Origin of the sequence: Herbaspirillum sp. AP02 (assembly GCF_015767275.1) — a bacterium.
In the GTDB taxonomy this organism is placed as follows: domain Bacteria; phylum Pseudomonadota; class Gammaproteobacteria; order Burkholderiales; family Burkholderiaceae_D; genus Herbaspirillum.
Genome location: NZ_JADWMY010000008.1, coordinates 1 through 115,343, shown reverse-complemented (window position 1 = coordinate 115,343; position 115,343 = coordinate 1). Strand labels below are relative to the sequence as shown.

The following is a 115,343-nucleotide window of genomic DNA, read 5'->3' as shown; positions in this document are numbered from 1 at the left end:
CGCTGGCCGGCTTCCCAGCGGTTGAAGGCGTCGCTGTCATGGGCCATGAGGAAGGCCAGTTCGGCATCGCTATAGTCGTACTGCAACACCACCGGCGCAGAGAAGCCGCGCAATAGCGAGGGCACCGGTTTCTGGTCGACATTGGTGAACCGGAAGCTTTGCTTGGCCTTGGTCAGCTCCAGCACGCGAGTGGTGGCGCCAGCCTTCTTTTCGCCCTCCAGGGTCAGCGGCAGGTCGCGGCCCTGGGCATCCAGCAGGCCGACGGCCACGGGGATGTGGAAGGGCTGTTTCTTCTTCTGGCCGGGGCTGGCCGGGCAGCTTTGTTCCAGCGTCAGGGTCAGAGTCTTGCGCTTGGCATCGTAGTCCGCGCTGGCTTGCAGCAGGGGCGTGCCGGCCTGGCTGTACCAGCGCTCGAACTGGGAGAGGTCGCGGCCATTGGCGTCGGCCATGGCGGCGCGAAAATCATCGCAGGTGACAGCCTGGCCGTCGTGCCGCGCGAAGTACAGGTCCATGCCCTTGCGGAAGCCCTCGCGGCCCAGCAGGGTCTGGTACATGCGTACCACCTCAGCGCCCTTTTCATAGACGGTGACGGTGTAGAAATTGTTGATTTCCACGTAGGAGTCGGGACGCACCGGATGCGCCATGGGGCCGGCGTCTTCCGGGAACTGGGCCTGGCGCAGCACGCGCACGTCATCGATGCGCTTGACGGCGCGGCCGCTGTCGCTGCCGATCATGTCGGCCGAGAATTCCTGGTCACGGAAGACGGTCAGGCCTTCCTTCAGCGAGAGCTGGAACCAGTCGCGGCAGGTCACGCGATTGCCGGTCCAGTTGTGGAAGTACTCATGGCCGACCACCGCTTCGATATTGGCGAAATCCACATCGGTGGCGATGCGCGGGTTGGCCAGAACGAACTTGGTGTTGAAGATGTTCAAGCCCTTGTTTTCCATGGCGCCCATGTTGAAGTCGCCCACCGCCACGATCATGAAGCGGTCCAGATCGAGGTCCAGGCCGAAGCGTTCGACGTCCCAGTCGATGCTGTTCTTGAGCGATTCCATGGCGTGCTGGGTCTTGTCCAGGTTGCCCTCCTCCACCCACACCTGCAGCAGCGCATCGCGGCCGGAATGCAGGCGGACGGTTTCCTCCTGGCAGACCAACTGGCCGGCGACCAGGGCGAACAGGTAGGACGGTTTCTTGAACGGGTCTTCCCACTTGGCATAGTGACGGCCATCGGGCAGCTCGCCCTCTTCGATCAGGTTGCCATTGGACAGCAGCACCGGATAACGTGCCTTGTCGCCGCGCAGCATGACGGTGAACCTGGCCATCACATCCGGGCGGTCGGGGAAATAGGTGATCTTGCGGAAACCTTCGGCTTCACATTGGGTGAAGAAATTGCCATTGGACACATACAGGCCCATGAGCGAGGTATTGCGGTCCGGGTGGATCAGGGTCTCGATTTCCAGTTCCACGCTGGCCGGCGCGGCGGGGATGGTCAGCACGCCGGCGGCGATATGGAAATCGCCCTTGGCTTGCGAGAGTGCCTTGCCGTTCAGGCGCAGGGCCACCAGTTCCAGCTCCTCGCCGAAGAGCACGAGTTCGCGGCCCTTGGCGGCCGGGTTGCGGGTCATCGTGATGCGGGTGGCCACCCGGGTATCGGCGGGATCGAGGTCGAAGCCCATCTCGACGGTGTCGGCCAGATAGTTGGGAGCGGCGTAGTCTTTACGGTAGATCGTCTGAGGCGTATCGGTGCGCATGGAGGCCTGTCCAGAGTGGAAATGGAGATAATGGAGATGAGGTGAGATGAAGGCGACGACAGTCGCAATCTAAATCAGGTGCAGCAAAAACCCGATTTTACCAATCATCCCGCACCACGCGGATGGTATCGGGCTGAAAACGGCTTGAAAATCGGGGGGCGTCCGGTGAAAGACCGCCGGTGGCGGTCATGGTTCGCCACGGCAGCGCGGCGGCACTACAATAGCGGCCGTAGCGCACGCCCCAGGATGGGGCAGCGCTGCACGGGAAACGGCCGGGATAGAAAGCCCTGGCCCCTTGTCCTACTGCTTCCCCGCGGCCCTTGATCCTTGGTCCGCAAAAAGCCCAGCCATCCGCCCGGCGCCTGGCCTTTTCGACTGGAGTATCTTCATGAAACGCTGGCTTTATACCATCTTCGCAGCGACCAGCCTGCTGCTGTCCGGCTGCGCCTCGGTGATCGAGAGCAATGTCACCACTTTCCACGCCTGGTCCCCGGCCGACAATGACAAGGCCTATGCCTTCGCGCCCACCCCGGCGCAGGAAAACGACCTGGAATACCAGAACTACGCCGGCCTGATCCGCCAGGAACTGCAGTTCCTGGGCTTTACCGAAGCGGCCCAACCGAAACAGGCCCAGCTCAACGTCAGCTTCAGCTACGGCATGAATACCGAGCAGGTGGTGGTCAGCCGGCCGGCCTACGATCCCTTCTTCTACGGCCCGGCACCGGGCTGGGGGCGATTCGGGCCACGGCCGTTCGGCTTCTATGGTCCCTATGGTCCATTCTATGATCCGTTCTGGTATGGCGGCCCCATCCAGACCACTAGCTATCCGGTCTTCCTGCGGCGGCTGCAGATCGGCATCAGCAACGTGGCCGATGGCAAGAAACTGTTCGACGTGGTGGTGGACAGCGAAGGTAGTCGCGCCGGCCTGGCGGCAGCCATGCCCTACATGGTGCGCTCGGCCTTCGAAGACTTCCCCGGTCCCAGCGGCGTGACGCGCCGCATCCGCATCAAGGTGGACAAGGACGGGCAGCCGGTCGACTAAGTTTGCTCTGAAGGGGTGGGACGCGACAGCCGCCGCCCCAGTCCCCAGATGCTCAGCAGCAGCAGCACGCCGCCGGCCCACTGGCTGGCGCCCAGTCGCTCGCCCAGCAGCAGCGCGGAGAGCACGACCGCGGTCAGCGGTTCGATCAGGGTGGCCACCGTCAAGGCAGTGGGCGTGAGCCGCGCCGCGCCCCAGCTGAAGACCAGCAAGGCCAGCGCCGCCGTGACCACGCCAAGATACAGGAACCAGGCCTGTGGCGGAATGCCGGCCGGCCACTGCAGGGGGTGCGCCAAGGTCGTCAGGCCCATCACGAGCGCGGCCACCACGGTCAGGCAGGTGGCCGCCTGACCCGCTCCCAGGGCCGACGACAGACGCCCGCTGACCAGCGTGAAGCCGGTGTAGAGCAGCGCCGAGGCCACCGAGCACAGCAGGCCGATGATGAGGTCAGCCTGGCCGGCCTCCCCCACCCCGCCATGGCGGGCGACGATCAGTACGGTGCCGCCCAGGGCGGCGCTCAGGATCACCGCCAGTGACAGATCCAGGCGCTCCTGGCCGCGTACCAGCGCGATCAGGGTAGAAAAGACCGGTGGCAGGCAGAGCGCAATCAGGGTCGGAATCGCCGCGCCGATGCGTTCGATACCGAGGAACCAGCACAGCACGTAACCGGCCATGGTGGCGCCGGCCAGCACCACCGGCAGGAGCAAGGTACGCAAGGTGGGCAGGTGGATGCGGGGGCCGAAGATCAGGCACAGGAAGATCGCGCCGACCGCGAAGCGCCAGAACGAGATATCGCCCGGAGCAAAGCCGTAGCGGGCAATCAGGATATTGACCACCAGGGCGCCGGTCCCCCACAGGAAGCCGGCCGAGCAGGCGGCGATCAGGGCCACACCCGAATACGGAGCAGCGGCAAGCGTGGCGTAGCGGCTAGCAGTCACGGCAGATCCTTGAGGCGGATGGGGCAAGGCCGGTTCGGCCGAAGGCTGCAGTGTAGCGCAAACGCGCCCCGGGCCGGGCGCGGGCTAGTTGATGAAGCGTCCGCCGGCGCCAATGGCGGTGAGGTCGACGAAATCCGAACCACTGTGGTCGGTCGGGGTGAAATGCAGGCTGAAGCCGCCGCCATCGTAGTTGGCCGGGGTGATGCTCTCCAGCGCCCGGATCAGGCCTTCGCGGGTGAGCCCGGGGCCGGCGCGGCGCAGGCCTTCCACCAGGGCGCGGGCGGCGATGTAGCCTTCCAGGCCAGTGAAGTTGCAGTCAATTCCAGGCGTATGGGCCATGGCCCGCTGGTATTCGTAGACGATGCGCAGGCGGGCCTTGTTGGGAAAGGGGACCACCTGGGTAACCTCGGCACCGACGCCGGCATGTTTCAGGCGCGCCGACAATGAGGTGCTGCCGACGAAGGAGTAGTGGGAGAACCCGCCCAGGTAGCCGCCTGCGCGCATGCGGTTGACCATCGCCGCCGCCGGCTGGTAGGACACCACCTGGATCACCACATCGGGACGCGTCCGGGCCAGTTCGGCGGCAGCCTCAGCCACGGCATCGCTGTTGCGTTCGATGCCGGCGCTGCCCACCAGAGTGAGCCCGTAGAGCGGTACGCGCTGGCGCAGGATCTCCAGCAGGCCCTTGCCGAGTTCGTCGTTCTGGTAGAACACCGCCACACGGCGGCGACCGGTACTCTTCAGCTGGCGCAGCAGGAATTCGGTCTCCTGGACGTAGCTGGCCCGTATGTGGAAAAGCAGGCGATTGAAGGGCTGGCGTAGCACCGGCGAGCCAGACAATGGCGCAAACAGCGGTATGCCGGCCTCACGGATGACCGGCAGCGCCGCCAGGACCGTGGGCGTACCGGAGTAGCCGAACAGGGCGAACACCTTGTCGCGCCAGATCAGTTGCTGGGTATTGGCCAGCGCCCGCTCGGGTTCGTAGCGATCGTCCAGGCTCAGCAGCCTGACGCGACGGCCGTAGACGCCGCCACGCGCATTGACCCGGGCGAAATAGCTTTGCGCCCCTTCCTGGAAGTCGCGTCCGAGCTCACCGGCCGGACCGGAAAACGGCGCCGACTGGCCGAGGATGATCTCGGTCGGGCTGACCCCGGGAACGCCATGCGCGCTGGTGAGTGCGCTGGCCCGGGCGATTGCGCTGCCGCCGATATCGGCCGGCGCAGCCGCCTCCGCAGCTGCGCACAGGAACAGGGCCAGGCCCCAGATTCGCCACGGATAGCCGGGTACGCCGCTGTATCGGCCCCGGAGCCATTTCCATCCCATCTCCCACTCCCGTCCAAAAGTTCGCCCCTGACGGCGCCTGCGCGAATATTCGCGCAGGCGCAGAGGCTGCATTTGACGATCAAGAAGGGAGGAAATGCGCTATCAGCGCATAGTTGATGTGATTTATGGATATCTTGCGAGATTCACACCGAAGAATTTCGAGTTCGCTAAGAAAAGTAGGCTTCGCTGGCAAACGTGATGATGACGATCAGCAGTACCGCACAGATCAGCACCGCCAACAGCCGCCCGAACTTCGGCGAGCCGTCGGCACCGCTATCCTGCTCGGGCGGATGATCCATGGGATTGCGGCTGCCGGGATCGTGGCGGGGCTGGTCCATGGCGGCTCCTGGTCGGTGAAATGGCGGGGCAGATGATCAGGGGATCAGAATGGTGGAGCCGGTGGTCTTGCGCCCCTCCAGGTCAGCATGCGCCTGGGCCACGTCCTTCAGGGCATAGCGCTGGTTGATCTCGATGCTGATCTTGTTGCCCTGGACCATGTCGAACAGGTCGCCGGCGGTGGCGTCCAGTTCGGCGCGGGTGGAGGTGTAGTTGCCCAGCGAAGGTCGGGTCAGGAACAGCGAGCCGCGCGAGGCCAGTTCGGACACCCCGAACGGCGCCACCGGCCCGGAGGCGTTGCCGAAACTGACCATCATGCCGCGCGGACGCAGGCAATCCAGCGAGCCGGTGAAGGTGTCCTTGCCGATGGAGTCATAGACCACCTGCACGCCACGCCCGCCAGTGATGTCCTTGACGCGTTCGACGAAGTTCTCGGTCTTGTAGTTGATCACATGGGCCGCCCCGTGCTGCTTGGCCAGGGCCGCCTTCTCGTCGCTGCTGACGGTGCCGATCAGGTTCACGCCCAGGGCGCGCGCCCACTGGCAGGCGATCAGGCCGATGCCGCCGGCGGCGGCGTGGAACAGGATGGTGTCGCCGGGCTGCAGCGCATAGGTCTGGCGCATCAGGTATTGCACGGTCATGCCTTGCAGCATCATGGCGGCGGCGGTGTCAAAGCTGATCGCATCGGGCAGCTTGACCAGGATATCGGCCGGCATCACGCGCTCTTCCGCGTAGGCGCCGTTGGGGCGACCGGCATAGGCCACGCGGTCACCGACCTGGAACCCGGTGACGCCGGCGCCCAGTTCTTCAATGGTACCGGCGCCCTCCTGGCCCAGGCCGGCAGGCAGCGGTTGCGGATAGAGACCGGAGCGGAAATAGCAATCGATGAAGTTCAGGCCGACGGCGGCGTGGCGGATGCGGACCTCGCCCGGCCCGGGCTGACCGACGTCGACGTCGACGTATTCCATCACCTCGGGGCCGCCGGTCTTGCTGATACGGATTGCTTTTGCCATCTGGGTCTCCTTGTTTTTCGGTAAGCGGTATGACTGAAAATTCAGTTCTGGCCGGCCAGTATAGAACGCCTCAGCGCTTCTTGCGCGACAGCAGCCACATGCCGGCCAGCACCAGCGCGGTGCCGACCAGCTGGATACCGGTGATGGGCTCGTCCAGCAGGGCCGCGCCCATGAAGAGCGTGGACACCGGCCCGACCAGCCCGGCCTGCGCGGCCGTGGGCGCACCGATGCGGGCCACCGCCACCATCGTCAGGAACACCGGCAGTACGGTGCAGAACACGGCATTGAAAAGTGAAAGCTGGTACACCGGCGCCACCTGCGTGACCAAGTCTGCTGGCGCCCGCAAGATGAAGAACTGGATCACGCAGGCCACGCTGGAGACGCACATGGCATAGGCCACCAGCCGCATGGCGCCAACCCGGCGCACCAGTTCGCCGGAGGAAATCAGGTAGATCGAATAGCTGAAGGCCGAACCCAGCACCAGGGCGCTGCCGAGGATGACGTCGCTGCCGCCAGTGTGCAGATCATGCTGCAATACCAGCACGGTGCCGAAATAGGACACCAGCAAGGCGGCCCATTCGATCCAGCCGACCTTGCGCTTGAAGAAGAAAAAGGCGATCAGCATCACGAAGGACGGCGTGAGGAAGAGAATCAGCCGTTCCAGCCCGGCGGAAATGTATTGCAGACCGAGGAAGTCGAGGAAGCTCGACAGGTAATAGCCCATCAGCCCCAGCACCACGATGCGCAGGTAATCGGCCCGTGCCAGCGGCGGCTGGGTGCGCGCCTTCCAGACTGCCACGGCGGCGAACATGGGGAAGGAAAAGAGCATGCGCAGCGTGATCACCATGACCGCATCGACGTGGTAGCGGTACATCAGCTTGGCCACGATGGCCTTGGCGGAAAAGAAGATGGCGCCGACGATGGCGAGCAAGAGACCGCCCAGGAAAACCTGGCGCGGCGTGGAATGGGAAGTGGCGGCAGTCATGGCCGCGATTGTAATGCCTGCGCCCGCCCTCCGCCGGGGACGATCGGGCGCGGGCGGATCAGCGCTTCTTCATCAGCGAACCCAGTACGCCGCGAATGAGCTCGCGACCGACCTGCGAACCGATGCTGCGGGCGGCCGACTTGACCATGGCCTGCAGGGGGGAATCGCTGCGGCGATTACCGCCACCGCCGCCATTACCGAAGATGCCGCCGGCGGCATCCTTCAACAGATCGCCCAGGCCGCCGCCGTCGTTCTGTTGCGGGGCCGGTTGCTGCTGTGGCTGCGGCTGTGGCTGGCGGGGCGACATGCGGGCTCCCCCGGCGGGACGCGACGCCGTCGTCGGCGATGGCGCGCTGCGGCCGGCTGATGCACCCCAGGCGTTGTCGTCCACCGGCGCGGCTGGAGCAGGGGCTGTTTGGGGCGAGGCTTGCGGCGCGGCTTGCGGTTGCTGCACGGCGCGGCCCTTAAGGCGCTCATAGGCCGATTCGCGGTCGATCACCTGTTCATAGACGCCGGCCACCAGCGACGACGCGATCAGCGCCCGGCGCTCGTCATCGGTGACCGGGCCGATCTGCGAAGCCGGGGTCAGCACATAGCCGCGCTCGACCACGTTGGGCCGGCCCTTTTCATCGAGGAAGGACACCAGCGCCTCACCCACGCCCAGCTCGGTGATGGCCTTGGCGGTATTGAGCATGGGATTGGGACGGAAGGTCTCGGCTGCCGCCGTGACGGCCTTCTGGTCACGCGGGGTATAGGCGCGCAGGGCGTGCTGCACGCGGTTGCCGAGCTGGCCCAGCACGGTGTCGGGGATGTCCAGCGGGTTCTGCGTGACGAAGTAGACACCCACGCCCTTGGAACGGATCAGGCGCACCACCTGTTCGATCTTCTGCAGCAGCGGCTTGGGGGCTTCGTCGAAGAGCAGGTGGGCTTCGTCGAAGAAGAAGGCCATCTTGGGCTGATCCAGGTCGCCCACTTCGGGCAGGTGTTCGAACAGCTCCGAGAGCATCCACAGCAGGAAGGTGGAATACAGGCGCGGCGCGTTCATCAGGCGATCGGCGGCCAGGATGTTGATGATGCCGCGCCCCTGGGCATCGGTCTGCATCCAGTCCTCGATGTTGAGCATCGGTTCGCCGAAGAACTGGTCGCCGCCCTGCTCGTCGATGGCGATCAGGCCGCGCTGGATGGCGCCCACGCTGGCGGCCGAGATGTTGCCGTATTCGGTCTTGAACTGCGCCGCGTTCTCGCCCACGTGCTGCAGCATGGCGCGCAGGTCCTTGGTGTCGAGCAGCAGCAGGCCATGGTCATCGGCGATCTTGAACACCAGTTGCAGCACGCCCTGCTGGGTGTCGTTCAGGTTGAGCATGCGGGCCAGCATCAGCGGCCCCATGTCGGAGATGGTGGCACGCACCGGGTGCCCCTTTTCTCCGTAGACATCCCAGAAGGCGACGGGAGCTGCGGCCCAGGCAGGTTCAGGCAGACCCAGTTGGGCCAGGCGCGCGGCAGTCTTGGCCGAGGGGCTGCCGGCCTTGCCCAGACCGGACAGGTCGCCCTTGACGTCGGCCATGAAGACCGGCACGCCGATATCGGACAGCGCCTGCGCCAGTACTTGCAGGGTCACCGTCTTGCCGGTGCCGGTGGCGCCGGTGATGCAGCCATGGCGGTTGGCCAGTTGCGGCAACAGGCACAGTTGCCCGCCGGAATGGGTGGCGATGGGAAGGGGATTAATCATGTCAACTCGGCTTCGAAGGCAAAAATCACGGGGAGGCGGTATGGTAAAATGCCCGCCCGATTATAGTCAGAACATGGCGGCAGGAAAGCATTATCGGTCCTGTCCGAACCTGGTTCCCCTCTGCGCCGATTCGTCGCCCGCGCCTGCCGGCCTAGCCGCAGCGCGCCCGGATCACCCCGGATTGCCGCACAGGGACGGTTCTGCCCTCACCATCTCGCAGGAAGATTCAACATGGCTGGACACAGCAAATGGGCCAATATTCAGCATCGTAAAGGCCGTCAGGACGAAAAGCGCGGTCGCGTCTGGACCCGCCTGATCAAGGAAATCACCGTGGCGGCCCGCATGGGCGGCGGCGACCCGGACGTCAACCCGCGCCTGCGCCTGGCGGTGGACCGCGCCTCCGACGCCAACATGCCCAAGGACAACGTGACGCGCGCCATCCAGCGCGGCACCGGCGCCCTGGACGGCGTGAACTACGAGGAAGTGCGCTACGAGGGCTACGGCATCAACGGCGCGGCCATCATCGTCGATTGCATGACCGATAACCGCGTGCGCACCGTGGCCGAAGTGCGCCACGCCTTCTCCAAGTTCGGCGGCAACATGGGAACTGAAGGCTCGGTGGCCTTCCTGTTCAAGCACTGCGGCCAGTTGATGTACGCCCCCGGCACCGACGAGAACGCCATCATGGAAGCCGCGCTGGAAGCCGGCGCCGAAGACGTGATCACCGACGAGGAAGGCGGCATCGAGGTGCTGACCGCGCCCAATGACTTCGGTGCCGTCAAGGCCGCCATGGAAGCAGCCGGCTTCAAGGCCGAAGTCGCCGAGATCACCATGAAGCCCGCCACCGAAACCGTGTTCGCGGGCGACGACGGCCTCAGGATGCAGAAATTGCTGGATGCGCTGGAGAACCTGGACGATACCCAGGAGCTCTATACCAACGCCGTGATCGAAGAATAATTCGTCCATTTTGCCCATTCGCCACTTTTACCTCCCTATCCCATGAAAATCCTAGTTGTTGGCTCCGGTGGCCGTGAACATGCACTGGCCTGGGCCATTGCCAAGTCGCCGCGCATCCAGACGGTCTATGTCGCTCCCGGCAACGGCGGCACCGCGCTCGACGAGCGCCTGCAGAACATCGCCATCACCGATCCGGTGGCCCTGGCCGACTTCGTCGAGCAGGAACACGTGGCGCTGACCGTGGTCGGCCCGGAAGGCCCGCTGGCGGCTGGCATCGTCAACGTCTTCCGCGCCCGCGGCCTGAAGATCTTCGGCCCTACCAAGGAAGCAGCGCAACTGGAAAGCTCCAAGGACTTCGCCAAGGCCTTCATGCAGCGCCATGCCATTCCCACCGCCGAGTACCAGACCTTCTCGGAAGTGGCGGCCGCGCATGAATACATCGCCGCCAAGGGCGCCCCCATCGTCATCAAGGCCGACGGCCTGGCCGCCGGCAAGGGCGTGGTGGTCGCCATGACACTGGAAGAAGCGCATTCGGCGGTGGACATGATGCTCTCCGACAACAAGCTGGGCGACGCCGGTGCACGCGTGGTGATCGAGGAATTCCTGGCCGGCGAGGAGGCTTCCTTCATCGTCATGGTGGACGGCAAGAACATCCTGCCGCTGGCCACCAGCCAGGACCACAAGCGCCTGCAGGACCACGACCAGGGCCCCAACACCGGCGGCATGGGTGCCTACTCCCCGGCCCCCATCGTCACTCCGGCGCTGCATGCCCGCGTGATGCGCGAAATCATCGTGCCGACCGTGCAGGGCATGGCCAGGGATGGCATCCCCTTCTCCGGCTTCCTGTATGCCGGCCTGATGATCGACGCCGAAGGCAACCCCAAGACGCTGGAATTCAACTGCCGCATGGGCGACCCGGAAACCCAGCCCATCATGGCGCGCCTGAAGACCGATCTGCTGACCGTGTTCGAACACGCTGTGACCGGCACCCTGGACAAGGTCGAGCTGGAGTGGGACCGCCGCACCGCACTGGGCGTGGTCATGGCCGCCCATGGCTATCCGGACGAACCGCGCCGTGGTGACCTGATCACCGACATCCCGGCCGAAACCGTCGATTGCGTGACCTTCCACGCCGGCACCACCTTGACCGGCGACAAGCTGACCACCTCGGGCGGCCGCGTGCTGTGCGTGGTGGGCCTGGGTGACAGCGTGAAGGTGGCGCAGAAGCACGCCTACGATGCCGCCGACCTGATCCACTTCGCCGGCTCGCAGATGCGCCGTGATATCGGCTGGCGCGCCCTGAAGCGCTAAGCCAACCGCAGTACGCCCCACTGTCCCCCGCAACGCCCGGCGTGTTGCGGGGGACAGTCGCTTTATGCTTCATGCGACCTGCCTGCCCACTGCAACAAAAAACCATGCCGGCGAACTAAGCACGACACGCCACAACCGAAGAAAAGGAAGCCCCGATGCCTGAACACCTGCTCAACTTCGACACTCTCATCAACCTCTACCTGGTGCCGTTCGGCCTGAAGGTGATTGCCGCCATTGCCATCTGGATCATCGGCGGCATGTTCATCAACACCCTGTCCAAGGTGGTGCGCCGGGTGCTGACCGCGCGCCAGTTCGAAACCACCCTGATCAACTATGCCAGCTCGGCCATGCACGTGATCCTGCGCGTGCTGCTGGTGATGGGCATCCTGGAAGTGTGCGGCATTCCCACCACCTCCTTTGCCGCCATGATCGGCGCGGTCGGCGTGGCACTGGGCGTGGCCTGGTCGGGCCTGCTGTCGAACTTCGCCGCCGGCATCTTCCTGGTGGTGCTGCGCCCGTTCAAGGTGGGCGACTACATCACCGCTGCCGGCCAGACCGGCACGGTTTCCGACATCGGCCTGGTGACCACCATCATCACCACCGACAACAACCTGCGCGTGATCATCGGCAACAACAAGCTGTTCTCGGAAAACATCATCAACTACAACGTCAATGCCACGCGCCGCACCGACCTGCGTTGCCAGATTGCCTACAGCGTCGATCCGCAGGTGGCCATCGCCAAGCTGACCGAACGCATCAAGGCCATTCCCAATGTGCTGCAGACGCCGGCGCCGGGCATCGTGATCCAGGAATTCAACGCCACCGGCACCCTGATCGCCCTGCGCGTACATGCCCCGACACCCAATTTCGGCCAGGTCTATACCGATGTGCAGAATGCCATCGCCGAAGTCTGCCTGAAGGAAGGCTGGCCGGCACCTGCCACCTACCAGGTGGCCGTGCCGCTGGCGCAACCGCCGCAAACCTGAGGCTAACGCCCCACACCGCTGGTCCGTAGCGCCTGACGGACCGGCTTTTGCCGCCCCACGAAGGGGCGGGCAAGGTACAATCGCGGGTTGGAACGCATTTCCGCCCAGTAACCGTGCACCAGAGCGACCCGCCGTGACCACCCATTCCAACGCCTCCACCCACACCGCCGCCGTCAAGGCCTACCTGCAAGACCTGCAACAGCGCATCGTCGCGGCCCTGGAAGCGGCCGATGGCAAGGCCTTCCTGTCGGATTCGTGGGAACGCCCTGAGGGCGGCGGTGGCACTTCGCGCCTGCTGGAGGAAGGAAACCTGCTGGAGCGCGGCGGCGTGGGCTTCTCGCACGTGATGGGCAAGAACCTGCCTCCATCGGCGGCCGCCAACCGCCCGCAGCTGGCAGGTCGTGCCTGGGAAGCCATGGGGGTGTCGCTGGTACTGCATCCGCGCAATCCCTATATTCCGACGGTGCATATGAACGTACGTTTCTTCACCACCCATGTGGAGGGGGAGGAAGCGGTCTGGTGGTTCGGCGGTGGCATGGACCTGACGCCCTACTACGGTGTCGAGGACGACGCCCGCCATTTCCACCGCACCTGTCGCGATGCGCTGCAGCCGTATGGCGAAGATCTGTACCCGCGCTTCAAGACCTGGTGCGATGACTATTTCTACCTGAAGCACCGCAAGGAGCCCCGCGGCGTGGGCGGCATCTTCTTCGACGATTTCAACGCCCTGCCCTTCGAGCAGGCCTTTGCCATGCAGCGCAGCGTGGGGGATGCCTTCCTGGATGCCTACCTGCCCATCGTGGCGGCTCGCCGCGAGACGCCCTATGGCGAGCGCGAGCGTGACTTCCAGGCCTATCGTCGCGGACGCTACGTGGAGTTCAACCTGGTCTTCGACCGTGGCACCCTGTTCGGGCTGCAGTCGGGAGGCCGCACCGAATCCATCCTGATGTCCATGCCACCGCTGGTGAAATGGCGCTATGACTGGCATCCGGAAGCCGGCAGCCCGGAGGCCGCACTCTATTCGGACTTCCTGGTCCACAAGGAATGGCTGTAATGGCGCCGCCCGCGGCGCAGCGCTGCATTGCCGTGCTTGGCGGCAGCTTCGATCCTGTCCACAATGGGCATGTCAAGCTGGCCGAGCACTTCGTGGACCTGCTGCATCCGGACGAATTGCGCGTCATTCCCACCGGCAACCCGTGGCAGAAGCACGGTCTGCAAGCCGCGCCGGCCGACCGGATGGAGATGGTGCGCCTGGCCTTCGACCGCCAGCAGGTGCCGGTGGTCATCGATGAGCAGGAAATCCGCCGCGCCAGCGCGACCTATACCATCGACACCCTGCGCGCCCTGCGTGCCGAACTGGGGCCGGAGGTGTCCATCGTGTTCCTGATGGGCGCCGACCAGCTGCAGCACCTGGACACCTGGCAGCACTGGCAGGAACTGTTTGAGCTGGCGCACCTGTGCGCCGCCTCCCGGCCCGGCTTCGAGCTGGCCGACGCCCACGTGCCGCCGGCCGTGAGGGAAGAATTCAAGCGGCGCAACGCTGCGCCGCAAGAGATCCGCAGCACCACGCACGGATACGGCTACCTGGCCCTCGGGCTGGCGGTCGATATCTCGTCGACTGAAATCCGTGCCCAGCTGCAACGCGGCATCCGACCCGATTCGCTGATTCCGGGCAGGGTGCTAGACTATATCGAACAACAACATCTGTACCGAACTCAATAATGGACATCAAAAAACTGCAAACCCTGGTCGTGGACGCTCTGGAAGACGTCAAGGCGCAAGAAATCCGCATCTATGACACCACCCACCTGACCAGCTTGTTCGACCGCGTGGCGATCGCCTCCGGCACCTCGAACCGTCAGACCAAGGCGCTGGCCGCCTCGGTGCGCGACAAGGTCAAGGCCAAGGGCGGCCACGTCATCAGCGTCGAAGGCGAAGATACCGGCGAATGGGTGCTGGTCGACCTGGGTGACATGATCGTGCACATCATGCAGCCGGCCATCCGTACCTACTACCGTCTGGAAGAAATCTGGGGCGACAAGGAAGTGAAGCTGGGCGCAGCCAAGCGCACCGGCACCTCGGCCTCGGCCAAGCGTGCTGCTGCCGACGACGAACCAGCCCCCAAGATCCGCCGTACCCGCGCCCAGGCCGAAGCGGTCGAGGCCAGCCAGGCGCTGGACGACGACGACGCAGCGAAGAAGCCGGCCCGCAAGCCACGCGCCACGTCGACCACCACCACCACCGGTACCCGCGCTGCCGCTGGCACCACCCGCACCACACGTACCACGGGTGCCAAAACCACCGGCGCCAAGACGACGGCCGCCAAGACCACCGCGACCAAGACCACGCGTACCACCGGCACCAAGACCACCGCGGCCAAGACTACCGGCACCCGCACCGCCGCCGGCAGCAAGACCGCCGCGCCCAAGGCCGCGACCACCCGCAGCAGGACTGCTGCCCCCAAGACCCCGACCGGCAAGACCGTGCGTGTGGCGCCCGCCAAGAGCGAGACCACCAAGAAGCCGGCCGCCAAGCGCACCAGCAAGGCTTGATGCAGCTGGTGATCGCAGCCGTCGGCCACAAGATGCCGGCGTGGATCGAGACCGGCTTCCAGGAGTATGCCAAGCGCATGCCACCGGAATGCCGGATCATCCTGAAGGAAATCAAACCCGTCGAACGCTCCGGCAGCCGCACCGCCGAGACTGTCATGGCACAGGAACGCGAAAAGATCGAAGCCGCGCTGCCCAAGGGTGCGCGCGTGATCGCGCTGGACGAGCGCGGGCGCGACTGGACTTCGATGCAGTTGTCGCAGCAACTGGTCCAGTGGCAGCAGGATGGCCGTGACGTGGCCTTCGTCATCGGCGGTGCCGATGGTCTCGATCCCGGCTTCAAGGCCGGCGCGGACACGCTCATCCGCATCTCCAGCATGACCTTGCCACATGGCATGGTGCGCGTGCTGCTGGCCGAGCAACTGTACCGCGCGTGGTCGATTACGCAGAACCACCCGTACCACCGCGCCTGAACCCGTCCACCGCCGGCCTCGCCTCTCCGGTACCGGCTCTTGACATGCATGGCTCAATGAAACAAGCGGACCACAAAATCTACCTCGCCTCGAAAAGCCCGCGCCGCCGCGAGCTGCTGCGCCAGATCGGCATCGATTTCGAACTGATGCTCTCGGACAAGGAAGTCGACGAAAGCGTATTGCCCGGGGAAGCTCCGCTGGACTACGTCGCCCGCGTCACCCGCGCCAAGCTCGACAGCGCGCAGCAGACCATGATCCTGCGCCAGTTACCACACCGTCCCCTGCTCTCGGCCGACACCACCGTGGTGGTGGACGACCTGATCCTGGGCAAGCCGGCCGACCATGACGACGCGGTGCGCATAATCACCCTGCTCTCCGGTCGCACGCACCAGGTCTTGACCAGCGTGGCCGTGGGCGTGACGCTGGGCGTGGAAACCGAGGTCTGGCAGATCGTGCAGCAATCCGACGTCAGTTTTGCGCCGCTGACCAACGAGGCCATTGCCGCCTACTGCAATACCGTCGAACCCTATGACAAGGCAGGTGCTTACGGCATCCAGGGCCTGGCATCGGTGTTCATCAGCAATATCGTGGGTAGCCATTCCGGTATCATGGGGCTGCCGCTATTCGAGACGGCTCAACTACTACAACAAGCGGGCGTTCGAATCCTATGAGCGAAGACATCCTCATCAACATCACGCCGCAGGAGACGCGGGTTGCGCTGATCCTGCAAGGCGCCGTGCAGGAGTTGCACATTGAGCGCACCCTCTCGCGCGGCCTGGCCGGCAACATCTACCTGGGCAAGGTGGTGCGGGTGCTGCCGGGCATGCAATCGGCCTTCATCGACATCGGCCTGGAGCGCGCCGCCTTCCTGCACGTGGCCGACATCTGGGAAGCCCGTCCGCATGACGGCCAGAACGCGCCTGCCATTCCCATCGAGAAACTGCTGCACGACGGTCAGAGCATCACGGTGCAGGTGATCAAGGACCCGATCGGCACCAAGGGTGCACGGCTGTCCACGCAGATCTCCATTGCCGGGCGCATGCTGGTCTACCTGCCGCAGGACAAGCACATCGGCATTTCGCAACGCATCGAGAACGAAGCCGAGCGCGAGCTCTTGCGCAGCAAGGTGCAAGCCCTGCTGCCGGCCGAGGAAAAAGGCGGCTTCATCATCCGCACCATGGCCGAAGATGCCTCCGACGCCGACCTGCAGATGGACGTCGAATACCTGCGCACCACCTGGGCCACCATCATCAAGCAGGCCAAGACCAAGCCGGCGCCCACGCTGCTGCACCAGGACCTGTCGCTGGCCCAGCGCGTGCTGCGCGACTTCGTGTCCGACCAGACCGCCACCATCCAGGTCGATTCGCGCGAGAACTTCCACATGCTGCAGGAGTTCGGTGCCATCTATACCCCTTCGGTACTGCCCAAGCTGATGCACTATCGCGGCGAGCGCCCGCTGTTCGACCTGTATGGTGTGGAAGAGGAAATCGAACGCGCCCTGGGACGTCGGGTGGACCTGAAGTCGGGTGGCTACCTGATCGTCGACCAGACCGAGGCGATGACCACCATCGACGTCAACACTGGCAGCTTCGTCAATGGTCGCAACTTTGACGACACCATCTTCAAGACCAACCTGGAGGCGGCGCACGCCATCGCGCGCCAGCTGCGGCTGCGCAATCTGGGCGGCATCATCATCCTGGACTTCATCGACATGGAGAGTACGGAGCACCGCCAGGCGGTGCTGGCCGAACTGGGCAAGGCCCTGCAGCGCGACCGCACCAAGATCTCGGTGTCGGGATTCTCCACGCTGGGCCTGGTGGAAATGACGCGCAAGCGCACCCGCGAATCGCTGGCCCATATCCTGTGCGAAACCTGCCCGGCCTGCAAGGGCCGTGGCCAGGTCAAGACGCCGCGCACGGTGTGCTATGAAATCCTGCGCGAAGTCATGCGCGAGGCCAAGCAGTTCAACCCCCGCGAATTCCGCATCCTGGCCTCGCAGGTGGTGGTGGACATGTTCCTGGAAGAAGAGTCGCAGCACCTGGCCATGCTGGGCGACTTCATCGGCAAGCCGGTTTCGCTGCAGGTCCAGAGTGATTATCAGCAGGAACAGTACGACATCATTTTGATGTGATCCCTCCCCCGTATTGCCCGGCAAAGCCGGGCGCACCGCATCGCGCAGATTTGATGGGAACCGGCCCCGGCGCAAGGCGGTGCCTGCGGCGCATGGATTACAATGCGCACTTCGCGGCCCGCCTGCGCGTTCTTTCGCTTTCCATGCCCACCTATACCTCACTGGCTGTCTTCCTGCTGTCGGCAATTTCGCTGGTCATCGCAAGTGGCTTTTCCCTGGGTGCGGGGATGCTGGTGCTGGGTGCGTCGGTACTGTTGCGCCCCACCTCGCGGCGCCCGCGCTTGGCGGCACCGGATTATCTGTTCATCGCCGCCCTGGGCTTCTATTTCCTGTTGCATGTGATCCTGAACCTGGTGCATCACGCGCCGGGGCGGGAATACGATGCTCCCCTGCGCTTCCTGCTGGCGATCCCGGCGTTGCTGTTGCTGTGCGCTTTCCCGCCCAGGCCGCTGGCGCTTTGGTCAGGTGCGGCAATAGGCGCCATCGGTGCCGGGCTGTTGAGTCTCTGGCAATGGGCGGCCCTGGATCTGGACCGGCCCGGTGGCAGTACCAATCCGATTCAGTACGGCAACATCAGCGTGCTGCTGGCGGTACTCTCGGCCTATGGCCTGGCGCGTGCGCTGGCGCTGGGCCACGGACTGCGCTGGAAACTCTTGCATGCCACCGGCGTGCTGATGGCCCTGGTCGCCACGCTGCTCAGCGGCAGCCGGGGCAGCTGGCTGGCCCTGCCCTTCTGCGTGGTACTGGCGGCCTACTTGCTGATACGCGCCGGCCAGGCCCGGCGCCTGCTCAAGCCAGCCGCGCTTGCTCTGATCGTACTGGCGGCACTGGCGCTGCTACCGCATTCGCCGCTGACCGACCGCTACCGGCAGGCCGTGAGCGAGGCCGGCGATTACCTGCGACACGCCGAGGCCCAGTCCTCGGTGGGCGCGCGCCTGGAGATGCTGCGCGTGGGCCTATACCTGGCGCCACAGCACCTGCTGCTGGGATCTGGCAAGGGAGGCATGATGCAGAGCAAGCAGCGCATGGTCGAAGAAGGCCTGGCGTCGGCCTCGGTGGCAGAGCATACCCACCTCCACAATGAATACCTGGATGCCCTGGTCAAGCATGGCATTCCCGGCTTGCTGGCCGTGTTGGTGCTGTACCTGCTGCCATTGCGCCTGTTTGCCGAGCGGGCGGCCCGTGGCATGACCATCGATGCCCGCATGGCCGCCGGCGCCGGCATGATGCTCATGCTGAGTTACCTGGCCTTCGGGCTGACCCAGGCTTTCCTGACACACAATAATGGCGTGATGATGTTCGCCTTCCTGGCCGTCATCTTGTGGTCCTTGGCACGGCAACAGCCTGCTGGCCCGGCGAACACGGCATAATCTCACTTTTTCGTTACTGCACGACCTGCAAGCAAGGATTCTCCCGATGCTGTCCTATAACATGAAACGCCTGGCTGCCCTGCACTTGCCCTACAAGAGGCGGCTGGCCGTGGCGTTCATCGCCATGATCGTCACCGCCGCCACCGAGCCGGTGGTGCCCTATATCTTCCAGGTGCTGCTGGACAAGGGCTTCGTGGGCAAGCCGACCTTCTCGCTCTGGCTGGTGCCGGCGGCGGTGATCGGCATCTTCTTCATCCGCGGCATCGCCACCTTTACCAGTTCTTACATGATGACCTGGGTGTCCACCCGCATCCTCAACGAACTGCGCCGCCAGATGTTCGCCCGCATGCTGGACCTGCCGGTGCAGTTCTATGCCACCAACACGGTAGGCAAAGTGATCAATTCGATGATGTTTGAAGTGCAGCAGATCATCGACATGGTCACCAAGGTCTTCACCTCCATCCTGCGTTCGGCACTGACCGTGCTCGGCCTGCTGGCCTGGCTGCTGTACCTGAACTGGGTGCTGACCATCGTCACCCTGGTCCTGCTGCCGCTGGTAACCATCGTGGTGCGCACCACCGGCAAGCGTCTCAAGAAACTCAACCGCGATTCGCTCAACGTCAACGCCGAGATGACCCAGGTCATCGAGGAAACCACCCGCGCCCAGCAGGTCATCAAGATATTTGGTGGCCAGGACTACGAGAAGGAGCGCTTCCATCGTCGCGCCGAGAACCTGCGCAGCTATACCATGCGCATGACGGCTGCCTTTGCCTCCACCGTTCCTATCACCCAGCTCATGACCGCCACCGCGGTGGCCATCGTCATCGTGATGGCCCTGATCCAGTCCGGCAACGGCCAGATCACCGTGGGCGGTTTCGTCTCCTTCATCACCGCCATGCTGATGCTGCTGGCACCGTTGAAGCAACTGGCCGAAATCAACGGCCCGCTGCAACGCGGCATGGCCGCGGCCGAAGAAGTCTATAACCTGATCGACAAGACCACCGAACGCACGACCGGCCAGCCATTGACCGCGCGCGCCACCGGCAAGCTGGACTTTGTCGATGTCAGCTTCGCCTACCCCGGCCACGAGCAACTGGCGCTGAAGAACCTCAACCTGCAGGTCGACGCTGGCGAGACCATCGCCTTCGTGGGCATGTCCGGCGGTGGCAAATCAACCCTGGTCAGCCTCATCCCCGGGTTCTATTCCAGCACCTCGGGCGAAATCCTGCTCGATGGCCGTCCCATCGAGACCATCTCCCTGCCCAGCCTGCGCCAGCAGATCGCGATGGTGAACCAGAACACGGTGCTCTTCGATGACACCCTGGCCGCCAATATCGCGTACGGCGATGCAAGACCAGATGCAGCGCGCGTGGCCGCAGCCGTCGAGGCGGCACACCTCAACGACGTCGTTGCAGGGCTGCCGGAAGGCCTGCAGACGCGCATCGGCGATAACGGCTCGCGCCTGTCCGGCGGACAGCGTCAGCGTGTGGCCATCGCTCGCGCCATCTACAAGGATGCCCCCATCCTGATCCTGGACGAAGCCACTTCCGCGCTGGATACCGAATCCGAACGCGCCGTGCAGGCTGCGCTGGATCGGCTGATGCAGGGCCGCACCACCTTCGTCATCGCCCACCGCCTCTCGACCATCGAACGCGCTGACCGCATCGTGGTGCTGTCGCACGGACAGATCGTCGAAGTCGGCAATCACCAGGCCTTGCTGCAGAAGGAGGGGGTCTACGCCAACCTGTACCGTCTGCAGTTCTCCCAGCAACAGGAAGCCTCCGTCTGAGCATGCCCATGCAAAACTGCCTGATCCCCCCCGAACTGCTGAAGAAATCGGACAAGATCCTCTTCATCGCCCACCTGGCGCTGGGCGACTTCACTTACCTGCAGAATTTCTTCAAGGCCTTCGCCGCGCAAAATCCGCATCTGAAGGTCCACCTGTGGGTCGACGAAGTGCGCCGCACCGCCGATGCCGACCAGTGGCCGCATCTGAAGAAGTATTCGCTCTACGACTGGACTGCCGCCTGCCCCTTCTTCGACAAGGTCTACACCCGCACCTACAGTCCAGATCTGTACCGCGCCTCTATCGCGGAGGCACGTGGCGAGAACTATCCCATCGTGGTGTCTCTGGCGACGCTGCGCCCGCACCTGTATGCCGCTCTGGCACGCGAGATCAGCCCGCAAGGATGGGTGGTCGGCATGCGCAAGAAGGTCTCGCTCTTCCAGCCGCATCACCTGCTGGCCTACCGCCAGCTGGATGCCGAGGTGCCGGCTTACCGCAGCACCGATCCGGAACACCACATCAGCGATGTGTATGCCTTCTGGTTCCGTCAATTGAGCGGCCTGGAGGTCAAGGACGAGGCACGGTTCCCGTTCGTGGACATTCCGCTGCAATGGCACCAGTATGCGCAGGAGCAACTGGTGCGCTGGCAATTCGCCGCACGTAGCGGCAAGCTGGTGTTCATCAATCCCTACGCCAAGACCAAGAAACGCTGCTGGCCGCTGGAGCAGGTGGCTGCGCTGATCCAGGCCATGCAGGGGCGCGAGGGCTGGCAGGATGCCTGCTTCATCGTCAACGCAGTACCGCAGGAACTGGCTCATGCACGCGAGGTGATCGGCCGCTACCAGTTGCAGCGCACCGAGATTTTCAGCGCGGAAGAGAACTTCTTCCAGTTGCCGGCCATGCTGGCCGAATGCGACCTGATCATCTCGGTGGAGACGGCCGTGATGCACCTGGCCAATGCAGTGCGCGTGCCGGTGATTGCACTGATGCGACAGAAGAATCCGGAATGGGTACCGGTCGACCGCGCCCACAGTATCGTCATCACCGCACCGGGCCGCCGCGACTGGGTCAAGGCGGTCAGCGTCGAACAAGTCATGAAAGCCATCTGATGAACGTCCCCAGCCAAGCAGACATCCAGGCGCAGCCCGACAATGGCAAGCCCTCGTTCCACATCGCCTTCTGCGTGGACAACAATTATTTCCGCGCCATGGGTGGCACCATCGCCTCCATCGTCGCCAACAATCCGGGACAGCATTTCACCTTCCACGTGCTGGCTTTCGAGGTGTCGGATGACCATCAGCGGCGCCTGAAACAACTGGAATCGATGTACCGCGTGAAGACCGAACTGCATTTGGTGGACCTTAAGGCGTTCACGCAGTTCTCGCATTTCCTGGGACATTCGCATTACTCGCTGTCGATCTTCACGCGCCTGGTGATCCCCACCGTGCTGGCCCAGGTGACCGACCGCGTGCTGTACCTGGATGCGGACATCCTGTGCTTCAACCGCCTGGATGAACTGGTGGATATGGATATTTCCGGCGACATCGCAGCGGTGATACCGGATGCCCCCGTGACACTCAAGCGGCGTGTCGCAGCATTGGGGCTGGCACACAATGAATATTTCAATGGCGGCGTGATATTCATCAACACTCTTCGATGGCAGGCGGAGGATATTACCGCCAAGATCCTCGACGCCTTGATCAACAGCAAGACCGACATGCGTTTCCCCGATCAGGATGCTTTCAATATCGTGTTGAATGGCAGGGTGCGCAATCTGTCGCCGAAATGGAATTACTTGTACGACCTGATTCACGACCTCAACGTCAACCGCTTCGCGCTCAAGCCGGTCGGCAAAGCCATCTTCGTTCATTTTGCCGGCGCAGTGAAACCGTGGGCGGCATGGACCCGGCACGAGGCCTGCGACCTGTTCCGGCGCTACCTGGATATCTCACCCTGGGCCGACATGTCGCTGGACCAGGAACCGCGCAATACCAAGGAAATGCGCATGCATTCGCGCTTCATGTATCGCCAGGGACGCCCGCTGGAAAGCCTGAAGTGGTATGTGCGCTATCTGCGCAAGCGCCGCGCCCGCTAACCAAGCTCGTCTCCCACAAGAAGAACAGACTCACTTTCGTACCTGCCATGCCGATCACCAGCAAGCACATCCTCATCAGTCGCACCGACAACATCGGTGACATCGTCTTGACCCTGCCGATGGCGGCGCGTCTCAAGGAACTCAATCCGGGGGTCAAGATCAGCATGCTGTGCCGTCGCTATGCGGCCGATGTGGTGCGTTATTGCGACGATATCGATGAAGTAGTGGAAGAGGAAAGCGTGGGCGAAAATCTCTATGGTTTCCTGCGTGCCAGCGATATCGACACCGTGATCCTGGCCCAGCCCAACCGCGATCTGGCCAAGGCTGCCTTCTTCGCGCGGGTGAAGCACCGGGTCGGTAATGCACGCCAGAAGGTATACCAGCTAATCTACTGCAATGATCGCGTACGCTTCAGCAAAGGCTTATCCGGGAACCACGAGTCGCAGATCAACTTCGAGTTCCTGCGCCCCTATGGCGACAGCCATATTCCGGCTCGCGAAGAGATTGCCAACAGCTATCATTTTTCGATTCCGGTCGACGCCGGGATCGCGGCAGAGCTTGCGCCCCACGCGTTCAACCTGATCCTGCACACCAAGTCCAACGGGCACGGCCGCGAATGGCCAGTGGAGCGCTACACGGAGCTGGCACGGACACTGCAGCAGCAACCCGGACTGCGCATCTGGCTCACCGGCAGCACCGACGAAGGAAAGTGGCTAGAGCAGCATGCCGGCGCCTTGCTGACCCTGCCGCACGTGGTCAATACCTGCGGCAGTATGAGCCTGGCACGCTTGACGCAGTTCATCTCCCAGGCCGATGGCCTGATCGCCAGCGGCACCGGTCCGCTGCACCTGTCGGCGGCGATCGGTCAGCGTACCCTTGGCCTGTTCCCGCCGACCCGTCCCATGCACCCCGGTCGCTGGGCGGCACTGGGCAAGCGCGCCAGCAATTTGTGTACCGATCAACCGTCCTGCCAGGGCTGCGAAAAGCTGCGCATCATGACTTGTGATTGCATGCGCGCCATCGGCGTGCAGAGCGTGCTGGAGGTAGTCCAGGGCTGGATCGCCGACAGACAGGCGACAGACAGGCAATAGCGGCCGGGCAGGCCGGCCAGCGCGGCTAGGCGTTCGCGGGCAGGCCGGCCGAAGCCTGTTTGTACCGCCCTATCGCGCAGAAGAAGATGGCCAGGTTGATTGTGTAAAAGCCATTGAGGATCACCCAGAAGAACATCACATCGGTGAAGTCGAACACCCAATAGCCCAGGCACAGGGCCACGCCCATGGCCGCGTAGGTCCTTACCTTCACGTCGGCGTGCCCCAGTTCGCGCCAGAACATCACCAGCGGCACGAGGTAGGTCAGCACCCAGGCCACCAGGCCACCAGTCCCCCACAACGCCATCTGGAACAACATGCCATTGTGCGAGTGCGGAAGCTCGGCCACTGCGTTGGAAATCTCCCCCCTGTCGGCCAGGCGATGCAGTTCCGGCTTGAATCCTTCCCGCCCCACGCCGAATCCAGGATGCTCCCGATAGAGCTGCCAGGAGCCCAGCCAGATCTGCAGGCGCTGGCCCACGGAAGTTTCGCGGTCGCTGCGATCAGAATACGCCTGGATGTCATCACCGATATCGTAGATGCGTTGCTTCACCATGTCGCTGGAGAGCATGGCGACACCCACCAGCACCAGCGGCAGCAGCAGGATCAGCATCTTGCGCATCATGCTCAGTTGCTTCAGATACAAAATGAGGAAGACGGCGTAGAACGGCAGCACCAGCCAGGTGCCGCGGGTCTTGACCATGAAGGTCACGCCCAGGGCCAGGACGATGGCCACGATGCGCAGGCAGCGCTGCAAGGTCGACATCGGCAGTTGCAGTGACAGCAACAGCCAGGTTCCGATGAGCATCGCCGCATTCGAAAACGCAATCCCTGCCATGAAACCCAGGCTGCCGGAATTGGGCAGGCTGCCGCCATCGGTGATCATCCAGGCCTTGGCGAAACACAGGACGCAGGCCAGCATCCAGGCCCATGGCAACCAGTCCAACGCCGTATCGGTCACGCGCCAGACCGCCAGGAACACCATCACGAAGAAGGCCAGCCGCAATGGGCGGTCATAGTCACGGAAAGTGAAGTGCCCCACACCTACCTGATGGATCAGCACCGCCAGGGCCGGCAAGGCCATGACGACGAAGAGCACTTTCATCGACGGCAGTTGGGCTTGCCACCCGGGCGTCCGGTGGCGATAGACGAACAGGGTCACGATGCCCAGGAAGACCAGCAAAAACAGGCTGGCATTGGACAAGTTGGGCAACACCAGGCCTAGGGAAGAAAAGGCCAGAAGGACGGCGAGCGACGGCAGCCGACACGAGGAAATCTGCATAGTATTTGTTATGTTCTTATGGGATCAGGGGCCATCAGACTAGTACTCGACCACGACCGCTTCCTTGCCAAACGACGCCACCAGCGTCGATTGCAGGCTGTCACTGGGATTGACGCGCCAGGCATCGCCCAGCACCACCTCGCAGGCCGCATCGGATTGCTGGTAGCGCATCACGAAAGGCAGGCCCTGCTCCTGGCGATGCGCGGCCAGCGTATCGCGCAGATGATTGGGGTCGATCGCCTTGTTGATCGACACCACCATGCGCACGCCATACTGGATGCGCGCCGCGCCCAGGTCCATGACCTTGTCGGCCGCCACCCGCAGGCCGCCATTGAAGCGGTCTTCCGAGACCTTGCCCGAGACCACCAGCAGCTCATCTTCCTTGATGAGATGCTTGAAGGGTTCGAACAGCTCGTTGTAGATGGTGGCCTCGATCACGCCAGTGCCATCGTCGAGCGTGCAGATCACCAGCTTGCCGCGCTGGGTCATCTGCACCCGCACACCTGTGATGATGCCGGCCAGGCTGCGCGGCTCCCAGGAGGGTTCCAGGCTGGAAATCTTGGTGCGCACGAAACGCCGCACTTCCTTTTCATAGGCGGAGAAGAGGTGGCCGGAGAGGTAGAAGCCCAGTGCGCCCTTTTCCTCGGTCAGGCGCTGCTTGTCGCTCCAGGGCGGTACCTGGACGTATTCCAGCGGCGCTTCCAGGTCGCTGTCGTCACCGCCGAAGAGGCTGACCTGGTTGGCCGATTTCTCGGCCTGTTCCGCACTCTCCCAGGCCAGGTTGACCGAGGCCTGGAGGATGGCGCGATCGACCTTGAAGCAGTCGAAGGCTCCGGCACGGATCAGCGAGTCGATGGTGCGGCGGTTGATCTGCTTCTTGTCCACCCGTTTGGCGAAATCGAACAGGTCCTTGAAGGGACCGCTCTTGCGTGCTTCCAGGATGGCTTCGATGGCATTCTGGCCGGCCCCCTTGACTGCCCCCAGGCCATAGCGGATCTGGGTGGCCTTCTTGCCGGGCTCGCCCACGGGCATGAAGCGGTAGTCGGACCTGTTGATGTCCGGCGGCAGGATGGCCAACTTGCAGATGTCGATCGAATCTTCGATCAGGATCTTGACCTTGTCCGTGTCTTCCATGGCCAGCGACAAGTTGGCGGCCATGAACGCGGCAGGGTGATGGGCCTTGAGGTAGGCCGTGTAGTAGGACAGCAGCGCATAGGCCGCCGCGTGCGACTTGTTGAAGCCGTAGCCGGCGAACTTTTCCATCAAGTCGAAGATCTCGTCGGCCTTGGTCTGGTCCAGCCCGTTCTTGGCCGCACCTTCGCGGAACAGCTCGCGGTGCTTGGCCATTTCCTCGGCCTTCTTCTTGCCCATGGCCCGGCGCAGCAGGTCGGCGCCGCCCAGCGAGTAGCCGCCGATCACCTGCGCCATCTGCATCACCTGCTCCTGGTAGACCATGATGCCGTAGGTCTCGGAGAGAATGTCCTTGGTACGCGGGTCAGGGTAGTCGAAGGCTTCACCGTGCTTGCGCTTGCAGAAGTCGGGGATCAGGTCCATCGGGCCGGGACGATACAGCGCCACCAGGGCAATAATGTCCTCGAAGCGGTCGGGACGGGCGTCCTTCAACATGCCTTGCATGCCGCGGCTTTCCAGCTGGAATACGGCGACCGTCTTGGCCTTGGTCAGCAGTTCATACGAGGGCCGATCATCCAGCGGCAGCTTGGCCAGGTCGAACTCGGCCATGGCCGGGTCCAGCATGCGGATGTAGCGTACCGCCCGATCCAGGATGGTGAGCGTGGTCAGGCCCAGGAAGTCGAACTTGACCAGGCCGACGGCTTCGACATCGTCCTTGTCATATTGCGACACCACGCCGGAATCGCCGCCCTGCGTATAGAGCGGGCAGAAATCGGTGAGCTTGCCAGGGGCAATCAGCACGCCACCGGCGTGCATGCCGATGTTGCGGGCGATCCCCTCGACCTGCTGGGCCAGGCCCATCAGCTGCTTGACCTCTTCTTCGTTCTCCAGCCGCTCCTTCAACAGCGGTTCTTCCTCGATGGCGTCAGCCAGGGTCACCAGCTTGCCCGGCTTGAAGGGGATCAGCTTGGAAATGCCGTCGCAGAAGTTGTAGCCCAGGTCCAGCACGCGACCGACGTCGCGCACCGCGCCCTTGGCCGCCATGGTACCGAAAGTGGCGATCTGCGAGACCGCCTCCTTGCCGTAACGATCCTTCACATACTGGATCACCCGGTCGCGGCCTTCCTGGCAGAAGTCGATGTCGAAGTCGGGCATGGAGACGCGTTCCGGGTTCAGGAAGCGTTCGAACAGCAGGTTGTAGCGCAGCGGATCAAGGTCGGTGATCAGCAGACAGTAGGCCACCAGCGAGCCGGCGCCGGAACCCCGGCCGGGGCCGACCGGCACGCCATTGTTCTTGGCCCACTGGATGAAGTCGGCCACGATGAGGAAGTAGCCCGGGAACTTCATCTTGATGATGGTGTTGTTCTCGAACTCCAGCCGGGCCTCATAGCGCGCACGCTCTTTTTCGCGCTCGGCCTCGTTGGGGAACAGTTCCTTCAGGCGTACCTCCAGACCAGCCTTGGTCTGCGCTACCAGGAAGTCGTCGATGGTCATGCCGTCCGGCGTGGGGAAGTCCGGCAATTGCGGCTTGCCCAGTTGCAGCACCAGGTTGCAGCGCTTGGCGATTTCGACGGTATTGGCAATGGCGCCCGGCAGGTCGGCGAAGAGCTCGGCCATCTCGGCCTGCGACTTGAAATACTGTTGCTCGTTGAAGCGCTTCACCCGGCGCGCATTGGCCATGATCTCGCCCTCGGCGATGCAGGTGCGGGCTTCGTGGGCGATGAATTCTTCGGGATTCTGGAACTGGACCGGATGGGTGGCCACGCAGGGCAGGCCCAACTTGGCACCCAGCGCCACGCTCTGGCGCACCTGTACATCCATGTTGGGCTGGCCAGCGCGCTGCAGCTCCAGGTAGAAGGCGCCGGGGAAGATGTCGGCCCAGCGGCGGGCGCAGGCTTCGGCCTGGGCCAGATTGCCGTTGTCGATGGCCTGACCGATGTCGCCCAGGCTGGCGCCGGACAGGGCGATCAAGCCATTGCCACCCTCCTGGTGGCGCAACGCCTCCAGCCATTCCATGCGCACTTCGGCGCGGCCCTTATATTGGTTGCTCAGCCAGGCCTGGGACAGGACTTCACATAATTGCAGGTAGCCGTGACGGCTCTTGATCAACACCAGCAGCCGGAAAGGCTTGTCACGGTCGGCATCGTTGGTGATCCACAGGTCGCAGCCGGCAATGGGCTTGACGCCTTTGCCACGCGCTTCCTTGTAGAACCGCACCATGCAGAACAGGTTGGAGAGATCGGTCACCGCCAGGGCGGCCTGGCCATCCTTGGCAGCGGCCTTCACGATGTCGTCGATGCGCACCAGGCCATCGACGATGGAGTACTCCGAGTGCATTCGGAGATGTACAAATTGCGGGGTAGTCATAGGACGACATTTTACCGGAGCTTGGGATGCACTTCGGCTTTGCGGTGTCAGCTTTTCACAGGAATTCAACTGTCTGTGAACAATTTACACAAATCTGCTCGAAATATTGCTAGAAGCCGCCTTGATCTGCATCAGAGAAGCGACATCCAGCCGGGTAGCCTCCGGCAAATTGCTGCGAACGCCCTGCCCGCACGTATATAATGCTGACAATTCAAAGACTTAGAGCTGAGTAACGAACCATGCAGTCCCCCGATACACCCTACGTCAACATCGCCGCCTACAAATTCGTCAGCTTCGACGATACCGCTGAAAAGCGTCCCGAATTCCTCGCATTTTGCCAACAACACAACTTGCGCGGCACGGTGATCCTGAGCCCGGAAGGCATCAACCTGTTCCTGGCTGGCCTGCGACCGGACATCGACGCCTTCCTCGCCTGGCTGCGTGCCGACCCGCGTTTCACCGACCTGATCGTCAAGGAAAGCTATTCCGAGAAGCAACCGTTCACGCGCATGCTGGTGAAACTGAAGGCTGAAATCATCACCATGAAGCATCCGCTGATCAAGCCCGAGCTGGGGCGGGCGCCTTTCGTGGAGCCCACGCAACTCAAGCGCTGGCTGGACCAGGGCCATGACGACGAGGGCCGTCCGGTGGTGATGGTCGATACCCGCAATGGCTTCGAGGTCGATGTCGGCACCTTCGAGAATACCGTCGATTACCGCATCAACAAGTTCACCGAATTCCCCCAGGTCATCGAAGACCACAGGGCCGATTTCGCCGGCAAGACCGTAGTCACTTTCTGCACTGGCGGCATCCGCTGCGAAAAAGCGGCCATCCACATGCAAAACATCGGCTACGACCATGTCTACCAGCTCGAAGGCGGCATCCTGAAGTATTTTGAGGATGTCGGCGGCGCCCATTACAACGGCGACTGCTTCGTCTTCGACTACCGCACCGCCCTGAGCCCGGAGCTGAAGGAAACCCAGACCGCCCAGTGCTTCGCCTGCCGCGCCGTAGTCACGCCCCGCGAGCAGTTGTCGCCGGATTACGTGCCGGGCAAGTCCTGCCCGCATTGCGCTTCGGTGCAGCGCAAGGGGCAGGAAACGCAAGAAACCGCGTCCGCCCAGGCCTGATCGCCCCCTCCTGCAGCAATGAAAAAGCCGGCCCCAGTGAACTGAGGCCGGCTTTTTTGCGTCCGCCTTGGCGGTTGCTGGATTTCTTCCTGCTGCTTACTTCTTGAACTTGGCTGCGGTTTCCACCACGCGTGCACCGAAGAGCTTGGCGGTTTCCAGGTCGCCCGGCAGCGGGCCTTCTTCCGGCGAGGAATCCGACGGGCTTTGCGCCATCAGGCCCGAGAAGGAACCGACGAAGTTGATGTCGTTACGTTGAGCAGCCTTGCTGTTGGACGGCATCAGACCGGTGCCGACCCAGATCATGCTGTGCTGCATGCCCAGGGTGAACAGGTAGTGCAGGGTCGAGAGCTTGTCGCCGTTCATGGTCGCCGAGTTGGTGAAGGCGGCACCGACCTTGTCTTTCCACTTCTGGCTGAACCAGGGCTTGGAGGACGCGTCCGCAAACTTCTTGAACTGCCAGGACACGGTCCCCATGTAGGTCGGCGAACCGAAGACGATGGCGTCGGCCGCATCCAGGCTGGCCCACTGCGCATCGGTGATGCTGCCTTCGGCGCTGATGGCGATGAGTTCGACATCGGCGCCGGCAACGCCAGCAGCGCCGGCCTGCACGGCTTCAGCCTGCTTCTTGGTGTGGCCGTAGCCGGAATGGTAGACGATGGCAACTTTGGTCATGACGGGTATTCCTTCTCTAGAGAGTGAAGTGACACGGTGGAAAATCCGCCGGTGTGATCGGTACCGGCGGGCAATGCGACTACGGGACTACAGAATCATGGGGCTGCCGGAGCAGACTCCCGAATCCATCAGCGCGGCAGGTCGAACAACAGGACTTCCGCCTTGTCGCCGTCGCTGATCTCGATGCGGTCCACTGCACTGAGCTTGACGGCATCGCCGGCTTCCAGGGCCTGACCATTGACGCTGACCTTGCCACGGGCCACGTGAATATAGCCCAGGCGGCCTTGCGGCAAGACATAGTCTGCGCGCTGGGTGCCGTCGAACAGGCCGGCGTACAGCTGGGCGTCCTGGTTCAGGCTGACCGAGCCGTCGCGACCGTCGCCGGAAGCCACCAGGCGCAGCTTGCCATCCTTGTCGGCGGCCGAGAAATGGGCCTCCTGGTAACCCGGTTCGGCACCGGCGCGGTCCGGCATGATCCAGATCTGCAGGAAGTGGGTGGTGCCGTCCTGGGAGTGGTTGTACTCCGAGTGGCGCACCCCGGTGCCTGCGCTCATGCGTTGCACGTCACCCGGACGGATCACGCTGCCGTTGCCCATGCTGTCCTTGTGGGCCAGCTCACCTTCGAGCACGTAGGAAATGATCTCCATGTCGCGGTGGCCGTGCGTACCAAAACCCTGACCAGCGGCCACACGGTCCTCGTTGATCACACGCAGCGGGCCGAAACCCATGTGCTTGGGATCATAGTAATCCGCGAAGGAAAAGCTGTGATGCGAATCCAGCCAACCGTGGTTGGCGTGGCCACGATCGTTCGCTTTGCGAAGTTCCATCATGTCAACACCTCTTTCTCAAGTGACGTACAGACCGGAAATGGTTTGTACAAAATGTTTGTCGATGGCGTCACTATAGTGGCTAACTTTTCCCGAGATAAGGTCTAAAATCCGTAGTGTTCATTCAAAAATTTTAAACAAGGGAAAGCGACGTGAACCTGACCCTGGAATCCCTGCTGATCCTGGACATGATCGACCGCAAGGGCAGCTTCGCGGCGGCCGCCGTGGCGCTGGACCGCGTGCCCTCGGCGCTGACCTACAGCGTGCGCAAGCTGGAAGACGATCTCGACGTCCTGCTGTTCGACCGCCGTGGCCACCGGGCCCAGTTGACACCGGCCGGGCTGCAATTGTTGCAGGAGGGCCGGCACCTGCTGCTGGCTGCCAGCGACCTGGAACAGCGTGTCAAGCGCACCGCCACCGGCCGCGAGACCGAGCTGCACATCGTGCTCAACAGTCTGATTCCCTTCGACAAGATGCTGCCCATCATCGACGCCTTCGACCGCGAACAATCCGGCACCCGCCTGCGCTTCACGCCGGGAGTATTGACCGGCGCCTGGGAAAAGCTGATCGAAGGCCGCGCCAACCTGGTCATCGGGGTGACCCTGGATGGGCCGGAGGTCGTGCGCACCAGTGGCCGCTTCCAGATGCAGGAACTGGGCGCCGTGGACTGGGTATTCGCCGTAGCGCCGCAGCACCCGCTGGCCACCGCCGACGAGCCCTTGTCGGCCGAGCTGGTGCGCAGCCATCGCGCCATTGCCGTGGGCGACAACAGCCAGTCGCTGCCGACCTTGACCATGGGCTTGCTGTCGGGTCAGGAAACGCTGACGGTCGCCACCGTGGCCGACAAGCTGCAGGCGCAGCTGGCAGGCCTGGGCTGCGGTCACCTGCCGCGCATCTGGGCGGCGCCCTACCTGGCCTCAGGCGCATTGGTGGAAAAGGAGACCCTGGCGGCCAAACCCAACGATAACTTCATGGTGGCCTGGCCCAAGGCTGAACAGGGCAAGTCGCTGAAATGGTTCATCCAGCACCTGGCCCAACCAGAGGTACGCGCATCGCTGATCGGGCCGGTCACCGCGCCGGAGCCATTGTGAGCGCCAGCGCCTACGTCGGTCGCTTCGCGCCCTCCCCGTCCGGGCCACTGCATGCTGGCTCGCTGGTGGCGGCGCTGGCCAGTTACCTGGATGCCCGCGTCCATGACGGACGCTGGCGGCTGCGCATCGAGGATATCGACGAGACACGCACCGTGCCGGGGGCAGCCGATGACATCGTGGCGACTTTGGCGGCGCTGGACATGCACGCGGACGGCCCGATACTGGTACAAAGCCAGCGCAAGGGACGCTACCAGCTGGCCCGGGAGAAGCTCGGCACGATGGTTTATCCCTGTGGTTGCAGCCGCAAGGAAATCGCCGACTCACAGGTGGGAACGGCCAGCGACGGCGCCGCCATCTATCCCGGCACATGCCGCCGCGGCCTGGTACCGGGCAAGCAGGCCCGCACGCTTCGGCTACGCGTGCCGGATGCCGGGCAGCCGGGGGAGCGGGTGCAGTTCGATGATCGCTGGCTGGGGCCACAGGCACAGCATCTGGCCTCGGAGGTGGGCGATTTCGTGCTGCAGCGGGCCGATGGCTACTGGGCCTATCAATTGGCAGTGGTAGTGGACGATGCGGAACAGGACGTGACTGACGTCGTACGCGGGGCCGACCTGCTGGACTCCACGGCACGGCAGATCTACCTGCAAGGTTTGCTGGGCTATCCGACCCCGCGCTACCTGCACGTACCGCTGCTGATGAATGAGACGGGGGAAAAGTTTTCCAAGCAGAACGGCGCGCAGGCACTGGACCTGGCGCAGCCGCTGCAACAGCTGCAGCGGGCCGCCGCTTTCCTGGGACTTGCAGAGGAGACGAGCCAGTCCCGCGACCGGGAGGCGTTCTGGAACGGCGCGCTCACCGGCTGGCAAGCGCGTTTCGGCTCGCGCTGAAAGAAACGCTCAGCGCTTGGGCATGCCGCCCAGCAAAGCCGCCACCTTGGGCTTGGGACGGTTGTTCTTGGCCAGTTCCGGCTTGGTGGACACGGTCTCGACGGCGCTGGGCTCGTAGGGCTTGAGGAACCAGGGGTCGACCTTCTCGCGGCGCGGCGCGGCGGAGTAGCCGTCGCGGCTGCTGCGGCTGCGATCGCCACGGTCGCTACGTTCACTGCGCTCGCCACGATCCGCGCGCTCGGTCCGTTCACCGCGCTCGCTGCGATCGCCACGATCACTGCGTTCGCCGCGCTCATGACGCGCACGCGGAGCAAAACCGACTAGCTCGGCACGCTCGAACTTCTTCTTGATCAGCTTCTCGATGTCGGTCAGCAGACGGTCATCCTTGTCGCAGAACAACGAGATGGCGTCGCCCGAGGCGCCGGCACGACCGGTACGACCGATGCGGTGCACGTAGTCTTCGGCGTTGTAGGGCAGGTCGTAGTTGATCACACAGGGCAGCTCGGCGATATCCAGGCCGCGTGCGGCCACGTCGGTGGCGACCAGCACTTCGATCTGGCCCTGCTTGAAGGCTTCCAGCGCAGCCATGCGCTCGGACTGGGTCTTGTCACCGTGGATCGCGGAGGCCTTGACGCCTTCGGCCTCCAGGGTGCGTGCCAGGCGCGACGCGCCGATCTTGGTGTTCGAGAAGACGATTACCTGCTTCAGCTGCCGCTGACGAATGATGAAGCTTACTGCATCGGCCTTGGCCGCCTCCTCCACCCTGTAGATGGTCTGGCTGACGTTTTCGGCAGTGGCGTTGCTGCGTGCCACTTCGATGGTGACCGGGTCGTTCTGGAAGCTGGCGGCCAGCTTCTTGATCTCCGGCGAGAAGGTGGCCGAGAACAGCAGGTTCTGGCGCTGCTTGGGCAACAGGTTGATGATGCGCTGCAGGTCGGGCAGGAAGCCCATGTCCAGCATGCGGTCAGCCTCGTCCATCACCAGGATCTGGGTCTGCGACAGGTTCACCGTCTTCTGCTGCACGTGGTCCAGCAGGCGACCCGGAGTGGCGATGACGATTTCCACGCCGGCGCGCAGGATCGCGGTCTGTGGCGACATGTCCACACCGCCGAAGACTACGGTAGAGCGCAACGGGGTGAAGCGGCAATAGGCAGCGACGTTATCGGCCACCTGGTCGGCCAGCTCGCGGGTGGGCGTCAGGATCAGGGCGCGCACCGGGTGGCGGGCAGGCGAAGCGCTGTGGCTGGCGTGCTGCAGCAGACGCTGGATGATGGGCAACGAGAAACCGGCGGTCTTGCCGGTGCCGGTCTGGGCGGCCCCCATCACGTCCCGACCCTGCAGTACCACAGGAATGGCCTGGGCCTGGATCGGGGTGGGATGGACATAGCCTTGTTCGGCCAGGGCTTTCAGGATATCGGGCGAGAGGCCGAAATCTTCGAAGCGGACGGCGGGTGCAGCCGGTGCTGCGGACGCGGACGTGGTGTCGGACATGGTTTATTGCGAACGGTGCGACAGCGCCGCGGCAGCCGCCAGGCGGCTCCGGTGCATGGGGTGCATGCGCACGGGTTCTGATTGCTTTCTGTGTTGATGTGTTACGGGCGAACCGGCCAAACCTGAACGGACGGGCGCTTCGGATGATGCAAAAGACGCTGACCGGGACGACGACCTGCCACGCCCGGAACTCCCTATTATACGCCGCATCGTCACTCGCTTCATGACAGTTTGGTTTCGGCCTCCCGCCGGGCGCCGCCGGCAGGCCGAAAAACAGCGCTGATGCCGGCTGACAATCCCGGCATCAGGCCGATCTGGAGCGACTTCAGCCGATCGTGATGTTGATATCGGGCAAGCCATCGACATGCCCTTGCAGGCGATCACCCTTGACGACCGCCCCCACGCCTTCCGGAGTACCGGTGAAGATGAGGTCGCCCGGGAACAGCTCAACCAGGCCCGACAGGTAGGAAATGGTCTCCGCCACGCTCCAGATCAGGTCCGACAGGTCGCCCTGCTGGCGCACTTCGCCGTTGACCTTGAGCCACACCGCGCCACGCTCGGGATGGCCGGATTGGGCCACCGGCACGATCGCTGCGCAGGGGGCGGACTGGTCGAAGCCCTTGGCCATGTCCCAGGGGCGGCCCAGTTTCTTGGCCTGTGCCTGGATGTCGCGGCGGGTCATGTCCAGACCGACGCCATAGCCATAGACCAGATCCAGCGCCTGCTCCACGGGAATATCGCGCCCCCCCTTGGCCAGTGCCACGACCATCTCGATCTCGTGGTGGTAGTCGGCGGTGGCGGCGGGATACGGCACCACGGAGTCGGTCGGCACGATGGCGTCGGCCGGCTTCATGAAGAAGAATGGCGGCTCGCGATCCGGGTCATGGCCCATTTCGCGGGCGTGGGCGGCGTAGTTGCGACCGACGCAATAGATGCGACGGACCGGGAACGGTGCACCACCCACCACGGGAATGGTGGTCTGGGCGGGTGCGGGAATGGCGAAACTCATCGGGAAGACTCCGTAGTGGCGTAATGCACAAGCACGAATGAAGATAGCCGGTCAATGCCGGCTTGCGTTGACCATCAGTTGTCTGACGTCGTCGTAGTGTAAAAGAAAAGCCGCAGCGCCGCTTGGCGGCCGCAAGGCCGATACGGGCGGCAGATATAGGCGGCAATTCCACCTGTAATCCGCTGGATAAATCCGGATGAATTTGGGACACTGGCTGCACGCTCAGGCCGGTCTCGCCGCCTGCCCCCTTTTCTCCCCCGAATCTCTGCCGAATCACACCATGCGTCAGCAAGCCAATCCTTCCCTCATCCTGCTGCAAAAAGCCCTCGCACTGCATCAAAAAGGCGATCTGGCGCCCGCCGAGGAGCTCTACAAGAAGGTCCTGGTCAAGCTGCCCCGGCATTTCGAAGCCAATTACCTGTACGGCATGCTCAAGCTGCACCAGGAAGACTGGGCTGCAGCCGAAGCGCAACTGGCCAAGGCCATTGACCTCAATCCTGGCCATCTGGATACCTATTTCGACCACGCCGGCGTGCTCGAACAGCTGGGCCGCGACGAAGAAGCGATCGCCCGCTATGATCACCTGATCGCAGCCAAACCCGACTTTCCCGACGCCCTGCTGCGCCGGGGGGCCGCCTTGCGTCGCCTGGGCCGATCCGCCGAAGCCCTGGAAGACTTCGCGCGGGTGCTGAAGATGAATCCGGACAATCACGATGCCTGGTTCCAGCAAGGCAATGCGCAGCACGACCTGTTTGCCTACGCCGACGCACGCCAGTCGTATAGCTCGGCACTGACCCTGCGGCCGGACTTCATCGAAGCCTGGTTCAACCTCGGCAATACCTGCAAGGACAGCTACCTGCTGGAAGAAGCGCTGGCGGCCTACGACCGCGCGCTGGCGGTAAAGCCGGATTTCTACCAGGCGCTGTCCAATCGCGGCTATGTCCTGGTGCAACTGCAACGCCCGCTGGAGGCACTGCAAGCCTATGACCAGGCCCTGGCACTGGACGATAGCTCGGCCGACCTGTGGTTCAACCGGGGATCGACCCTGGAAACTCTGCGCCGCTTCGACGAGGCTGCCATCTCCTATGATCGCGCCCGCGAACTGAACCCCGACGCCTCCTCAGCCCCCTGGAACGACGCCCTCATGCAATTGCTGCAAGGCGACTACCAGAATGGCTGGCGTGCCTATGAGGCGCGCTGGTACACAGAACAGATGCAGGGCCAGTTGCGCCACTTCGCCGAACCACTCTGGCTGGGTGATTTCTCGCTGGAGGGCAAGACCATCCTGCTGCACGCCGAACAGGGCTTTGGCGACACGCTGCAATTCGTGCGCTACGTGCCGCTGGTGGCGGCCATGGGCGCGCGCGTGATCCTGGAAGTGCAACCCGCCCTGGTCAAACTGCTGGGCAATGTCCCGGGAGCAGCCGAGGTGATCAGCAGCCAGCGCTTCATGCGCCCGGCCTTCGACGTGCACTGCCCGTTGATGAGCTTGCCGCTGGCCTGCCAGACATTGAGCGAAGAAGACATTCCGCGAGCGCCCTATCTGTTGCCTGACGCCAGCGCCTGGAGCGACTGGGCGCAACGCCTGCCGCATAACCGTGCACTGCGCGTGGGCCTGGTCTGGGCCGGCAGCTCGGCGCAAACCCATCCTGATGCAGTGCGCATTGACGGCCAGCGTTCCTTGCCCTTTGACGCGCTGGCACCGGTGGTGGAACTGGCACGCGAGCATGCGCATCTTGAATTCTATTCGGTACAAGTGGGCGACACCGCACTGGCCCAGTTGCAGACCCACCCGCTGGCCAGCCACGTCAAGGATTGCTCGCAGGCACTGCGCGACTTCGCCGACACCTCGGGCCTGATCGCCCATCTGGACCTGCTGATCAGTGTCGATACCTCGGTATGCCATCTGGCCGGTGCGCTGGGCACGCCGGTCTGGTTGCTCAATCGCGTCAATACCTGCTGGCGCTGGCAGCTGGACCGCAGCGACACCCCCTGGTATCCCGACTTCACGATCTTCCGCCAGTCCCAGACGGACGACTGGAGCGAGGTCATTGTCCAGGTCCGCTCGGCCCTGCAACAGCGCCTGACCCGACACTGATACCATGCGCGCCGTCGCGGATGGACGAACATCCGTCGGAACCTGGCGCGCCGGCCTGCCTCATACCCTTCAGGCAGGCCTCAATGACCCAATGCACTCCGACCGGCGGCGACGCCCAGCGCGCTGCCGCCCGTACGGAACAAAGACAACAAGGACAACGCTATGCAAACCGGAGCCCCTTCTCCTTCCCCCGCCACCTCGACCACGCATGCGGATGGTCCGCGGCTGCTGGCCGACATCGGTGGCACCAATGCCCGCTTCGCGCTGGAAACGGCACCGGGCCGCATTGAACAGGTGCAGGTGCTGCGCGGTGCCGACTATCGGGAATTCACTGACGCCGTGCAGGCCTATCTCAAGCTGGTAGGCCAGCCATCGGTCCGGCACGCGGTGGTGGCCATCGCCAACCCGGTGCAAGGCGACCAGATCAAGATGACCAACCATGACTGGGCCTTTTCCATCGAGGCTGCGCGGCAGTTGCTGGGGCTGGATCTGTTGCTGGTGGTCAATGACTTCACCGCACTTTCAATGGCCGTTCCGCAATTGCGCGCCGACGAGCGCCAGCAGATCGGCGGTGGCGCGCCCAAGAGCGGCCAGCCGATCGGCTTGGTCGGCGCGGGCACCGGACTGGGGGTGGGCGGTCTGATCCGTGGCGACGGCCACTGGCTGCCGCTGGCCAGCGAAGGCGGGCACGTGGCATTCGCCCCGGCCAACCCACGGGAAGCGGCGGTCCTGGCCTATGCCTGGCAATTCCATGAGCATGTATCGGCGGAGCGCCTGGTATCCGGCCCCGGCCTGGAGTTCATCCATCGCGCCCTGTTGGCCATCGACGGCCATCCCGCTGCCGAACTGAAGGCCGCCGACATCGTCGAGGGCGCGCTCAAGCAGGGTGACGCCATGTGCCGCGAAACGGTGGAGCTCTTCTGCAGCATGCTGGGTACGGTGGCGGCCGACCTGGCACTGACGCTGGGCGCGCTCGGCGGCATCTATATCGGTGGCGGCGTGGTGCCGCACCTCGGGGATTATTTCGCCCGCTCTCCGTTCCGGGCGCGCTTCGAGAACAAGGGACGCATGTCGGTGCTGACCCAGGCCATCCCGACCTACGTGATCACGGCAGAGTATCCGGCCTTCACGGGCGTATCCGCGATCCTGGCCGACCGCCTGGACCCGCGCTAGCTTGCACGGTTCATGCAGACTGCTGCACATGGGCGGCGGTTTGCCATGACGATGCCGGAGCCAGTGGAATTGCTGTAGCTATTCGAGGAGGGGACCTACAGAAAGCCGTCAGGACGAGCGAAAAACGGCTGAGAAGAAATCAAGAGAGGCGAGCCTTGTCTGCGGCACTTGTGGGAAATAGCTGTGGCTGCTTCGTTCCCGACCTGACCAGGTTGACCATGCCACAATGCGCAGGGGCCCGCCGGGGTGCATTGTATCCCAATTCAGCTCACCCCGGCCAGCTAATTCATGGCGCCGCATCGGAAACTGCAAGGCAGCGCAGACGCGTCAACGATTTGCGCGCCCTCCAGACAGGAATGCACTGCTTCAGCGGCAGCGCTGCATCAGATGCCGAGATCCTTCCAGATGGTATCGACGCGCTTCTTCACCTCATCGCTCATCACGATCGGCGTCCCCCATTCACGATTGGTTTCGCCCGGCCACTTGTTGGTCGCATCGATGCCCATCTTGCTACCCAGCCCGCTGATGGGTGAGGCAAAGTCCAGATAATCGATGGGAGTGTTATCGACGAGGACGGTATCGCGCACCGGATCCACGCGCGTGGTGATGGCCCAGATCACTTCCTTCCAGTCGCGGATGTCCACATCCTCATCCACCACCACGATGAACTTGGTGTACATGAACTGGCGCAGGAAACTCCACACCCCGAACATCACCCGCTTGGCATGGCCGGCATAGGACTTCTTCATCTGCACCACCGCCATGCGGTAGCTGCAACCTTCCGGCGGCAGATAGAAATCGGTGATCTCGGCGAACTGCTTCTGCAGCAGCGGCACGAACACTTCATTCAGGGCTACGCCCAGCACGGCCGGCTCGTCAGGCGGTTTGCCGGTGTAGGTGGAGTGATAGATGGCATCGCGTCGCATGGTGATGCGGTCGATGGTGAAGACCGGGAACCAGTCCTTCTCATTGTAGTAACCGGTGTGATCCCCATAGGGACCTTCAAGCGCATGCTCGAATCCGGAGGCATGTTTTTCATCCGGATAGATATGCCCTTCCAGCACGATTTCGGCCGAGGCCGGCACGCGCAACTCGCTACCCATGGCCTTGACCAGCTCGGTGCGACTGCCGCGCAGGAGGCCGGCGAACTGGTACTCGGAGAGGTTGTCCGGCACCGGCGTCACGGCGCCTAATATAGTAGCCGGATCGGCACCCAGGGCGACGGCCACCGGATAGGGCTTGCCGGGGTGGGCAATACAGTGCTCGCGGAAGTCCAGCGCACCACCGCGATGGGCCAGCCAGCGCATGATGACCTTGTTCGGACCCAGGACCTGCTGGCGATAGATGCCCAGGTTCTGGCGCTTCTTGTGCGGCCCCTTGGTAATGACCAGACCCCAGGTGATGAGCGGCGCGATATCGCCTGGCCAGCAGTGCTGGATGGGCAGGCGCGACAGATCGACGTCCTTGCCTTCCCACACCACATCCTGGCACGGCGCCGACCCGCGCTCCTTGGGCGCCATGTCCCATAGCGACTTCACCAGTGTGCCAAGGTCCAGCACATCCTTGATGCCCTTGGGCGGCTCCGGCTCCTTCAGGCGCGCCAGCAGATGACCGATGCGACGCAGTTCGCTGATGCTTTCGGCCCCCATGCCCAGCGCGACGCGATGAGGCGTACCGAAAAGATTCGCTAAAACAGGGATATTTTTCTGATCTACCTGCTCAAAAAGGAGCGCCGGACCTTCGGCTCGCAGGGTGCGATCGGCGATTTCGGTCATCTCCAAGTGCGAAGAAACCGGGTGCGCGACCCGCTTAAGCTCTCCTTTTTGTTGCAATTTGGAAATAAAATCACGCAAATCAGTGTATTTCATACTTTTTAACAAATTTCTTTTTGCATCACAGCCGGCTCAACTATCCCCGGCAAACGCTTGATTCTATTGATTTTTGAAGGAAGGCCACGTTGAATATGATACACAAAAGTTATAAAGAACTATTTTCATAGTATTGACTCGATATAAAGTGGCTTCTACAATTCGCCCACTCTAAACCGAAGAGGTGAGCCGTGGGCTCGTAGAGGCTTGAAAGAAAACAGTCAAGCCAAGCAAGGTATCCAGGGATCCGGGGTCCCAGCAACTCAAGAAGTGTGTCCAGGGCGTCAGCCCTACCCCCCGAAACATGCCATCCGACGGCAGGGCCAGCAGGCCTCGCGGATGGCCTTGCCGTACCGCCTTGCGACGGTAACGTAATAGATTGCAGCGACGACAGTTCAGCCGTCTGGTCTCCACTTCTTGGCCAGGCGAGCCCTGTTTTTGCCGCAATAATGCAGGAGGTTCAATGTCCAACCAAGCTTCCGAGGCGCCTTTATCAGGCGTCCCGCAGGTGCTTCGCCGTGTGAATTTCCGGAGTCTCTCCGGTAACTCGCGCATTGCTCAATTTTTCGGCATCGCCCATCGTGTTCTGACGATACTCGGCATTGCAGCGCTGTTCGTGCTGGGCCTGATGTTCTTCAATCCGGACCTGGCCGACAAGCTGATCAGCATGTCCCCCTTCTCCGATGCCACGGAAGAAGTCCAGCAAGCCGATGTCCCGGCAACCCCGGGGCTGGCCGAACTGATGTCGCCGACGGCGCCAGTGGCGACCACCGCTGCCCTGGCAGGCGTGATGACAGCGGACACGGTGCAGGCTGCACCGATCACCCCGCTGGCAGCGCAGAACCTGTCGGCCGAAGATCGCCAGTTGCTGGGCAACCCGCGTCAGCAAAAGCTGGTCACCAACTGGCTGGCCAAGCGTTATCGCGTGGCCAGCGACGCCGCCGACATGCTGGTCTCGGCCGCTTACCTGACGGCGCGCGACATCAAGCTCGATCCGCTGCTGATCCTGTCGGTGATGGCCATCGAATCGCGCTTCAATCCCTTCGCCGAGAGCCCGATGGGCGCGCAGGGGCTGATGCAGGTGATGTCCAAGGTGCATCATGACAAGTTCCAGGAACTGGGTGGCATCAAGGCCGCCCTCAATCCGGTCGCCAACATTCGCGTCGGGTCGCAGATCCTGAAGGAATACGTCACCCGTGGCGGCTCCGTCGAAGCCGGTCTGAAGAGCTATGTCGGCGCGGCCGACATGTCCAACGATGGTGGTTACGGCATCAAGGTATTGTCCGAGTACCAGAACCTGAAGCAGGTTGCGATGGGCAAGAATATCTCGATCTACACCACGGCCACGGTCAAGCTGCCGCCGGCTTCGGGTGTTGCCGCCAGCGCCGAGCAGTCCAAGCCGGCCAACAACAACGTGGCCTCGGCTGCCAAGCCGAAGGCGGAAGAACAACTCGCTGCCCTGTAAGGGCCGGTGCGTTGCGATTTGGATATTACCGGTATTCAGAACGTAAAAAAGGAGCCCTCGGGCTCCTTTTTTTATGGCTGCTGCCCGAGGCTCCCGGGCTCAGGCGGCCTTTTCCTTCTGACGCTGCGCGAAGAATACGCGCAGACGCGCTACCGCCTCCTGCAGGTTTTCCATCGACGTGGCATAGGACAGGCGGATATAACGACGCGCTGTGAACGGACCGAAATCCAGGCCCGGCACCAGCACCACGCCAGCCTCATTGAGCATCTCCAGGCTCAACCGGTCGGCATCGTCGGATAGTGCGCTGCAGTCGGCATAGACATAGAAGGCGCCGTCCGGCACCACCGGCACGGTGAATCCCAGACTTTCCAGTGCCGGCACGATGTAGTCGCGACGTCGCTTGAATTCGGCTTTGCGCTCTTCGTAGATCGCGATGGTCTCTGGCGTGAAGCAGGCCACGCCCGCATGCTGCGCGATCGAGGAAGCACAGATCAACAGGTTCTGCGCCAGCTTCTCGATCTGCGGCACCAGCGCCGGCGGCAATACCAGCCACCCCAGGCGCCAGCCGGTCATGTTGAAATACTTGGAGAAACTGTTGATGACCACCACGTCATCGCCCAGCGACAGCGCCGAGAACGGTTCGCCCTCATAGGACAGGCCCTGATAGATCTCATCGACGATGGTGAAGCCACCACGCTGGCGGACTTCGCCGACGATGGCGCGCAATTCATCCGGAAGAATCGAGGTCCCGGTGGGGTTCGATGGCGACGCCAGCAGCACGCCCCGGGTGGCCTCGCTCCAGTGCTCGCGCACCATCTGCGCCGACAACTGGAAACGGTGTTCCGGGCCGCTGGCGATAAGCCTGGCCTGGCCTTCGAAGGCGGCCACGAAATGGCGATTGCAAGGATAGCTGGGGTCCGGCATCAGCACTTCGCTGCCACGGTCCACCAGCGCCGCACAGGCCAGCAACAGCGCAGCAGAAGCACCGGCGGTGATGACGATGCGCTCCGGCGCGATGTCCAGGCCATAGACCTGGTGATAGTGCTGCGAGATCGCCGTTCGCAGCGCCGGCAGGCCGGTCGCCGAGGTGTACTGCATCTTGCCCTCGGCCATGGCACGGGTCGCTGCCTCCACGACGGCGGGCGGGGCCGTGAAGTCCGGCTCGCCGATGCCCATGTGGATCAGATGGCGTCCCTGCTGCTCCAGAATGGCAGCCTTCTTGGACAATTCCATCACATGGAAGGGGGCAATGTGCTGCAGACGTGCAGCCAGTTGATTCAGGTTCATGCGCTAATTCCCGACAACGAACACACAACAGGGACACAACAGAAAGAAAACACGAGCAAAAACGGGCCAGAACGGCAGGCCACCAGGCTCGCCGCCAAAGCGAGCCCGTCCGGTTCAACGACGGCCGGCAGCTTCCACTTCGGTGGCACGCGTCTGGGCCGCAAATCGGTCCAGCACGCCGTTGACGTACTTGTGACCATCGATGCCGCCGAAGGACTTGGTCAGTTCGACCGCTTCGTTGATGACCACCTTGTAGGGAATCTCGATGTGGTTCTGCAGCTCGTAGGCACCGATCAGCAGGGCCGCGTGTTCCACCGGCGACAGTTCCTTGATGGGACGGTCGATCAGCGGCGACAGGCCAGCGCGCAGCTTCTCGGCGTCGCGGATGGCACCGGTGAGGAGCGCATCGAAATGCTCGGCGTCGGCCTTGTCGAAACCGTGGGCTTCGCGGATGTGGGCTTCGATGGCGCCCGCATGCTCGTGGTTGAGCAACCACTGGTACAAGCCCTGCAACGCGAACTCGCGGGCGCGGTGACGCGGAGTGCGGTTCTTGTTCGAATTGGCGTGTTGAGATTTGTTCGACATGATGAATGCGGCCGGGGCCTTGAATGACTGAAACTGATGAATGCGAGTGCCGGCCCGATGGCGGACGTCGGCACTGCCGTGCTGCCTGCGCTGCAAGCGGCACGGAAGGAGGGACTTATTCTTCTTCGGTGGCCTGGCCGAGTTCTTCCAGAACGATGGACAGGTTGGCCATTTCCACCGCGACGCGCGCGGCATCGGCGCCCTTCTCGGCCATGCGGACCTCGGCCTGCTCGTCGTTCTCGGTGGTGAGCACGGCATTGGCGATGGGCAGACCGAAGTCCAGGCCGATGCGGGTAATGCCGGCGCCGGATTCATTGGAGACCAGTTCGAAGTGATAGGTCTCGCCGCGGATGACCGCGCCCAGCGCGATCAGGGCGTCGAACTGTTCGGTCTCGGCCATCTTCTGCAGTGCCAGCGGGATTTCCAGCGCACCCGGCACGGTCACGTGCAGGATGTCCTCGTCGGCCACGCCCAGGTGCTTCAGCTCGGCCAGGCAAGCGGCCAGCAGGCCGTGGCAGACGTCTTCATTGAAGCGCGCCTGCACGATGCCGATGCGCAAGCTTTCGCCATTGAAGTCTGGTTCATAGGTTCCGATGGTCATGGCTGTTCCTTCTCGATTGGTTGACTTGCGTAATTGCGTAATCGTGTCGTCCTGCAATCAGGCCCCGTCGCGGGTCTGATAGCCGGTGACTTCCAGCTGGAAGCCGGCCATCGACGGCATCTTGCGCGGGCTGGCCAGCAGCTTCATCTTGCATACGCCGAGATCCTTGAGGATCTGGGCGCCGATGCCGTAGGTGCGCAGGTCCATACGGTCGGCACGGGTCGGCTTGGCCGCCTCGGGCGTGCCGACCTTGTTCAGGGCGCCGAACTGGTCGAACATCTGCTGCGCCGATTCTTCGCAGTTGAGCAGCACGATCACGCCGCACGGGGCTTCCTGCACCGCCTTCATGGCCGAGGCAAGGTTCCACGAGTGGGTGGTCACGCCGGATTCCAGCAGGTCCAGGATGGATACCGGCTGATGCACGCGCACCAGGGTCTCGCGGCCCGGCTGGACGTCGCCATGCACCAGGGCCAGGTGAGCGCCACCAGAGGGCGTGTCACGATAGGCGACAGCCTTGAACGTACCATGGGCGGTCTGCATCTCGCGCTCGGCCACACGTTCGATGATGCTCTCGTTGCGGCTACGGTAATGGATCAGATCGGCGATGGTACCGATCTTCAGATTGTGCTTCTCGGCGAATTCCAGCAGGTCCGGCAGACGGGCCATGGTGCCGTCTTCCTTCAGAATTTCGCAGATCACCGACGCCGGCGTGAGTCCAGCCATGGCCGTCAGGTCGCAACCGGCTTCGGTATGGCCGGCGCGCATCAGTACGCCGCCCTTCTGGGCGCGCAAGGGGAAGATGTGGCCCGGCTGCACCAGATCGGACGGCTTGGCGCCCTTGGACGCGGCCACCTGGATGGTGCGCGCGCGGTCGGCGGCGGAGATACCGGTGGTGACGCCTTCGGCGGCTTCGATGGAAACGGTGAAATTGGTGCCGTAGGCCGTGCCATTGCGGGTCGCCATGAGCGGCAGGTCGAGCTGGTCCACGTGCTCTTCGGTCAGCGTCAGGCAGACCAGGCCACGCGCATGCGTGACCATGAAATTGATGGCTTCGGGCGTGACGAAGTCGGTGGCCAGCACCAGGTCACCCTCGTTTTCGCGGTCTTCTTCATCGACCAGGATCACCATGCGACTGGCACGGAGTTCGGCGACGATTTCTTCGGTTGTAGCAAGTGGCATATTCGAGCTCTTTTCCCAATTGGAACCCGCTATTTTAAAGGATTGCGGGCCTCCTCCGTTGCGCAATTACGCGGCCTGTGCGGCCTGGGTACGCTGCAGGGCTTCCAGCAACAGTGCCGGGTCCCCCAGCGCCAGGCGTTTGGAGTCCGACAGGGTCTGGCGGAAGGCACGCGCCCCGGGCATGCCGGTCAGCAGGCCCAGCATGTGGCGGGTGATGCTGTTGAGCCGCAGGCCGCGGCCATTGTCGCCGTGCAGTTCCAGCTGACGCTTGATATACGGCAACATCGCTTCGATCACCTCAGCCCGGCTGGGCTGGCGCCCCCCCTCCAGATCGCCGTAGTAGCGGGCATCGAAAGCCGCCATCAGGTAAGGATTGTGATACGCCTCGCGGCCCAGCATGACGCCGTCCACATGCCTGAGGTGCTCATCGATCTCGGGCAAGGTCTTGATGCCGCCGTTGATGAGGATTTCCAGCTCCGGGAAATCCTTCTTCAGCTGGTAGGCGTAGTGATACTTCAGTGGCGGGATCTCGCGGTTTTCCTTGGGGCTCAGGCCCTTGAGGATGGCGTTGCGGGCATGCACGATGAAGGTCTTGCAACCGGCATCGGCAATCTGTCCAACGAAGTCACGCACGAAGTCGTAGGACTCGACCTGGTCGATGCCGATGCGATGCTTCACGGTCACGTCGATGGAGACTGCATCACGCATGGCCTTGACGCAATCGGCGACCAGCGCCGGCTCACCCATCAGACAGGCGCCGAAAGCACCTTTCTGCACGCGCTCTGAGGGGCAGCCGCAATTCAGGTTGATCTCGTCATAACCCCACTGCTCGCCCAGTTTCGCACTGTGCGCCAGGTCGGCCGGCTCGCTACCCCCCAGTTGCAGGGCGACAGGATGCTCCTGCTCATCGAAATCGAGATGACGCGGCACGTCCCCATGCAGCAACGCACCGGTGGTCACCATCTCAGTGTAGAGCCAGGTGTGACGGGTGATCTGGCGATGGAAGACGCGGCAGTGACGGTCGGTCCAATCCATCATCGGGGCGACGCTCAGGGTGCGCGGAGGCAGGTCTTTCTTCATGGGCTGACGAAATGCATCAATCAAGGTTCGTTTGCGCCTTCGGGCGCGGGGGGCGACGATGGGATAGGCACACTCGTCGCAATCATCGCAATCGTACTTCGGCGCCGTCCCGACGGTCTTTCCAGCTTACGCCAGCAATGGCGGATAGCAGCGACAAATAGAAAGCCCGCAAGGCTTGCGCGTTGCGGGCTGGTGTCCCCTCTATCCTCTTCGAGATAGGATTTTTCGTACAGCGGACTCGATTCTGCACCACAAACCGGCAGTCGTCATTTCGCAATGCACAAAAACAGCGCAACAAAATCCATTTTGGACAAATGTTCATCTCTACTAGCAGCGAGATAAAGGGAAATCCGGCGCCGAAATGCGACCGGAAAGCCCGGAAACCCGCGCGATACGTCGTCACGGCGAAATCGGCAAAAAAAAAGCCCACAACCGAAGTTGCGGGCTTGAATCCAATTCTTTAGGAGGAAATTGGAGGAGACAGGTGTAACTATATGGCAGTGCATCATGGCTGTCTGCTTTATTGTGCTGATATCAGTTATTCACGAATCACATATCAGCACAACCCACCTCACTCCGGCGACCGTTGCCAGCCGCCCCGCTCCCTTAGACCGATTCTTCGCGCGATGCCTTCTTGCGCTCATGTTCCTTCAGGTGACGCTTGCGCAGACGGATGCTCTTCGGGGTGACTTCGACCAGCTCGTCGTCCTCGATGAATTCCACCGCGTATTCCAGCGACAGCTCGATCGGCGGCACCAGGCGCACGGCTTCGTCGGTACCGGAAGCGCGCACGTTGGTCAGTTGCTTGCCCTTGATCGGGTTGACCACCAGGTCGTTGTCGCGCGAGTGGATGCCGATGATCATGCCTTCGTAGACCGGGTCGTTGTGACTGACGAACATGCGGCCGCGATCCTGCAGCTTCCACAGTGCGTAGGCCACGGCGGCGCCGTCGTCCTGGGAGATCAGCACGCCATTGCGACGGCCGGCCATTTCGCCCTTGGTGGCGTCAACCACGGCGTAGTCATCGAAGACGTGGCTCATCAGGCCGGTACCGCGGGTCAGGGTCATGAATTCGCCCTGGAAGCCGATCAGGCCACGTGCCGGGATGTGGTATTCCAGGCGCACACGGCCCTTGCCGTCCGGTTCCATGTTCTGCAGGTCGCCACGACGACGGCCCAGCTCTTCCATGACGCCACCCTGGTGGGTTTCCTCGACATCCACGGTCAGGTTTTCATACGGCTCTTGACGCACGCCGTCGACCATCTTGAACACCACGCGCGGACGCGAGACGGCCAGTTCGAAACCTTCGCGGCGCATGTTTTCGATCAGGATGGTCAGGTGCAATTCACCACGACCCGACACTTCGTAGGTCGAGTCGTCGTTCTCGGCCTGCACCACGCGCAGGGCCATGTTGGACTTCAGTTCCTTTTCCAGGCGGTCGCGGATCTGGCGGGTGGTGACGAACTTGCCTTCGCGACCAGCCAGCGGCGAGGTGTTGACCATGAAGTTCATGGTCAGGGTCGGTTCGTCCACCTTCAGCATCGGCAGGCCGTTGGGCGCATCCGGCGCACAGAGGGTGGAGCCGATGCCGATTTCCTCGATACCGTTGATCAGCACGATGTCGCCGGCCAGGGCTTCGTCCACCAGCACGCGCTCCAGGCCCTTGAAGGTCAGCACCTGGTTGATGCGGGCCTTGGTCGGCTTGTCTTCGGGACCGTTCATCCACACCACGTCCTGGCCACCCTTGACGCGACCAGCCAGGATGCGGCCGACGCCGATCTTGCCGACGTAGGAGGAGTATTCCAGCGAGGTGATCTGCAGTTGCAGCGGTGCGTCCGGATCATCCTTGCGGGCCGGGACGTACTTCAGGATGGCGTCGAACAGCGGCTCCATGCTGCCGTCACGCGCGTCCGGATCCATGCTGGCGTAGCCGTTCAGGCCCGAGGCGTAGATCACGGGGAAGTCCAGCTGTTCTTCGGTAGCACCCAGTTTGTCGAACAGTTCGAAGGTGGCGTTGATGGCCCACTCGGCGCGTGCGCCCGGGCGATCGATCTTGTTCAGGACCACGATGGGCTTCAGGCCCAGGGCCAGCGCCTTGCGGGTCACGAAGCGGGTCTGCGGCATCGGGCCTTCCTGTGCATCCACCAGCAGCAGCACGGAATCGACCATCGACAGCACGCGCTCGACCTCTCCGCCGAAGTCGGCGTGGCCCGGGGTATCGACGATGTTGATGTGGGTGCCCTTGTACTCCACCGCGCAGTTCTTCGACAGGATGGTGATGCCGCGTTCCTTTTCGATGTCGTTGGAGTCCATCACGCGGTTGTCCACTTGCTGGTTGTCGCGGAAGGTACCGGACTGGCGCAGCAGCTGGTCCACCAGGGTGGTCTTGCCGTGGTCAACGTGGGCGATGATGGCGATGTTGCGAATTGCGCGGATATTGTTTGACATGGTGACTGTGGTTGGAATGCCGATTCTTGGGAGGCGCGCATTATAGCATGTTGCGACGCATGAACTTTGAAAAAACCTGTGTTTTCAACGGCTTGCCGGCACCCGGGACACTCCCTGGGAAGGTCTGCTGCAAGCCGCTCTACTACTCGGTGCTAGGAGGCCGTAGACACCAGCCGTTCCGGCGCCAGGATGGCGTATTCCTGCAACAGTCCGGTGCCCAGCAAGGCGCCATCCGAACTGCGATAGACGCGCACCCGCCCGGTCTGCTCCGGCACGGCGATGCCTTCCTTACCCAGCGGCAGGCGCTGCCCGTGCAGGAAACGGCGCGCCAGCGCGTCAGTCAGTTGCACCGCCGGGAAGCTGCGCAGCAGACCATCGACGGGCAACAGCATGGCCTTGCGGGATTCAACGTCACCAGGGGCATCGAACTGTTCCAGCGTGACCGCGCCCTCCAGCGTCAGCGGGCCGACACCGATGCGGCGCAGGGCGTTCAGGTGCGCGCCACAGCCCAGGACCTCGCCGATATCTTCACCCAGCACGCGGATATACGTCCCTTTGCTGCAGGTGACGCGGATACGCAACATCGGCGCCTGGTAATCCAGCAACTCCAGCGCATGGATGGTCACGTCACGCGCTTCACGCTCCAGCGTGATACCGGCGCGGGCGTATTCGTACAAGGGCTTGCCGTCCCGCTTCAGCGCCGAGTGCATGGGCGGAACCTGGCTGATCGGGCCACGGAACTGCGCCATGGCAGCTTCGATCTGCGCCACGCTGACCTCCACCGGTCGCTCGCCGATGACCTGGCCCTCGGTGTCGCCGGTATCTGTACGCACGCCCAGATGTACGAGGGCCTCGTAGGTCTTGTCGGCTTCCAGCAGGTCCTGGGAGAACTTGGTGGCTTCGCCGAAGCACAACGGCAGCAGGCCGGTGGCAAACGGATCCAGGGTACCGGTATGGCCCGCCTTGGGCGCGTTGAGCATGCGCTTGGCGCGGATCAGGGCGTCGTTGGAGGACAGGCCGACCGGCTTGTCCAGCAGCAGCACGCCGTGCACCGGCACGCGTGGCGGACGCGGCGGCCGTTGCGGCTGGCCGCGCTTGCTGCGCTTGCCCTGCTCCGGCGCGCTATCGGGGGAAGCGGACGCGGGGTCCGCCGTCATGTTTTCAGCCATGAAATGCAAGACCGGCCTCGCGCCCCGATGACGGGATCGCAGACCGGTTCGAAGATGATGAAGAAAGCTGCAATGCTACCTCGCAGCCGACGCCTAGCTCAGGCCTCGTCGTCCGAATCCTTGGCGCGGGTGGCGTTGGCCTCGTCGATCAGGCGCGACATTTCAATGCCGCGTGCAGTCGAGTTGTCGTGCACGAAATGCAGTTCCGGCAAGGTATGGATGGTCAGGCGCCGACCCAGTTGGGTACGCAGGTAACCGCCCGCCTTGCGCAGTCCGGCCAGGGTGTTCTTGATCGCCTCGGGGTTGTCCACCAGCGTGGTGAAGAAGACCTTGGCGTGCGCGTAGTCCGGGGTGACCTGCACTTCGGTAATGGTGATCATGCCCACCCGCGGGTCCTTCAGCTCGAAGGCGATCAACTCCGACAGATCGCGCTGGATCTGGTCGGCCACGCGCAAGCCGCGCCCGGGAATGGATTTGCTATGTTTTGCCATGCTTTAAAAAAACAATCCGTCGATGGCGTGGCGGGAGGATTCCCGCGTTGCTGCGACGGATCTTGCCAGTGATGCCGGCACATCGCGAACGATGCGCCGGCGTATTGCATTACAGGGTACGGGCGACTTCTTGCACTTCGAAGATTTCGAGCTGATCGCCCACTTCGATGTCGTTGTAGCCCTTGAGCGAGAGACCGCACTCGAAGCCCGACTTGACTTCCTTGACGTCGTCCTTGAAGCGCTTGAGCGAGTCCAGTTCGCCGGTCCATACCACCACGTTGTTGCGCAGCAGACGTACTTGCGAGCCACGCTTGACCAGGCCTTCCAGCACGTAGCAGCCGGCAATCGAACCCACCTTGCTGACCACGAACACCTGGCGGATTTCCACCAGACCCAGCGCCTGTTCGCGCTTCTCCGGCGACAGCATGCCGGACATCGCGGCCTTCACCTCGTCCACCGCATCGTAAATGATGTTGTAGTAACGGATGTCCACGCCCGAAGCTTCGGCCAGCTTGCGCGCCGACGCATCGGCACGGGTGTTGAAGCCGATGATGACGGCCTTGGAGGCCACAGCCAGGTTGACGTCGTTTTCGCTGATGCCACCCACGGCGGCATGCACCACCTGGACGCGCACTTCGCTGGTGGACAGCTTCTGCAGCGACTGCACCAACGCTTCCTGCGAACCTTGCACGTCGGTCTTGATGATCATCGGCAGGTTCTTGACCTCGCCTTCGGTCATCTGGTCGAACATGTTTTCCAGCTTGGCGGCCTGCTGCTTGGCCAGCTTCACGTCGCGGAACTTGCCCTGACGGAACAGGCCGATTTCGCGCGCCTTGCGCTCGTCGGTCATGACCACCACTTCTTCACCGGCGGAGGGCACTTCGGTCAGGCCCTGGATTTCCACCGGCAGGGACGGGCCCGCCTCGGCGATGTTCTTGCCATTTTCGTCCAGCATGGCGCGCACGCGGCCATAAGCCGAACCGGCCAACACGACGTCGCCGCGCTTCAGGGTACCGGATTGCACCAGGATCGTTGCCACCGGGCCACGGCCCTTGTCCAGCTTGGCTTCGATCACCAGGCCACGGGCCGGTACATCGACCGGCGCGGTCAGTTCCAGCACTTCGGCCTGCAGCAGCACGTTTTCCAGCAGCGAGTCGATGCCTTCGCCGGTCTTGGCCGATACCGAGATGAACGGGGCATCGCCACCGTATTCTTCCGGCACCACTTCTTCGGCAATCAGTTCCTGCTTGACGCGGTCGAGGTTGGCGCCCGGCTTGTCGATCTTGTTGATCGCCACCACCAGCGGCACGCCGCCGGCCTTGGCGTGGGCGATGGCTTCCTTGGTCTGCGGCATCACGCCGTCGTCGGCCGCCACCACCAGGATCACGATGTCGGTCGCCTTGGCACCACGGGCACGCATGGCGGTGAACGCCTCGTGGCCCGGGGTATCCAGGAAGGTGATCATGCCGCGCGGAGTTTCCACGTGGTACGCACCGATGTGCTGGGTAATGCCACCGGCTTCGCCCGAGGCCACCTTGGTGCGACGGATGTAGTCCAGCAGCGAGGTCTTGCCGTGGTCGACGTGGCCCATGACGGTGACCACCGGTGCGCGCGGCATTGCCTCGGCGTCGGAATGCTCCTCACCTTCGACCAGCAGTGCTTCCGGATCCTCCGCCTTGGCGGCGTGGGCGCGGTGGCCCATTTCTTCCACCACGATCATCGCGGTTTCCTGATCCAGCACCTGGTTGATGGTGACCATCTGGCCCAGCTTCATCAGATGCTTGATGACTTCCGAAGCCTTGACTGCCATCTTGTGGGCCACTTCGGCCACGGTGATGGTTTCCGGCACGTAGACATCATGCACCACGGCCTCGGTGGGCACCTGGAAGTTGCTTTCACGCTGGTCGTCGCCATGCGAATGACGGCGGCCCTTGGGGCCGGCACGCCAGCCGTCACGACCACCGCCACCGGTGGCGCCGCGCGACTTCATGCCGCCGGTGCCACGCTTCTTGGCATCGTCCTGCCAGGTGGAGGAGACGTTGGCCGACTTGATCGACTTCTTGTCTGCAGCCACGACCGGCTTCTTGTCATCCTTCTTTTCGCCAGGCTTGGCGCCGGCAGCCGGCTTGTGCAGCGTGCCTTCGGACGTCTTGGCAGCAGGTGCAGCAGGCTCGGGCGCCTTGATGACGCGACGCGGCGCATTCATCATGGCCTTGATCTGGGCCACTTCGTCTTCCACGGCCTTGCGTGCACGCTCGTTGGCGGCGGCACGGTCGGCGGCTTCCTTGGCGGCAGCATCGGCCTTCTTCTTGGCTTCCTCGGCGGCAGCGCGCTTCTTCTCTTCGACAGCCGGATCAACCGCCGGCGCCGGTGCAGCAGCGGCAGCAGTTGCTGCCGGGACAGTGGCCTTGGTTTTCTCGGCTTCGGCAGCGGCGGCAGCAGCTTCAGCGGCCTGGCGCTTGGCTTCGGCCTCGGCTTCTTCACGGGCGCGCTGCTGCTCCAGCTCGGCAGCCTTGGCCTGGGCGGCGCGTTCGGCCTCCAGTTGCTCCAGGCGCTCTTGCTGGGCCTTCAGTTCGGCCTGACGACGAGCCTCCTCCTGCTCACGTTCCTGCGCTTCGATAGCCGGATCGCGTGGGACCGCCGCAGCACGCGCTGCGGTTTCTTCCACGGTGGGCTCGTCACGCTTGATGAAGGTACGCTTCTTGCGCACTTCCACCTGGATCGTGCGCGATTTGCCGGTTGCATCGGCCTGCTTGATCTCGGTGGTTTCCTTGCGGGTCAGCGTGATCTTTTTCTTCTCGCTTTCCGGCGCGGCCCCGCGCGCTCGACGCAGGTGTTCAAGCAGGCGGTCCTTGTCTTCTTTCGACAGGGAGTCGGATGCAGAGCTCTTCTCGACGCCGGCCGAACGCAGCTGGGTCAGCAGCAGGTCAGCGGGCATTTTTAGCTCGGTGGCAAATTGGGCAACGTTGTTACTCGCCATTCAGTCCTCTTTTCTATGTGCTCGGCAGATGATGTGGAGACGCACCGCTTCTCAGCGGCCTTCGACTGCGCTCCATGCCTTGGCCTGCAGGGCCTTGGCGCGCTCATCGTATTTGGAATCGATGAGCTTCATTTCATCGTCGGTCACATCTTCAAATGCATTTTCAATCAGTTGGCGCGCGCGCTCGGAAGGCAGGGCCAGGATCGCGCCGAATTCGTCATAAGCCAGGCCAGCGAAGGCCGACAGCGTCTTCACGCCAGCCAGGCCCAGCTTGCCGGCCAGCACACGGTCCAGGCCCTCGAAGTTGATCAGCTCCTCTTCCATGCCTTCCAGGCCTTCTTCGGAGGCGATCGCTTCGGTCACCAGGGCGTCGCGGGCGCGGTTGCGCAGCTCATTGACGGTCTCTTCGTCGAACGATTCGATCTCGAGCATCTCGGTGATCGGCACGTAGGCGATTTCTTCCAGGGTCGAGAAACCTTCCTCGACCAGGATGTCGGCCACTTCCTGGTCGACATCGAGCTTTTCCATGAACAGCGTACGGATCAGCGCGGTCTCGGCCGCCGACTTGTCGGCCGATTCCTCGGCCGTCATGATGTTGATCTGCCAGCGGGTCAGTTCGGCTGCCAGACGCACGTTCTGACCGCCGCGGCCGATGGCGATGGCCAGGTTCTCTTCGTCCACCACCACGTCCATGGCATGCTTTTCTTCATCGACCACGATGGAGCTGACGTTGGCCGGCGCCAGCGCGCCGATGACGAACTGCGCCGGGTCTTCCGACCACAGCACGATGTCCACGCGCTCGCCACCCAGCTCACCGGTCACGGCCTGCACCCGCGAACCGCGCATGCCCACGCAAGTGCCGATGGGATCGATGCGCTTGTCGGCCGTATAGACCGCGATCTTGGCGCGCACACCCGGGTCACGGGCGGCAGATTTGATTTCCAGCGAGCCTTGTTCGATTTCCGGCACTTCCAGTTCGAACAGCTTCATGATGAATTCCGGCGCGGTGCGCGACAGGATCACCTGCGGGCCACGGGCGCCACGATCCACGCGCAGGATATAGGCACGGACGCGGTCGCCGATGCGCAGGTTTTCCTTGGGGATCATCTGGTCGCGCGGCAGGCGGGCTTCGATCTTGCCGGATTCGATGATGGCATCACCGCGCTCCATGCGCTTGATGGTACCGGTCACCAGGGCATCGCCACGGGCCAGGAAGTCGGCCAGGATCTGCTCGCGCTCGGCGTCGCGGATGCGCTGCAGGACCACCTGTTTGGTGTCCTGTGCAAAGCGACGACCGAATTCCACGGACTCGATCGGGTCTTCGATGTATTCGTCCACTTCGATGTCGGGGAACTGCTCCTTGGCTTCGAACAGCAGCACTTCCTGGTCAGGCAGTTGCAGGCCGGCCTCGTCGGGCACCACGTGCCAGCGGCGGAAGGATTCGAACTCGCCGCTCTCGCGATCGATGGAGACGCGAATGTCGACCTCGCCTTCATAGCGCTTCTTGGTAGCCTGCGCCAGGGCATGCTCCAATGCGCCGAAGACGACTTCCTTATCGACGTTCTTTTCGCGCGCCAGCGCATCGACCAACAACAAAATTTCGCGACTCATCCTTTGCGACTCCTAAAATCGACCTGCGGCACCAGGTGTGCCTTATCCACATCGGCCAGCGTGAAATTCAACACGGCAGCCGACCCATCGTTTGCTTCAAATTCCAATACCAGTTCCTCGCCTTCGGGCGCACGCAACACACCTTCGTAGGTCTTGCGATTGGCGGTATCAGGCAGCGGCACGCGCAACTTGACGACCGCTTCGCAATCGACGAAACGTACGAAGTCGGTAAATTTCTTCAGGGGGCGATCCAGTCCGGGCGAGGACACTTCCAGGCGCTCGTAGACCACGTCTTCCACGGTGAAGACGTGCAACAGCTGGTGCGTCGCCTTCTCGCAATCCTCGACAGTGATCGAACGCGCTTCTTCCGTATCAGGATCGAACGGGAAATCGATAAAGACGCGCATCAGACCGCGCGGCGCCTTCTCGAACTCGACCAGTTCGTAGCCCAGGCCCGAAAGGGTGGATTCGATCAGTTCCAGCAATTGCAAGACTTTTTCTCCATGACGACGCTGCTTTGCCGGAGCGGCAGGCAGACATCCAAAATTGAACAGCAAAAAAAAAATGGGCATCTGCCCATCTTTTGTTATCTCTACACAAATCGAGATCACACATCACGCGAACCGCCGGACTTCCAACACATCGGGGCGCAGGCGGATCTATCAATGATTTATCACATATGCGATTCGCGGCAGGTTGCGTTTAACTAACACATTATAACCGATCCAGGTATTGACAGCAAATCCAGAATTGGTGGAAATGTGAAGAAGGCGCCAAAAACGTCCATAAAAAACGTCATTGGCGCACTCCTGCGTGGTTTATCACGACGATTCGCGTACGACTGCCTGACAGATTGCGATCAGGCAATTCACCGGTTCAGCGACCGCCGCGACGGCGATTCACGCCCGGCAGGCCACCCAGCATGAAGTTGGCTGCGCTGTTGGCGCCGCCGCCGCGTTGCGGACGATTACCGCGACGCTGTCCGTTACCTGCATCCGGGAAACCCAGCGCCGTCTGCAGCGGGTCGGGTTGGCGACTCTTGGGCTGACCGCCCTTGTTGCCACCCTTGTTACCGCCGTAATTGCCGCCACCGAAGTTGCCACCCTGACCACCAGCGTAATTACCACCCTGGTTGCCGAAGTTGCCGCTGCCGCGACCTTTTTGCGGCCCCTTGTTCTGCATTGCGTTGCCACGCGGCGCATTGCCCTGCGACTTGCCGCCGTTGGCCGACTTGGCTTCGCCCGCCTGCTTTTCCAGACCACAGGCTGCCATCAGGTTGCGCACGGCATTTTCTTCCAGCTCTTCCCAGCGACCGCGCTTCAAGGTCTGCGGCAGCGTCATGGCGCCGTAGCGGGTACGGATCAGGCGCGACACGGTCAGGCCGACCGCTTCGAACATACGGCGCACTTCACGATTGCGGCCTTCGCCGATGGTCACGCGATACCACTTGTTCACACCTTCGCCACCACCATCGGCGATCCGGGCGAACTGGGCCGGGCCGTCATCAAGCTCGACGCCGCTCAGCAGCTTCTGGCGCATGCCCTCTTCCAGCTCACCCAGGGTACGCACGGCGTATTCACGCTCGATGTTGTAGCGCGGGTGCATCAGGCGGTTGGCCAGGTCACCGGAGGTGGTGAACAGCAGCAGGCCTTCGGTGTTGAAGTCCAGCCGCCCCACTGCCAGCCACTTGCCGGCCTTCATGGTCGGCAGGCGGTCAAATACGGAACTGCGTCCTTCCGGATCGGCATGACTGACGATTTCACCGGAGGGCTTGTGATATACCAGCACGCGCGGCGGGCGCTTGCTCACCTTGCGCTGGATCAGCTTGCCGTTGATACGCACGGCATCGGTGGGCAGGATGCGCTGGCCGATGTGGGCCGGCTCGCCGTTGACCGAGACACGGCCGGCGACGATGAGCTCTTCCATGTCGCGACGCGAACCCAGACCGGCGTCAGCCAGCACCTTGTGCAGCTTGGGAGCATCGTCCTCGGCGGTCAGGTCGCGGCGGCCGTTCTTGCCGCGCATCTGGTGCGCCTGGCGAGCACCGGCCTTGGCGCCTTCGTCGCGATCATAGGCCTCGGAGGTGACGTAGGAGAAGATGTCATCGACCGGCTCGGCTGCACGCAACCCCAGTTGCGGGGCCTTGGGCTTCTTGCCGTTCTTGTCGAAATTCTTCTTGCCCTGCTGGCCGGGCTGACCGGATGGTCCATTGTGCTGTCCATTGTTCTTGCCGAACTGGCCGCGTGGCTGTTCCGGCGCGGTCGGGTTCTCACCCTTGGCCGGAGCGCCCGCTTCGGCGCCGGCAGCAGCACGCTGGGCAGCGCGGTTGTTGCGCAGGGCGCGAGGACCGCGCACACCGCGACGGGCCGGCTTGGCACGATTCGGATCCACCGGAGCATCCAGCAGCACCGGGGGCGCGACCACTTCCTCGCCGACGGTGACGATGACCTTGGGCAGCTCGACCGGAGCAAGAGCCGGAGCCGCTGCCGCCACTTCAGGCGTGGTACCAGCCTTGGGCTTGGCGGCACGCTTGGGCTTGGACGGCGCGGGCGCAGATTCGATCTGCAGATCCAACTGGGCCGGAGCAGCCGGGGCAGCACTTCCGACGGCCTCGTCGGCCTTCTTGGCGCGCGGCTTGGTGGCACGTGGCTTCTTGACGGGCTCGGCAGATTCTTGCGCGGGTGCAGCAGCGACCTGTGCAGGCGCTTGCGCCACAGGTGCCGATTCCTCGACAACCGCCTTCTTGGCACGTGGAGCGCGCTTCTTCGGTGCAGCAGCGTCGGCAGCCGCAGCCTGCGCTGCCGGCGCCTCGCCTGCATCGGGTGCTGCGCTGGCCGCAGGTTTGCGCGTGCGCTTCTTCACCGGCTTGTCGGAGGTGGCGGCATCGGCCGCTGCGAGTTCGACCTGGGTCTCGTCTTTGGAACTAGTTGGCTTCATTCTTCGAATCTGGATGTGGCGGACGCGCGTCATCTTCCCGCTGATCGGCCCGCTCGGTGGTGTCGTTATGCTCGCCTGCCGCTTCGCCGGCGGCCTCGATGGCGTCTGTGCCAGTTACGGCAGCATCTTGCTCAAAAGGTTCTGGTGCTTCCGGGGAAGCGTCGTCCTGATTGCCCGCAGCGCGCTCTTCCCCGGCGGCGGCTGCGATATCCATGTGATCTGCGGAAGCATCTGCCTCGGCGTGCTCGTCCAACACTGCGGCGCCATCGACGGCTTCGGCGATCTCTGCAGATTCTGCGGTTTCCAAATGCTCCGCAGCCTCCGACATTTCCGGCATCGCTTCAGCGACAGCCTCGTCCGGCTCTTCTTCCGCCAGAGCGGCCACGCCGCCTTCGAGTGCCTGCAATTCCAGCAGTGCGCCCTGGGCGACCGCTTCGCCGCTGACCTGCTGCAGCGGCGGCAATTCTTCCAGCGAGCTCAGGCCCAGGTCATCCAGGAACTTGCGTGTCGTGGCGAACAAGGCTGGCCGGCCCGGCACATCGCGATGGCCGATCGACTCGATCCAGCCGCGGTCTTCCAGCATGCGGATGGTCTGTGTATTGACCGCCACGCCACGAATCTCTTCGATGTCACCGCGCGTGACCGGCTGGCGATAGGCGATGATGGCCAGCGTTTCCAGCGTGGCACGGGTATACCTGGGCGGCTTCTCCGGATTCAGGCGCTCCAGGTAGACCTTCATTTCCTTGCGGCTCTGGAAGCGCCATCCAGTGGACAGGCTGACCACCTCCACGCCCTTGTCGGCCCACTCGGTGCGCAGCTCGTCGAGCATCTGCCGGATCATCTCGGCATTGACGTCACTACTCTCCCCGCTCTCGGGATCGACGTACAGCTTCTTCAGGTCATTGATCGACAGCGGCTCATGCGTGCAAAGCAATGCGGTTTCGAGGACTTTCTTGGCCTCAGCAATATTCATGTACCACTCTTGTGCGTCTTGTTGTTAACAAAAGTTCGGCTTGCAGCTGCTCTCCATCCCGCAAGACTGCAACAAACCGGGCCTGTGATCAGGCCAGGTGCGGCAAGTCGTGCGCAGTGCTGGATGCGGCGGCGCTACCTTCCGGTGTTTGGAGATTGAATGAGCTGGAATCTAAGACCCGGGCAAATCGGCATCGCGGAGATATCGCGCTTTCGCAAAGCCGTCATGTCGCGGGGTTGCGGACGGCCGACTTGCACCTTTTCAACTACCGGCCTTGCGTCATGGAGACTTTGTTGTCCGCACAGGCTGCGGCGGTCGGGCGCAAGGCATCAAAAGTACTGCGCGGAGTGTAGCACAAAGATTTCCGTGGATGGAGCCTGTTGCACTCTGCGCACGATTATTTACCTGATACCAGCCGGTCACTTCCCGCCCGGCGGGTGAGCCATTCCGTGAAATCGGCCACGGCCATGGGCTTGCCAAAGTAATAACCCTGCACTTCATCGCAAGCATTTTCCTTCAGGAAAGCATGCTGCTCCTCATTTTCCACACCTTCGGCAATGACGCGCAAGTTCAGGATATGCGCCAGAGAGATGACAGCCTTGACGATGGCCGCGCTGTCGGCATCCCGGGCGATATCACGTACGAAGGATTTGTCGATCTTCAGGGCATCCACCGGGAAGCGCCGCAGATAGGACAGGCTCGAATACCCCGTGCCGAAGTCATCCACCGAGATCTGCAAACCCAGGCGCTTCAGGGCATGCAAGGTCGCCACGCTCTTCTCGGCATCCTTCATGACCACGTTTTCGGTGATCTCCAGCTCCAGGCAGGACGCCGCCAGCCCGCTCTGGGCCAGCACGTCGCTGACGAAGTCGGGCAGACTCTGGTTCAGCTGGCGCGGCGACAGGTTGACCGCCACCGGAATGGTCGGCAGACCCGCCTGCTGCCAGCATTTGTTCTGGTGGCAGGCGGTGCGCAGGACCCATTCGCCGATGGGCACGATCAGGCCGGCATCCTCGGCGAAGGGAATGAAGCGATCCGGCGGCACCATGCCCTGCTCGGGCGACTGCCAGCGGATCAGTGCCTCGGCGCCGATGACGCTGCCATCCTTCAGGCTCAGCTTGGGCTGGTAGTACAACTTGAACTCATCCTGATCCAGCGCCCGGCGCAGGTTGATCAGCATTTCCAGGCGGTTGCTGACCTGGGTATCCATCCACGGCGCAAAGAACTGGAAGTTATTGCGCCCCTGCTCCTTGGCACGGTACATGGCCGAGTCAGCCTGCTTCAGGAGAGTTTCCACATCCTTGCCATCGGCCGGATAACGGCTCACGCCGATGCTGGCGGTGACCTGGAATTCTCTATCCCCGGCCTGCCAGGGACGCGCCACCGCCGCCAGGATGCGCTGCATGACCTCGGCAATGCCCAGCTCACCGCCGGTCTGGTTCTGCAGCACCAGCACGAATTCGTCGCCGCCCTGGCGCGCCACCATGTCGGTATCGCGCAGGCAGGCCTGCAGGCGCTGGGCCACGGTCTTGAGCAATTCGTCGCCGACCTGGTGGCCCAGGCTGTCATTGATGAACTTGAACTGGTCCAGGTCCACGAACACCACCGCCGTCAGGCCACCCTTCTGGCGCGCCACCTGGATGGCGCGCTGCAGATGTTCGTGCAGCATGTTGCGGTTGGGCAAGCCGGTCAAGGCATCGTGGGTGGCCTGGTGGCGCATCTCGGCTTCGTACAGCTTGCGCTCGGTGATGGCTTCCACCGTGCCCTCGTAACAGATCAGCTTGTCACCGTCGTCATAGACCGCGCGCGCATTCTCGGAAATCCAGATGATGTCGCCATCGCGCCGGTACACCCGCGACTCGAAATTGGAGACCGAGCCATGCTGCTCCATCAGCCGCATGAATTCGGTACGTCGCTCCGGCTCCACATAGAGTTGGTGGCTGATGTCGCGCAGGCCCACGATCAGGTCTTCCGGTGAGTGGTACCCATAGATGCGGGCCAGCGCCGGGTTCACGGCGATATAGGTGCCGTCGGGCGAGGTCTGGAATACGCCCTCGATGGCGTTCTCGAAGATGCTGCGATAGCGCCGTTCGGCCTCCTGCAGGGCCTGCGCGGCTTCCTTGCGTTCGGTCACATCCTGCAGGAAGCCCTCCATGGCCTCCACCTTCCCGGCGCCGTTGTAAAGTCCCACGCCCCGCTCCCACACCCAGCGCAAGCTGCCATCGGCGTGCAGGATACGGTACTCGATGTCGATACGGCGCCGCTCGCGCAGGCATGCCTCGATATGGGCGCGGACCATGTCGCGGTCATCCGGATGGGTCAGTTCGAGGAAGGACAGCCGGCCGTTGAGCAGCAGGTCTTCCGGCACGTAACCGGTCAGCGCCTGACAACCGTCGCTGACGAATTCCAGCGTCCAGTAGGCATCGTCGCGGCAACGGTAGACCATGCCGTCCAGGTTGGCCAGCAAGGTTTCCAGCAGGCGCGGCGGACGCGCCATGGCAACGACCGCCTGGTCCTGGCCGGGCTCATGGCGGCACAGGGCGCGTGAAGCAACTGTTTTCATAACGACATCGTGTCTCTCGCCTCTGCTGTGCAGGAGCTGGTGTGGTTGTGGAGATTGAGGACGCCTGGGCGGCCAAATCCCCAAGGCTGCCCGCGTGATGATTCAACAAAGCAATAAGGATGCCACTGTCGCCCCGCCATGGGCCTGCCCGCCAACGCTGGCAGGCAAGCCCGCTAAATCGGCGGGAAACACCCCTCAGTTCGTCCCGCACGGCATTGGCCACTGGGCGTTAGAATCCTGCTAACCCCGCCTACTGACCAACTGGTCGGTACCGGTTCAACAATGACAACAAACGGACTTTTCCATGTGGGCAAATCGGTATCTGGTTTTCTGGGCGGTGATCGCATTGACTGCCGCCCTGCTGGCACTGGCGGCCACCCATGCCCTGAACTGGGCCTGGGTCGTGATTCCGCTAGCCTTGAGCGCAGTCGGCATCCATGACCTGGTACAACGGCGCCACGCCGTCCTGCGCAACTATCCCCTGATCGGTCATTTCCGTTTCATGTTCGAATCGATCCGTCCGGAACTGCGCCAGTATTTCTTCGAAGACGAAATGGATGGCCGCCCCTTCTCGCGCAAGAAGCGCAGCATCGTCTACCAGCGCGCCAAGGCCGAGGTCGACAGCCGCCCCTTCGGCACCGAGCTGGACATGCAACAGGCCGGCCACGAATGGATCGGCCATTCGCTCTCCCCGACCAAGATCGCCAGCCACGACTTCCGCGTGACGGTCGGCGCCGATCGTGCCCAGCCGTATTCGATGTCGGTCTTCAACGTCTCGGCGATGAGTTTCGGCTCGCTCTCGGCCAATGCCATCCGGGCCCTGAACCAGGGCGCCCAAAAAGGTAATTTCGCCCACGACACCGGCGAAGGCTCGGTCTCCGAATACCACCGAGAATTCGGCGGCGACCTGGTCTGGCAGATCGCCTCCGGCTATTTTGGCTGTCGCAATGCCGATGGCAGCTTCAATGAAGAAAAATTCACCGCCCAGGCGCAGTCACCGCAGATCAAGATGATCGAAGTGAAGCTGTCGCAAGGCGCCAAACCCGGCCATGGCGGGGTCTTGCCGGCGGCCAAGATCACCCCCGAAATCGCCGCTACCCGCGGCATCCCCATGGGCGTGGACTGTATTTCGCCGGCGGTGCACTCTTCCTTCTCCAATCCCGTCGGGCTGCTGGAATTCATCGAGAAACTGCGCGGCCTGTCCGGCGGCAAGCCGGTCGGCATCAAGCTGTGCGTGGGCCATCCCTGGGAATTCTTCGGCATCGCCAAGGCCATGCTCAAGACCGGCATCGTCCCCGACTTCATCACCGTCGACGGCTCCGAGGGCGGCACCGGCGCAGCGCCCCTGGAGTTCGTCGACCACGTCGGCATGCCACTGCAGGAAGGCCTGGTCATGGTCCACAACACGTTGGTGGGCATCGGCCTGCGTGACAAGGTCAAGATCGGCGCCAGTGGCAAGATCGTCACCGCCTTCGACGTGGCGCGCACGCTGGCACTGGGGGCGGACTGGTGCAATTCGGCGCGCGGCTTCATGTTTGCCCTGGGCTGCATCCAGTCGCAGAGCTGCCATACCGACCGCTGCCCTACCGGCGTGGCGACCCAGAACGCCAATCGTGCCCGCGCCCTGGTGGTGCCGGACAAGGCCGAACGGGTTCATCGCTTCCACCAGAGCACCCTGCATGCCTTGCAGGAACTGGTACAGGCGGCCGGCCTGCCGCACACTTCGGCGCTGCGCCCGCATCACATCGTGCGGCGCATCAATGATCACGAGATCCAGTTGATGTCCAACGTGTTGAAGTACCTGCAGCCCAATGATCTCATCGAGGGCAACTACCGCTATCGGGTCTATGAAAAGTTCTGGCCGATCGCCCGCGCCGAGAGCTTTCACCCGGAATTCTGAAGCAGCCGCCCGGCAGCAGACAACAAAAAACCCGCAGCTCAGAGAGTTGCGGGTTTTTTCATGCTGCCAGCCATCGCTGGCATGGCAGAAACCTACTTGCGCTTCATGAAGAAGATGAACTCATGTTCATCATTCTGCGACTGCTCCAGCAGATCGTTACCGGTCTGCTTGGCAAAGGCCTGGAAATCGCGCACGGAACCGGTATCGGTGGCGGTCACCCTGAGTACCTGGCCACTGGCCATATCGGCCAGCGCTTTTTTGGTCTTGAGGATGGGCAACGGACAGTTCAGCCCGCGCGCATCAAGTTCCCGGTGGAATTGAATAGTCATTACTTCGACTCAAAATGGATCACGACGAAAACGATTTTACTGCAAAATGCGCCGACTTGATGCATTGCACAAGTTCTGTTGTTTTCGCCGCACTAAGCTTGTGCAAAAGAAAGCTTTTTGCCGCAGTGGACGTCGGCGCCCACCTGTTGTCGCCTTGACTACTTCAGTACCACCGGCGCCTCGATGGGCGTACTGGAACCGGCAAATTCCACATATTGCACCGGCTGCTCTCGCTGGCGCATCCAGTCCGCCACGGCATGGCCGGTACCGGCCGGCCAGGGTCGCAGGTCGGCCGGGGCCGACAGGCGATACTCCAACAGCTCAGGCGAGAGCTTGATGACACCGGTCGCCTTGACGTAGTAGGCGATGATCAGCTCGTTCTTGCGCATGAATTCATAGACGCCGATGAGCTCGATATGCTGGGCGTCCAGGTCGGTCTCTTCCTTCAGTTCGCGGGCGATGCCCTGCTCGGGCGTCTCGTCGCGTTCCATGAAACCGGTGATGAGCGCAAAGCGCCCTTCAGCCCAGGCGGCATTGCGTGCCGTCAACATCTTGCCGTCGATCTCCACCAGCGCGGCGAGTACCGGCAGTGGGTTGTCCCAATGCGTCCAGTGACCATCGGGACAGGCCAGGCGGACCTTGCCCGCCTCGCCTTCATCGGCGCGCAGCACCAGCGAAGCTGCGCAAACCGGGCAGAACTTGAAATCGCTCATGGGTGCTCCGCGCCGGGTTCAGGTTACAGCTTGGTCTGGACCCAGCCGGCCACGCCCTGCAGCGCGCCCGGAAGGGCCGCCGGCTCGGTGCCACCAGCCTGGGCCATGTCCGGACGACCGCCACCCTTGCCACCCACCTGCTGGGCGACGAAGTTGACCAGTTCGCCGGCCTTGACCTTGGAAGTAGCATCGGCCGTCACGCCCGCGATCAGGCTGACCTTGCCATCCTTGACGCTGCCCAGAACGATGGCGGCGGTCTTGAGCTTGTCCTTCAACTTGTCCATGGTCTCGCGCAGGGTCGCCACGTCGGCGCCTTCCAGCGTCGCCGCCAACACCTTGATGCCGTTGATGTCGACCGCCTGGCTCACCAGTTCGTCGCCCTGGCTGGAGGCCAGCTTGGACTTCAGCGATGCCAGCTCCTTTTCCAGCGCCTTGACCTGGTCCTGCACCTGACCGATGCGCGGCAGCAGTTCTTCCGGCTGGGTCTTCAGGGCGGCAGCGGCCTCGGCCACCCGGGCCGACAGCGACTGCACCAGCGCCAGCGCGCCTTCGCCGGTGACCGCTTCAACCCGGCGGATGCCGGCCGCGACGCCACCTTCGGAGACGATCTTGAACAGGCCGATATCACCGGTACGCGTCACGTGGGTACCGCCGCACAGCTCGGTGGAGGTACCGATGGAGAGCACGCGCACCTGGTCGCCATACTTTTCGCCGAACAGCGCCATGGCGCCGGCGGCAATCGCGTCGTCGTAACCCATCAATTGGGCGCCGGTGGCGACATTGGCCAGCACTTCGCGGTTGACGATGTCTTCCACGCGACGGATTTCGTCGGCGGTCATCGGCGCGTTGTGGCTGAAGTCGAAACGGGTCTTGTCGGCATCCACCAGCGAACCCTTCTGCGACACGTGCGCGCCCAGCACCTCGCGCAGGGCCTTGTGCATCAGGTGGGTGGCCGAGTGGTTGCGCACGGTACGGGCGCGCTGCTCGGCATCGACCTTGGCCTGGACGGCATCGCCGATGGCCAGGCTGCCCTTGATCAGTTGTCCGTGATGGCCGAACACCTCGGCCTGGATCTTCTGGGTATCAGCAACGGCAAACAGGGCATCGGCCGCTTCCAGCGCACCGGCATCGCCCGACTGGCCGCCGGATTCGGCGTAGAACGGGGTGGTATCGAGCACCACGATGGCATCCTGGCCGGCCTCGATCTTCTGCACCGGGCTGCCGGCCACGTACAGGGCCACGACCTTGGCGTCCTGCGCCAGGGATTCGTAGCCGACGAAGCGGGTCTTGTCGCCGGTGTACTCGATGGCCGCGGCCATCTTGAACTTGCCGGCGGCACGGGCGGCGCTCTTCTGGCGTTCCATGGCGGCGGTGAAGCCGGCTTCATCCAGTTCGACATTGCGCTCGCGGCAGATGTCGGCGGTCAGGTCCAGCGGGAAACCGTAGGTGTCGTACAGGGTGAAGGCGGTCTCGCCGTCCAGCTTGCCGGTATTGGCAGCCAGTGCGGCTTCCAGGATCTTCATGCCGTGTTCCAGGGTTTCGCCGAAACGTTCTTCTTCCTGCTTCAGGACCATCTCGACGCGCTCGGCGGCTTCCGGCAGTTCCGGATAGGCGGCGCCCATCTGCACCACCAGGTCCTTGACCAGCTTGTGGAAGAAGGGCTTGGTCTGGCCCAGCTTGTGGCCATGACGCAGGGCGCGGCGGATGATACGGCGCAGCACGTAGCCGCGACCTTCATTGCCGGGGATGACGCCGTCGACGATCAGGAAGGAAGTCGCGCGAATGTGGTCAGCGATCACGCGCAGCGAGGCGTTGGACAGGTCGCTGATGCCGGTTTCGCGGGCCGCGGCCTTGATCAGTGCCTGGAACAGGTCGATCTCGTAGTTGCTGTGAACGTGTTGCAGGATGGCCGCCAGGCGCTCCAGGCCCATGCCGGTATCGACGCAGGGCGCCGGCAGCGGGGTCAGGGTGTATTCGCCGGTGGCCGCATCGAGCTGGCGGTCGAACTGCATGAACACGTTGTTCCAGATTTCGATGTAGCGGTCGCCGTCGGCGTCCGGGCTACCCGGGGGGCCGCCCCAGACGTCCGGGCCGTGATCGTAGAAGATTTCCGAGCAAGGGCCGCAGGGGCCGGTCTCGGCCATCTGCCAGAAGTTGTCGGAGGCATAGGGGGCACCCTTGTTGTCGCCGATGCGCACCACACGCTCCGGCGGCAGGCCGATTTCCTTGGTCCAGATGTCGTAGGCCTCGTCATCGGTCTGGTAGACCGTGGCCCAGAGCTTGTCGGCCGGCAGGCCATAGACCTGGGTCAGCAGTTCCCAGGCCCACTTCAGCGATTCGCGCTTGAAGTAGTCGCCGAAGGACCAGTTGCCCAGCATTTCGAAGAAGGTATGGTGACGGGCGGTGTAGCCGACGTTTTCCAGGTCGTTGTGCTTGCCGCCGGCGCGCAGGCAGCGCTGCACGGAGGTGGCGCGCACGTAGTTGCGCTTGTCGGTGCCCAGGAACACGTCCTTGAACTGAACCATGCCCGAATTGGTGAACAGCAGGGTCGGGTCATTGCCCGGCACCAGGCTGGAGGAACGGACGATGGTGTGTTCTTTGGATTCAAAGAATTTCAGAAACTTGTCGCGAATTTCGGCTGAGTTCATGTTCGAAGACGGATAAATGGACCTGATGCTGCCAGAAAGAGGCAGGTTCGGCCCGGATGATAGTCGGTGCAAAAAACGATTGCGAACCGATGATTATACGTGATCCGGCGTCGATGGGCGGGCTTCAAGGGTCCCCTCCGGCAGGCTCGTGCAAGCCCATGCGGGCTGCGCCAGATCGCTGTGGCGGCCCCGGACGGCGGACGAAAAAAAACCCGCCGGGATGACCCCGGGCGGGTTACAGGTTCGGCTGACCCGGTACTGCGCGCTACCCTGCGCTCCCCGGTCCTTAACAATGTCAGCCTGACCTTCCGGTAAAGCAGGTCGCCGGCCCGGTTCCCCGGCCGGCGGCAGCCGCAATCAGGCACCCTTGTTGATGGGCATGGCCGGCGCGGACTTCTTGGCGTGCTTCTTGTGCTTCTTCTGCTTTTTCTTGGCGTGCTTCTTGTGCTTCTTGTGAGCAGGCTTGGCGGCCGGCGCTTCGGCTGCGGGAGCCGCTGCCGGTGCGGGCTGGGCCATGACCGGCATGGCGAAGGCGGCGACGAGTACGGCGGCCAGCAGTTTGTTGATCTTCATCGTTTTCCTCTATCTCTCAGTGTTGTGTGCTCCACAAGTCCACCGGCGTGCTCACGGGCGCCGGCCTTGTGTTTCCTTAACGCAGGGCTTTTGCGGCACGTTGACAGCATCCTGACAACTTGCGCTGACACGGTCGGCCGCAGGGGAATCATAGCGGGCGGGCCATGATTCAGTCCGTCGGTAAGAGCGCGATTTGCCGTTCATTTCCACGCTGCGCGATGCCCGCTCGCAGTGCCCGCACCGGTTCACGCCGCCCAGGCATCGGCGGCGATCAGGTCGATGCGGTCGGTACAGAAGGCATCCACACCCCAGGCCCGGAGTTCGGCGGCACGTGCCGTATCGTTGACGGTGTAGCAGAACAGGCCGACACCGGCTGCCTTGACACTGGCGGCCAGGGCCGGCGTCAGGTGCTTGTGGTTGGTATGCAGGGCCACCGCCTGCAATTGCGCCAGGCGCTGCGACCAGTCTTCCGGTATCACGTCCACCAGGAAACCGCGTGGCAGCTGCGGCGCGGTTGCCTGCGCTACCAGCAAGGCCTCGTAAGAGAACGAGGACAGCACCGGCAAGGCGGCCCCGGTGATACCGGAAAAGCGTCGCGCCACCGCCAGTGCGGTCAGCTCGGCGGTGCGCTGCGCATGTTCCGGCGCGGCCGGCTTGATCTCGACGTTCATCCAGATGCCCTGTTCCAGGCAGAAATCCAGGCACTGTTCCAGCGTACAGATGCGCTCGCCGGCAAAGGCGGGGTCACGCCAGGCGCCGGCTTCCAACTCGCGCAACTCGGCCCAGTCGGTCTCGGCGATGCGGCCGCTGCCGGGCAAGGTGCGCCCGCGCTGGGGGTCGTGCATCAGGATCGGGACCTCATCCCGGGTCAGCATGACGTCGAACTCGACGGCGCGATAACCGTACCGCAGTCCGGCACGAAAGCCGGCCAGCGTGTTTTCCGGCGCCAGCGTGCCGCCGCCGCGATGAGCAAGAATCCTGGGATAGGGCCACATGAAGTTCTCCGAAGGGTGGGCCGCATAAGGTAGTGCAGATCACGCCGCGCTTCAAGCATCCGGCACCCAAGCTGCTACCGCTGGTCGCACGGCGCTGGCCCCGCACCGTGCCGACGCGCATGCTGCGGGCCTGATCCATCCAACCAGCCCGACAAGGAGAGTGCCATGCGCGATACCGACCTTCACAACGACCCCACCCACCCCGACTACCTGCGCGCCGAGCGGCGCGTGGCGCGCCAGTTGGGCTTTTTCAGGCATCTGGCGATCTACCTGGTGGTCAATGCCGGGCTGATGCTGGTCAGCCTGCTCACCTCGCCTCATCACTGGTGGAGCATCGGGCCTCTCCTTGGCTGGGGAATCGGGGTACTATTCCACGCCTTGAGCGTATTCGGGCGCTTTCCCGCCGACTGGAAAAGGGCGATGATCGCGCGCGAACTGCGCCGCCGCTGAGCGGGCGCCGCGCCGCTCGGCCGCTTGTTTGCACTCTCCCAGGAACGCATGACCCAACACGATACTTCCGTCCCACCCCGCCTGCTCCTGCTGCTGCGCGAACTGGCGCTGGCTTTGCTGCCCACGCTGGTAATCAACCTGCTGTGCGCGCTGGCCGTCACCTACCTGCTGCGCATCGGCGGCAGCTTCTATGAAAACCTGCAGGTCTCGATGTGCATCGGCCTGCTCGCCATGCTGTTCATCAACGGCAGCCGGCTACTGCTGTGGGGCAATGACGCGCCGAACAAGCTGGGCATGCTGCTGGTGATCGTGGTGATGGCGCCGCTGGCGGTATTGCTGGGCCGCGTGCTGGCCAGCCTGCTGATGGACCAGCCCATCCTGAGCCTGGTGCCCGAGCACAGCGACAACATCATTGCAGTCATCGTGCTGACCTTCCTGGTCTGCTTCGGCGCCACCCTGTTCTTCTGGAACCGGCAGAAGATGGCCGCCCTGGAAGCCCACGCCACCCAGGTCGAGAAGCAGGCCGTGCAGGCCCAGCTGCAGATGCTGCAGGCCCAGATCGAACCGCACATGCTGTTCAATACCCTGGCCACGCTGCAGTCGCTGATCAGCACCGATCCGCTGCAGGCCGAGCTGATGCTCAACCAGCTGGTGCAATACCTGCGCACCACCCTGTCGGCCTCGCGCGCCGACAGCACCTCGTTGCAAAAGGAATTCGACCTGATCAAGGCCTATCTGGGATTGATGTCGCTGCGCATGGGCATGCGCCTGTCCTACACCCTGCAATTGCCGGAACACCTGGGCCGCCTCAGGCTGGCCCCGATGCTGCTGCAGCCCCTGGTCGAAAACGCCATCAAGCACGGCCTGGAACCCAAGGTCGACGGTGGCAACTGCACCGTGCGCGCCGCCGTGCACAACGACATGCTGGTGCTGAGCGTGCTCGATACCGGCGTCGGCCTGCCCACCAGCATCAGCCTGAACCAGCCGCCACCACAGAAAGAACCGGTGATCGGCATGCATTTCGGCCTGGACAATATCCGCGAACGCCTGGTCACGCTCTACGGTCCGCTGGCCGAACTGATCATCACGCACAATGTGCCGGCCGGCGCCATGGCGCAGGTCACCATCCCGCTGAAGGCGCTCAAGAGCGCCCATCGCACCAGGCGCGGCAACCGCGCCCTCGACGCCTGAAGAAACCTTCACTCAGGAGCCATCATGGCCGCCCCCACAGCACTGATCGCCGAAGACGAACCCCTGCTGGCCCAGGCGCTGCGACAGGCGCTGGCCCAGACCTGGCCGGCGCTGGCGCCGCCGCAACTGGCAGCCAATGGCATCGAGGCGCTGGAGCTGACGCTGGCGACCCTGCCCGATGTACTGTTTCTGGATATCAGGATGCCCGGACTCAGCGGGCTGGAAGTGGCGGCGCAACTGGGGGAGGAATGGCCGGCGCAGCGGCCCTTCCCGCTGCTGGTGTTCGTGACGGCCTATGACGACTATGCCGTGCAGGCATTTGAACGCGCCGCCGTCGATTACCTGCTCAAACCGGTCTCCCGGGAGCGCCTGGCGGTGACGATCAGCCGCCTGCAAAGCTTGCTGACCCAGCGCGCCGCCACCAGCCAGGAAGCCCATCTGGAGCACGCCCTGGCGCAGTTGCGTGAGCTGGCCCTGCCTGCCCCCGGCGACAAGCCGCCACGACTGGACTTCATCCGCGCCGCCGTGGGCAGTCGGGTGAGAATGATCCCGGTGCAGGAGGTGCTGTACTTCGAAGCCACCGACAAATACGTCAATGTGGTCACCGCCGAGGGCGAGGCCCTGATCCGTACCAGCCTGCGGGAGCTGATCCCGCAACTGGACCCGCAGCAGTTCTGGCAGGTCCATCGCGGCATCGTGGTCCAGGCCCGTCAGATACAGACCGCGCAGCGCGACGAAGCGGGCAAGCTGTGGCTCACCCTGCAGGACCGCCCTGATGGCCAGCAGCTGCCGGTGAGCCGCCTGTTCGCGCATCTGTTCAGGCAGATGTAGACCGAGGGTGGTCACAGAACATCAAGAACATCAGCGGCCGTAGTAATACCCCGGGCCGTAATAAGGACGGTAATAGTGCGGTTGCGGCGGGCCCACCGGCACCACCACGCAGGCCGAGAGGGTGGCCGCCGCCACGCTGGCGGCCACGACCAGCTTGATCAATCGCTTCATGATTGCGCTCCTTTTTTTTGTCCGCCCATATTCAAAATGGGTACCGAATGTTCACTTGACCAGGCAGGCTGCCAAGTCATGGGAGCAGATTGCCAGCCGCCCTCCCTGACAGGTAATTCCCACCCGTATCTTGTGTAACAAGAAAAATGTCCCCCAAGGCAATCACGCCGCTCGTCAAGCTAGACAATGCGTTGTCTCCTGGCAAAAATTCTCAGCCTGGCAGCCGCAAAGCCCGTTGAAACCGGGCACCTGCGGTAAAATGCTTGCCATCTGAATAAACAGGCATTCCTCCCGATTCAACCCATGAGCAACGAACTGAAAAACGGTCACACCCCTGCCCCCTCCACCAATTTCCTGCGCGGCATCATCGAATCCGATCTGGTTTCCGGCACCTACGCCGAGCGCAGCAACGGTCAGGGCGAGACCCTGCCGCAGGTGGTGACCCGTTTTCCGCCCGAGCCCAACGGCTACCTGCACATCGGCCACGCCAAGTCGATCTGCCTGAACTTCGGCCTGGCCGCCGACTACGCCGGCCGCTGCCACATGCGTTTCGACGACACCAATCCCGAAAAGGAAGAACAGGAATACGTCGACACCATCCTCGACTCGGTCAAGTGGCTGGGCTTCTCCTGGGAGCACGAAGGCAAGTCGCACCTGTACTACGCCAGCAACTATTTCGACGTCATGTACGCCTGCGCCCAGGCCCTGATCCGCAAGGGCCTGGCCTATGTGGACGAGCAGAACGCCGAGCAGATGCGCGAGAACCGCGGCACCCTCACCGAACCCGGCAAGAATTCCCCCTGGCGCGACCGCCCGGCGGACGAATCGCTGCGCCTGTTCGACGAAATGCGCGACGGCAAGCACCCCGACGGCTCCCTGATCCTGCGCGCCAAGATCGACATGGCCAGCCCCAACATGAACCTGCGCGATCCGGCCATCTACCGCATCCGCCATGCCACCCACCACAACACCGGCGACAAGTGGCGTGTCTACCCGATGTACACCTTCGCGCATCCGATCGAGGACGCGCTGGAAAACATCTCCCACTCCATCTGCACCCTGGAGTTCGAAGACCAGCGCCCCTTCTACGACTGGCTGCTGGAGCAACTGGCCGAGGAAGGTTTCTTCAAGAAGCCGCTGCCGCACCAGTATGAATTCGCCCGCCTGAACCTGACCTACATCATCACCAGCAAGCGCAAGCTGCGCCAGCTGGTCGATGAAAAGATCGTCTCCGGCTGGGACGACCCGCGCATGCCCACCATCGTCGGCCTGCGCCGTCGCGGCTATACCCCGGAAGCGATCCGTCTGATGTGCGACCGCACCGGTGCCTCCAAGAACAACAGCTGGATCGACTTCAGCGTGCTCGAAGGCGCGCTGCGCGAAGACCTCGACCCCAAGGCCCCGCGCGCGGTGGCCGTGCTGCGCCCGCTGAAGCTGATCATCGACAACTTCCCCGAAGGCGTGTCCATCGATTGCAGCGCCCCGGTCTATCCGCCGGCGCACCCGGAACACGACACCGCGCACCGCCACTTCCCCATCACCCGGGAACTGTGGATCGAACGCGAAGACTTCATGGAGGAGCCGACCAAGGGTTACTTCCGTCTCTTCCCGGGCAACAAGGTGCGCCTGCGCTACGGCTACGTGGTCGAGTGCACCGGCTGCGACAAGGACGAGCACGGCAACGTCGTCGCGGTCCACTGCAACTATTTCGAAGACAGCAAGAGCGGCACCGAAGGCAGCTCCAACTACAAGGTCAAGGGCAACCTGCACTGGGTCAGCGCGGACCACGCCCTGGCCACCGAAGTGCGCCTGTATGACCGCCTCTTCTCGGACCCGCATCCGGATGCCGGCGGCAAGGACTTCCTGGCGGCCCTGAATCCGAGCTCCAAGGAAATCATCACCGCCTACCTGGAACCGACCCTGAAGAACGCCAAGCCGGGCGAGATCTACCAGTTCGAACGCCACGGCTATTTCGTGGCCGATCGTGTCGACTCGACCGAAGGCCAGCCGATCTTCAATCGCGCGGTCACGCTCAAGGACAGCTGGGGCAAATAATCCGGATATCCGGGGAACCGGCCGCAAGGCCACGCGGGCGGCGCACTGCGCTACGCCGTCCGTGCACGGGAGGGCGCAGCGGTGTGGACATGTCCACGCGGACGAGCAAGGGGAAGGCTCATGTTCGAGCAGATCAAGATCCAGCGCATGTCGATGGCGTCCATCTACAAGTTGCTGGCCATCGGCACCACGTTTTCGCTGGTGCCGTTTTCCACCCTGATGGGGGTATTGTCGTTATTCGGCGCCCAGACCATCACCTGGGATGGCAAGCACCTGATCGGCTATGACGGCCTGATCGCCTCGCCCTTCATCGGCCTGTTCCTATCAGGCTTCATCACCCTGTTCCTGGGCACGCTCTGCACCATCGGCCTGTGGCTGTACTCGCTGTGGCGCCCGCTGTCGCTGCGGGTGGAAGCGGTGGACAACCTGGACATCGACAAGCTGATCCGCGAAAGCGAAGAAGCCATGGCCGGACGCGACTGAAGTACCTGGAGCGTGACCGGGAAGATCTTCCCTCAGAAGATCTTCATCCACCTCAGGAAGGCCACGGTCGCCACGCCGAGGCCGCCCATCAATCCCATCACGATCCAGAACGAGGTCTCGTCATGCAGGCCCGGCAGACCTGCCACGTTCATCCCGAAAATCCCCGACACCAGCGTGGCCGGCATCAACAGCGCGGTCAGGATCGATAGCGCCATCAGGTTGCGGTTCATCTGCTCCGACATCTGCGAGGCGATCTCTTCCTGCAGCAGCTTGGCGCGCTCGTAGACCGCTTCCACGGTGGAATGCAGCTCATTGAGCTCGTCCAGGGCATGGGTCAGGTCTTCCAGCGCCTCGCGCGGCACCCAGGACGGGCGCAGTCGCTGGAATTGCGCCAGGATGCGGCGTTCCGGCGCGATGAAGCGACGCAGTTCGGCCAATTGGCGACGGATGCCGGAGAGCTCGGCGCGGTCTTCGGCCCGGCGGTCCGACAGCACCGAAAACTCGATGTCGTCCACCTTGTCGTTGAGCTTGTCCAGACGCGCATTGAAACCATCGGCCAGGCACCGCAGCAGCTCGGCGAAGAGGTCCATGGGATTGTCGAAATCGCCACCGTCCAGCACCTTCTGGCGCAGCATGTTGGTGGAAATCAGCGGCTGGGTGCGCAGCGTCAAGAGGCGGGTGCGGTCCAGGTAGAAATGCAGTCCCCCCTTCTCGGTGCCGGTGTCGCCGATCTCCATCTTCATGTCGGTCAGCGTGCCGTAGACGCCGTCGGGCGTGGCATGCAGGCCCGGATGGGTATCGCTGCTGAGCAGGAATTCGGTGATGTATTCGGGGATATCGCTATGATGCGCCAGCCATTGCTGGATCTTGACGTCGGCCGTCTTCACATGCAGCCAGGTGAACGCGGGGGCGACCGGATGATAGTCGACCACCTCGTTCCAGTTCATCTGGCGGGCACGGCCCTCCTCGAAACGGAAGGAACAGATGAATCCGGCCGGCTCGTAGAGCAGGTGCAAGGCTTGCGGCGTATCCGGCGGATTGTGCATGAGCGGCCAGTCAGGGAAGAGGGCAATCGAAAACCCCGCATTCTAACGACCGTCTTTGACATATTTGTGACAGCGCCGTGACGGTGCCCATGGCGCGTCCCGGGCCGCCTCAGCCGATCAATAGTTGAAGTTGCGATTGGCCCAGGCTTCGCGGGCGGCTTCGCAGACCTTGATCTGGGCCGGGTTCATGCCCGAGGTGCCATTGAGCTGGCACTGGTCGGCGGCCGACTTGGCCTCGTCCATATGCTGGCGGAAGTAAGCGTAGTCCTTCTTGCCGGCCAGGGCGTCGCAGGCCGACAGCAAAGGAAGGGCGATGCACAGCAAGGCTGGCAGGCGGATGGCGGAGTTCATGCGGTGATTCCCCTGATAAGCGAGCCCGGCAAGAGACCTGGCCCGACGATGTGCAGCAGGCTGTCCCGGCCTCCTGCCCGGCCCCCCGGGGCCATGGCGGCGACACTACGCTGCAACGCGCCAAAGTATAGACAGCAAACAGAGATTGCTCAACGGAAATTTTCACAAAATCTCCGCCATATCAGAACATCAAGGCCGGTCACCAGGACCGGCCGGCCCGCGCCTGCCAACGCGACTTGTCAGGATGCCATCACCCCCGACGCTTGAGCAGCGCATGCAGGATGATCGCCCCGAAGGTGGCGGTACCGATGCCGCCCAGCGCGAAGCCACCCAGCTTGAGGGTGAAATCGCCCGCGCCCAGCACCAGCGTCACGGCCGCCACGATCAGGTTGGTATTGTTGGAGAAATCGACCTTGTTCTCGACCCAGATGCGGGCGCCGGACACGGTAATCAGGCCGAACACCACGATCGATACACCGCCCAGCACGGCCCCGGGGATGGTCAGGATCACCGCGCCGAACTTGGGCGAGAAGCCCAGCAGGATGGCGATCACCGCCGCCACCACAAATACCAGGGTGGAATAGATCTTGGTCACGGCCATCACGCCAATATTCTCGGCATAGGTGGTCACGCCGGTGCCGCCGACGCTGCCCGAGAGCATGGTCGCCAGGCCGTCGCCGATGAAGGCGCGACCGATGTAGCGGTCCAGGTTCTGGCCGGTCATGGCCGAGACGGCCTTGATGTGACCCAGGTTCTCGGCCACGAGGATGATCGCCACCGGCGCCAGCAAGGCCATCGCGCCGCCCTGGAACACCGGCGTGGCAAAGTGCGGCACGCCGAACCAGGCGGCATTCGCCACGCTGGCAAAGTCGATCGGCTTGCCCAGGCCCATGCCATTGGCCAGCACCGCGTACAGCACATAGGCCAGCAACAGCCCGACCAGGATCAGCAGGCGCTGCAGCATGCCACGCGCAAACACCGCGACACCCCCCACGCACAGCACGGTGGCCAGCGCCATCCAGCTGTCGAAGTTGCTGCCCGAGACGCCCTTGACGGCGATCGGCGCCAGGTTCAGACCGATCACCGCCACCACGGCGCCGGTCACCACCGGCGGCATCAGCGACTCGATCCAGCGGGTACCGACGCCGGCCACGATCAGGCCGATCACCGCATACACCGCACCGCAGGCGATGATGCCGCCCAGCGCCACGCCCAGGTTGGCATTGGCACCGGAACCGGCATAACCGGTCACGGCAATGACCAGGCCGATGAAGGAAAAGCTGGACCCCAGGTAGCTCGGCACGCGGCCGCCCACCAGCAGGAAGAACAGCAGGGTACCGACGCCGGACATCAGGATCGCCAGGTTGGGATCGAACCCCATGAGCAGCGGCGCCAGCACGGTCGAACCAAACATGGCCACCACGTGCTGCACGCCCATGGCCAGGGTCTGTGGCGCAGGCAGCCGCTCGTCGGCGGCGATCACGGCGCCCTGGCCGTCACTGGTGCTTTGGCGCAGTCGCCATTGGGGGAAATACGAACCCGACATGGAGATCCCTTTCGTTGTGGATTTGTTTTGATTTTTGGGTGGATGAAACGGGAGCTAGTGTATTGAGCGGCGCCACAAATAACAATTGCTGCAGCGCGTGGACGCAAAATAAATCCGTAAAGGATTTCGGCTGCCGAACCGCTTGCCGCCAGACGGTGCAAAAAACCCGAGCGCACCATGACGACGCCCCAAAACAGGCCACCGCAGGCAGCGCGTGAAAGCTTTTCAGCCGACCACAAATTCCATTGAACGCCGGCCTCCGGGGAAAATGTGATAATCGTGCGGCCCGCCGACGCACCACGGCGCCGGCGGCCACCCTCGACTATGCAGTGCACAATGGAGAACCACATGATCCTGGAACTGGCGGACATCCGCATCCAACCCGGCAAGCAAGCCGAATTCGACGAAGCCATCCAGCGCGGCCTGGCGCAGACCATCAGCAAGGCCACCGGCTATCTCGGCCACAAGGTGCAAAAGGGCATCGAATCGCCAGAACGCTACCTGCTCATGGTGTACTGGGCCACCCTGGAAAACCATACCGTGGACTTCCGCGAATCGCCCGCCTTTACCGAATGGCGCGGCATCGTCGGCCCCTTCTTTGCCGGCGCCCCGCAGGTCGAACACTTCTCCCTGCTGACCGAATCGGTCTGAGCCCACCCTCGATGACCGGCAGCACCTGCCGGCATCGACTCCCGGCAGCGCCACCCCGCAGCGCCTCCAACCGGGGCGCTGCGGAACGTTTGCGACTCGTCCCGGACTAACCGGGCAGACCCAAGAGCATCAACCCTGCATCAGGCCGTACCCGGGCACAGCGCCCTCTTCGCGGCATGTGCCGCCATGACACGAGCACCGGGCAAGACCCGGCGCCAGGAACACCAGGATGACCACCTTGCACCATCTCGCCCCGCCCTCACCCGCCGCCGCATCCTCTTCCACCCACGCACTGCGCAACGGTGCCGGCGCCGTCGCGCTGGGTGTGCTGCTGACCCTGTCCGGCTGCAACAACTTCAGCGGCGACGAACAGCAGCAGGCCGAAGTGGTCGGCGACTTCTACCGCATCCACCTCAAGCACAATGCCCCCGGCCTGCCCTCGGCCGATGAACTCAAGCAGTTCGAACCGCTGGTCAGCCGCGCCCTCTACAGCCTGCTGACCCGGGCCGAAGCCGCCGATGCCCGCTACCAGGCCGCCGCCGGCGCGCAGGCGGCCCCCATCGTCGAGGGCGACCTCTTCACCTCGCTCTACGAAGGCGCCACCTCCTTCGCCGTCCAGTCCTGCGACAGCGAACAGGACCGCGCCGCCTGCCAGGTCGCCTTCCGCTACCAGCAATCCGGCAGCGACGAATCCTGGAACGACAAGATCCTGCTGGTACGCGAAAACCGCCAATGGCGCATCGATGACATCGAATTCATCGGCAACGACCAGTCCTCCCAGCGCGAATACCTCACCGACAACCTCAGCGACGCCATCCAGCAGACCGAATAAGGCGTCCCTGCAGCTGTAATCCAGCGCGAGCCGGTACGCCTCGCCGGCATCCTTCACGGCGGGATTTGCAGCGAATTGGCAGCCTTTTGGCGATGTGTTTCGGGCCTTCCTGCCGAGCCGGGAGGCGTAAGCTTGCCACCGGGAATGCTTGTCGGTCTGCCCACGCGAACGGCGGTACCCAGTGATGACAGCATGGCAACGAGATAACAGATCAACAGGCCGTCGGCCGCATGTGACCCCTACCACGCATGCGACCACGGCACAGGGAGAATCAGATTGAAGCGGATCGGTATGACACTCTTCGCCGCCGCCAGCCTGTTGCTGGCAGCGTGCACGGCCAATGAAGAAGGCAAAGCCAAGGAAATGGTCACGGAGTTCTACCAGGCGCATGCTGCAGCCCGCCCCACCGGGGCGCTGACGCTGTCGGAACTGATCACCTTCCGCAGCTACCTGTCGGTATCGCTATTCGACCTGCTCAAGGATGTCTCGGTGGCCCAGGAAGCCCGCGCCGCCCAGGCTGCCGCCGATCTGGCGGCCGATCCCGATGCCGAGCCGCTGCCGCCCCTGGTGCAGGGCGACCTGTTCACCGGCAATCCGAACGGAGCCTCAACCTTCCGCGTGGTTCAGTGCGAAGCCCAGGAACGTGACGCTACCTGCACGGTAGAACTGATCTTCAGCGATGCCAAACTGCAATCTCCCGCCAAATGGACCGACCGCCTGACCCTGACCCGCGACGCCCGCGGCTGGGTGATCGACAACATCCAGTATGCCGGCGACAACCCGCCCATGCGCAGCGGCACCTTGCAGGATGCGATGCGCAAGGTGCTCAAGCGCGATACGCCAGCCTTGCAGTAACACTGCCGTCCTTGCTGCCCTCCTCGCGGCCGGTCCTCGGCATCGTTCGAGAAAACGTCAGCAATGGCATGGGCATGCGCACTGATCACGGCGCGCATGCCACAAGGCACCAGGCTTTAGGGCCTATAATCGCGCGATTCCCATAGAAGCCCGCCGCGATGTCCAATCACACCTTCCTCTGGCACGACTACGAAACCTTTGGCGCCGTGCCGCGCCGTGACCGTCCCGCGCAGTTCGCCGCCGTACGCACCGACGCCGAACTCAACGAGATCGGCGAACCCATCATGATCTATTGCAAGCCGGCCCCGGACTACCTGCCTGACCCGGTGTCCTGCCTGATCACCGGCATCACCCCGCAGCACTGCCTGGAGCACGGCCTCCCCGAACACGCATTCGCCGCGCAGATCGAGCAGGCCCTGGGCGAGCCCGGCACCATCGGCGTGGGCTACAACACCATCCGCTTCGACGATGAAGTCACCCGCTTCATGTTCTGGCGCAACCTGATCGATCCCTATGCCCGCGAATGGGCCAACGGCTGCGGCCGCTGGGACCTGCTGGACGTGGTGCGCCTGACCTATGCCCTGCGCCCGGAAGGCATACAGTGGCCGACCAAGGAAGACGGCAGCATCAGCTTCAAGCTGGAACACCTCTCCAAGGCCAATGGCCTGCTGCACGAAGCCGCCCACGATGCCCTCTCCGACGTGCGCGCCACCATCGCGCTGGCACGCCTGATCCGCCAGCACAACCCACGCCTGTTCGACTTCGCCCTGGCCCTGCACAAGAAGGATAAGGCGGCTGCCGAGATCGGCCTGCCGGCGGCCAAGCCCTTCCTGCATGTCTCCGGCATGTTCCCGGTGGCGCAGGGTTGCCTGGCGCTGATGTGGCCGCTGGGCATGCATCCCACCAACAAGAATGAAGTGATCGCCTGGGACCTCGGCTACGACCCCGCCGAACTGGCCGGCCTGGACGCCGCCACCGTGCGCATGCGCATGTTCACCCGGCGCGATGACCTGCCTGAGGGCGTCGAACGCCTGCCGGTCAAGAGCATCCACCTGAACAAGTCGCCCATGCTGGTGGGCAGCCTCAAGACCCTCAGCGCCGAACGCGCCGCGGCCCTGGGCATCGACGTCGATACCGCCCTGCGCCATGCCGAACACGCCGCCGCCCTGCCCGACCTGTCTTCGCTGTGGCGCCAGGTCTACCAGCGCGAGGGCGAAGAACGGCCCGACGTGGACGAAGACCTCTACGGCGGCTTCATCGGCAACGGCGACCGGCGCCAGCTGACGCAGCTGCGCGCCCTGGCACCAGCCGCCCTGGCCGAGGCCAGCATGTCCTTCGACGATATGCGCCTCAACGAAATCCTGTTCCGCTATCGCGCCCGCAACTTCCCCGAGACCCTGCGTCCCGACGAAGCCCAGCACTGGGAAGAGCATCGTGCTGCCCGCCTGTTCGACGGTGCCGGCGGCGCCCGCACCATCGCCCAGTTGTTCGAACAGATCGACCAATTGCAGGAGCAGGCAGACGACGAACGCACCCAGGACATCCTGGGTGCGCTCTACGACTATGCGGAGATGATTGCGCCGGCCAATCGGTAAGGCCAGCGCTGGCCGACGCGCTTTATTCTGCGGTGGCCTTGCCCTGCGCCTTCAACTTCATGATGAAGTCGCGCAGGGCCGGCTGGATGTCTTCGAACAGGGGATGCTTGCGGTTCTTCAGCATCACCTCGGAAAACAGTTTCAGCCCCAGCGCCAGCTGCGCGCTGGTATCGCTGTCGAACTGGCCATTGCCGCGCAGGCGCTCGACGATACTGAAGATATCGTCATGGTTACCGGCCTCAAAACTGATGGGCTCATGCAGCGTCTGCCCCTCCGACGCCGTGGCCAGGTGTTCCAGGGTGATACGGTAGCGATGTTCCTTCATGTTGCTCTCCTTGCTTGCTTCTTTGGGGCTCAGGCCCGCTCCACCGCGACGGCGGCGCGATCGATGATGTCGATGATGGCATGCAGTTCTTGCTGCTCCAGCTTGCCCTTGGCCAGGCGCGTATGCAGCGCCATGCGGAAGTTCTGGACCGCCCGGCGCAGTTCCGGCGAATCGGCATCCGGACGTTCCTGGCGACGCAGTTCGAACTTGTGCAGCACCTGCTGCAACACCTCGGCGTTTTCCTTCTCTTCCAGATGCGTGCGGCCCTCGGCGCTGATGGTGTAGAGCTTCTTGCCGCCCTCCTCACCCTGTACCGAGGCATGGCCCATTTCTTCCAGCAGGGTCAGGGTCGGATAGATCACGCCCGGGCTGGGGCTGTAGCCACCGCCGACCAACTGCTCGATGGCCTTGATCATGTCGTAGCCGTGGCGCGGTTTTTCCTGCAACAGGTGCAACATCACAATACGCAGTGCGCCCTGTTCGAACATGCGCGCACCGCGACCGCCACCACCGCCCCCCTCGCGGCCACGCGGCCCGTGGTAGCCGCGATGGCCTTCTTCATCGAACATGCCGCCGCCATGGTGTGGACGGTCGTGGCGCTGGTGCATGGGGCCGTGGCCGGGTTGGCCGTGGTGGCCGAATAAATGCTTGAACATGGTGTTTCCTTCTTGTCGGTTTGCCAGGGCCTGTTCACAGGCCCTGAGGGCAGCGACTGACGCACGCTGCATGTCGATCGATATAGCCAAGATATATCTTTAATCTGAATATTTCAAGATATATCTTAAACATATTTTCATTTCTTATGATCAAGCTCTGAAGCAAAAGGCTTCACCGTCAGCCTGGCGACATTGAGCGCACGGAAGAAGTGCTATGTTGTGTCCGGGGCATCCACCGCCCTGCCTACCACCACAACAGGAGACCCACATGACCCCGACCGCCCCCATCGGCCGCTTCCCCATTCCCGAACTGGACGAGCTTCCCGAGGACATCCGCCATCGCATCCTCGCGGTGCAGGAAAAGTCAGGCTTCATCCCCAACGTCTTCCTGGTACTGGCGCACCGGCCCGACGAATTCCGCGCCTTCTTCGCCTATCACGATGCCCTGATGGACAAGCCCGGCAAGCTCACCAAGGCCGAGCGCGAAATGATCGTGGTCGCCACCAGCAACGCCAACCAGTGCCAGTACTGCGTGGTGGCGCATGGCGCGATCCTGCGCATTCGCGCCAAAGACCCCTTGCTGGCCGACCAGGTCGCGATCAACTACCGCAAGGCCGACATCAGCCTGCAGCAGAAGGCCATGCTGGATTTCGCCATGAAGGTGTCGGCCAGCGCCTGGGCCGTCAACGAGGAAGATTTCGCCCGGCTCAGGGAGCAGGGCTGGGGGGAGGAGGAAGCCTGGGATATTGCGGCCATCGCGGCCTTCTTCGGCATGTCGAACCGACTGGCTAATGTGACCAGCATGCGTCCCAATGAAGAGTTCTACCTGATGGGGCGCCTACCCTTGCAATGATGACGGCGGGGCGCGCTCAGCGCCGCCCGGCGTGCCAGCGCGCCACCTGCTCCAGGCAGGCGCGCAGATCGCCCTGCACCAGTTCGGCGGCATGCGCCAGCATCAGGTTGCGCGGTAGGCCGAAGTCCTCGATCTGCATGCCGTCGCGACAGTAACCGGGTTCGCCCTGCGGCACCTGGGCCAGCAGATCCAGCGCCGGCGTGTTGTAGCACCACACCTTCTTGCCGCGCCCGACCGCATAGCCGATCTCGAAGACCGTACCCGAATCCGGCTCGTGGCCGCGAAAATCGCGCACATTGGCCACCACGCCATCGGCCGAATCGATCAGGGCCACATTGATTTCGTAGATGCGCCGGGCGATCTCGGACTTGCTCTCCCCCTGTACCTCATCATCGCCCGGACACAGGGCCAGCAAGCCCAGCTCACCGCACCATTGCTTGATGCGCGCCTTGTGCGCGGCATAGTCGCGCGCGAAGACATCGGGACCGGCGAGGTAGATGCGGGGCTGTCGGGTCATGCTTCATCCTGTGGGAGTCATCCAGACCCGGCAGCTTACGCCAACTAGGAAGCGTCTGCCATGTTCTGGGCCCGATCGAAGTCGGCCGCAAAGTCGTCCACCTGCACGCAGAGGTCCCCATAGTGGGCGAAAGCATCCAGCGCTTCCTTCTCCTGCAGCGAGATCAGGCCGCGCTCCTGGGCCAACGCACTCCAGGCCGGCAGCTCGCGCAGGCTCTGAGGCATCGGCGGCAGCCTGCCGTCCTTGATATCGGGCTTGAGCCGCTGCTCCAGCTGCTGCACCACCGGCACCAGTGCAAAAGCCTGCTCACCGCACGCCAGTGGATCACCCTCGCGCGGCAGGTAGGCATCGGACACCAGCCGGTCGCGGCTCTCGCCCGGGGTCTGCATGGCACGCGCCACCAGCGTGCCGAGTACATCCGACGGCTTGCGATAGGGCAGCCCCAACGGGAAGATCAGCACCCGCAGCAGCAACGCCACCGGACGATTGGGAAAGTTGTGCAAGACCTCGATGATGGCTTCCTGCGCCCGGTTCAGGGCATCCTGCACCGACCAGTCGACGTAGGGCTGGTCAGCTTCCTGACGGCCTTCATCCTCGAAACGCTTCAACACCGCCGACACCAGGTACAACTGCGAAAGCACGTCACCCAGCCGCGCCGAGATGCGCTCGCGGAACTTGAGCGAGCCACCCAGCACCCCCATGCTGACATCGGTCAGCAAGGCAAAAGCCGAGGACAGGTGGACCACCGCGCGGTAGTAGCGGCGCGTGGCATGCGCCGCCTGTGACGGCGCCGGCAACAGCCAGCCACCACTGATGCCACCCACCAGGCTGCGCGCCGCATTGGCCGCCGCGAAGGACAGGTGCGCGAACAGCAGCCGGTCGAAGGCCTGCACCGCGCGTTCGCGATCCTCTTCCGAGGCGGCGGCCAGCTCCTGCAGTACATAGGGATGGCAACGGATCGCCCCCTGGCCGAAAATGATCAGGCAGCGCGTCAGGATGTTGGCGCCCTCCACCGTGATGGCGATCGGAATCTGCTGGTACACCCGCGCCAGGAAATTGCCTGGCCCCATGCAGATGCCCTTGCCACCGATCACATCCATGCCGTCGTTGACCACCATGCGCCCGCGCTCGGTGACGTGGTACTTGGAGATGGCCGAGATCACCGACGGCTTTTCGCCCGCATCCACCGCCAGCGCCGACAACCGGCGCGTGGCATCCATCATGTAGAGGTGCCCGCCCATGCGCGCCAGCGCTTCCTGCACGCCCTCGAACTTGCCGATCTCGATCTTGAACTGGCGCCGCATGGCGGCATAGGCGCTGGTACCGCGCACCGCCATCTTGGAAAAACCGACGCTGGAAGACGGCAGCGAGATCGCCCGTCCCGCCGCCAGGCATTCCATCAGCATGCGCCAGCCGCGCCCGACCTGGGCCACGCCGCCAATCACCCATTCGATCGGGATGAAGACATCGCGCCCCTCGGTCGGACCATTCTGGAACACCGCATTGAGCGGCCAGTGACGACGACCGGTGATCACCCCAGGATGGTCGGTGGGGATCAGCGCGCAGGTGATACCGGGCTCCAGGGCGCTACCCAGCAGACCGTGCGGATCGCGTGCCCGGAACGCCAGGCCCAGCACGGTGGCAATCGGCGCCAGGGTGATGTAGCGCTTGCTCCAGGTGACGCGGAAACCCAGCGTCTCGCGCCCCTCATGCATGCCCTTGCAGACGACGCCGATATCGGGAATGGCCGCCGCATCAGAACCCGCATACGGACTGGTGAGCGCGAAGCAGGGGATCTCCAGCCCCTGTGCCAGGCGTGGCAGGTAGTGGTTCTTCTGCGCCTCGGTACCGTAGTGCAGCAGCAGTTCGGCCGGCCCCAGCGAATTGGGCACCATCACCGCGATGGCCGCAGCCGAACTGCGTGAGGCCAGCTTCATCACCACCTGCGAATGCATATAGGCCGAGAACTGCTTGCCGCCATACTGGCGCGGAATGATCATGCCCAGGAAACCACGTTCCTTGATGAACTGCCAGGCCTCGGGCGGCAAGTCCTGGGTCTTCACGCTGGTATCCCAGTCGCTGACCATGGCGCACAACTGCTCGACCTCCTGATCAAGGAAAGCCTGCTCCTCGGGCGTGAGGCGTGGCGGCGGCAGCATGAACAGGCGCGCCCAGTCCGGCTTGCCGGAGAACAGCTCGGCATCCCACCAGACGGTGCCGGCTTCGATGGCGTCGCGTTCGGTGTCCGACATGCGCGGCGCGACCCTGGCGAAGGTGTCCAGCGCCGGGCGTGTCATCAGCGACTGCCGCACCGAACGGATCGCCACCAGCAAGGTCGGCGTAAAGAACAGGATCGCCAGCAGCACCCGCACCGGCCAGTCGATATCGGCCAGGGCACCCCCCAGCCAGACCAGCACCGCTTCGGCGACCAGCCAGACCCAGGCGCTGGCGCGCGCCATCATCAGTGCCAGTGCGCTTGCAATGAGAAGGATGAGCCAGATGATCATGTGTCGCCTCCTGTGTTGTCGTGCTTGTCGTGCTTGTTGTGCACGGATGCAGCCAGTGGTGCCGCTGGCGGTGCAGCGATGAGTACAGCGATTGGTGCCGCCAGTGTGGCACCGAATGCCAATAGCGCCAAGCGCGCATCCCGGTATCGGGCAACGGTGGCCTGCGCCGCCTTGCACGATACCCTGTCAGCTCATCCGGCGGAATCGGACGGAACCTGCCCGGCCCCGTCAGACAACGCCCGACAAGCCGGCGCCCCATGTCATCCATTACAATCCGGGCATTGCAGACAGGCTGCCGCAAAGGATCGAATCATGAAATGGGAAGGCAATCGCGAAAGCGACAACGTGGAAGACCGCCGTGGTGAGGGTGGCGGTGGTGGAGGCGGCGGTGGCTTCGGCTTCGGCGGCCGATCCATTGGCCTGGGCACGGTGGCGGTGGCGCTGGTGGCATCGTATTTCCTGGGCATCAACCCGCTGACCATGCTCAACCTGCTCTCCGGCGGGGGCGGCCCGGTGCCGGTACAGCAACAGGCGCCGGCCCACAAACCCTCGCCCAACGACCAGATGGCGCGCTTCGTCTCCACCGTCCTGGCCGATACCGAAGACACCTGGGGCCAGATCTTCGCCGCCAATGGCAAGCAGTATGCGCGGCCCAAGCTGGTACTGTTTTCCGGCAGCACGCCGACCGCCTGCGGCACCGGCCAGACCGCCACCGGTCCCTTCTATTGCCCGGGCGACCAGAAGGTCTATATCGACCTGTCCTTCTATGAACTGATGAAGCAGCGTTTCAAGGTCTCCGGCAACTTCGCCCAGGCCTATGTGATCGCCCATGAAGTCGGCCACCACGTGCAACACCTGATGGGCATCTCCGACAAGGTCGATGCGGCCCGCCGCAATGCCACCGAAAAGCAGGCCAATGCCATGTCGGTACGACTGGAACTGCAGGCCGACTGCTTCGCCGGGGTCTGGGCCTTCCACGCCAACCAGGCGCGTCACATCCTGGAAGAAGGGGACATCGAAGACGCCCTGCACGCCGCCTCCGCCATCGGCGACGACGCCCTGCAGCGCCAGGCGCGCGGCGTGGTGGTGCCGGACTCCTTCACCCACGGCACCTCCGCCCAGCGCGTGACCTGGTTCAAGCGCGGCATCAATGAAGGCAAGGTCAGCGCCTGCAATACCTTCGCGGCCAAGGAGCTGTGAGCCGATCCTGAACGCAGCTTGAGCGCACCGTATCTACCATCGAACACGACAACACAACGAGGAGACTGAACCCATGACCCTGTCCAATTGGTGCATCCTGATCGCCGGCCTGATGCCGGTGTTCACCATCGTGGTGGCCAAGCGCGGTCGCAAGGACTTCGACAACGCCGAACCGCGTGCCTGGCTGGACCAGCAGACCGGTGTGCGCCGCCGCGCCGACTACGCCCACCGCAACCACTTCGAAGCCTTCCCCTTCTTCGCCGCCGCCGTGCTGGTGGCGCAGCAGGCCGGCGCAGCCCAGGGCCAGATCGATATCGCCAGCGTGGTCTTCATCGCCGCCCGCCTGCTCTATACCCTGTTCTACCTGAACGACAAACCCTCGGCCCGCTCCGCGGTATGGTCGGTCGGCTACCTGAGCGTGATCGCGCTGTTCGTCATCGCCGCCCGCGCCTGACCGGGAGCCCACCATGAGCCACCCCGCCGCCCTGCAACTGGCCCCCATGCGCGAGGCCCTCACCGCGCTGTGCGAACAACGCGCCAGCATCGCCACCCTGTGCACCACCTGGCGCGCCCGCGACGACGTGATGCAAGCCCTGCCACCCCGCTACCAGCAGGTCGCCGAAGACCTGCTGGGCCGCCTCGAAGCCGGCAGCCTCTTCACCGAGGAAAGCTGTTCCTTCAGCCAGAAGGACCTTACCGACAGCCTCGCCACCTGGCTGGACAAAGCCGAGCAGACCCTGTCAGCAAGCTGACCTGGCCTGACCTGCTCCGCCGGAAGAACTAGTTCTTCCGGCGGGCAGCCTGCCCTTACTGCCTCCCTCTTCTCCCTTCCCCCGCCTCTCCGTCGGACCGATGTTGCCGGCCTGCACCGATCGCTAAGCTGGACCCATCGATCAACATCCGCAGGAGGCTCCATGTCCGACCAGCGCAAGGCCTATGGCGTGCTGGGTTCCAGCACGCTCGCATTCACTGTCTGCTTCACCATCTGGATGATGTTCGGGGTCATCGGCATCCCCATCAAGAATGCCCTGCACCTGAACGAAACCGAATTCGGCCTGCTCACCGCCATGCCGGTACTGACCGGCTCCCTGATCCGGGTGCCGCTGGGTATCTGGACCGACCGCTACGGCGGACGCATCGTGTTCTTCATCCTGATGCTGTGCACGGTGGTCCCGATCTGGCTGATTTCCTACGCCACCGCCTTCTGGCACTTCCTGGTACTGGGCCTGTTCGTGGGCCTGGCCGGTGGCTCCTTCTCGGTCGGCACCCCCTATGTGGCGCGCTGGTTCAAGAAGGAACGCCAGGGCCTGGCCATGGGTGTGTTCGGCGCCGGCAACTCGGGCGCGGCGGTCAACAAGTTCGTGGCACCCGTACTCATCGCCGCCGGCGGCTGGGTGCTGGTGCCCAAGGTCTATGCCGGCCTGATGCTGGCGGCGGCCCTGCTGTTCTGGCTCGGCTCGTCCACCGACCCGGCGCACCAGGTCAAGTCCGACACCGGCTTCATGGATCAGGTGCGCATGCTCAAGGACCCCAGGGTCTGGCGCTATTGCCAGTATTACTCGGTGGTCTTCGGCGGCTATGTGGGCCTGAGCCTGTGGATGGTCAAGTACTACGTCACCGAATACGGGTTCGACATCAAGACCGCCGCCCTGCTGGCAGCCTGCTTCTCGCTGCCCGGTGGCGTACTGCGCGCCCTGGGCGGCTGGCTCTCCGACAAGTACGGCGCCTACCAGGTCACCTGGTGGGTGATGTGGGTCTGCTGGGTCGCCTTCTTCCTGCTGTCTTATCCACAGACCGATTTCACCATCCAGACCGTGGGTGGCGCGCAGCGCTTCCACATCGGACTGAGCCCGGTGCTTTTCACGGTACTGCTGATGGTGGTCGGGGTGGCCATGGCAGTGGGCAAGGCCTCGGTCTTCAAGTTCATCTCCGACGACTACAGCAGCAACATCGGCGCGGTCTCCGGCATCGTCGGCCTGGCCGGCGGGCTGGGCGGTTTCATCCTGCCCATCCTGTTCGGCGTGGTGCTGGACGTCACAGGCGTGCGCAGCTCCTGCTTCATGCTGCTCTACGGCACGGTCTGCATTTCGCTGGTGTGGATGCACTTCCAGTTCCGCCGCGAAGGTCTGCAAGCGCCACGCAAGGCCCTGGCGGCCGACTGATCCCTTCCCATTTCAAGGACGCATCATGAATCATGTACTCGATCGCTGGGAGCCGGAAAACCCGGACTTCTGGCGCAAGCAAGGCGAGCAGGTCGCCAACCGCAATCTCTGGATTTCCATTCCCTGTCTGATGCTGGCCTTTGCGGTCTGGATGCTGTGGAGCGTGGTGGCGGCCAACCTGGACAAGGCGGGCTTTCACTTCAGCAAGGACCAGTTGTTCTTCCTGACGGCCTTGCCGGCGCTCTCGGGCGCCACGCTGCGCATCTTCTATTCCTTCCTGGTACCGGTATTCGGCGGGCGCCGCTGGACCGCCATTTCCACCGCCAGCCTGCTGATCCCCGCCATCGGCATGGGCCTGGCGCTGCGCGACCCCGGCACCAGCTATTCCACCCTGCTGGGCCTGGCCCTGCTGTGCGGGCTGGGCGGTGGCAACTTCAGTTCCAGCATGGCCAACATCAGCTTCTTCTTCCCCAAGGCGCGCAAGGGCTACGCCACCGGCATGAATGCCGGCATCGGCAACCTGGGCGTCTCGGTGGTGCAACTGGTCACGCCGCTGGTGATTTCCTCGGCCGTGTTCGCCACCTCCATCGCCGGCCAGGGGGTGCTCTTCCATGATCCCAAGAGCGGCCTGGAAAGCAGCTACTGGCTGGCCAATGCCGGCTTCATCTGGGTGCCCTTCATCGTCGCCGCCACCCTGGCGGCCTGGTTCGGCATGAACGACATCGCCTCTGCCCAGGCGTCACTGGCCGACCAGGCGGTGATCTTCAAGCGCAAGCACAACTGGCTGATGTGCTGGCTGTATGTCGGCACCTTCGGCTCCTTTATCGGTTTTTCGGCGGCGTTTGCCATGCTGATCAAGGCCCAGTTCCCGGAGGTGGAGGTGGCCCGCTTCGCCTTCCTCGGCCCGCTGGCCGGCGCCCTGGCGCGGCCGCTGGGCGGCATGATCTCGGACCGCATCGGCGGCGCGCGCGTCACGCTGTGGGTGTTCCTGGCCATGGGGCTGACCATCCTGCTGGGCATCCTGCCAGCCCTGCATACACACCAGTTCACGCTGTTCCTGGCCTCGTTCATCGGCATGTTCATCCTGACCGGACTGGGCAATGGCTCGACCTTCTGCATGATTCCCATCATCTTCCAGACCGAGCGCGAGCGCGCTGCCGCGGGACAAGGCGAAGCCGCGCAGCAGCAGGCCCGCCTGGATGCCGGCAAGGAATCGGCGGCCGTGCTGGGTTTCTCCGGTGCCATCGGTGCCTATGGCGGCTTCTTCATCCCGCAGAGCTTCGGTACCTCGATCAGGATGACCGGCGCGCCCGACATGGCGATGGTCGTCTTCGTCGGCTTCTATGCCAGCTGCATGCTCATCACCTGGTGGTACTACGCCCGCAAGGGCGCGCCCATGCCCTGTTGAAATGGCCCTAGTTCTTTCGAACTAGCCCGCCTCCACCACCTGGATGGCCGCCCTGACCAAGCCGGCGAATAGGCGCGCACGGGGCGCCTGCCTACACTTTCCAACCATCAAGACTGCCCATATCGATAACGCAGGTGGGGTACTCACCCACGCAACCGAGGATTCACGATGAGTCATTTTCTGGACCGATTGAAGTTCATGTCGCGGGTGAAGTCCACCTTCGCCGATGGACATGGCGCCGTGGTCGACGAAGACCGCCAATGGGAAAACGCCTACCGCAGCCGCTGGCAGCACGACAAGGTGGTGCGCTCCACACACGGGGTCAACTGCACCGGTTCCTGCTCCTGGAAGGTCTACGTCAAGAACGGCCTGATCACCTGGGAAACCCAGCAGACCGATTACCCCCGCACCCGCCCGGACCTGCCCAACCACGAGCCGCGCGGCTGCCCGCGTGGCGCCTCCTACAGCTGGTACGTCTATTCCGCCCAACGGGTGAAGTACCCCATGATCCGTGGCCGTCTCATGCAACTGTGGCAGGAGGCACGCCGCACCCTGAGTCCGGTCGAGGCCTGGGCCGCCATCACCAGCGACCCCGCCCGTGCGAAAAGCTACAAGTCGGTGCGCGGCCAAGGCGGCTTCGTGCGGGCCGACTGGGATACCGCCAACGAAATCATCGCCGCCGCCAATGCCTACACCATCAAGCAGTACGGCCCGGACCGGGTGATCGGCTTCTCGCCCATCCCGGCCATGTCGATGGTGTCGTACGCGGCCGGCGCCCGTTACCTGAGCCTCATCGGCGGCGTAGCCCTGTCCTTCTATGACTGGTACTGCGACCTGCCGCCGGCCAGCCCTCAGGTCTGGGGCGAGCAGACCGACGTGCCGGAATCGGCCGACTGGTACAACTCCACCTATCTGATGGTATGGGGCTCCAACGTGCCGCAGACGCGCACCCCCGACGCCCACTTCTACACCGAGGTCCGCTACAAGGGGACCAAGACGGTGGCGGTGTCCTCGGACTTCGGCGAGATGGTCAAGTTCGGCGACATCTGGCTGGCCCCGCGCCAAGGCACCGATGCCGCGCTGGCGATGGCCATGGGCCACGTGATCCTCAAGGAATTCCACCTGCAGCGTCCCTCGCCCTACTTCCGCCGCTACGTCAGGCAATACACCGATCTGCCCATGCTGGTGCGGCTGGTGGAACGCGATGGCCGCTACCTGCCCGAACACATGCTGCGTGCCTCGCAGATGCCGGGCCAGCTGGAAGAAGCCAACAACGCCGACTGGAAGACCCTGGCCATCGATGCGGCCAGCGGCCAGATCGTCGCGCCCAACGGCTCCATCGGCTACCGCTGGGGCGAAGGCCAGGTCAACGACGGCGCCAAGCTGGGCCGCTGGAACCTGGAAAGCCGGGACGGTCATTCCGGTCGCGAGATCGAGCCGCTGCTCTCGCTGGTGGAGCAGCACGACGAGGTGGTCCCGGTCGCCTTCAACTACTTCGGCGGGGACGATGCCGAGCAATTGCAGACGCGCCGCGTGCCGGTACGCCACGTGCGCCTGGCCAACGGCAGCACCGCACTGGTGGCTACCGTCCACGACCTGATGATGGCCAACTATGGCGTGGACCAGGGCCTGGGCGGACAGATCGCCCAATCCTATGACGACGACGTTCCCTACACCCCGGCCTGGCAGGAGAAGCACACCGGCGTCAAGCGCGAGCTGGTGATCCAGGTCGCGCGCGAGTTCGCGCAGAATGCCCATGACACCGAGGGCAAGAGCATGATCATCGTCGGCGCCGCGCTCAATCACTGGTACCACAACGACATGATCTATCGCGGCATCATCAACCTGCTGATGATGTGCGGCTGCGTGGGCAAGTCCGGTGGCGGCTGGGCGCACTACGTGGGACAGGAAAAGCTGCGTCCGCAGTTCGGCTGGGCACCGCTGGCCTTTGCCACCGACTGGGTCCGCCCGCCCCGGCAGATGAACGGCACCAGCTTCTTCTATGCCCACACCAGCCAGTGGCGTCACGAAAAACTGGGCCTGGACGAGATCGTCGCGCCCACCGCCGACAAGGACAAGCTGGCCGGCATGAGCATGATCGACATGAACGCCCGGTCCGAACGCATGGGCTGGCTGCCCTCGGCCCCGCAGCTGGAGACCAATCCGCTCGATGTGTGCGACGCCGCCCAGGCGCTGGGCCAGACCCCGCAGGACTACCTCAAGGCGGCCCTGAAGTCGGGCGCCGTCAACATGAGCTGCGACGACCCCGACAACCCGAAGAACTTCCCGCGCAACATGTTCGTCTGGCGCTCCAACATCCTGGGCAGTTCCGGCAAGGGCCACGAGTATTTCCTGAAATACCTGCTGGGGACCCAGCATGCGCTGTTCGATGACGCCGGGCAGGCCATCCGCCCGACCGAGGTCAAGTACCGCGAAGAGGCCGCCGAGGGCAAGCTGGACCTGCTGGTGACGCTGGACTTCCGCATGAGCACCACCTGCCTGTATGCCGACATCGTGCTGCCCACCGCCACCTGGTACGAAAAGGATGACCTCAACACCTCAGACATGCATCCCTTCATCCATCCGCTTTCGGAAGCGGTGCAACCGCTGTGGGAGAGCAAGACCGACTGGGAAATCTACAAGGGCATCGCCAGCAAGTTCAGCCAGATCGGTGGCGAATACCTCGGCACCCGCAGCGACATCGTGCTGCAGCCGCTGATGCACGACACCCCGGCCGAACTGGGCCAGCCCTTCGAACCGAAGGACTGGAAGACGGGCGAATGCGACCTCATCCCCGGCAAGACCGCCCCCAATTTCATGGTGGTGGAACGCAACTACCGCGACATCTACAAGAAGTTCACTTCCGTCGGCCCGCTGCTGGAGAAACTGGGCAACGGCGGCAAGGGCATCAACTGGAACACCGAACACGAAGTGGGCGAACTGGGCGCACTGAACAAGCGCGTCACCGAGCCCGGCATCAGCCAGGGCCGCCCACGCCTGGACAGCGCCATCGATGCCTGCGAGATGATCCTCAGCTTCGCCCCCGAGACCAACGGCCATGTCTCGGTCAAGGCCTGGGAAGCACTGGGCAAGATCACCGGGCGCGACCATACCCACCTGGCGCAGGGCCGCGAGCACGACAAGATCCGTTTCCGCGACGTCCAGGCGCAGCCGCGCAAGATCATCTCGGCCCCGACCTGGTCGGGTCTGGAGTCAGAAGAGGTCAGCTATAACGCCGGCTATACCAACGTGCATGAACTGATTCCCTGGCGCACCCTGAGCGGTCGCCAGCAGTTCTACCAGGACCACCGCTGGATGCTGGATTTCGGTGAAGGCCTGTGCGTCTACAAGCCGGCGGTCGACACCAAGACGGTCGCGCCCATGCTCAACCGCCATCCCAATGGCGAGAAGGAGATCGTCCTCAACTTCCTCACGCCGCACCAGAAGTGGGGCATCCACTCCACCTATTCGGACAACCTGCGCATGCTCACGCTCAGTCGCGGCGGACCACACGTCTGGATCTCGGAGGACGATGCCAGGACCGCAGGACTGGTGGACAACGACTGGGTGGAAGTCTTCAACAGCAACGGCACCCTGACCGCGCGCGTGGTGGTGAGCCAGCGCATTCCGGGTGGCATGTGCCTGATGTACCACGCCCAGGAAAAGATCGTGAACACGCCCGGCGCGCAACTGAGCGGCAAGCGCGGCGGCATCCACAACTCGGTCACGCGGGCAGTGCTCAAGCCGACCCACATGATCGGCGGCTATGCACAACTGGCCTATGGCTTCAACTACTACGGTACCGTCGGCAGCAATCGCGACGAGTTCATCATCCTGCGCAAGATGAACAAGGTCGACTGGCTCGACGGCAGCCTGCAAGAAAGGACGGCATCATGAGAATTCGCGCACAAGTGGGCATGGTGCTCAACCTGGACAAGTGCATCGGCTGCCACACCTGCTCGGTGACCTGCAAGAATGTCTGGACCAGTCGCGACGGCGTGGAGTACGCCTGGTTCAACAATGTCGAGACCAAGCCGGGCATCGGCTATCCGAAGCAATGGGAAAACCAGCAGAAATGGCAAGGCGGCTGGACCCGCACGGTCGCCGGCAAACTGGAGCCGCGCCAGGGCGGCCGCTTGCGCATCCTGGCCAATCTGTTCGCCAATCCCAACCTGCCGGCCATCGACGACTACTACGAGCCCTTCACCTACGATTACGAACATCTGCAGAAGGCGCCGCTGATGCAGACCCCGCCGACGGCGCGGCCGATCTCGGTGCTGACCGGCAAGAAGATGGACAAGATCACCTGGGGCCCGAACTGGGAAGACGACCTCGGCGGCGAGTTCAGCGCCCGCAGCCAGGATGCGCTGTTCGAGGGCGTGCAGAAGGACATGTACAGCACGTTCGAATCGACCTTCATGATGTACCTGCCGCGCCTGTGCGAGCACTGCCTGAACCCGGCCTGTGTGGCGTCCTGCCCGTCGGGCTCGATCTACAAGCGCGAGGATGACGGCATCGTGCTGGTGGACCAGGACAAGTGCCGTGGCTGGCGCATGTGCATCTCCGGTTGTCCGTACAAGAAGATCTACTACAACTGGAGCTCCGGCAAGGCCGAGAAATGCACCTTCTGCTATCCCCGCATCGAGGCCGGCCAGCCCACCGTGTGCTCGGAAACCTGTGTCGGGCGCATCCGCTACCTGGGCGTGCTGCTGTATGACGCCGACCGCATCGAAGCGGCGGCCTCGGTGGCCGACGAGCAGGCGCTCTACCAGGCCCAGCTGGACTGCTTCCTCGACCCGCACGACCCGGCCGTGATCGCCGAGGCGCGCCGCCAGGGCATTGCCGAGAGCTGGCTGGAATCGGCACGCCGCTCGCCGGTGTACAAGTTGGCCATGCAATGGAAGATCGCCTTCCCCCTGCATCCGGAATACCGCACCCTGCCCATGGTCTGGTACATCCCGCCGCTGTCGCCAATCCAGAAGGCGGCCGAAGCCGGCCACATGGGGATGGACGGCATCATCCCCGACGTGAAATCGCTGCGCATCCCGCTGCGCTATCTCGCCAACCTGCTGACCGCCGGCCAGGAAGCACCCATCCTCAACGCCCTGCAACGCCTGCTGGCCATGCGCGCCTACAAGCGCGCCCAGACGGTGCACGGCCGGCAGGAAGAAGCGCTGCTGCTGCAGGTCGGCCTGCGCGAAGACGAGGTCGAGGACATGTACCAGACCCTGGCCATCGCCAACTACGAAGACCGCTTCGTGGTGCCGTCCTCGCACAAGGAAATGGTGGAGGACAGCTTCAACGACAAGGGCAGTTGTGGCTTCAGCTTCGGCAACGGTTGCTCGGGCGGCGTCTCCGAGGGCAGCCTGTTCGGCAAGAAGCCGCAAGGCAGCGTGATCTTCGTGGACATGCCCAAGTCGCGCAAGAAGTCCCCTGTCACCGAATGAATGGAGCTCCTGTCATGACTTCCCACGTCAATCATCAGGCCGGCAGCGGCGCGATCTATCGCATCGTCTCGGCCCTGATGAGTTATCCCCAGCCGGAACTGATCGCGGCGCTGCCCGAGATCGAACAGGTACTGCAGGCCGGTCCCGCTGTACCGGACGCCTTGCAGGCGCTGCAACCGCTGCTGCATTACCTGAAGTCCACGCCGCTGATCGCCCTGCAGGAACACTATGTCGATACCTTCGACCGCAGTGCCGCGCTCTCGCTGCACCTGTTCGAACACATCCACGGCGAAAGCCGCGACCGCGGCCAGGCCATGGTCGATCTGCTGGAGGAATACCGCAGTCAAGGCCTGGAGCCGGCCACCAGCGAGTTGCCGGACTACGTGCCGCTGTTCCTGGAATTCCTGAGCCTGCTATCGCAGGAAAAGGCCGCCCCGTTGCTGGGCGAGGCGATCCATGTGGTGGCCGCCATCGGCCAGCGCCTGCAAGGTCGTGAGAGCCCCTATGCCCTGCCCTTGCTGTTGCTGACCCGGCTCACCGACGTCGTGCCACGCGAACAGGACGATCCGCCGGTGCGCGACATGGACGAGGCCATGGAAGTCTTCGGTCCCGGTGCCGATGGTGTGGAACCTCTGCTCAAACCCGCGCTGGCCGGCGTGCAGCCGCTGCATTTCCATCCCCGGCAGCATGCCCGGCACACAGCCCAGCCTGCCACCCAGTCCGCCCATGGGAGACCATCATGAGCTACCTGCATCAATTCCTCTACGGCATCTACCCCTACATCGCCCTGGCGGTGTTCCTGCTGGGCAGCCTGCTGCGCTTCGAGCGCGAGCAGTACACCTGGAAGAGCGACTCCTCGCAACTGCTGCACGCCGGCCGCCTGCGACTGGGCAATATCCTGTTCCACGTCGGCGTGCTGGGGCTGTTCTTCGGCCATCTGGTGGGCTTGCTCACGCCGGTGGCGGTATGGGATGCCCTGGGCGTGAGCCACGGTTTCAAGCAACTGGTCGCCATGGGCGCCGGTGGCGTGTTCGGCACGCTCTGCCTGCTGGGGCTGACGATCCTGATCCATCGTCGCCTGACCGATGCGCGCATCGCCGCCATCACCCGCCCCGCCGACAAGCTCCTGCTGCTGTGGCTGCTGGTCACGCTGTGCCTGGGCCTGTCCACCATTGCCGAGTCGGCACAGCACCGCGACGGCCACATGATGGTATTGCTCATGACCTGGGCGCAGCACATCGTCACCTTCCGCGGCGACGCCGCCGGCTTCATCGAAGGCGCACCCTTGCTGTTCAAGCTGCACCTGTTCATGGGCCTGACGCTGTTCGTGATCTTCCCCTTCACGCGGCTGGTGCATGTGTGGAGCGGCTTTGCGTCCATCACCTACCTGAGCCGGGCCTGGCAACTGGTCCGTCCGCGTTGAGCAAGGAGAACGAAGATGCCTGTCATCGTCAATGAACACGAACTGAGCGACGCCGAGATGGCGCGGGAACTGGCTGCCCGCGATGCGGATGAGCAGGACCTGCAAGCGGCCATGACCACCCTGGTGCTGCGCCGGCTACTGCTGGAGGAAGCGCAGCGCCTGCAACTGCCGGGCGAGGACGAGGATGCGCGTATCGACCTCCTGCTGCAGCGCCAGGTCAGCGTCCCGCAGGCCGGTGAAGAAGAATGCCGGCGCCAGTACCAGGCCACGCCGGAACGCTTCACCGTGGGCGCGCTGGCGGAGGTCAGCCATCTCCTGTTCCAGGTCACCCCCGAGGTCGATCTGGCGGCCTTGCGCCGGCGTGCCGAATCGGTACTGGAGCACTTGCTGGCGCAGCCGGAGGACTTCAGCGCGCAGGCCGCTGCCCTTTCCAACTGCCCCTCCGGCGCACAGGGCGGCAGCCTGGGGCAGATTACCCGGGGCGCCTGCGTGCCGGAATTCGAACGGGCCGTCTTCGCCGCCGCGCCGGGGACCATCATCCCGCGACTGGTGGAAACCCGCTTCGGCCTGCACATCGTCCAGATGGGGCGCAAGCTGGACGGCAAACGCCTGCCCTTCGAGGCGGTGCGCGAGAACATCGCCCAGGCCCTGCAACACGCCGCCCATGACCAGGCCCTGCGTCACTACCTGCAGCAACTGGTGGGCGCTGCCCGCATCACTGGCGTGCAACTTCCCGGCATGGCATCGCCACTGCTGCAATAAGGAGCCTGTATGCGCTCGCCTGCTTCCCCGCTCTCCCGCCCGGCCTTGCTGGACCGCTTCGGGCGGCGCATCGACTACGTGCGGCTGTCGGTCACCGACCGCTGCGATCTGCGTTGCAGCTATTGCATGCCCAAGGGATTTTCCGGTTTCGAGGCGCCGGCCAACTGGCTCGACTTCGACGAGATCACGCGGGTGATCGCCGCCTTCGCCCGGCTGGGCGTGGGGCGCATACGACTCACCGGCGGCGAGCCGCTGATGCGGCGCAAGCTGCCCACGCTGGCCGCGCAATTGTCGGCGTTGCCGGGAGTGGAGGAGCTGTCGCTGTCCACCAATGCCACGCAGATGCACAAGCATGCAAGCGCGTTGCGGGCAGCCGGCGTGCAGCGCATCAACGTCAGCCTGGACAGCCTGGAACGCGCCTGCGTGGCGCAGATCACCGGGCGCGACAGCCTGCAGAGCGTCATGGCGGGGCTGGCCGCCGCCAGGGATGCCGGATTTGCGCCCATCAAGGTCAACATGGTGGTACTGCGCGGCGTCAATGAACACGAGGTGCCGCGCATGGCGGAGTTCTGCTTCGCGCAGGGCTTCATCCTGCGTCTGATCGAGGCCATGCCCATGGGCGAGACCGGTCGCAACAGCGGCATCGTCGCGCTGGGCCCGCTACGCGATGCACTGGTGGCCCGCTTCGGCCTGCAGCCGCTGGCGGCCGAACTGGGCGGTGGCCCGGCCCGCTACTGGGGCAGCGCCGATGGTCGCTGCACGCTGGGTTTCATCACACCCATGAGCCAGCACTTCTGCGCCACCTGCAACCGCGTGCGGCTCTCGGTGGATGGCACGCTCTACCTCTGCCTGGGGCAGGAAGCGCGCCTGGAATTGCGCCCGCTGCTGCGCGCCGGCATCGACGATGCCGGGCTGGAAGAGGCGCTCCGGCTGGCCATCGAACGCAAGCCGGAGCGCCATGAATTCAGTCAGGCACCGCACAAGATCATCCGGTTCATGTCGCAGACCGGCGGCTAGGCATCTCGGACCGGTGAAACCGCCACGAAGTGCACAAACATTGACCTGGACCCCGTGTTTTCGCCGGGACAACGGCCTAGACTGCCGCTTCCCTGGCTTGCTCCGTGAATCACCATGCCTGCTCCTGCCCTGCCGCTCCCCCCGCAGCCGCTGCCACCCTACCAGCGACTGACCTTCCGCATCCTGTTGATGACGCTGGTCGGCCTGGGACTGACCATGACAGCCATCGGCTATACCCTGCTGCTGTCCTGGCAACTGGAGGGCGGCGGTACCGTCATCAATGAAGCCGGCAGCCTGCGCATGCGCTCCTACGAGTTGGGCCTGGCAATGGAAAACGGGCAGGAACGTTCCGACATCCAGCACCACATCGAACGCTTCAGCCAGATTCTGGCACTGGTCCAGACCGGGCAGCCGGGCGAGCCCAGTTTCGTTGCCGCCACCGGCCCCATTCACGAACAATTGCTGCGCGTACAAGACCAGTGGCGGCAGCGCATGCAGGTCCACGCCCGCGCCGTGCAGGAGGCGGACGACCCGGCACTGCGCCAGCAGGCGCTGGATCGCTACCTGCAGGAACTGCCCGACTTCGTGGGTGACATCAACCTGCTGGTGGCCTATGTGGAAGCCGACCTGACCGGCAAGACCACCTGGCTGCGGCTGTGCCAGACGGCGCTGATCTTCCTGGCGCTGGCGGCCAGCATCGCCGTGCTATACCTGCTCTACCTGTGGATCGTCGGTCCGGTGCGGCGCATGCAGGCGGGCATTGCGCGCATGTCGCAAAACGACCTGGACGTGCGGCTGGCGGTGGAGAGTGAAGACGAATTCGGCCAGCTGGCCCAGGCCTTCAACCAGATGGCCGACCATGTGCAAGGCGTGCACCGCACCCTGGCAGAGCGCGTAGCCGAAAAGACCGCCCGCCTGCGCGAGCAGAACGAAGAAGTCGGCACGCTCTACGAAATCACCGATTTCCTCTCGGGCGCGCATACCATCGAAGCCCTGTGCGACGGTTTCCTGAAGCGCATCATGCAGCGCATGCAGGCCGATGGCGGGACGGTGCGCATCCTGGATGAACGCGGCAATCTCTATCTCACGGTGCACGAGGGGATTTCCGACAAGATCATCGATGAAGAACGTTGCATCAAGGTCGACGACTGCCTGTGCGGCGCGGCCACCCGGCAGGGGGTGATCCTGGTAAGCGATTTCCGCGAACTCGACGGGCAGCGCCGCTACCGCTGCCAGGAAGAAGGTGCGCTGGCGCTGGGCGTGTTCCAGATCCTGGTGCGGGAACAGGCCATCGGCAGTTTCTCCCTGCATTTCCTGCAGGAGCGCAGCATCGACAGCGACGAGCGCCGCCTGCTGGAGACCCTGGGCCGCCATCTTGGCGCGGCCATCGAGAATCAGCGCCTGATCGCCCGCGAGAGGGAATACGCCATCGCCCACGAACGCAACCTGATGGCCCAGGGCCTGCATGACAGCATTGCCCAGGGACTGAACTTCCTCAACCTGCAGGTGCAGATGCTGGAGGATTCGCTGGCGCGCGAGAACCTGGCCGAGATCCGCGAGATCACCCCCATGCTGCGCACCGGCGTGCAGGAAAACTATGAAGACGTGCGCGAACTGCTGCTCAACTTCCGTAGCCGCCTGCAGGACAGCAGCCTCGACTCCGAAATGCACAAGTCGCTCGACAAGCTGCAGCGCCAGACCGGCCTGCAGGGTGCCATCGCCATCAGCGGCGATGGTCCACCGCTGGCCCCGGAACAGCAGTTGCAGGTGCTGTTCATCCTGCAGGAGGCACTGTCGAATATCCGCAAGCATGCCCACGCCAATCGGGTGGATATCGCCGTCGCCAATGGCCGCGACTTCTGCCTGACGGTGCGCGACGACGGTCACGGCTTCCAGCTCGACAAGGCCAGCGCCAAGGGCAGCGACCACGTGGGCCTGCGCATCATGCAGGAACGCGCCGACCGCCTGGGCGCGCAACTGCTGATCGACAGCCAGCCCGGTGAAGGTACCTGCGTCACCGTCCGCCTGATGCGCCAGGAACGCCTCGTGGCCTGAGCGCCGCCCCTCATTCTTTGCAAGGAACCATCGCACCATGCCCATCCGTATCCTGCTCGTCGATGATCACACCCTGTTTCGCAGCGGCGTGCGCCTGCTGCTGCAACGCCATCCCGAATTCGAGATCGTCGGCGAAGCCGTCGATGGCCTGGACGGCGTCAAGCGCGCCCGCCAGCTGCAGCCCGACGTGGTACTGATGGACTTGAACATGCCCGGCCTGTCGGGACTGGAAGCGATGCAACTGATCGTGGAAGACCTGCCCGACACCGCCGTGCTGATGCTGTCGGTCTCGGAAGAGGCCGACGACCTCAGCACCGCCCTGCACAATGGCGCCGCCGGTTACCTGCTCAAGAACATCGAGGCCGACTACCTGGTGCAGGCCATCAAGCGCGCCGCCGCCGGCGAGCCGGTGATCTCGGAGGCGATGACGGCCAAGCTGGTGATGCAGTTCCGCGCCGCGCACCAGGCGCCGGCCCAGGTGGCGGCTGCCCGCGACAGGCTGACTACCCGCGAGCGCGAGACCATGGCCTGCGTGGCCCGTGGCGAGAGCAACAAGGAGATCGCCCGCACCCTGGACGTGGCCGAGAGCACGGTGAAGATCCATGTCCAGAACATCCTCAAGAAACTGAAGCTCTCCAGTCGGGTGCAGATTGCGGTGTATGCTGTGGAACACGGTCTGGACAAAACGCCCTGAGCGGCGTACCTTACCGCTCCCTGTTCCACGCCCCCTGGCCGCACGTCCGCTCCGCCCGGGGCTGCGCTCCCGAAAGAAAGCATATGCAAAAGATCACCTTCCCGCTGCAGGGTCGTCCCCATGTCGAACTGAACCAGCTGCTCAAGCTCTGCGGCCTGTGCGACAGCGGCGGCGCCGGCAAGCAACTGGTGGCCGAGGGCCATGTGCGGGTCAACGGCAAGCCCGAAAGCCGCAAGACCTGCAAGATCACGGTCGGCCAGAAAGTCACGCTGGGTGATGTGCAGATCACCGTGATCGCCGAATGAAGAGCCCTGCGCAAGTCGGGGATGCAAGCAATGATCCTTGCCTGCTGTATACCCGCAGCAACGACATGACCCTGACTGCTCGCTACTGGCTGGAAGCAGGCGGTGGCGACAGGTAGCAGACATCCCGTTCGCGCCGATTTCGACTACATGAGAACCTGGCCGCACGATCTGACCGAACAGTGCAGATTCAAGCTCACTGAACTCTCCGTATAGTTCAAGTGATCTGATCACCGCGCAAGAACAACAGCGGACCGTGCCGACACTGCTTCAGGATGACTGGCGAATCTGCAGGCATTTCTATGCTTCTCATACTTTTAGGCCTTTTCAGTTTCAACGAAGAGGCAGGCAACCGATCACATAGTCAACTAGCTTGGAGGTGCTTTCCAGCAACGTCTCTTGACCACTGTCAACCACATAGTCCGGATGCTCGGGCGCCTCATAGGGTGCGCTGACGCCGGTGAATTCCTTGAGCTGGCCGGCATGCGCCAGCTTGTACAAGCCCTTGGGATCGCGCGCCTCGCAGGTTGCCAGGTCCGTGGACACGTGAATTTCATGGAAGGCGTGACGGCAGGCTTGACGTGCGCGTAGGCGGTCTTCGCGGTAGGGCGAGATGAAGGCGGTGATGCACACCAGTCCCGCATCGGCGAACAGCGCCGCCACTTCGCCCACGCGGCGGATGTTTTCGCTGCGGTCTTCCGGACTAAAGCCGAGATTGGCATTCAGACCTCGCCGCACGTTGTCGCCATCCAGCACATAGCAGGAGTAGCCCCGCGCCATCAGCGCCTGCTCCAGCGCCATGGCCAGGCTGGACTTGCCCGACGCCGACAGGCCGGTCAGCCACAGCACGGCGCCGGCGTGACCATAGTGGGCCTGGCGCTCGTCCTGCCCCAGCGTATGACTGACGGGGGTAAGCTGGTCTGCAGGACCGGTCATCGCCCAGCCTCCTTGAGTTTGGCGAGTTCAGTGGCAACCTGCTGCAATACCCCCGCCCACTGATTCGACTCCCGTTGGCGGAATAGCCTCAGCGAGGGATACCACGGCGTGTCTTCGCGATTGAGCAGCCAGCGCCAGTCGGGCAAGAATGGGAGCAGTACCCAGGCCGGACAGCCGAGCGCACCGGCCAGGTGTACCGGCGACGAATCCACCGATACCATGACATCGATCAGGCTGAGGATGGCGGCGGTGTCGTCAAAGTCCAGGATCTCGTCGCCCAGCGACAGCAATGACATGCCCGCCGGCGGCGTGGCGGCCTGCACTGACGCAGGCCCCTTTTGCAGCGCCAGGAAGGTGATGCCTTCCTGGGCCAGTGGCGCCAGGTCCGCCAGTGCCAGCGAACGGCGCTTGTCGTTGGTATGGGTGGGGCGACCGGCCCATACCAGGCCCACCAGCGGACGCGGCAGGCCGGCCAGGCGCGCCCGCCATTTCTCCACCCGTGAGATATCGGCGAACAGGTAGGGCGTGGCCCCCGGCAGATCCGACAATTGCAGGCCAAGCGCCGCCGGCAGGCTCATCAGTTCGCAATGGAAATCGAAATGCGGTGGCAGCGTGCCACGCGTAATCAACTGGTCATGTCCGACGATGCCACGCGCCAAATTATAGGTCTCCTGATTCACTTCCAGCACCACATGCGCACCGCTGCGCGCACGCGCCTGGGCCACCAGTCGCAGGAACTGGAAGGTGTCGCCGTACCCCTGTTCGTCGTGGATCAGCAGCGTCTTGCCGGCAATCGGCTGGCCCTCCCAGCGTGGCTGCTGGACATGGCGCTCGATGCCGCGCGTGTGGTCGAGCTTGTAGCGGAAGCGGTATTCGCGCCACCCTCGCGTGAATTCGCCCTGGACCAGCAATAGCTCGGCCAGGTCGAAACGCGCACCCATGTCGCCGGGCGTGGTCTGCACCACCATCTCCATGACCTGGGTCGCCTCGGTATACTTGCCCTGCTGGCGAAACGCCGCATACAGCTGGCGCCACAAGAGAATCGGCCCGGTGCCCGAAGCCAACGCCTGACGCAGCAGCGTCTCGGCCTCGGCCCAGCGCTCGGCCTGCAGCAGCGCGTTGGCTCGCTGGTGGATGGCGTTGAGGTCGATGGGCACCTGGCTCATTGCTGCTCCATGGCCAACGCGGCCAGCAAGGGGCCAAGGTGTGCCTCGTGCTGGCGCCAGCGGCCCTTGGAGGAGGTGTAGATCGGCTGGCGCACCTGGGCTACGCTGGCCGTGCGCACGATGCGCCGGGTTTCGTGGAAGGCCAGGCAGGCATCATTCCAGGGCAGGCCGGTGAAGTCGATCAAGCGGCGCGCCTGACCTTCGAGATCGTCAACCACCGCTTCATAATCGACTTCGATGAATCGTTCCGGCGGCAGCACCTGCCGCAGATGCGCCATCAGATCCTGATAGGCGCGGTAGAACTGGCCCAGCTCGTCCATCTGGTAGCTGAAGAGCTGCTCACCGGCGAAATGCTTGCTGTAGCACGACAGGCAGGTGTCAACCGGATCACGCCGGCAATGGATGATGCGCGCCCCCGACAGGATCAGCGGGATCAGTCCGGCATGCAGGAAGTTGGCCGGCATCTTGTCAACCACCCGCGCAGCGTGGGGCGCCAGCGGCCGTACCTGGGCCAGGTAGTCTTCACCGATACGTTGCAGGGCGGCCGCATCCAGATGGGCCACCTTGTCGGGGAAGACCACCGCACGATCCACTGCATGACGCAGGGCCGACAGTTCGCCGGCGCCGTGGATGTCCGGATGCGAAGCCAGGATCTGCTCCACCAGCGTGGTGCCGGAACGTGGCATGCCGATGATGAACACCGGCAAGTCAGAGGATGCGCCGCCGGCGGACAGGCGCTGCATCAGTTCGGGCGTGAAGGTGTCGGTGATGCGTTGCATCCACGCCGACACGGCAGCACCGTCATAACTGAAGGTGGCGCGCTTGATGGCGTTGCCACGATTCAAGTGTTCGAATGCCAAGGCCGATTCGCCGGTGTCCAGATACGCCTTGCCCAGCGCGAAATGCAGATTCATCCGGATGCTGATGCCGGGCGGCGGCGTCACCGCCAGCGCCGCTTCCATGGCGGCGATATCGGGATCGTCAGCACGGAACTTGCGGGTATCGATGCGTGCTGCCATGGCCTTGGTGGAACCGGGATAGGTTTGCAGGGCGTGGGCGAAGGCGGCAATGGCGGCCTCCTTGTCGCCATTCTCCAGATGCGCGTTGGCAATCGAGATGAGCGCATCCTCGGCCACTGTCCCCGGCAGTGCAGCGGCCTGACGGAATTCCGCCAGCGCTGCCTCGTGCTGTCCCATGCTTTGCAGGCGCAGCCCCAGCACATGATGCGCATTGGCGTTGTCGGGACTGACGGCGACGGCATCACGCGCTGCAGCCAACGCTTCTTCACCACGGCCCGCCTTGTCGAGGACTTGCGCGAGCGCAGACAGGCCGCCAGGATGTTTCGGCGCGAAGGACAGCAAGGCATTGAGCCATTGCAGCGCGGCGTCATTGCGCGAACGCGAGATCTCCACCTCGGCCAGGTTGAGATAGGCGTCGGCCAGTTGCGGATTGAGCTCGATGGCCGCACGCCCGGCGGCAACGGCTTCATCGAAGCGGCCTTGCTCGGTCAGCAGGAATGCCAGGTTGCTGTGCGCCTCGGCGTAGCCTGGATTCAGTGCCAGTGCTTTCTGGTAGGCCGCTTGCGCCCGTTCCAGCAGGCCCAGGCGCTTGCAGGTATTGGCCAGGTTGTTGTGCGACTGTGCATTCTCAGGCTGCAGCGCAGCGACTTTTTCCAGACAGACCAGGCTTTCATCAAGCTTGCCGCTCTCCTGCAGGATGATGCCCAGATTGCTCCAGCCGGCAACCAGCCCTGGATCGATCTTGACGGCCCGCTGCGCCGCTTGTTCGGCTTCGGCCAGCAGGCCTTTCTGGCGGCACATCTCGGCCAGGTTGCTCAGGTAGGAGGCCGGTGTCTCCGGATGCTGGCAAGCGCGCCGCAGGAAATCCACCGCCATATCCAGCTTGCCGTAGGCGTGCGCCATCACCGCCAGCAGGTTCAGCGCATCGGGCTGTTGCGGAATCACCTGCAACACGCGCAGGCACAACTGCTCTGCCTGTGGCGCCTGCCCGGCGTTCCAGTGTGCATAGGCGCGTTGCAGCGCCTGCTGGATGGTCAGTTGTTCAGCGTAGGGGAAATTATTCGAGTCCAAAGATGCTCCGCAAATCCAGTTCAGGCCAGTTTCTCATGGTGATGCCAGGCTGGCATTATTCCCTGCTCCCTCCCTGGGGGCAAGACAAAGCCTTCGGCTAGCCCCTTCACCCATGGCCAGGTGCGCCCGGGGCGCCCGCTGCCTGAAGTGGCAACGCATTGTTTCATATTGAAAATTTCATGCGCAGCCCCCGATCGGTCCATCGCGTAGTCACCCATCGAGAATGGATCGACAGAAAAAAGAAAGCGTCAGTCAAGACGCTTTCTTTGACACTACAGACCGCCAGATCTGCAGGCATCGCAGGGATGGCCTGCATCACCGGCGCTCCCTGCTGACGAGCTCAGAAGGGAGTGACACCGCGCATTACGCTCAGAACTGATAACGCAGGCGCACGTCCGCCGTCTGCGACCGATAACCGCCACCGATCAACAGGACGTTGTAGTTGGCGCTGTAGCCAGACACATTATCGCGTTGCCCCTGTGTCGCCTTGCCACCGAAGGCCTGACCCCACAGTGCCACATTGTTGGCCGCTTCGCCGGTGGCCACGCCGCTGCCTCCATTGACCTGGGCGATACGCAATCCGTCCACGTGCGCGCCGGCCACATTGAGCACCGATTGCGTCGGCGCTGCCGATGCCTGGACAGTCGCCAGCGCATTCGAGGCCGGGCTCAATTGTGCGCCCGCACGATTGGATTCCGCTGTCGAACCCAGCGCCGCCGAGGCATTGAACACGTTGAGCAAGCTGGTATTGACGCCGCTGTAATTGAACAGCCCGGAGATCGCCGAGACAGCATTGGAAGTGGTCGCCGAAATGTTCGGGCCGGTGTTGCCGCTACTACTGCCACTGCTGCTACCGCTGCCACTACCACCACCGCTGCTGGATGAGCCCAGTGTCAGTAACAGATTGCTAGTGCTGCCATCGACCACGACCGAGCCCGAAACGGTACCGCTGTAGCCTATTGCAGAGTAGTTCAGAGTCGATGCGTTGTAGTTGGTGTTATTGGTCGCGGCCTGCACCACGACATAACGCTGACCGATCGCGAAACCATAGGAATTGAGCGCCTTGAGGGTGACGCTGGATCCACTGGCAATGATCGCCGAGCCCGAAACGGTCAGACGGCCGTAGCCAGTATCTGCAGTAACCCCGTTGCTAACGGCCGTGTCGCCGACACCAATCAACAGCGTGGCCGAGGCACCCTGACTGTACCGGCCGTCGATGGAGATGTGGTTATTGACCTGCAACGTTGCACCACTATTCGTGATGGTGTAGTTGTTGGTATGCACATTACTGTTGAGCAGCAGGTTGCCAGAAGCAAGGTACAGGTTGGCTGACGTGCTGTAGATATCGCCAACGTCGGCGCTGCTAATACCGCCGTTGGCGCCAGTGATGGTACCGAAAGTCGAACCGCTGCCACCGTTGATGGTCAGGCTGGCGGTAGCGCCGTTGTAGATCGTACCGGAGACAAGGCCACTATTGGCAATCGGGCCAATGCTGCCCGTACCGGCGTTATAGATGGCGTAACCGCTGCCGCTGGTAATGGTACCGGTGTTGATCACCGAGCCGATCCTGCCGGCATTGCCAATACCACCCGCTGCGCCGCTGATGACGCCACTGTTGACCAGGCTGCCGATGGTGCCGTTGGTGCTGGTGCCGACAGCGACACCGGTCGTTCCCAGAATGACGCCCTCATTGGTCAGCGTACCAACGGTGATCGTGCCGGAAGGCGTATTGTTACCAGCCAGAAAGCCTGCCCCACCAGTGATGAGACCGGTGCTGGTATTGTGCAGCGAAGTGATGTTGCTGTTGTTATCCGTCCAGATACCATAGGTGGTACCAGAAACGGTGCCACTATTGGTCATCGACGTGATGCTGCCTGTGCTGCCGTTATAGATAATTGCTGTCAAATATCAGATACGCTGATCCGGGTTCCCCCAAACATACCGAATGTTGCCTGACGAGAATTTCTCGCGCCAATCCAGCCAATGGCGATCCCAACGAACAACGTTAGTCCGGTACAAAGTCAACATCTGAACAAGAGTGTAAGTTACGTTGCTAGGGCCTGTTCACATTCAATCTGCGAGTGCGAGAGGTCGCCAAGCGTTGTCTGCCTAGGCGCAGCTCCTTGCCGTAGTGGTGCTACGGCAAGGAGCTGCAACAACGGCAGGCGACGCTTGGCGGCCTCTCCCGGAGGGTTGCCCCCAGAAGGCGCGCTGGCCCAAGGCCAGTCGATGAAGTGATACGCTTGACCTGGCGCTGGCCATGGGGCTGGACCAGGAACTGCCGCCGCTGGCGCGGGTATTCCTCTACCTGCCGCTGGAACATGCCGAAGACCTGGATGACCAGCAATACGTGGTGCAACTGATGGCGGCCCTGGCCAAATCCGCCAGCAGCGAGGACAAGGTGACCTTCGACGGTTATGCCGACTATGCACGGTGCCATCTTGCGGTGATCGAACGCTTCGGCCGCTTCCCGCATCGCAACCGCATCCTGGGCCGCGCCTCCCCCTGAGGAAGCGCAATTTCTGACGCAAGCTGACTCATCCTTCTGAAGTTTTCGATAGCCAGGCACTGAAACCGCTTCCTGCTGGAAGTGCCGATCCGTTTTCCCTACACTCGCGGCTTTCTTTCCGGATGGCCGCATGCAAACCCGCTGCGCTGGTTTCTCGATGATGGAAGTGCTGGTGGCCATGCTGGTCATCGGCACGGGCGCGCTGGCCCTGGTGATGCTGCAGCTGCACGCCCTGCGCAGCAGCGCCGAAAGCGCCCGGCACGCCAGCGCCACGCTGCTGGCGCTGGAACTGGCCGAACTGCGCGCTGCCTCCCTGCCCACCTCCCCCACCTCGCCCACTCCGGGTACGAGCGATCCCTACCTGTTTTCCTTCACCGCCGGCAAGACCCCGCAGGCCCGTGCTGATTGCGACCTCAATCCCTGTTCCCCCGGCGCCTTCGCCAACGCCGCCATCGCCGACTGGGCCGCACGGCTGGCGCGCGATTTTCCGGAGGCGCGGGCCACGGTGTGCCGCGATGCCCACAGCACCCCGCAGGATCACTGGTCCTGCGACGAGGCCGCCACGGCTCCGGTGGTGCTCAAGCTGGGCTGGCGCCGTGGCGCGGTGACGGCCACTGCCGCATCCGCTCGCGCCCCCCTGCTGACCCTGGTACTGGGGCGCTGAACATGGTGACCAGGCATGCGCGCCGGCAGCGTCATCCGCAATACGGTCTGACGCTGATCGAACTGATGATCGCCCTGGCCGTGGGCCTGCTGGTAGTGCTCGCGGCCGGCATGATGCTGCAGCAGGCGCGCAGCGTCTATCAGGACATCGACGACCACGGCCGCGTGCAGGAAACCGGTCGCCTGGCGCTGGAACACCTGCAGCAAGCCCTGCAACAGGCCGGCCACCTGCCCTCGGAAACCCTCCCTGACGACGCCATGCAGACCCGCCAAGGACTGCGCGGGCTGGACGATAGCCGCCAGGCCGAGCTGCTGGACCCGGCCGCCGGCATGTTCGGCAGCAGCGGCAGCGATGGCGTCAACCATAGCGACCTGCTCATGCTGGGATTCTTCGGCGCACCACGCGGCAGTCGCAGCGAAATGGTCAACTGCAGCGGTGCCGATGCCCCTGCCGGACCATTGCAGGAAGCCGCGCGCAGCTGGGTCATCTACTACATCGCGCCCGGCACCGGCGGCGAGGCGGAATTACGCTGCCGCTACCAGGGCAGGAATGGCAGCTGGACCTCGGACGCCATCGCACGTGGCGTCGAGGCAATGCAACTGCGCTACGCCATCGACAGTGATGACGATGGCGCACCGGACCGCTGGCTGGACGCCTCGGCCATGCCTGCCAGTGCCTGGGACCGGGTCATACTGGTGCGCATCGCCCTGCTGGTACGAGGCAGCCAGCGCCGTCCGGCGGTCGACGATACGGGCGCGCGCGGCTATGACCTGTTCCCGCCCGGCCGCCATGCCGACCCGGGCTGGCGCGTCACCGAGGAAGATGGCGAGCAGCGACGGCGTGCCGTCTTCCGTACCACCGTGATGCTGCGCAACCTGGCGACGGGACAGGCGCGATGAACGCCAACCCGCCCCTGATGCGCTGGTGGCTTCGGCATCCCCCTCGCCACCAGAGCGGTGCCACCCTGATGATCGCGCTCATGCTGCTGAGTCTGCTCCTGCTGCTGGGAGCGGCCACCACCTCGCTCTTGCTGCTGGACGAACGCGCCGCCCGCAATCACCGCGATCACCTGCAAGCCCGGCTGGCAGCGCAGGCCGCGCTGGAAGACGCCTGCGACGACATCGCCCGGGTCAGGCGCATCGATCCCACTACGTTTGCATCCCCACTGACATGTCGGAGCGATGCCGATGGACTGGGCCTGTGCCTGGGACAACCAGGACGCAGCGGCTGGCAGCCCGCACAACTGGTGGGTGCCCGCGCCACCGCTGCAACCTATGGCCAGTTCACCGGACGCCGCTTTCCAGACAAACAGGGCAACGCATCCCCGCGCTACCTGATCGAACGCCTGCCCGGCATCACCTCCAGCCGTTCCCGGGAGGCGAATACGACGACACCCACCTATCGCCTCAATGCTGTCGGATACGGCCGCAACGGTGCCGTATCCGCACTGCAGGCCGTGGTGCGCTTGCCGGAAGCAACCGCACCTGTCGCACCCACTGCCTCGGGCTGCCGCTGGCTGGCCTGGCGCCCCCTTTACTTACCTTCACATGAATGACATGAATCCTCCACCTCGCCATCTCAAATCGCCGTCATACGGCTTCACCCTGCTGGAGGTCATGATCGTAGTGGGCATCGTGGTGATCATGGGCAGCATGGGCTGGAACGGCTATCGCCACATCGTCCAAAAGACTGGCCGAGCCGAAGGACGCGCCGCCTTGCTGCAGGTGCTGCTGCAAGAAGAACGACACTACGCCTACCATCACCGCTATCAGGGCTTTACGGCGGGCAGCGCTACGGGCAGTTTCAAGTGGTATTCCGGCACCACGCCCGAGACCAGCGCCTATGCCTTGTCGGCCCGTGCGTGCGACGGCGAGACGCTGTCCACCTGCGTGCTGGTGAAGGCTACGCCAGGCGCGGAAGGCGTCAATCGCAGCTATAGCGATGCCGAGTGTGGCGCCCTCTATCTCGACAGCCGGGGCAGTCTCCGTGCCGATGGCAAGGATTGCTGATGAGGCCGGCATGTGACGATCGGTGGTGCCATCGGCATGGGCGCGGGTTCACGCTCATCGAACTGATGGTGGTAGTGCTGATCGCCGCGCTGGTGCTGGCGGCGGGCGTGCCGGCGCTGCACGATCTGTCCAGCGAACAGCAACTGGTGACGGCCGCCAACGAGTTCTTCCACAGCGTCCAGCTGACCCGTTCCGAAGCCTTGCGCCACGGTCGCCGCGCCGAAATGCGACCGGTCGCCGGCGACGACTGGCACAGCGGCTGGGAAATCATGATCGGCGAACAGGTCGTCTCACGCCGCCCGGCCCTGGCCAGCCAGATTGCGGTGGCCTACACCACGGGCGGTGAACTGGTGGCCTACCAGCCTGGTGGCCAGCCGGTCACCCGGGGCAGCTGGTACTTCAGCAATGAACGGCAGGCGCGGGTGGTGGTGATCAATTTCCTCGGGCGGGTGCGGGTCTGCAACCCCCTGCGCGATAGCCAATGCAGCAAGGCCGGCATCGAATGAGGCCTGCGCCAGCGCAAAGGCGAGCGCATAAAGCCGTGTATATTGACGGGCATCCGGCCCGCCGTACGGCGGCCTCCTCCGTTTGCCCACGCCATGACGCCTACAGAAGACCCGCTCTACCAGTTCGACATCGAGAATGACCAGCAAGCCATGGCCCTGGCCCTGATCCAGGCCGGCTTCGGCATGCTCGACACCACCCCCAACCCCCGTGTGGGTTGCGTCATCGTCAAGGACCGCCGCGTCATCGGCGCCGGCTTCACCCAGCCACCCGGTGGCAATCACGCGGAAATCCAGGCCATGGCCGACGCCGCCACACGCGGGGCCGATATACGCGGTGCGACCGTCTACGTCACCCTGGAACCCTGCAGCCACTTCGGCCGCACCCCGCCCTGCGCCGACGCCCTGATCCGTGCCGGCGTGGGCCGCGTGGTGGCCGCCATTGCCGATCCCAATCCGCTGGTAGCCGGCCAGGGCCTGGCACGCCTGCAGGCGGCCGGCATCGAGGTGGCCTGCGGCATGCTGGAAGAGGATGCCCGCGACATCAACATCGGCTTCCTGCACCGCATGCGCACCGGCCGCCCCTGGGTCCGCATGAAGAGCGCCGCCAGCCTGGACGGCAAGACCGCCCTGCACAATGGCGTGAGCCAGTGGATCACCAGCCAGGCCGCGCGCGACGACGGCCACATCTGGCGCGCCCGCGCCTGCGCCATCATGGCCGGCATCGGCACCATCCAGAAGGACGATGCGCAACTGAACGTGCGCGCCATCGACACCCCGCGCCAGCCGCGCCGCATCGTGGTCGACAGCAAGCTGATCGTCTCGCCCGAGGCACGCGTGATCCGGGGCGGCAACACCTGGGTCTTCACCGCCACCGACGACCGCGAGAAGCGCGCCGCGCTGGAAGCCGAAGGCGCCGAAGTGATCCTGCTGGCCAATGCCGAAGGCAAGGTCGACCTTGACGGCCTGCTGCGCGAACTGGGCCAGCGCCAGATCAACGAACTGCACGTGGAAGCCGGCGCCAAGCTCAACGGCGCCCTGATCCGCGCAGGCTGCGTGGATGAATTGCTGGTCTACCTGGCCCCGGCGCTGATCGGCGAAGGCCGCAACATGTTCGAGCTGCCACCGCTGGAAGACCTGTCAGGCAAGATCGGCATCCGCTTCCATGAGGTCAAGCAGGTCGGGCCGGATTTGCGTATCCTTGCTCGTTTCGAATAATCGACTTCCCACTTTTTTGCATCAGGATCGCACCATGTTCACAGGTATCGTCGCCGCCGTCGGCACCATCACTTCCGTCACCCCCCTGGCCGCCGGCCCCGATGCCGGTGTGCGTCTCACCATCGATGCTGGCGCGCTGCCCATGGGCGACGTCGGCCTGGGCGATTCCATCGCCCTCAACGGCGCCTGCATGACCGTGGTCGAAAAGACCGCCACCGGTTTCACCGTCGATGTCTCCCGCGAAAGCCTGCGCCTGACCGCCGGCCTGGACGCCCCTGGCGAAGTCAATCTGGAAAAGGCCCTGACCCTGGCCGAGCGCCTGGGCGGCCACCTGGTTTCCGGCCACGTTGACGGCCTGGGCCAGGTGCACTCCTTCGAACCGGTGGGCGAATCCCGCGAACTGATCGTCGATGCCCCCAAGGCACTGGGCAAGTACCTGGCCTACAAGGGATCGATCGTGGTCAACGGCGTGTCGCTGACGGTGAACCGGGTCGAGGACCTGACCGATGCCTGCCGTTTCTCGATCAACCTGATCCCGCATACGGTGGAAGTGACCACCCTCAAGCATCTGAAGGCGGGGAGCAAGGTCAATCTGGAGATTGACCTGATTGCGCGGTATGTGGAGCGGATGCTCACATCGTCAAAATAATATGATTTACTCATAAAAATCATATACTTAAATTAAGACCTCTACTCAAGCCAGCTCATCAGCGTGCAAAAAGTTCCGTTAAATTAACGGTATACTTGACGGTATTATTCAAAAGACTATTGAAAATGCCGCGATGGCATTGACCGATCTCAAAATACCAGCCACTAAGCCACAAGAGCGGCCGCAAAAGCTCGTAGATGGCGATGGCTTGTATCTATACGTATCCACGGCTGGCACCAAGTCTTGGCGCTTTGATTACGCGTTTGGCGGCAAGCGCTGCACCGTGACTATCGGCAAATATCCACTGGCGCCCGAGTGGATGGTTGATGCTGGAATGATTCCACAGCAGAAAAGAACTGCTAAAAAGCTACCAGAAACAAAGTAAAGTTGATCGCCACGCGGCTGTCATATCGGCTTGATCATGACGTTGTGCCACAACGTCATGATCAAGCAATCCCTCGAACTATCGTGCATTTGATCGCCAAATTCCGGCTCGCTTAGTAGCCGCCTGGCAAGCTCAGAAGCAACGCCCAACACTATCCCCGATTGGGCATTTCCCCTGATTCCGTTTTTTCCATGTGCGAATGAAGCACCGTGAAACATAGATCAATTTGATATGCAAATTTCCTAAGCACAGTTATGGCGGCTTCAACAATTTCCCTGTTGATCTCAAACTGTTGATTTGCTCGCAGAATTGACCCTCGCCATCTGACCCACTTTCCACTGCCTTCCGAAGGCAGCTACGCGGTCATACGACCCCTCATATCCCAGCTCTTTCAGGTCCAGGAACATCTGTTTCAG

At 63.5% G+C, this 115,343-nt stretch carries 100 protein-coding genes and 1 other RNA gene (1 of these 101 running past the window's edge); 55 read left to right on the top strand and 46 right to left on the bottom strand.

Annotated elements, in window-relative coordinates:
• Nucleotides 1–1,751, bottom strand: partial view of an aminopeptidase N gene (gene pepN / locus I5R65_RS16695; RefSeq protein ID WP_180668973.1) — the 5' portion only. It extends 946 nt beyond the left edge of the window; the window shows 1,751 of its 2,697 coding nt (coding positions 1–1,751); it begins with the start codon at nt 1,749–1,751; its stop codon lies off the left edge, out of view.
• A gap of 388 nt (nt 1,752–2,139) precedes the next feature.
• On the opposite strand from pepN, the gene I5R65_RS16690 reads away from it, so the two are divergent.
• Nucleotides 2,140–2,793 carry a DUF4136 domain-containing protein gene (locus I5R65_RS16690; protein ID WP_180668972.1) on the top strand — a complete coding sequence of 218 codons (654 nt, stop codon included), beginning with the start codon at nt 2,140–2,142 and terminating at the stop codon, nt 2,791–2,793.
• On the opposite strand, the gene I5R65_RS16685 is transcribed toward I5R65_RS16690, so the two are convergent.
• The 6 genes from I5R65_RS16685 to I5R65_RS16660 all read right to left on the bottom strand — a co-directional run bounded on the left by I5R65_RS16685 (nt 2,790) and on the right by I5R65_RS16660 (nt 9,114).
• A complete protein-coding gene (locus I5R65_RS16685; protein WP_180668971.1) occupies nt 2,790–3,728 on the bottom strand; it encodes a DMT family transporter in 939 nt (312 codons plus the stop codon). The genes I5R65_RS16690 and I5R65_RS16685 overlap by 4 nt on opposite strands.
• A gap of 84 nt (nt 3,729–3,812) precedes the next feature.
• The gene (locus tag I5R65_RS16680; RefSeq protein ID WP_180668970.1) at nt 3,813–5,051 is read right to left on the bottom strand and encodes an ABC transporter substrate-binding protein; all 1,239 of its coding nucleotides are present in this window, start codon (nt 5,049–5,051) and stop codon (nt 3,813–3,815) included.
• A gap of 167 nt (nt 5,052–5,218) precedes the next feature.
• Complete coding sequence (locus I5R65_RS16675) at nt 5,219–5,389, bottom strand: hypothetical protein (RefSeq protein WP_180668969.1); 171 nt, start codon at nt 5,387–5,389, stop codon at nt 5,219–5,221.
• Nucleotides 5,390–5,425: 36 nt separating this feature from the next.
• Nucleotides 5,426–6,400: a quinone oxidoreductase gene (locus I5R65_RS16670; RefSeq protein WP_180668968.1), complete on the bottom strand. Its 975-nt coding sequence runs from the start codon at nt 6,398–6,400 to the stop codon at nt 5,426–5,428.
• A 70-nt stretch (nt 6,401–6,470) separates the two neighbouring features.
• A complete protein-coding gene (locus tag I5R65_RS16665; protein ID WP_180668967.1) occupies nt 6,471–7,385 on the bottom strand; it encodes a DMT family transporter in 915 nt (304 codons plus the stop codon).
• 58 nt (nt 7,386–7,443) lie between these two features.
• Nucleotides 7,444–9,114, bottom strand: coding sequence for a helicase HerA-like C-terminal domain-containing protein (locus I5R65_RS16660; protein WP_180668966.1), 1,671 nt, complete (start codon nt 9,112–9,114; stop codon nt 7,444–7,446).
• Nucleotides 9,115–9,345: 231 nt separating this feature from the next.
• Between I5R65_RS16660 and I5R65_RS16655 the strand changes: the two genes are divergently transcribed.
• The 14 genes from I5R65_RS16655 (at nt 9,346) to I5R65_RS16590 (ending at nt 23,863) form a co-directional block, all read left to right on the top strand.
• Nucleotides 9,346–10,071, top strand: a complete 726-nt coding sequence (locus I5R65_RS16655; protein ID WP_180668965.1) for a YebC/PmpR family DNA-binding transcriptional regulator — start codon at nt 9,346–9,348, stop codon at nt 10,069–10,071.
• A 42-nt stretch (nt 10,072–10,113) separates the two neighbouring features.
• The gene (purD, locus tag I5R65_RS16650) at nt 10,114–11,382 is read left to right on the top strand and encodes a phosphoribosylamine--glycine ligase (protein ID WP_180668964.1); all 1,269 of its coding nucleotides are present in this window, start codon (nt 10,114–10,116) and stop codon (nt 11,380–11,382) included.
• A gap of 155 nt (nt 11,383–11,537) precedes the next feature.
• Nucleotides 11,538–12,368, top strand: a complete 831-nt coding sequence (locus I5R65_RS16645; protein ID WP_102664426.1) for a mechanosensitive ion channel family protein — start codon at nt 11,538–11,540, stop codon at nt 12,366–12,368.
• Between the two features lie 133 nt (nt 12,369–12,501).
• Nucleotides 12,502–13,422, top strand: a complete 921-nt coding sequence (gene hemF, locus I5R65_RS16640) for an oxygen-dependent coproporphyrinogen oxidase (RefSeq protein WP_180668963.1) — start codon at nt 12,502–12,504, stop codon at nt 13,420–13,422.
• A complete protein-coding gene (locus tag I5R65_RS16635; protein ID WP_180668962.1) occupies nt 13,422–14,090 on the top strand; it encodes a nicotinate-nucleotide adenylyltransferase in 669 nt (222 codons plus the stop codon). The genes hemF and I5R65_RS16635 overlap by 1 nt, the downstream gene beginning before the upstream one ends.
• Entirely contained in the window at nt 14,090–14,920 is an 831-nt protein-coding gene (gene rsfS, locus I5R65_RS16630; RefSeq protein ID WP_180668961.1) for a ribosome silencing factor, read from the top strand. The genes I5R65_RS16635 and rsfS overlap by 1 nt, the downstream gene beginning before the upstream one ends.
• Nucleotides 14,920–15,390, top strand: a complete 471-nt coding sequence (gene rlmH / locus I5R65_RS16625; RefSeq protein WP_180668960.1) for a 23S rRNA (pseudouridine(1915)-N(3))-methyltransferase RlmH — start codon at nt 14,920–14,922, stop codon at nt 15,388–15,390. Before rsfS ends, rlmH begins: the two co-directional genes overlap by 1 nt.
• A 56-nt stretch (nt 15,391–15,446) precedes the next feature.
• On the top strand, nt 15,447–16,061 hold the full coding sequence (locus tag I5R65_RS16620) for a nucleoside triphosphate pyrophosphatase (protein WP_180668959.1): 615 nt from the start codon (nt 15,447–15,449) through the stop codon (nt 16,059–16,061).
• Complete coding sequence (gene rng / locus I5R65_RS16615) at nt 16,058–17,521, top strand: ribonuclease G (protein WP_180668958.1); 1,464 nt, start codon at nt 16,058–16,060, stop codon at nt 17,519–17,521. The genes I5R65_RS16620 and rng overlap by 4 nt, the downstream gene beginning before the upstream one ends.
• 92 nt (nt 17,522–17,613) lie before the next feature.
• Complete coding sequence (locus I5R65_RS16610) at nt 17,614–18,891, top strand: O-antigen ligase (RefSeq protein WP_231395205.1); 1,278 nt, start codon at nt 17,614–17,616, stop codon at nt 18,889–18,891.
• A 46-nt stretch (nt 18,892–18,937) separates the two neighbouring features.
• Nucleotides 18,938–20,680 carry a lipid A export permease/ATP-binding protein MsbA gene (msbA, locus tag I5R65_RS16605; RefSeq protein WP_180668957.1) on the top strand — a complete coding sequence of 581 codons (1,743 nt, stop codon included), beginning with the start codon at nt 18,938–18,940 and terminating at the stop codon, nt 20,678–20,680.
• Between the two features lie 8 nt (nt 20,681–20,688).
• Entirely contained in the window at nt 20,689–21,786 is a 1,098-nt protein-coding gene (locus I5R65_RS16600) for a glycosyltransferase family 9 protein (RefSeq protein WP_180669094.1), read from the top strand.
• Complete coding sequence (locus I5R65_RS16595) at nt 21,786–22,772, top strand: glycosyltransferase family 8 protein (protein WP_180668956.1); 987 nt, start codon at nt 21,786–21,788, stop codon at nt 22,770–22,772. Before I5R65_RS16600 ends, I5R65_RS16595 begins: the two co-directional genes overlap by 1 nt.
• A gap of 47 nt (nt 22,773–22,819) precedes the next feature.
• Nucleotides 22,820–23,863, top strand: coding sequence for a glycosyltransferase family 9 protein (locus tag I5R65_RS16590; RefSeq protein WP_180668955.1), 1,044 nt, complete (start codon nt 22,820–22,822; stop codon nt 23,861–23,863).
• A gap of 25 nt (nt 23,864–23,888) precedes the next feature.
• Here I5R65_RS16590 and I5R65_RS16585 read toward each other — a convergent pair whose 3' ends face one another.
• A complete protein-coding gene (locus I5R65_RS16585; RefSeq protein WP_180668954.1) occupies nt 23,889–25,073 on the bottom strand; it encodes an O-antigen ligase in 1,185 nt (394 codons plus the stop codon).
• A 108-nt stretch (nt 25,074–25,181) separates the two neighbouring features.
• Nucleotides 25,182–28,640 carry a DNA polymerase III subunit alpha gene (dnaE, locus tag I5R65_RS16580; RefSeq protein ID WP_180668953.1) on the bottom strand — a complete coding sequence of 1,153 codons (3,459 nt, stop codon included), beginning with the start codon at nt 28,638–28,640 and terminating at the stop codon, nt 25,182–25,184.
• Nucleotides 28,641–28,879: 239 nt separating this feature from the next.
• On the opposite strand from dnaE, the gene I5R65_RS16575 reads away from it, so the two are divergent.
• Nucleotides 28,880–29,770: a sulfurtransferase gene (locus I5R65_RS16575; RefSeq protein WP_180668952.1), complete on the top strand. Its 891-nt coding sequence runs from the start codon at nt 28,880–28,882 to the stop codon at nt 29,768–29,770.
• Nucleotides 29,771–29,866: 96 nt separating this feature from the next.
• Here I5R65_RS16575 and I5R65_RS16570 read toward each other — a convergent pair whose 3' ends face one another.
• Both I5R65_RS16570 and I5R65_RS16565 read right to left on the bottom strand, forming a co-directional pair.
• The gene (locus tag I5R65_RS16570) at nt 29,867–30,442 is read right to left on the bottom strand and encodes a flavodoxin family protein (protein WP_180668951.1); all 576 of its coding nucleotides are present in this window, start codon (nt 30,440–30,442) and stop codon (nt 29,867–29,869) included.
• Between the two features lie 128 nt (nt 30,443–30,570).
• Nucleotides 30,571–31,272, bottom strand: coding sequence for a pirin family protein (locus I5R65_RS16565; protein WP_180668950.1), 702 nt, complete (start codon nt 31,270–31,272; stop codon nt 30,571–30,573).
• Between the two features lie 149 nt (nt 31,273–31,421).
• On the opposite strand from I5R65_RS16565, the gene I5R65_RS16560 reads away from it, so the two are divergent.
• Together I5R65_RS16560 and gluQRS are read left to right on the top strand one after the other, a co-directional pair.
• Nucleotides 31,422–32,360 (top strand): LysR family transcriptional regulator, encoded by a 939-nt coding sequence (locus tag I5R65_RS16560; protein ID WP_180668949.1) that lies wholly within the window; start codon nt 31,422–31,424, stop codon nt 32,358–32,360.
• The gene (gene gluQRS / locus I5R65_RS16555; protein ID WP_180668948.1) at nt 32,357–33,247 is read left to right on the top strand and encodes a tRNA glutamyl-Q(34) synthetase GluQRS; all 891 of its coding nucleotides are present in this window, start codon (nt 32,357–32,359) and stop codon (nt 33,245–33,247) included. Before I5R65_RS16560 ends, gluQRS begins: the two co-directional genes overlap by 4 nt.
• A 9-nt stretch (nt 33,248–33,256) precedes the next feature.
• Here the strand turns inward: gluQRS and I5R65_RS16550 are convergent, their stop codons facing one another.
• Both I5R65_RS16550 and I5R65_RS16545 read right to left on the bottom strand, forming a co-directional pair.
• Nucleotides 33,257–34,738: a DEAD/DEAH box helicase gene (locus tag I5R65_RS16550; protein WP_180668947.1), complete on the bottom strand. Its 1,482-nt coding sequence runs from the start codon at nt 34,736–34,738 to the stop codon at nt 33,257–33,259.
• A 325-nt stretch (nt 34,739–35,063) separates the two neighbouring features.
• Complete coding sequence (locus I5R65_RS16545; protein WP_180668946.1) at nt 35,064–35,747, bottom strand: fumarylacetoacetate hydrolase family protein; 684 nt, start codon at nt 35,745–35,747, stop codon at nt 35,064–35,066.
• A gap of 280 nt (nt 35,748–36,027) precedes the next feature.
• Here I5R65_RS16545 and I5R65_RS16540 point away from each other — a divergent pair, with 280 nt between their 5' ends.
• Together I5R65_RS16540 and I5R65_RS16535 are read left to right on the top strand one after the other, a co-directional pair.
• Nucleotides 36,028–37,845 (top strand): tetratricopeptide repeat protein, encoded by a 1,818-nt coding sequence (locus I5R65_RS16540; RefSeq protein ID WP_180668945.1) that lies wholly within the window; start codon nt 36,028–36,030, stop codon nt 37,843–37,845.
• 162 nt (nt 37,846–38,007) lie between these two features.
• Nucleotides 38,008–39,018 (top strand): glucokinase, encoded by a 1,011-nt coding sequence (locus I5R65_RS16535; protein ID WP_180668944.1) that lies wholly within the window; start codon nt 38,008–38,010, stop codon nt 39,016–39,018.
• 144 nt (nt 39,019–39,162) lie between these two features.
• Here the strand turns inward: I5R65_RS16535 and ffs are convergent.
• An RNA gene (ffs, locus tag I5R65_RS16530) (signal recognition particle sRNA small type) lies at nt 39,163–39,261 on the bottom strand.
• A 140-nt stretch (nt 39,262–39,401) separates the two neighbouring features.
• Entirely contained in the window at nt 39,402–40,886 is a 1,485-nt protein-coding gene (gene ubiD / locus I5R65_RS16525) for a 4-hydroxy-3-polyprenylbenzoate decarboxylase (RefSeq protein ID WP_180668943.1), read from the bottom strand.
• 463 nt (nt 40,887–41,349) lie between these two features.
• Here ubiD and I5R65_RS16520 point away from each other — a divergent pair, with 463 nt between their 5' ends.
• Nucleotides 41,350–42,351, top strand: coding sequence for a lytic transglycosylase domain-containing protein (locus I5R65_RS16520; RefSeq protein WP_180668942.1), 1,002 nt, complete (start codon nt 41,350–41,352; stop codon nt 42,349–42,351).
• Between the two features lie 99 nt (nt 42,352–42,450).
• Here I5R65_RS16520 and I5R65_RS16515 read toward each other — a convergent pair whose 3' ends face one another.
• The 14 genes from I5R65_RS16515 to I5R65_RS16450 form a co-directional block, all read right to left on the bottom strand.
• A complete protein-coding gene (locus I5R65_RS16515) occupies nt 42,451–43,638 on the bottom strand; it encodes a pyridoxal phosphate-dependent aminotransferase (RefSeq protein ID WP_180668941.1) in 1,188 nt (395 codons plus the stop codon).
• Between the two features lie 114 nt (nt 43,639–43,752).
• Nucleotides 43,753–44,223 carry a transcription antitermination factor NusB gene (gene nusB / locus I5R65_RS16510; RefSeq protein ID WP_039877107.1) on the bottom strand — a complete coding sequence of 157 codons (471 nt, stop codon included), beginning with the start codon at nt 44,221–44,223 and terminating at the stop codon, nt 43,753–43,755.
• 115 nt (nt 44,224–44,338) lie between these two features.
• On the bottom strand, nt 44,339–44,824 hold the full coding sequence (ribH, locus tag I5R65_RS16505; protein ID WP_006465461.1) for a 6,7-dimethyl-8-ribityllumazine synthase: 486 nt from the start codon (nt 44,822–44,824) through the stop codon (nt 44,339–44,341).
• Nucleotides 44,825–44,881: 57 nt separating this feature from the next.
• A complete protein-coding gene (gene ribBA / locus I5R65_RS16500; protein WP_180668940.1) occupies nt 44,882–46,003 on the bottom strand; it encodes a bifunctional 3,4-dihydroxy-2-butanone-4-phosphate synthase/GTP cyclohydrolase II in 1,122 nt (373 codons plus the stop codon).
• 66 nt (nt 46,004–46,069) lie between these two features.
• On the bottom strand, nt 46,070–47,083 hold the full coding sequence (dusA, locus tag I5R65_RS16495) for a tRNA dihydrouridine(20/20a) synthase DusA (RefSeq protein WP_180668939.1): 1,014 nt from the start codon (nt 47,081–47,083) through the stop codon (nt 46,070–46,072).
• 606 nt (nt 47,084–47,689) lie between these two features.
• Nucleotides 47,690–49,531, bottom strand: a complete 1,842-nt coding sequence (gene typA / locus I5R65_RS16490) for a translational GTPase TypA (protein ID WP_180668938.1) — start codon at nt 49,529–49,531, stop codon at nt 47,690–47,692.
• A 152-nt stretch (nt 49,532–49,683) separates the two neighbouring features.
• The gene (truB, locus tag I5R65_RS16485; protein WP_180668937.1) at nt 49,684–50,700 is read right to left on the bottom strand and encodes a tRNA pseudouridine(55) synthase TruB; all 1,017 of its coding nucleotides are present in this window, start codon (nt 50,698–50,700) and stop codon (nt 49,684–49,686) included.
• Between the two features lie 98 nt (nt 50,701–50,798).
• Nucleotides 50,799–51,191 (bottom strand): 30S ribosome-binding factor RbfA, encoded by a 393-nt coding sequence (gene rbfA, locus I5R65_RS16480; protein WP_013235544.1) that lies wholly within the window; start codon nt 51,189–51,191, stop codon nt 50,799–50,801.
• Between the two features lie 109 nt (nt 51,192–51,300).
• On the bottom strand, nt 51,301–54,171 hold the full coding sequence (infB, locus tag I5R65_RS16475; protein ID WP_180668936.1) for a translation initiation factor IF-2: 2,871 nt from the start codon (nt 54,169–54,171) through the stop codon (nt 51,301–51,303).
• A gap of 51 nt (nt 54,172–54,222) precedes the next feature.
• A complete protein-coding gene (nusA, locus tag I5R65_RS16470) occupies nt 54,223–55,782 on the bottom strand; it encodes a transcription termination factor NusA (protein WP_180668935.1) in 1,560 nt (519 codons plus the stop codon).
• Nucleotides 55,779–56,273, bottom strand: a complete 495-nt coding sequence (rimP, locus tag I5R65_RS16465; RefSeq protein WP_180668934.1) for a ribosome maturation factor RimP — start codon at nt 56,271–56,273, stop codon at nt 55,779–55,781. Before rimP ends, nusA begins: the two co-directional genes overlap by 4 nt.
• Nucleotides 56,274–56,658: 385 nt before the next feature.
• Nucleotides 56,659–58,719, bottom strand: coding sequence for a 23S rRNA pseudouridine(2605) synthase RluB (gene rluB, locus I5R65_RS16460; RefSeq protein ID WP_180668933.1), 2,061 nt, complete (start codon nt 58,717–58,719; stop codon nt 56,659–56,661).
• Nucleotides 58,706–59,692, bottom strand: coding sequence for an SMC-Scp complex subunit ScpB (gene scpB / locus I5R65_RS16455; protein WP_180668932.1), 987 nt, complete (start codon nt 59,690–59,692; stop codon nt 58,706–58,708). The genes rluB and scpB overlap by 14 nt, the downstream gene beginning before the upstream one ends.
• 397 nt (nt 59,693–60,089) lie before the next feature.
• Entirely contained in the window at nt 60,090–62,255 is a 2,166-nt protein-coding gene (locus I5R65_RS16450; protein WP_180668931.1) for a bifunctional diguanylate cyclase/phosphodiesterase, read from the bottom strand.
• A gap of 304 nt (nt 62,256–62,559) precedes the next feature.
• Between I5R65_RS16450 and I5R65_RS16445 the strand changes: the two genes are divergently transcribed.
• Nucleotides 62,560–64,155 (top strand): FMN-binding glutamate synthase family protein, encoded by a 1,596-nt coding sequence (locus I5R65_RS16445; RefSeq protein WP_180668930.1) that lies wholly within the window; start codon nt 62,560–62,562, stop codon nt 64,153–64,155.
• A 92-nt stretch (nt 64,156–64,247) separates the two neighbouring features.
• Here the strand turns inward: I5R65_RS16445 and I5R65_RS16440 are convergent, their stop codons facing one another.
• From I5R65_RS16440 to ugpQ, 5 genes are all read right to left on the bottom strand, one after another.
• Nucleotides 64,248–64,484, bottom strand: coding sequence for a sulfurtransferase TusA family protein (locus I5R65_RS16440; RefSeq protein WP_006464319.1), 237 nt, complete (start codon nt 64,482–64,484; stop codon nt 64,248–64,250).
• Nucleotides 64,485–64,642: 158 nt separating this feature from the next.
• Nucleotides 64,643–65,197: an NUDIX domain-containing protein gene (locus tag I5R65_RS16435; RefSeq protein WP_180668929.1), complete on the bottom strand. Its 555-nt coding sequence runs from the start codon at nt 65,195–65,197 to the stop codon at nt 64,643–64,645.
• Between the two features lie 23 nt (nt 65,198–65,220).
• Nucleotides 65,221–67,845, bottom strand: coding sequence for an alanine--tRNA ligase (gene alaS, locus I5R65_RS16430; RefSeq protein WP_180668928.1), 2,625 nt, complete (start codon nt 67,843–67,845; stop codon nt 65,221–65,223).
• Nucleotides 67,846–68,202: 357 nt separating this feature from the next.
• Complete coding sequence (locus I5R65_RS16425) at nt 68,203–68,418, bottom strand: hypothetical protein (protein WP_180668927.1); 216 nt, start codon at nt 68,416–68,418, stop codon at nt 68,203–68,205.
• A gap of 245 nt (nt 68,419–68,663) precedes the next feature.
• A complete protein-coding gene (gene ugpQ / locus I5R65_RS16420; RefSeq protein ID WP_180668926.1) occupies nt 68,664–69,413 on the bottom strand; it encodes a glycerophosphodiester phosphodiesterase in 750 nt (249 codons plus the stop codon).
• 165 nt (nt 69,414–69,578) lie between these two features.
• Here ugpQ and I5R65_RS16415 point away from each other — a divergent pair, with 165 nt between their 5' ends.
• The 3 genes from I5R65_RS16415 to I5R65_RS16405 are packed head-to-tail and all read left to right on the top strand — an operon-like array spanning nt 69,579 to nt 71,885.
• Nucleotides 69,579–69,863 carry a 2TM domain-containing protein gene (locus I5R65_RS16415; RefSeq protein ID WP_180668925.1) on the top strand — a complete coding sequence of 95 codons (285 nt, stop codon included), beginning with the start codon at nt 69,579–69,581 and terminating at the stop codon, nt 69,861–69,863.
• A gap of 48 nt (nt 69,864–69,911) precedes the next feature.
• Nucleotides 69,912–71,054, top strand: coding sequence for a sensor histidine kinase (locus I5R65_RS16410; protein WP_180668924.1), 1,143 nt, complete (start codon nt 69,912–69,914; stop codon nt 71,052–71,054).
• 24 nt (nt 71,055–71,078) lie between these two features.
• A complete protein-coding gene (locus tag I5R65_RS16405) occupies nt 71,079–71,885 on the top strand; it encodes a LytTR family DNA-binding domain-containing protein (protein WP_180668923.1) in 807 nt (268 codons plus the stop codon).
• Nucleotides 71,886–71,915: 30 nt separating this feature from the next.
• Here I5R65_RS16405 and I5R65_RS16400 read toward each other — a convergent pair whose 3' ends face one another.
• Entirely contained in the window at nt 71,916–72,056 is a 141-nt protein-coding gene (locus I5R65_RS16400) for a hypothetical protein (protein ID WP_180668922.1), read from the bottom strand.
• A 303-nt stretch (nt 72,057–72,359) separates the two neighbouring features.
• Here I5R65_RS16400 and I5R65_RS16395 point away from each other — a divergent pair, with 303 nt between their 5' ends.
• Together I5R65_RS16395 and I5R65_RS16390 are read left to right on the top strand one after the other, a co-directional pair.
• Nucleotides 72,360–74,111: a glutamine--tRNA ligase/YqeY domain fusion protein gene (locus tag I5R65_RS16395; protein WP_180668921.1), complete on the top strand. Its 1,752-nt coding sequence runs from the start codon at nt 72,360–72,362 to the stop codon at nt 74,109–74,111.
• A gap of 120 nt (nt 74,112–74,231) precedes the next feature.
• Complete coding sequence (locus I5R65_RS16390) at nt 74,232–74,594, top strand: hypothetical protein (protein WP_180668920.1); 363 nt, start codon at nt 74,232–74,234, stop codon at nt 74,592–74,594.
• Between the two features lie 32 nt (nt 74,595–74,626).
• On the opposite strand, the gene I5R65_RS16385 is transcribed toward I5R65_RS16390, so the two are convergent.
• From I5R65_RS16385 to I5R65_RS16375, 3 genes are all read right to left on the bottom strand, one after another.
• Entirely contained in the window at nt 74,627–75,640 is a 1,014-nt protein-coding gene (locus tag I5R65_RS16385; RefSeq protein ID WP_180668919.1) for a transporter, read from the bottom strand.
• Nucleotides 75,641–75,757: 117 nt separating this feature from the next.
• Nucleotides 75,758–75,991 (bottom strand): hypothetical protein, encoded by a 234-nt coding sequence (locus I5R65_RS16380; RefSeq protein WP_180668918.1) that lies wholly within the window; start codon nt 75,989–75,991, stop codon nt 75,758–75,760.
• A gap of 250 nt (nt 75,992–76,241) precedes the next feature.
• Nucleotides 76,242–77,537 carry a solute carrier family 23 protein gene (locus I5R65_RS16375; protein ID WP_180668917.1) on the bottom strand — a complete coding sequence of 432 codons (1,296 nt, stop codon included), beginning with the start codon at nt 77,535–77,537 and terminating at the stop codon, nt 76,242–76,244.
• A gap of 348 nt (nt 77,538–77,885) precedes the next feature.
• Here I5R65_RS16375 and I5R65_RS16370 point away from each other — a divergent pair, with 348 nt between their 5' ends.
• The 4 genes from I5R65_RS16370 (at nt 77,886) to sbcB (ending at nt 81,470) form a co-directional block, all read left to right on the top strand.
• Complete coding sequence (locus I5R65_RS16370) at nt 77,886–78,188, top strand: antibiotic biosynthesis monooxygenase (RefSeq protein ID WP_180668916.1); 303 nt, start codon at nt 77,886–77,888, stop codon at nt 78,186–78,188.
• Between the two features lie 229 nt (nt 78,189–78,417).
• Complete coding sequence (locus tag I5R65_RS16365; protein WP_231395204.1) at nt 78,418–79,020, top strand: DUF3828 domain-containing protein; 603 nt, start codon at nt 78,418–78,420, stop codon at nt 79,018–79,020.
• 291 nt (nt 79,021–79,311) lie between these two features.
• Nucleotides 79,312–79,875 (top strand): hypothetical protein, encoded by a 564-nt coding sequence (locus tag I5R65_RS16360; protein WP_231395203.1) that lies wholly within the window; start codon nt 79,312–79,314, stop codon nt 79,873–79,875.
• A gap of 158 nt (nt 79,876–80,033) precedes the next feature.
• Complete coding sequence (gene sbcB, locus I5R65_RS16355) at nt 80,034–81,470, top strand: exodeoxyribonuclease I (RefSeq protein WP_180668914.1); 1,437 nt, start codon at nt 80,034–80,036, stop codon at nt 81,468–81,470.
• Between the two features lie 22 nt (nt 81,471–81,492).
• Here the strand turns inward: sbcB and I5R65_RS16350 are convergent, their stop codons facing one another.
• Nucleotides 81,493–81,795 carry a DUF3861 domain-containing protein gene (locus tag I5R65_RS16350; RefSeq protein WP_180668913.1) on the bottom strand — a complete coding sequence of 101 codons (303 nt, stop codon included), beginning with the start codon at nt 81,793–81,795 and terminating at the stop codon, nt 81,493–81,495.
• A 29-nt stretch (nt 81,796–81,824) separates the two neighbouring features.
• On the bottom strand, nt 81,825–82,451 hold the full coding sequence (locus I5R65_RS16345) for a PadR family transcriptional regulator (RefSeq protein ID WP_180668912.1): 627 nt from the start codon (nt 82,449–82,451) through the stop codon (nt 81,825–81,827).
• A 268-nt stretch (nt 82,452–82,719) separates the two neighbouring features.
• Here I5R65_RS16345 and I5R65_RS16340 point away from each other — a divergent pair, with 268 nt between their 5' ends.
• Nucleotides 82,720–83,304 (top strand): peroxidase-related enzyme, encoded by a 585-nt coding sequence (locus I5R65_RS16340; RefSeq protein WP_180668911.1) that lies wholly within the window; start codon nt 82,720–82,722, stop codon nt 83,302–83,304.
• Between the two features lie 16 nt (nt 83,305–83,320).
• On the opposite strand, the gene I5R65_RS16335 is transcribed toward I5R65_RS16340, so the two are convergent.
• Nucleotides 83,321–83,821: a nucleoside 2-deoxyribosyltransferase gene (locus I5R65_RS16335; RefSeq protein ID WP_180668910.1), complete on the bottom strand. Its 501-nt coding sequence runs from the start codon at nt 83,819–83,821 to the stop codon at nt 83,321–83,323.
• Between the two features lie 44 nt (nt 83,822–83,865).
• Entirely contained in the window at nt 83,866–86,328 is a 2,463-nt protein-coding gene (locus I5R65_RS16330) for an acyl-CoA dehydrogenase (protein ID WP_180668909.1), read from the bottom strand.
• Between the two features lie 312 nt (nt 86,329–86,640).
• On the opposite strand from I5R65_RS16330, the gene I5R65_RS16325 reads away from it, so the two are divergent.
• The 14 genes from I5R65_RS16325 (at nt 86,641) to I5R65_RS16260 (ending at nt 102,801) form a co-directional block, all read left to right on the top strand.
• The gene (locus tag I5R65_RS16325) at nt 86,641–87,528 is read left to right on the top strand and encodes a neutral zinc metallopeptidase (protein ID WP_180668908.1); all 888 of its coding nucleotides are present in this window, start codon (nt 86,641–86,643) and stop codon (nt 87,526–87,528) included.
• Nucleotides 87,529–87,601: 73 nt separating this feature from the next.
• Nucleotides 87,602–87,982, top strand: a complete 381-nt coding sequence (locus I5R65_RS16320) for an MAPEG family protein (RefSeq protein WP_180668907.1) — start codon at nt 87,602–87,604, stop codon at nt 87,980–87,982.
• A gap of 13 nt (nt 87,983–87,995) precedes the next feature.
• Nucleotides 87,996–88,280, top strand: a complete 285-nt coding sequence (locus I5R65_RS16315) for a hypothetical protein (protein ID WP_180668906.1) — start codon at nt 87,996–87,998, stop codon at nt 88,278–88,280.
• Between the two features lie 162 nt (nt 88,281–88,442).
• The gene (locus I5R65_RS16310; protein ID WP_180668905.1) at nt 88,443–89,690 is read left to right on the top strand and encodes a nitrate/nitrite transporter; all 1,248 of its coding nucleotides are present in this window, start codon (nt 88,443–88,445) and stop codon (nt 89,688–89,690) included.
• A 25-nt stretch (nt 89,691–89,715) separates the two neighbouring features.
• Nucleotides 89,716–91,098, top strand: coding sequence for a NarK family nitrate/nitrite MFS transporter (locus I5R65_RS16305; RefSeq protein WP_180668904.1), 1,383 nt, complete (start codon nt 89,716–89,718; stop codon nt 91,096–91,098).
• Between the two features lie 168 nt (nt 91,099–91,266).
• Complete coding sequence (locus tag I5R65_RS16300) at nt 91,267–94,995, top strand: nitrate reductase subunit alpha (RefSeq protein WP_180668903.1); 3,729 nt, start codon at nt 91,267–91,269, stop codon at nt 94,993–94,995.
• Nucleotides 94,992–96,545: a nitrate reductase subunit beta gene (narH, locus tag I5R65_RS16295; RefSeq protein ID WP_180668902.1), complete on the top strand. Its 1,554-nt coding sequence runs from the start codon at nt 94,992–94,994 to the stop codon at nt 96,543–96,545. The genes I5R65_RS16300 and narH overlap by 4 nt, the downstream gene beginning before the upstream one ends.
• A 14-nt stretch (nt 96,546–96,559) precedes the next feature.
• The gene (narJ, locus tag I5R65_RS16290) at nt 96,560–97,288 is read left to right on the top strand and encodes a nitrate reductase molybdenum cofactor assembly chaperone (protein ID WP_180668901.1); all 729 of its coding nucleotides are present in this window, start codon (nt 96,560–96,562) and stop codon (nt 97,286–97,288) included.
• Entirely contained in the window at nt 97,285–97,968 is a 684-nt protein-coding gene (narI, locus tag I5R65_RS16285; RefSeq protein WP_180668900.1) for a respiratory nitrate reductase subunit gamma, read from the top strand. Before narJ ends, narI begins: the two co-directional genes overlap by 4 nt.
• A gap of 15 nt (nt 97,969–97,983) precedes the next feature.
• Nucleotides 97,984–98,730, top strand: a complete 747-nt coding sequence (locus I5R65_RS16280; protein ID WP_180668899.1) for a peptidylprolyl isomerase — start codon at nt 97,984–97,986, stop codon at nt 98,728–98,730.
• A 9-nt stretch (nt 98,731–98,739) separates the two neighbouring features.
• Nucleotides 98,740–99,747, top strand: coding sequence for a GTP 3',8-cyclase MoaA (gene moaA, locus I5R65_RS16275; RefSeq protein ID WP_180668898.1), 1,008 nt, complete (start codon nt 98,740–98,742; stop codon nt 99,745–99,747).
• A gap of 114 nt (nt 99,748–99,861) precedes the next feature.
• Nucleotides 99,862–101,802, top strand: coding sequence for a type IV pili methyl-accepting chemotaxis transducer N-terminal domain-containing protein (locus I5R65_RS16270; RefSeq protein WP_180668897.1), 1,941 nt, complete (start codon nt 99,862–99,864; stop codon nt 101,800–101,802).
• Nucleotides 101,803–101,839: 37 nt separating this feature from the next.
• Entirely contained in the window at nt 101,840–102,496 is a 657-nt protein-coding gene (locus I5R65_RS16265) for a response regulator transcription factor (protein ID WP_180668896.1), read from the top strand.
• An 83-nt stretch (nt 102,497–102,579) separates the two neighbouring features.
• Nucleotides 102,580–102,801 (top strand): RNA-binding S4 domain-containing protein, encoded by a 222-nt coding sequence (locus I5R65_RS16260; protein WP_180668895.1) that lies wholly within the window; start codon nt 102,580–102,582, stop codon nt 102,799–102,801.
• Nucleotides 102,802–103,131: 330 nt separating this feature from the next.
• Here I5R65_RS16260 and cysC read toward each other — a convergent pair whose 3' ends face one another.
• From cysC to I5R65_RS16240, 4 genes are all read right to left on the bottom strand, one after another.
• Complete coding sequence (gene cysC, locus I5R65_RS16255) at nt 103,132–103,734, bottom strand: adenylyl-sulfate kinase (protein WP_180668894.1); 603 nt, start codon at nt 103,732–103,734, stop codon at nt 103,132–103,134.
• Nucleotides 103,731–104,900, bottom strand: a complete 1,170-nt coding sequence (locus I5R65_RS16250; RefSeq protein ID WP_180668893.1) for a glycosyl transferase family 8 — start codon at nt 104,898–104,900, stop codon at nt 103,731–103,733. Before I5R65_RS16250 ends, cysC begins: the two co-directional genes overlap by 4 nt.
• Nucleotides 104,897–106,990, bottom strand: coding sequence for a tetratricopeptide repeat-containing sulfotransferase family protein (locus I5R65_RS16245; RefSeq protein ID WP_180668892.1), 2,094 nt, complete (start codon nt 106,988–106,990; stop codon nt 104,897–104,899). The genes I5R65_RS16250 and I5R65_RS16245 overlap by 4 nt, the downstream gene beginning before the upstream one ends.
• A 369-nt stretch (nt 106,991–107,359) precedes the next feature.
• Nucleotides 107,360–108,850 carry a hypothetical protein gene (locus tag I5R65_RS16240; RefSeq protein WP_196872196.1) on the bottom strand — a complete coding sequence of 497 codons (1,491 nt, stop codon included), beginning with the start codon at nt 108,848–108,850 and terminating at the stop codon, nt 107,360–107,362.
• Between the two features lie 400 nt (nt 108,851–109,250).
• On the opposite strand from I5R65_RS16240, the gene I5R65_RS16235 reads away from it, so the two are divergent.
• The 9 genes from I5R65_RS16235 (at nt 109,251) to I5R65_RS16195 (ending at nt 114,927) form a co-directional block, all read left to right on the top strand.
• Entirely contained in the window at nt 109,251–109,499 is a 249-nt protein-coding gene (locus tag I5R65_RS16235) for a DUF924 family protein (protein WP_370460954.1), read from the top strand.
• 130 nt (nt 109,500–109,629) lie between these two features.
• Nucleotides 109,630–110,163 carry a type IV pilus modification protein PilV gene (gene pilV / locus I5R65_RS16230; protein WP_180668890.1) on the top strand — a complete coding sequence of 178 codons (534 nt, stop codon included), beginning with the start codon at nt 109,630–109,632 and terminating at the stop codon, nt 110,161–110,163.
• A 2-nt stretch (nt 110,164–110,165) separates the two neighbouring features.
• On the top strand, nt 110,166–111,062 hold the full coding sequence (locus I5R65_RS16225; RefSeq protein ID WP_180668889.1) for a PilW family protein: 897 nt from the start codon (nt 110,166–110,168) through the stop codon (nt 111,060–111,062).
• Entirely contained in the window at nt 111,059–111,718 is a 660-nt protein-coding gene (locus tag I5R65_RS16220) for a pilus assembly protein (RefSeq protein ID WP_231395202.1), read from the top strand. The genes I5R65_RS16225 and I5R65_RS16220 overlap by 4 nt, the downstream gene beginning before the upstream one ends.
• Nucleotide 111,719: 1 nt before the next feature.
• Nucleotides 111,720–112,172 (top strand): type IV pilin protein, encoded by a 453-nt coding sequence (locus I5R65_RS16215; protein WP_180668888.1) that lies wholly within the window; start codon nt 111,720–111,722, stop codon nt 112,170–112,172.
• Nucleotides 112,172–112,678, top strand: a complete 507-nt coding sequence (locus tag I5R65_RS16210) for a GspH/FimT family pseudopilin (protein WP_180668887.1) — start codon at nt 112,172–112,174, stop codon at nt 112,676–112,678. The genes I5R65_RS16215 and I5R65_RS16210 overlap by 1 nt, the downstream gene beginning before the upstream one ends.
• 93 nt (nt 112,679–112,771) lie before the next feature.
• Entirely contained in the window at nt 112,772–113,893 is a 1,122-nt protein-coding gene (gene ribD / locus I5R65_RS16205) for a bifunctional diaminohydroxyphosphoribosylaminopyrimidine deaminase/5-amino-6-(5-phosphoribosylamino)uracil reductase RibD (RefSeq protein WP_180668886.1), read from the top strand.
• 34 nt (nt 113,894–113,927) lie between these two features.
• Entirely contained in the window at nt 113,928–114,542 is a 615-nt protein-coding gene (locus tag I5R65_RS16200) for a riboflavin synthase (protein WP_180668885.1), read from the top strand.
• 133 nt (nt 114,543–114,675) lie between these two features.
• Nucleotides 114,676–114,927, top strand: coding sequence for an Arm DNA-binding domain-containing protein (locus I5R65_RS16195; RefSeq protein ID WP_180668884.1), 252 nt, complete (start codon nt 114,676–114,678; stop codon nt 114,925–114,927).
• Nucleotides 114,928–115,343: the final 416 nt, after the last annotated feature.

Coding starts and splice junctions, on each gene's coding strand:
- I5R65_RS16690 (WP_180668972.1), top strand. CDS start 2,140: ATGAAACGCTGGCTTTATACCATCTTCGCAGCGACCAGCCTGCTGCTG.
- I5R65_RS16680 (WP_180668970.1), bottom strand. CDS start 5,051: ATGGGATGGAAATGGCTCCGGGGCCGATACAGCGGCGTACCCGGCTAT.
- I5R65_RS16675 (WP_180668969.1), bottom strand. CDS start 5,389: ATGGACCAGCCCCGCCACGATCCCGGCAGCCGCAATCCCATGGATCAT.
- I5R65_RS16670 (WP_180668968.1), bottom strand. CDS start 6,400: ATGGCAAAAGCAATCCGTATCAGCAAGACCGGCGGCCCCGAGGTGATG.
- I5R65_RS16665 (WP_180668967.1), bottom strand. CDS start 7,385: ATGACTGCCGCCACTTCCCATTCCACGCCGCGCCAGGTTTTCCTGGGC.
- I5R65_RS16660 (WP_180668966.1), bottom strand. CDS start 9,114: ATGATTAATCCCCTTCCCATCGCCACCCATTCCGGCGGGCAACTGTGC.
- I5R65_RS16655 (WP_180668965.1), top strand. CDS start 9,346: ATGGCTGGACACAGCAAATGGGCCAATATTCAGCATCGTAAAGGCCGT.
- purD (WP_180668964.1), top strand. CDS start 10,114: ATGAAAATCCTAGTTGTTGGCTCCGGTGGCCGTGAACATGCACTGGCC.
- I5R65_RS16645 (WP_102664426.1), top strand. CDS start 11,538: ATGCCTGAACACCTGCTCAACTTCGACACTCTCATCAACCTCTACCTG.
- I5R65_RS16635 (WP_180668962.1), top strand. CDS start 13,422: ATGGCGCCGCCCGCGGCGCAGCGCTGCATTGCCGTGCTTGGCGGCAGC.
- rsfS (WP_180668961.1), top strand. CDS start 14,090: ATGGACATCAAAAAACTGCAAACCCTGGTCGTGGACGCTCTGGAAGAC.
- rlmH (WP_180668960.1), top strand. CDS start 14,920: ATGCAGCTGGTGATCGCAGCCGTCGGCCACAAGATGCCGGCGTGGATC.
- I5R65_RS16620 (WP_180668959.1), top strand. CDS start 15,447: ATGAAACAAGCGGACCACAAAATCTACCTCGCCTCGAAAAGCCCGCGC.
- rng (WP_180668958.1), top strand. CDS start 16,058: ATGAGCGAAGACATCCTCATCAACATCACGCCGCAGGAGACGCGGGTT.
- I5R65_RS16610 (WP_231395205.1), top strand. CDS start 17,614: ATGGATTACAATGCGCACTTCGCGGCCCGCCTGCGCGTTCTTTCGCTT.
- msbA (WP_180668957.1), top strand. CDS start 18,938: ATGCTGTCCTATAACATGAAACGCCTGGCTGCCCTGCACTTGCCCTAC.
- I5R65_RS16600 (WP_180669094.1), top strand. CDS start 20,689: ATGCAAAACTGCCTGATCCCCCCCGAACTGCTGAAGAAATCGGACAAG.
- I5R65_RS16595 (WP_180668956.1), top strand. CDS start 21,786: ATGAACGTCCCCAGCCAAGCAGACATCCAGGCGCAGCCCGACAATGGC.
- I5R65_RS16590 (WP_180668955.1), top strand. CDS start 22,820: ATGCCGATCACCAGCAAGCACATCCTCATCAGTCGCACCGACAACATC.
- dnaE (WP_180668953.1), bottom strand. CDS start 28,640: ATGACTACCCCGCAATTTGTACATCTCCGAATGCACTCGGAGTACTCC.
- I5R65_RS16575 (WP_180668952.1), top strand. CDS start 28,880: ATGCAGTCCCCCGATACACCCTACGTCAACATCGCCGCCTACAAATTC.
- I5R65_RS16570 (WP_180668951.1), bottom strand. CDS start 30,442: ATGACCAAAGTTGCCATCGTCTACCATTCCGGCTACGGCCACACCAAG.
- I5R65_RS16565 (WP_180668950.1), bottom strand. CDS start 31,272: ATGATGGAACTTCGCAAAGCGAACGATCGTGGCCACGCCAACCACGGT.
- I5R65_RS16550 (WP_180668947.1), bottom strand. CDS start 34,738: ATGTCCGACACCACGTCCGCGTCCGCAGCACCGGCTGCACCCGCCGTC.
- I5R65_RS16545 (WP_180668946.1), bottom strand. CDS start 35,747: ATGAGTTTCGCCATTCCCGCACCCGCCCAGACCACCATTCCCGTGGTG.
- I5R65_RS16540 (WP_180668945.1), top strand. CDS start 36,028: ATGCGTCAGCAAGCCAATCCTTCCCTCATCCTGCTGCAAAAAGCCCTC.
- I5R65_RS16535 (WP_180668944.1), top strand. CDS start 38,008: ATGCAAACCGGAGCCCCTTCTCCTTCCCCCGCCACCTCGACCACGCAT.
- ubiD (WP_180668943.1), bottom strand. CDS start 40,886: ATGAAATACACTGATTTGCGTGATTTTATTTCCAAATTGCAACAAAAA.
- I5R65_RS16520 (WP_180668942.1), top strand. CDS start 41,350: ATGTCCAACCAAGCTTCCGAGGCGCCTTTATCAGGCGTCCCGCAGGTG.
- I5R65_RS16515 (WP_180668941.1), bottom strand. CDS start 43,638: ATGAACCTGAATCAACTGGCTGCACGTCTGCAGCACATTGCCCCCTTC.
- nusB (WP_039877107.1), bottom strand. CDS start 44,223: ATGTCGAACAAATCTCAACACGCCAATTCGAACAAGAACCGCACTCCG.
- ribH (WP_006465461.1), bottom strand. CDS start 44,824: ATGACCATCGGAACCTATGAACCAGACTTCAATGGCGAAAGCTTGCGC.
- ribBA (WP_180668940.1), bottom strand. CDS start 46,003: ATGCCACTTGCTACAACCGAAGAAATCGTCGCCGAACTCCGTGCCAGT.
- dusA (WP_180668939.1), bottom strand. CDS start 47,083: ATGAAGAAAGACCTGCCTCCGCGCACCCTGAGCGTCGCCCCGATGATG.
- typA (WP_180668938.1), bottom strand. CDS start 49,531: ATGTCAAACAATATCCGCGCAATTCGCAACATCGCCATCATCGCCCAC.
- truB (WP_180668937.1), bottom strand. CDS start 50,700: ATGGCTGAAAACATGACGGCGGACCCCGCGTCCGCTTCCCCCGATAGC.
- rbfA (WP_013235544.1), bottom strand. CDS start 51,191: ATGGCAAAACATAGCAAATCCATTCCCGGGCGCGGCTTGCGCGTGGCC.
- infB (WP_180668936.1), bottom strand. CDS start 54,171: ATGGCGAGTAACAACGTTGCCCAATTTGCCACCGAGCTAAAAATGCCC.
- nusA (WP_180668935.1), bottom strand. CDS start 55,782: ATGAGTCGCGAAATTTTGTTGTTGGTCGATGCGCTGGCGCGCGAAAAG.
- rluB (WP_180668933.1), bottom strand. CDS start 58,719: ATGAAGCCAACTAGTTCCAAAGACGAGACCCAGGTCGAACTCGCAGCG.
- scpB (WP_180668932.1), bottom strand. CDS start 59,692: ATGAATATTGCTGAGGCCAAGAAAGTCCTCGAAACCGCATTGCTTTGC.
- I5R65_RS16450 (WP_180668931.1), bottom strand. CDS start 62,255: ATGAAAACAGTTGCTTCACGCGCCCTGTGCCGCCATGAGCCCGGCCAG.
- I5R65_RS16445 (WP_180668930.1), top strand. CDS start 62,560: ATGTGGGCAAATCGGTATCTGGTTTTCTGGGCGGTGATCGCATTGACT.
- I5R65_RS16440 (WP_006464319.1), bottom strand. CDS start 64,484: ATGACTATTCAATTCCACCGGGAACTTGATGCGCGCGGGCTGAACTGT.
- I5R65_RS16435 (WP_180668929.1), bottom strand. CDS start 65,197: ATGAGCGATTTCAAGTTCTGCCCGGTTTGCGCAGCTTCGCTGGTGCTG.
- alaS (WP_180668928.1), bottom strand. CDS start 67,845: ATGAACTCAGCCGAAATTCGCGACAAGTTTCTGAAATTCTTTGAATCC.
- I5R65_RS16425 (WP_180668927.1), bottom strand. CDS start 68,418: ATGAAGATCAACAAACTGCTGGCCGCCGTACTCGTCGCCGCCTTCGCC.
- ugpQ (WP_180668926.1), bottom strand. CDS start 69,413: ATGTGGCCCTATCCCAGGATTCTTGCTCATCGCGGCGGCGGCACGCTG.
- I5R65_RS16415 (WP_180668925.1), top strand. CDS start 69,579: ATGCGCGATACCGACCTTCACAACGACCCCACCCACCCCGACTACCTG.
- I5R65_RS16410 (WP_180668924.1), top strand. CDS start 69,912: ATGACCCAACACGATACTTCCGTCCCACCCCGCCTGCTCCTGCTGCTG.
- I5R65_RS16405 (WP_180668923.1), top strand. CDS start 71,079: ATGGCCGCCCCCACAGCACTGATCGCCGAAGACGAACCCCTGCTGGCC.
- I5R65_RS16400 (WP_180668922.1), bottom strand. CDS start 72,056: ATGAAGCGATTGATCAAGCTGGTCGTGGCCGCCAGCGTGGCGGCGGCC.
- I5R65_RS16395 (WP_180668921.1), top strand. CDS start 72,360: ATGAGCAACGAACTGAAAAACGGTCACACCCCTGCCCCCTCCACCAAT.
- I5R65_RS16390 (WP_180668920.1), top strand. CDS start 74,232: ATGTTCGAGCAGATCAAGATCCAGCGCATGTCGATGGCGTCCATCTAC.
- I5R65_RS16385 (WP_180668919.1), bottom strand. CDS start 75,640: ATGCACAATCCGCCGGATACGCCGCAAGCCTTGCACCTGCTCTACGAG.
- I5R65_RS16380 (WP_180668918.1), bottom strand. CDS start 75,991: ATGAACTCCGCCATCCGCCTGCCAGCCTTGCTGTGCATCGCCCTTCCT.
- I5R65_RS16375 (WP_180668917.1), bottom strand. CDS start 77,537: ATGTCGGGTTCGTATTTCCCCCAATGGCGACTGCGCCAAAGCACCAGT.
- I5R65_RS16370 (WP_180668916.1), top strand. CDS start 77,886: ATGATCCTGGAACTGGCGGACATCCGCATCCAACCCGGCAAGCAAGCC.
- I5R65_RS16365 (WP_231395204.1), top strand. CDS start 78,418: ATGACCACCTTGCACCATCTCGCCCCGCCCTCACCCGCCGCCGCATCC.
- I5R65_RS16360 (WP_231395203.1), top strand. CDS start 79,312: ATGACACTCTTCGCCGCCGCCAGCCTGTTGCTGGCAGCGTGCACGGCC.
- sbcB (WP_180668914.1), top strand. CDS start 80,034: ATGTCCAATCACACCTTCCTCTGGCACGACTACGAAACCTTTGGCGCC.
- I5R65_RS16350 (WP_180668913.1), bottom strand. CDS start 81,795: ATGAAGGAACATCGCTACCGTATCACCCTGGAACACCTGGCCACGGCG.
- I5R65_RS16345 (WP_180668912.1), bottom strand. CDS start 82,451: ATGTTCAAGCATTTATTCGGCCACCACGGCCAACCCGGCCACGGCCCC.
- I5R65_RS16340 (WP_180668911.1), top strand. CDS start 82,720: ATGACCCCGACCGCCCCCATCGGCCGCTTCCCCATTCCCGAACTGGAC.
- I5R65_RS16335 (WP_180668910.1), bottom strand. CDS start 83,821: ATGACCCGACAGCCCCGCATCTACCTCGCCGGTCCCGATGTCTTCGCG.
- I5R65_RS16330 (WP_180668909.1), bottom strand. CDS start 86,328: ATGATCATCTGGCTCATCCTTCTCATTGCAAGCGCACTGGCACTGATG.
- I5R65_RS16325 (WP_180668908.1), top strand. CDS start 86,641: ATGAAATGGGAAGGCAATCGCGAAAGCGACAACGTGGAAGACCGCCGT.
- I5R65_RS16320 (WP_180668907.1), top strand. CDS start 87,602: ATGACCCTGTCCAATTGGTGCATCCTGATCGCCGGCCTGATGCCGGTG.
- I5R65_RS16315 (WP_180668906.1), top strand. CDS start 87,996: ATGAGCCACCCCGCCGCCCTGCAACTGGCCCCCATGCGCGAGGCCCTC.
- I5R65_RS16310 (WP_180668905.1), top strand. CDS start 88,443: ATGTCCGACCAGCGCAAGGCCTATGGCGTGCTGGGTTCCAGCACGCTC.
- I5R65_RS16305 (WP_180668904.1), top strand. CDS start 89,716: ATGAATCATGTACTCGATCGCTGGGAGCCGGAAAACCCGGACTTCTGG.
- I5R65_RS16300 (WP_180668903.1), top strand. CDS start 91,267: ATGAGTCATTTTCTGGACCGATTGAAGTTCATGTCGCGGGTGAAGTCC.
- narH (WP_180668902.1), top strand. CDS start 94,992: ATGAGAATTCGCGCACAAGTGGGCATGGTGCTCAACCTGGACAAGTGC.
- narJ (WP_180668901.1), top strand. CDS start 96,560: ATGACTTCCCACGTCAATCATCAGGCCGGCAGCGGCGCGATCTATCGC.
- narI (WP_180668900.1), top strand. CDS start 97,285: ATGAGCTACCTGCATCAATTCCTCTACGGCATCTACCCCTACATCGCC.
- I5R65_RS16280 (WP_180668899.1), top strand. CDS start 97,984: ATGCCTGTCATCGTCAATGAACACGAACTGAGCGACGCCGAGATGGCG.
- moaA (WP_180668898.1), top strand. CDS start 98,740: ATGCGCTCGCCTGCTTCCCCGCTCTCCCGCCCGGCCTTGCTGGACCGC.
- I5R65_RS16270 (WP_180668897.1), top strand. CDS start 99,862: ATGCCTGCTCCTGCCCTGCCGCTCCCCCCGCAGCCGCTGCCACCCTAC.
- I5R65_RS16265 (WP_180668896.1), top strand. CDS start 101,840: ATGCCCATCCGTATCCTGCTCGTCGATGATCACACCCTGTTTCGCAGC.
- I5R65_RS16260 (WP_180668895.1), top strand. CDS start 102,580: ATGCAAAAGATCACCTTCCCGCTGCAGGGTCGTCCCCATGTCGAACTG.
- cysC (WP_180668894.1), bottom strand. CDS start 103,734: ATGACCGGTCCTGCAGACCAGCTTACCCCCGTCAGTCATACGCTGGGG.
- I5R65_RS16250 (WP_180668893.1), bottom strand. CDS start 104,900: ATGAGCCAGGTGCCCATCGACCTCAACGCCATCCACCAGCGAGCCAAC.
- I5R65_RS16240 (WP_196872196.1), bottom strand. CDS start 108,850: ATGACCAATAGTGGCACCGTTTCTGGTACCACCTATGGTATCTGGACG.
- I5R65_RS16235 (WP_370460954.1), top strand. CDS start 109,251: ATGGGGCTGGACCAGGAACTGCCGCCGCTGGCGCGGGTATTCCTCTAC.
- pilV (WP_180668890.1), top strand. CDS start 109,630: ATGCAAACCCGCTGCGCTGGTTTCTCGATGATGGAAGTGCTGGTGGCC.
- I5R65_RS16225 (WP_180668889.1), top strand. CDS start 110,166: ATGGTGACCAGGCATGCGCGCCGGCAGCGTCATCCGCAATACGGTCTG.
- I5R65_RS16220 (WP_231395202.1), top strand. CDS start 111,059: ATGAACGCCAACCCGCCCCTGATGCGCTGGTGGCTTCGGCATCCCCCT.
- I5R65_RS16215 (WP_180668888.1), top strand. CDS start 111,720: ATGAATCCTCCACCTCGCCATCTCAAATCGCCGTCATACGGCTTCACC.
- I5R65_RS16210 (WP_180668887.1), top strand. CDS start 112,172: ATGAGGCCGGCATGTGACGATCGGTGGTGCCATCGGCATGGGCGCGGG.
- ribD (WP_180668886.1), top strand. CDS start 112,772: ATGACGCCTACAGAAGACCCGCTCTACCAGTTCGACATCGAGAATGAC.
- I5R65_RS16200 (WP_180668885.1), top strand. CDS start 113,928: ATGTTCACAGGTATCGTCGCCGCCGTCGGCACCATCACTTCCGTCACC.
- I5R65_RS16195 (WP_180668884.1), top strand. CDS start 114,676: ATGGCATTGACCGATCTCAAAATACCAGCCACTAAGCCACAAGAGCGG.